98 protein-coding genes (1 of these 98 running past the window's edge) are annotated in these 98,146 nt (G+C 65.3%); 46 read left to right on the plus strand and 52 right to left on the minus strand.

Annotated features, from left to right (window positions below):
• The 3 genes in view from manB to rfbD are tightly spaced (at most 34 nt apart) and all read right to left on the minus strand, a layout consistent with a single transcriptional unit that may run on beyond the window.
• Positions 1 to 63, minus strand: the beginning of a protein-coding gene (gene manB, locus QM590_RS01990; protein ID WP_068045714.1) for a mannose-1-phosphate guanylyltransferase. Its footprint begins 1,032 nt before the window's first position; the window shows 63 of its 1,095 coding nt (coding positions 1–63); the start codon lies at positions 61 to 63; its stop codon lies off the left edge, out of view.
• Positions 53 to 964 (minus strand): glycosyltransferase family 2 protein, encoded by a 912-nt coding sequence (locus QM590_RS01995; protein ID WP_269593505.1) that lies wholly within the window; start codon positions 962 to 964, stop codon positions 53 to 55. Before QM590_RS01995 ends, manB begins: the two co-directional genes overlap by 11 nt.
• A gap of 34 nt (positions 965 to 998) precedes the next feature.
• On the minus strand, positions 999 to 1,853 hold the full coding sequence (rfbD, locus tag QM590_RS02000) for a dTDP-4-dehydrorhamnose reductase (RefSeq protein ID WP_269593503.1): 855 nt from the start codon (positions 1,851 to 1,853) through the stop codon (positions 999 to 1,001).
• Between the two features lie 457 nt (positions 1,854 to 2,310).
• Between rfbD and QM590_RS02005 the strand changes: the two genes are divergently transcribed.
• Together QM590_RS02005 and QM590_RS02010 are read left to right on the plus strand one after the other, a co-directional pair.
• Positions 2,311 to 3,735 carry an LCP family protein gene (locus QM590_RS02005; protein WP_269593714.1) on the plus strand — a complete coding sequence of 475 codons (1,425 nt, stop codon included), beginning with the start codon at positions 2,311 to 2,313 and terminating at the stop codon, positions 3,733 to 3,735.
• A 58-nt stretch (positions 3,736 to 3,793) separates the two neighbouring features.
• On the plus strand, positions 3,794 to 4,534 hold the full coding sequence (locus QM590_RS02010) for a TIGR03089 family protein (protein WP_269593502.1): 741 nt from the start codon (positions 3,794 to 3,796) through the stop codon (positions 4,532 to 4,534).
• On the opposite strand, the gene QM590_RS02015 is transcribed toward QM590_RS02010, so the two are convergent.
• The 3 genes from QM590_RS02015 to QM590_RS02025 are packed head-to-tail and all read right to left on the minus strand — an operon-like array spanning position 4,522 to position 6,621.
• Positions 4,522 to 4,911, minus strand: coding sequence for a hypothetical protein (locus tag QM590_RS02015; protein WP_269593500.1), 390 nt, complete (start codon positions 4,909 to 4,911; stop codon positions 4,522 to 4,524). The genes QM590_RS02010 and QM590_RS02015 overlap by 13 nt on opposite strands.
• The gene (gene purE / locus QM590_RS02020) at positions 4,908 to 5,426 is read right to left on the minus strand and encodes a 5-(carboxyamino)imidazole ribonucleotide mutase (RefSeq protein WP_269593499.1); all 519 of its coding nucleotides are present in this window, start codon (positions 5,424 to 5,426) and stop codon (positions 4,908 to 4,910) included. Before purE ends, QM590_RS02015 begins: the two co-directional genes overlap by 4 nt.
• The gene (locus QM590_RS02025; protein WP_411741274.1) at positions 5,419 to 6,621 is read right to left on the minus strand and encodes a 5-(carboxyamino)imidazole ribonucleotide synthase; all 1,203 of its coding nucleotides are present in this window, start codon (positions 6,619 to 6,621) and stop codon (positions 5,419 to 5,421) included. Before QM590_RS02025 ends, purE begins: the two co-directional genes overlap by 8 nt.
• A 197-nt stretch (positions 6,622 to 6,818) precedes the next feature.
• On the opposite strand from QM590_RS02025, the gene QM590_RS02030 reads away from it, so the two are divergent.
• Positions 6,819 to 7,379 (plus strand): GtrA family protein, encoded by a 561-nt coding sequence (locus QM590_RS02030; protein WP_269593497.1) that lies wholly within the window; start codon positions 6,819 to 6,821, stop codon positions 7,377 to 7,379.
• Positions 7,380 to 7,416: 37 nt separating this feature from the next.
• On the opposite strand, the gene QM590_RS02035 is transcribed toward QM590_RS02030, so the two are convergent.
• The 4 genes from QM590_RS02035 to QM590_RS02050 are packed head-to-tail and all read right to left on the minus strand — an operon-like array spanning position 7,417 to position 10,946.
• Positions 7,417 to 8,736: a sensor histidine kinase gene (locus QM590_RS02035; protein WP_269593496.1), complete on the minus strand. Its 1,320-nt coding sequence runs from the start codon at positions 8,734 to 8,736 to the stop codon at positions 7,417 to 7,419.
• Positions 8,737 to 8,742: 6 nt separating this feature from the next.
• Complete coding sequence (locus QM590_RS02040; RefSeq protein WP_037190266.1) at positions 8,743 to 9,423, minus strand: response regulator transcription factor; 681 nt, start codon at positions 9,421 to 9,423, stop codon at positions 8,743 to 8,745.
• Between the two features lie 39 nt (positions 9,424 to 9,462).
• Positions 9,463 to 10,062 (minus strand): PH domain-containing protein, encoded by a 600-nt coding sequence (locus QM590_RS02045; RefSeq protein ID WP_269593495.1) that lies wholly within the window; start codon positions 10,060 to 10,062, stop codon positions 9,463 to 9,465.
• Positions 10,063 to 10,109: 47 nt separating this feature from the next.
• The gene (locus QM590_RS02050; RefSeq protein WP_094642499.1) at positions 10,110 to 10,946 is read right to left on the minus strand and encodes a biotin--[acetyl-CoA-carboxylase] ligase; all 837 of its coding nucleotides are present in this window, start codon (positions 10,944 to 10,946) and stop codon (positions 10,110 to 10,112) included.
• 96 nt (positions 10,947 to 11,042) lie between these two features.
• Between QM590_RS02050 and QM590_RS02055 the strand changes: the two genes are divergently transcribed.
• The 3 genes from QM590_RS02055 to QM590_RS02065 are packed head-to-tail and all read left to right on the plus strand — an operon-like array spanning position 11,043 to position 13,632.
• Complete coding sequence (locus tag QM590_RS02055) at positions 11,043 to 12,683, plus strand: acyl-CoA carboxylase subunit beta (protein WP_269593494.1); 1,641 nt, start codon at positions 11,043 to 11,045, stop codon at positions 12,681 to 12,683.
• Entirely contained in the window at positions 12,680 to 12,967 is a 288-nt protein-coding gene (locus QM590_RS02060; protein WP_269593493.1) for an acyl-CoA carboxylase subunit epsilon, read from the plus strand. Before QM590_RS02055 ends, QM590_RS02060 begins: the two co-directional genes overlap by 4 nt.
• A 2-nt stretch (positions 12,968 to 12,969) precedes the next feature.
• Positions 12,970 to 13,632 (plus strand): Maf family protein, encoded by a 663-nt coding sequence (locus tag QM590_RS02065; RefSeq protein ID WP_269593492.1) that lies wholly within the window; start codon positions 12,970 to 12,972, stop codon positions 13,630 to 13,632.
• Between the two features lie 48 nt (positions 13,633 to 13,680).
• Here QM590_RS02065 and QM590_RS02070 read toward each other — a convergent pair whose 3' ends face one another.
• Together QM590_RS02070 and QM590_RS02075 are read right to left on the minus strand one after the other, a co-directional pair.
• On the minus strand, positions 13,681 to 14,124 hold the full coding sequence (locus tag QM590_RS02070) for a flavodoxin domain-containing protein (RefSeq protein ID WP_068051234.1): 444 nt from the start codon (positions 14,122 to 14,124) through the stop codon (positions 13,681 to 13,683).
• Between the two features lie 114 nt (positions 14,125 to 14,238).
• A complete protein-coding gene (locus tag QM590_RS02075) occupies positions 14,239 to 15,618 on the minus strand; it encodes a hypothetical protein (protein ID WP_149405432.1) in 1,380 nt (459 codons plus the stop codon).
• A gap of 155 nt (positions 15,619 to 15,773) precedes the next feature.
• Here QM590_RS02075 and QM590_RS02080 point away from each other — a divergent pair, with 155 nt between their 5' ends.
• Positions 15,774 to 17,039 (plus strand): glycosyltransferase, encoded by a 1,266-nt coding sequence (locus QM590_RS02080; RefSeq protein WP_269593491.1) that lies wholly within the window; start codon positions 15,774 to 15,776, stop codon positions 17,037 to 17,039.
• Between the two features lie 5 nt (positions 17,040 to 17,044).
• Here the strand turns inward: QM590_RS02080 and QM590_RS02085 are convergent, their stop codons facing one another.
• Complete coding sequence (locus QM590_RS02085; RefSeq protein WP_269593490.1) at positions 17,045 to 18,349, minus strand: hypothetical protein; 1,305 nt, start codon at positions 18,347 to 18,349, stop codon at positions 17,045 to 17,047.
• A 592-nt stretch (positions 18,350 to 18,941) separates the two neighbouring features.
• Here QM590_RS02085 and QM590_RS02090 point away from each other — a divergent pair.
• From QM590_RS02090 to QM590_RS02130, 9 genes are all read left to right on the plus strand, one after another.
• Entirely contained in the window at positions 18,942 to 20,384 is a 1,443-nt protein-coding gene (locus tag QM590_RS02090; RefSeq protein WP_269593489.1) for a condensation domain-containing protein, read from the plus strand.
• 46 nt (positions 20,385 to 20,430) lie between these two features.
• A complete protein-coding gene (locus QM590_RS02095; protein WP_269593488.1) occupies positions 20,431 to 21,888 on the plus strand; it encodes a condensation domain-containing protein in 1,458 nt (485 codons plus the stop codon).
• Positions 21,866 to 23,239 carry a condensation domain-containing protein gene (locus QM590_RS02100; RefSeq protein WP_269593487.1) on the plus strand — a complete coding sequence of 458 codons (1,374 nt, stop codon included), beginning with the start codon at positions 21,866 to 21,868 and terminating at the stop codon, positions 23,237 to 23,239. The genes QM590_RS02095 and QM590_RS02100 overlap by 23 nt, the downstream gene beginning before the upstream one ends.
• Before the next feature lie 120 nt (positions 23,240 to 23,359).
• Positions 23,360 to 24,256, plus strand: coding sequence for a sulfurtransferase (locus QM590_RS02105; protein WP_094639333.1), 897 nt, complete (start codon positions 23,360 to 23,362; stop codon positions 24,254 to 24,256).
• A complete protein-coding gene (locus QM590_RS02110; protein ID WP_037188062.1) occupies positions 24,253 to 24,666 on the plus strand; it encodes a SufE family protein in 414 nt (137 codons plus the stop codon). The genes QM590_RS02105 and QM590_RS02110 overlap by 4 nt, the downstream gene beginning before the upstream one ends.
• 124 nt (positions 24,667 to 24,790) lie before the next feature.
• A complete protein-coding gene (locus tag QM590_RS02115) occupies positions 24,791 to 26,260 on the plus strand; it encodes a condensation domain-containing protein (protein ID WP_149405426.1) in 1,470 nt (489 codons plus the stop codon).
• 128 nt (positions 26,261 to 26,388) lie between these two features.
• The gene (locus QM590_RS02120; RefSeq protein ID WP_269593486.1) at positions 26,389 to 28,188 is read left to right on the plus strand and encodes an acetyl/propionyl/methylcrotonyl-CoA carboxylase subunit alpha; all 1,800 of its coding nucleotides are present in this window, start codon (positions 26,389 to 26,391) and stop codon (positions 28,186 to 28,188) included.
• A gap of 7 nt (positions 28,189 to 28,195) precedes the next feature.
• Positions 28,196 to 28,615: a DUF1707 SHOCT-like domain-containing protein gene (locus tag QM590_RS02125; protein WP_269593485.1), complete on the plus strand. Its 420-nt coding sequence runs from the start codon at positions 28,196 to 28,198 to the stop codon at positions 28,613 to 28,615.
• Positions 28,612 to 29,298 carry a haloacid dehalogenase type II gene (locus QM590_RS02130; RefSeq protein ID WP_269593484.1) on the plus strand — a complete coding sequence of 229 codons (687 nt, stop codon included), beginning with the start codon at positions 28,612 to 28,614 and terminating at the stop codon, positions 29,296 to 29,298. The genes QM590_RS02125 and QM590_RS02130 overlap by 4 nt, the downstream gene beginning before the upstream one ends.
• Before the next feature lie 6 nt (positions 29,299 to 29,304).
• On the opposite strand, the gene QM590_RS02135 is transcribed toward QM590_RS02130, so the two are convergent.
• The 5 genes from QM590_RS02135 to QM590_RS02155 all read right to left on the minus strand — a co-directional run bounded on the left by QM590_RS02135 (position 29,305) and on the right by QM590_RS02155 (position 32,335).
• Complete coding sequence (locus QM590_RS02135) at positions 29,305 to 29,883, minus strand: P-loop NTPase family protein (RefSeq protein WP_269593483.1); 579 nt, start codon at positions 29,881 to 29,883, stop codon at positions 29,305 to 29,307.
• Entirely contained in the window at positions 29,874 to 30,344 is a 471-nt protein-coding gene (locus QM590_RS02140; protein ID WP_269593482.1) for a DUF2306 domain-containing protein, read from the minus strand. Before QM590_RS02140 ends, QM590_RS02135 begins: the two co-directional genes overlap by 10 nt.
• Before the next feature lie 87 nt (positions 30,345 to 30,431).
• On the minus strand, positions 30,432 to 31,259 hold the full coding sequence (locus tag QM590_RS02145; RefSeq protein ID WP_269593481.1) for an ATP-grasp domain-containing protein: 828 nt from the start codon (positions 31,257 to 31,259) through the stop codon (positions 30,432 to 30,434).
• Positions 31,260 to 31,286: 27 nt separating this feature from the next.
• The gene (locus tag QM590_RS02150; protein ID WP_269593480.1) at positions 31,287 to 31,928 is read right to left on the minus strand and encodes a class I SAM-dependent DNA methyltransferase; all 642 of its coding nucleotides are present in this window, start codon (positions 31,926 to 31,928) and stop codon (positions 31,287 to 31,289) included.
• A gap of 5 nt (positions 31,929 to 31,933) precedes the next feature.
• The gene (locus QM590_RS02155) at positions 31,934 to 32,335 is read right to left on the minus strand and encodes a VOC family protein (protein WP_269593479.1); all 402 of its coding nucleotides are present in this window, start codon (positions 32,333 to 32,335) and stop codon (positions 31,934 to 31,936) included.
• Between the two features lie 168 nt (positions 32,336 to 32,503).
• On the opposite strand from QM590_RS02155, the gene QM590_RS02160 reads away from it, so the two are divergent.
• The gene (locus QM590_RS02160; protein WP_269593478.1) at positions 32,504 to 33,064 is read left to right on the plus strand and encodes an alpha/beta fold hydrolase; all 561 of its coding nucleotides are present in this window, start codon (positions 32,504 to 32,506) and stop codon (positions 33,062 to 33,064) included.
• A 39-nt stretch (positions 33,065 to 33,103) separates the two neighbouring features.
• Here the strand turns inward: QM590_RS02160 and QM590_RS02165 are convergent, their stop codons facing one another.
• The gene (locus QM590_RS02165; protein ID WP_094686491.1) at positions 33,104 to 33,640 is read right to left on the minus strand and encodes a nucleotidyltransferase family protein; all 537 of its coding nucleotides are present in this window, start codon (positions 33,638 to 33,640) and stop codon (positions 33,104 to 33,106) included.
• A gap of 175 nt (positions 33,641 to 33,815) precedes the next feature.
• Between QM590_RS02165 and uraD (QM590_RS02170) the strand changes: the two genes are divergently transcribed.
• The 4 genes from uraD (QM590_RS02170) to pucL are packed head-to-tail and all read left to right on the plus strand — an operon-like array spanning position 33,816 to position 37,479.
• Positions 33,816 to 35,720, plus strand: coding sequence for a 2-oxo-4-hydroxy-4-carboxy-5-ureidoimidazoline decarboxylase (uraD, locus tag QM590_RS02170; protein ID WP_094638992.1), 1,905 nt, complete (start codon positions 33,816 to 33,818; stop codon positions 35,718 to 35,720).
• A gap of 10 nt (positions 35,721 to 35,730) precedes the next feature.
• Complete coding sequence (gene uraD / locus QM590_RS02175; protein WP_269593477.1) at positions 35,731 to 36,234, plus strand: 2-oxo-4-hydroxy-4-carboxy-5-ureidoimidazoline decarboxylase; 504 nt, start codon at positions 35,731 to 35,733, stop codon at positions 36,232 to 36,234.
• Positions 36,231 to 36,557 carry a hydroxyisourate hydrolase gene (gene uraH / locus QM590_RS02180; protein ID WP_269593476.1) on the plus strand — a complete coding sequence of 109 codons (327 nt, stop codon included), beginning with the start codon at positions 36,231 to 36,233 and terminating at the stop codon, positions 36,555 to 36,557. Before uraD (QM590_RS02175) ends, uraH begins: the two co-directional genes overlap by 4 nt.
• 1 nt (position 36,558) lies before the next feature.
• On the plus strand, positions 36,559 to 37,479 hold the full coding sequence (pucL, locus tag QM590_RS02185; protein ID WP_094638994.1) for a factor-independent urate hydroxylase: 921 nt from the start codon (positions 36,559 to 36,561) through the stop codon (positions 37,477 to 37,479).
• A 10-nt stretch (positions 37,480 to 37,489) separates the two neighbouring features.
• Here the strand turns inward: pucL and QM590_RS02190 are convergent, their stop codons facing one another.
• Together QM590_RS02190 and QM590_RS02195 are read right to left on the minus strand one after the other, a co-directional pair.
• Positions 37,490 to 38,122, minus strand: a complete 633-nt coding sequence (locus tag QM590_RS02190; RefSeq protein WP_269593475.1) for a DUF2461 domain-containing protein — start codon at positions 38,120 to 38,122, stop codon at positions 37,490 to 37,492.
• Between the two features lie 9 nt (positions 38,123 to 38,131).
• On the minus strand, positions 38,132 to 39,700 hold the full coding sequence (locus QM590_RS02195; RefSeq protein WP_149405416.1) for a PucR family transcriptional regulator: 1,569 nt from the start codon (positions 39,698 to 39,700) through the stop codon (positions 38,132 to 38,134).
• A 214-nt stretch (positions 39,701 to 39,914) separates the two neighbouring features.
• On the opposite strand from QM590_RS02195, the gene QM590_RS02200 reads away from it, so the two are divergent.
• Both QM590_RS02200 and QM590_RS02205 read left to right on the plus strand, forming a co-directional pair.
• On the plus strand, positions 39,915 to 40,727 hold the full coding sequence (locus QM590_RS02200) for an FAD binding domain-containing protein (RefSeq protein WP_269593474.1): 813 nt from the start codon (positions 39,915 to 39,917) through the stop codon (positions 40,725 to 40,727).
• The gene (locus QM590_RS02205) at positions 40,724 to 43,438 is read left to right on the plus strand and encodes a molybdopterin-dependent oxidoreductase (RefSeq protein WP_269593473.1); all 2,715 of its coding nucleotides are present in this window, start codon (positions 40,724 to 40,726) and stop codon (positions 43,436 to 43,438) included. Before QM590_RS02200 ends, QM590_RS02205 begins: the two co-directional genes overlap by 4 nt.
• Here the strand turns inward: QM590_RS02205 and QM590_RS02210 are convergent.
• The 3 genes from QM590_RS02210 to QM590_RS02220 all read right to left on the minus strand — a co-directional run bounded on the left by QM590_RS02210 (position 43,410) and on the right by QM590_RS02220 (position 45,823).
• Positions 43,410 to 43,847, minus strand: a complete 438-nt coding sequence (locus QM590_RS02210; protein WP_032376860.1) for an Lrp/AsnC family transcriptional regulator — start codon at positions 43,845 to 43,847, stop codon at positions 43,410 to 43,412. The two genes, QM590_RS02205 and QM590_RS02210, sit on opposite strands and share 29 nt — an antisense overlap.
• Positions 43,848 to 43,928: 81 nt before the next feature.
• Positions 43,929 to 44,639 carry a CPBP family intramembrane glutamic endopeptidase gene (locus tag QM590_RS02215; RefSeq protein WP_068051435.1) on the minus strand — a complete coding sequence of 237 codons (711 nt, stop codon included), beginning with the start codon at positions 44,637 to 44,639 and terminating at the stop codon, positions 43,929 to 43,931.
• Positions 44,639 to 45,823 (minus strand): NAD(P)H-binding protein, encoded by a 1,185-nt coding sequence (locus QM590_RS02220; RefSeq protein ID WP_269593472.1) that lies wholly within the window; start codon positions 45,821 to 45,823, stop codon positions 44,639 to 44,641. The genes QM590_RS02215 and QM590_RS02220 overlap by 1 nt, the downstream gene beginning before the upstream one ends.
• Before the next feature lie 54 nt (positions 45,824 to 45,877).
• Here QM590_RS02220 and QM590_RS02225 point away from each other — a divergent pair, with 54 nt between their 5' ends.
• On the plus strand, positions 45,878 to 46,483 hold the full coding sequence (locus tag QM590_RS02225; RefSeq protein WP_068051439.1) for a ribulose 1,5-bisphosphate carboxylase large subunit: 606 nt from the start codon (positions 45,878 to 45,880) through the stop codon (positions 46,481 to 46,483).
• A gap of 10 nt (positions 46,484 to 46,493) precedes the next feature.
• On the opposite strand, the gene QM590_RS02230 is transcribed toward QM590_RS02225, so the two are convergent.
• Positions 46,494 to 47,015 (minus strand): DnaJ family domain-containing protein, encoded by a 522-nt coding sequence (locus QM590_RS02230; protein ID WP_269593471.1) that lies wholly within the window; start codon positions 47,013 to 47,015, stop codon positions 46,494 to 46,496.
• Positions 47,016 to 47,121: 106 nt separating this feature from the next.
• Positions 47,122 to 47,373, minus strand: coding sequence for a modification methylase HgiDII (locus tag QM590_RS02235; RefSeq protein ID WP_068051442.1), 252 nt, complete (start codon positions 47,371 to 47,373; stop codon positions 47,122 to 47,124).
• Positions 47,374 to 47,469: 96 nt separating this feature from the next.
• Between QM590_RS02235 and QM590_RS02240 the strand changes: the two genes are divergently transcribed.
• Both QM590_RS02240 and QM590_RS02245 read left to right on the plus strand, forming a co-directional pair.
• On the plus strand, positions 47,470 to 52,047 hold the full coding sequence (locus QM590_RS02240) for an ATP-dependent helicase (protein ID WP_411741261.1): 4,578 nt from the start codon (positions 47,470 to 47,472) through the stop codon (positions 52,045 to 52,047).
• 38 nt (positions 52,048 to 52,085) lie between these two features.
• On the plus strand, positions 52,086 to 52,868 hold the full coding sequence (locus QM590_RS02245) for a DNA-formamidopyrimidine glycosylase family protein (RefSeq protein WP_269593470.1): 783 nt from the start codon (positions 52,086 to 52,088) through the stop codon (positions 52,866 to 52,868).
• A gap of 148 nt (positions 52,869 to 53,016) precedes the next feature.
• Here the strand turns inward: QM590_RS02245 and QM590_RS02250 are convergent, their stop codons facing one another.
• The 3 genes from QM590_RS02250 to QM590_RS02260 form a co-directional block, all read right to left on the minus strand.
• Positions 53,017 to 54,747, minus strand: coding sequence for a glycerol-3-phosphate dehydrogenase/oxidase (locus QM590_RS02250; RefSeq protein WP_269593469.1), 1,731 nt, complete (start codon positions 54,745 to 54,747; stop codon positions 53,017 to 53,019).
• A 131-nt stretch (positions 54,748 to 54,878) separates the two neighbouring features.
• Entirely contained in the window at positions 54,879 to 56,099 is a 1,221-nt protein-coding gene (locus tag QM590_RS02255) for an aminotransferase-like domain-containing protein (RefSeq protein WP_269593468.1), read from the minus strand.
• A 139-nt stretch (positions 56,100 to 56,238) separates the two neighbouring features.
• Positions 56,239 to 57,642, minus strand: coding sequence for an NAD(P)H-quinone dehydrogenase (locus QM590_RS02260; RefSeq protein WP_068051456.1), 1,404 nt, complete (start codon positions 57,640 to 57,642; stop codon positions 56,239 to 56,241).
• A 181-nt stretch (positions 57,643 to 57,823) separates the two neighbouring features.
• Between QM590_RS02260 and QM590_RS02265 the strand changes: the two genes are divergently transcribed.
• On the plus strand, positions 57,824 to 58,288 hold the full coding sequence (locus tag QM590_RS02265; RefSeq protein ID WP_037188123.1) for a gamma-glutamylcyclotransferase family protein: 465 nt from the start codon (positions 57,824 to 57,826) through the stop codon (positions 58,286 to 58,288).
• Between the two features lie 13 nt (positions 58,289 to 58,301).
• Here QM590_RS02265 and QM590_RS02270 read toward each other — a convergent pair whose 3' ends face one another.
• The 4 genes from QM590_RS02270 to QM590_RS02285 all read right to left on the minus strand — a co-directional run bounded on the left by QM590_RS02270 (position 58,302) and on the right by QM590_RS02285 (position 61,902).
• Positions 58,302 to 58,766 carry a TrmO family methyltransferase domain-containing protein gene (locus QM590_RS02270; protein ID WP_269593466.1) on the minus strand — a complete coding sequence of 155 codons (465 nt, stop codon included), beginning with the start codon at positions 58,764 to 58,766 and terminating at the stop codon, positions 58,302 to 58,304.
• A 14-nt stretch (positions 58,767 to 58,780) separates the two neighbouring features.
• Complete coding sequence (locus QM590_RS02275) at positions 58,781 to 59,944, minus strand: M20 family metallopeptidase (RefSeq protein WP_269593465.1); 1,164 nt, start codon at positions 59,942 to 59,944, stop codon at positions 58,781 to 58,783.
• On the minus strand, positions 59,941 to 61,104 hold the full coding sequence (locus QM590_RS02280; protein ID WP_094686492.1) for a M20 family metallopeptidase: 1,164 nt from the start codon (positions 61,102 to 61,104) through the stop codon (positions 59,941 to 59,943). Before QM590_RS02280 ends, QM590_RS02275 begins: the two co-directional genes overlap by 4 nt.
• Positions 61,105 to 61,197: 93 nt before the next feature.
• Entirely contained in the window at positions 61,198 to 61,902 is a 705-nt protein-coding gene (locus tag QM590_RS02285) for an enoyl-CoA hydratase/isomerase family protein (RefSeq protein WP_269593464.1), read from the minus strand.
• Here QM590_RS02285 and QM590_RS02290 point away from each other — a divergent pair.
• Positions 61,901 to 62,803, plus strand: coding sequence for a purine-nucleoside phosphorylase (locus tag QM590_RS02290; RefSeq protein ID WP_373454880.1), 903 nt, complete (start codon positions 61,901 to 61,903; stop codon positions 62,801 to 62,803). The two genes, QM590_RS02285 and QM590_RS02290, sit on opposite strands and share 2 nt — an antisense overlap.
• Positions 62,800 to 64,401, plus strand: a complete 1,602-nt coding sequence (locus QM590_RS02295; RefSeq protein ID WP_269593463.1) for a phospho-sugar mutase — start codon at positions 62,800 to 62,802, stop codon at positions 64,399 to 64,401. Before QM590_RS02290 ends, QM590_RS02295 begins: the two co-directional genes overlap by 4 nt.
• Positions 64,402 to 64,419: 18 nt before the next feature.
• On the opposite strand, the gene QM590_RS02300 is transcribed toward QM590_RS02295, so the two are convergent.
• Both QM590_RS02300 and upp read right to left on the minus strand, forming a co-directional pair.
• Positions 64,420 to 65,268 (minus strand): DUF2797 domain-containing protein, encoded by an 849-nt coding sequence (locus QM590_RS02300; protein WP_262498292.1) that lies wholly within the window; start codon positions 65,266 to 65,268, stop codon positions 64,420 to 64,422.
• A gap of 80 nt (positions 65,269 to 65,348) precedes the next feature.
• On the minus strand, positions 65,349 to 65,972 hold the full coding sequence (upp, locus tag QM590_RS02305) for a uracil phosphoribosyltransferase (protein ID WP_037188128.1): 624 nt from the start codon (positions 65,970 to 65,972) through the stop codon (positions 65,349 to 65,351).
• A gap of 134 nt (positions 65,973 to 66,106) precedes the next feature.
• Here upp and QM590_RS02310 point away from each other — a divergent pair, with 134 nt between their 5' ends.
• Genes QM590_RS02310 through QM590_RS02330 form a run of 5 tightly spaced genes read left to right on the plus strand, consistent with a single transcriptional unit; the run spans position 66,107 to position 69,551 of the window.
• A complete protein-coding gene (locus tag QM590_RS02310; protein WP_269593462.1) occupies positions 66,107 to 66,463 on the plus strand; it encodes a type VII secretion target in 357 nt (118 codons plus the stop codon).
• Positions 66,464 to 66,469: 6 nt separating this feature from the next.
• Positions 66,470 to 67,606 carry a C40 family peptidase gene (locus QM590_RS02315; protein ID WP_269593461.1) on the plus strand — a complete coding sequence of 379 codons (1,137 nt, stop codon included), beginning with the start codon at positions 66,470 to 66,472 and terminating at the stop codon, positions 67,604 to 67,606.
• A complete protein-coding gene (locus QM590_RS02320; protein WP_269593460.1) occupies positions 67,603 to 67,956 on the plus strand; it encodes a hypothetical protein in 354 nt (117 codons plus the stop codon). The genes QM590_RS02315 and QM590_RS02320 overlap by 4 nt, the downstream gene beginning before the upstream one ends.
• Positions 67,953 to 68,267 carry a YbaB/EbfC family nucleoid-associated protein gene (locus tag QM590_RS02325; RefSeq protein WP_269593459.1) on the plus strand — a complete coding sequence of 105 codons (315 nt, stop codon included), beginning with the start codon at positions 67,953 to 67,955 and terminating at the stop codon, positions 68,265 to 68,267. The genes QM590_RS02320 and QM590_RS02325 overlap by 4 nt, the downstream gene beginning before the upstream one ends.
• Before the next feature lie 15 nt (positions 68,268 to 68,282).
• Complete coding sequence (locus QM590_RS02330; protein ID WP_269593458.1) at positions 68,283 to 69,551, plus strand: SatS C-terminal domain-containing protein; 1,269 nt, start codon at positions 68,283 to 68,285, stop codon at positions 69,549 to 69,551.
• Between the two features lie 21 nt (positions 69,552 to 69,572).
• On the opposite strand, the gene QM590_RS02335 is transcribed toward QM590_RS02330, so the two are convergent.
• Entirely contained in the window at positions 69,573 to 70,697 is a 1,125-nt protein-coding gene (locus QM590_RS02335; RefSeq protein WP_269593457.1) for an adenosine deaminase, read from the minus strand.
• Positions 70,698 to 70,941: 244 nt separating this feature from the next.
• Here QM590_RS02335 and QM590_RS02340 point away from each other — a divergent pair, with 244 nt between their 5' ends.
• Positions 70,942 to 72,447, plus strand: coding sequence for an APC family permease (locus QM590_RS02340; protein ID WP_269593456.1), 1,506 nt, complete (start codon positions 70,942 to 70,944; stop codon positions 72,445 to 72,447).
• 17 nt (positions 72,448 to 72,464) lie between these two features.
• A complete protein-coding gene (locus QM590_RS02345; protein ID WP_094668686.1) occupies positions 72,465 to 73,319 on the plus strand; it encodes a universal stress protein in 855 nt (284 codons plus the stop codon).
• Positions 73,320 to 73,391: 72 nt separating this feature from the next.
• Here the strand turns inward: QM590_RS02345 and QM590_RS02350 are convergent, their stop codons facing one another.
• Entirely contained in the window at positions 73,392 to 74,813 is a 1,422-nt protein-coding gene (locus QM590_RS02350; RefSeq protein ID WP_269593455.1) for an NAD(P)/FAD-dependent oxidoreductase, read from the minus strand.
• Entirely contained in the window at positions 74,810 to 76,315 is a 1,506-nt protein-coding gene (locus tag QM590_RS02355) for a gamma-aminobutyraldehyde dehydrogenase (protein WP_269593454.1), read from the minus strand. Before QM590_RS02355 ends, QM590_RS02350 begins: the two co-directional genes overlap by 4 nt.
• 142 nt (positions 76,316 to 76,457) lie before the next feature.
• Here QM590_RS02355 and QM590_RS02360 point away from each other — a divergent pair, with 142 nt between their 5' ends.
• Positions 76,458 to 76,922, plus strand: coding sequence for an Lrp/AsnC family transcriptional regulator (locus QM590_RS02360; RefSeq protein WP_032376836.1), 465 nt, complete (start codon positions 76,458 to 76,460; stop codon positions 76,920 to 76,922).
• The gene (locus tag QM590_RS02365) at positions 76,919 to 78,286 is read left to right on the plus strand and encodes an aspartate aminotransferase family protein (protein WP_068051664.1); all 1,368 of its coding nucleotides are present in this window, start codon (positions 76,919 to 76,921) and stop codon (positions 78,284 to 78,286) included. Before QM590_RS02360 ends, QM590_RS02365 begins: the two co-directional genes overlap by 4 nt.
• A gap of 25 nt (positions 78,287 to 78,311) precedes the next feature.
• Here QM590_RS02365 and QM590_RS02370 read toward each other — a convergent pair whose 3' ends face one another.
• Both QM590_RS02370 and QM590_RS02375 read right to left on the minus strand, forming a co-directional pair.
• Positions 78,312 to 79,595 carry a thymidine phosphorylase gene (locus tag QM590_RS02370; protein ID WP_269593453.1) on the minus strand — a complete coding sequence of 428 codons (1,284 nt, stop codon included), beginning with the start codon at positions 79,593 to 79,595 and terminating at the stop codon, positions 78,312 to 78,314.
• Positions 79,588 to 80,001, minus strand: coding sequence for a cytidine deaminase (locus QM590_RS02375; RefSeq protein ID WP_037188964.1), 414 nt, complete (start codon positions 79,999 to 80,001; stop codon positions 79,588 to 79,590). The genes QM590_RS02370 and QM590_RS02375 overlap by 8 nt, the downstream gene beginning before the upstream one ends.
• A 265-nt stretch (positions 80,002 to 80,266) precedes the next feature.
• Between QM590_RS02375 and sdhC the strand changes: the two genes are divergently transcribed.
• Genes sdhC through QM590_RS02395 form a run of 4 tightly spaced genes read left to right on the plus strand, consistent with a single transcriptional unit; the run spans position 80,267 to position 83,681 of the window.
• Positions 80,267 to 80,677, plus strand: coding sequence for a succinate dehydrogenase, cytochrome b556 subunit (gene sdhC, locus QM590_RS02380; RefSeq protein ID WP_082898767.1), 411 nt, complete (start codon positions 80,267 to 80,269; stop codon positions 80,675 to 80,677).
• Positions 80,677 to 81,129, plus strand: a complete 453-nt coding sequence (locus QM590_RS02385; protein ID WP_032397462.1) for a succinate dehydrogenase hydrophobic membrane anchor subunit — start codon at positions 80,677 to 80,679, stop codon at positions 81,127 to 81,129. Before sdhC ends, QM590_RS02385 begins: the two co-directional genes overlap by 1 nt.
• A gap of 16 nt (positions 81,130 to 81,145) precedes the next feature.
• Entirely contained in the window at positions 81,146 to 82,897 is a 1,752-nt protein-coding gene (gene sdhA / locus QM590_RS02390) for a succinate dehydrogenase flavoprotein subunit (protein WP_269593452.1), read from the plus strand.
• Between the two features lies 1 nt (position 82,898).
• Positions 82,899 to 83,681, plus strand: coding sequence for a succinate dehydrogenase iron-sulfur subunit (locus QM590_RS02395; protein ID WP_008718029.1), 783 nt, complete (start codon positions 82,899 to 82,901; stop codon positions 83,679 to 83,681).
• A 62-nt stretch (positions 83,682 to 83,743) separates the two neighbouring features.
• On the opposite strand, the gene QM590_RS02400 is transcribed toward QM590_RS02395, so the two are convergent.
• From QM590_RS02400 to QM590_RS02415, 4 genes are all read right to left on the minus strand, one after another.
• Entirely contained in the window at positions 83,744 to 84,949 is a 1,206-nt protein-coding gene (locus QM590_RS02400) for an acyl-CoA dehydrogenase family protein (RefSeq protein WP_269593451.1), read from the minus strand.
• 97 nt (positions 84,950 to 85,046) lie between these two features.
• Positions 85,047 to 85,829 (minus strand): ATP-binding cassette domain-containing protein, encoded by a 783-nt coding sequence (locus QM590_RS02405; protein WP_269593450.1) that lies wholly within the window; start codon positions 85,827 to 85,829, stop codon positions 85,047 to 85,049.
• Between the two features lie 2 nt (positions 85,830 to 85,831).
• Positions 85,832 to 86,890, minus strand: coding sequence for an ABC transporter permease (locus tag QM590_RS02410; RefSeq protein WP_269593449.1), 1,059 nt, complete (start codon positions 86,888 to 86,890; stop codon positions 85,832 to 85,834).
• A gap of 29 nt (positions 86,891 to 86,919) precedes the next feature.
• A complete protein-coding gene (locus tag QM590_RS02415; protein ID WP_269593448.1) occupies positions 86,920 to 87,921 on the minus strand; it encodes a substrate-binding domain-containing protein in 1,002 nt (333 codons plus the stop codon).
• Positions 87,922 to 88,039: 118 nt separating this feature from the next.
• Here QM590_RS02415 and QM590_RS02420 point away from each other — a divergent pair, with 118 nt between their 5' ends.
• The 3 genes from QM590_RS02420 to QM590_RS02430 are packed head-to-tail and all read left to right on the plus strand — an operon-like array spanning position 88,040 to position 90,501.
• The gene (locus tag QM590_RS02420) at positions 88,040 to 88,360 is read left to right on the plus strand and encodes a hypothetical protein (protein ID WP_068051693.1); all 321 of its coding nucleotides are present in this window, start codon (positions 88,040 to 88,042) and stop codon (positions 88,358 to 88,360) included.
• Positions 88,361 to 88,384: 24 nt separating this feature from the next.
• Positions 88,385 to 89,854, plus strand: a complete 1,470-nt coding sequence (locus tag QM590_RS02425; RefSeq protein WP_269593447.1) for a sensor histidine kinase — start codon at positions 88,385 to 88,387, stop codon at positions 89,852 to 89,854.
• Positions 89,839 to 90,501, plus strand: a complete 663-nt coding sequence (locus tag QM590_RS02430; RefSeq protein ID WP_068051697.1) for a response regulator transcription factor — start codon at positions 89,839 to 89,841, stop codon at positions 90,499 to 90,501. Before QM590_RS02425 ends, QM590_RS02430 begins: the two co-directional genes overlap by 16 nt.
• 36 nt (positions 90,502 to 90,537) lie before the next feature.
• Here QM590_RS02430 and QM590_RS02435 read toward each other — a convergent pair whose 3' ends face one another.
• The gene (locus QM590_RS02435; protein ID WP_269593446.1) at positions 90,538 to 90,930 is read right to left on the minus strand and encodes a hypothetical protein; all 393 of its coding nucleotides are present in this window, start codon (positions 90,928 to 90,930) and stop codon (positions 90,538 to 90,540) included.
• A 254-nt stretch (positions 90,931 to 91,184) separates the two neighbouring features.
• Between QM590_RS02435 and QM590_RS02440 the strand changes: the two genes are divergently transcribed.
• On the plus strand, positions 91,185 to 92,495 hold the full coding sequence (locus QM590_RS02440) for a D-alanyl-D-alanine carboxypeptidase family protein (RefSeq protein ID WP_411741260.1): 1,311 nt from the start codon (positions 91,185 to 91,187) through the stop codon (positions 92,493 to 92,495).
• Here QM590_RS02440 and yhjD read toward each other — a convergent pair whose 3' ends face one another.
• From yhjD to QM590_RS02475, 7 genes are all read right to left on the minus strand, one after another.
• A complete protein-coding gene (gene yhjD / locus QM590_RS02445) occupies positions 92,496 to 93,515 on the minus strand; it encodes an inner membrane protein YhjD (protein ID WP_068051712.1) in 1,020 nt (339 codons plus the stop codon).
• A gap of 84 nt (positions 93,516 to 93,599) precedes the next feature.
• A complete protein-coding gene (gene trpS, locus QM590_RS02450; protein WP_094639022.1) occupies positions 93,600 to 94,640 on the minus strand; it encodes a tryptophan--tRNA ligase in 1,041 nt (346 codons plus the stop codon).
• 74 nt (positions 94,641 to 94,714) lie between these two features.
• Positions 94,715 to 95,461 (minus strand): exodeoxyribonuclease III, encoded by a 747-nt coding sequence (locus QM590_RS02455; RefSeq protein WP_068051728.1) that lies wholly within the window; start codon positions 95,459 to 95,461, stop codon positions 94,715 to 94,717.
• Positions 95,462 to 95,593: 132 nt separating this feature from the next.
• Positions 95,594 to 96,496, minus strand: coding sequence for a membrane protein insertase YidC (gene yidC / locus QM590_RS02460; protein ID WP_269593445.1), 903 nt, complete (start codon positions 96,494 to 96,496; stop codon positions 95,594 to 95,596).
• 63 nt (positions 96,497 to 96,559) lie between these two features.
• Complete coding sequence (locus tag QM590_RS02465; protein WP_068051718.1) at positions 96,560 to 96,898, minus strand: DUF6412 domain-containing protein; 339 nt, start codon at positions 96,896 to 96,898, stop codon at positions 96,560 to 96,562.
• 62 nt (positions 96,899 to 96,960) lie between these two features.
• Positions 96,961 to 97,245: a DUF6412 domain-containing protein gene (locus QM590_RS02470; protein ID WP_068051721.1), complete on the minus strand. Its 285-nt coding sequence runs from the start codon at positions 97,243 to 97,245 to the stop codon at positions 96,961 to 96,963.
• A 40-nt stretch (positions 97,246 to 97,285) separates the two neighbouring features.
• A complete protein-coding gene (locus QM590_RS02475) occupies positions 97,286 to 98,083 on the minus strand; it encodes a DUF4153 domain-containing protein (RefSeq protein ID WP_269593444.1) in 798 nt (265 codons plus the stop codon).
• Between the last annotated feature and the right edge of the window lie 63 nt (positions 98,084 to 98,146).

Raw genomic sequence — 98,146 nt, forward strand, 5'->3', positions numbered from 1 at the left:
CTTGCCGCCGACCAGGATGACTGCGTCGGTACGTGCGGCGACCGATGTGGGACTATCCGGCATGTCCAGCCTCTGTTCTCTCGTCCGATTCTCGTCCGTCAACTGCTCGCGCCCGAAGCGCCGAGGCCACAACGATCTTCGAACGAAGACCGAGACCGCCACGCAGTGCCCATCGTAAGGGAGCCTGCCACGTTCGGTCGTGTCGATCGGCCTGGAAGCGGTACGCACTGGTGTGATGTGCGGGCAACATCACTTCCGGATGCCGTCCTGCCGCATGGCCTTTCGAGTGGGTCACCTCGACGTCGGGAACGTAGACGTTGTGCCAGCCCGCTCTGCCCAGCCGGTCGCCGAGATCCACGTCCTCCATGTACATGAAGTAGCGCGAGTCGAATCCGCCGATGGAATCGAACGCCGAACGCCGCAGCAGCAGACAGGATCCCGACAGCCACCCCACCGGACGCTCGCTGACGGTCTCGTTCTCCTGGCGATACCGCCGAGTCCACGGGTTCGTCGGCCAGAGCTTGCCGAGCACCGCGTGTCCCGCACCGGACGTGAGATCGGGTACCGACCGTGCCGACGGGTACCGCGAGCCGTCGGGCTCGCGAATGAGCGGTCCGAGGGCACCCGCCCGCGGCCACCGCGCCGCTGCGTCGAGCAGACCGTCGAGCGATCCGGGATGCCACCGCACGTCCGGATTGGCCACGACGACGAACTCGATGTCGGGGTCGATCTCGGCCACCGCGCGATTGACCGCTGCGCCGTAGCCGATGTTCGCACCGGTTAGCAGCAACTCCGCTTCCTCGAACGCGACCTCCGCTGCCTCGGGCGCGCCGTCGACCGAGCCGTTGTCCGCCATGATCACCCGAAGGGGCCGCGTCGTCGCCTCACGTAGAGACGTCAGGAACTGGTCAAGGTATTCGCCGGGTGAATAGGTCACCGTCACCACGGCCAGCTCGGAACTCACGCGGGCAAGACTAGCCCGATCTCGCGTCGAACCCTCATGTCGACTGCGTCAAGGCTGCTGTCAACGCATCCGACCACGGCCGCGCCGGGGTCAGACCGGCATCGACCCACGCCGTCGGTGAGAGCACCGAGTACGCGGGCCGAGGGGCCGGAACCGCGTATTCGGCGCTCGAGCACGGCTCGACTCGCTCGGGATCGGCACCGATCCCCGCGAACACCGCGCGTGCGAGGTCGAACCAGCTGGCCTGCCCCGCATTGGTGAAGTGCAGCGTTCGTCCGCGCACAGCAGGGTCGGCTTCGATCTCGAGCAGGCCCGACGCCAGATCCAGGGCGAACGTGGGCGAACCGATCTGATCGTTCACCACGGAGATCGTTTCGCGCTCGCCTTCGAGTCGGCGCATCGTGGTCACGAAATTCTTGCCCGTGTTGTCGTAAACCCAGGCGGTCCGCACGACCACGGCCTCGGGCAGCTCCTCGTGCACAGCGAGCTCGCCTGCGAGCTTGGTGCGTCCGTACGCCGACTGCGGTGCGGTCTTCGCATCGACCTCGTACGGTTCGGTTGCTGTGCCGTCGAACACATAATCGGTGGAGACGTGGATCAACCGGGCTCCGACACGCCCGCAGGCGCGCGCGAGATTTCGAGGGCCGTCCGCGTTGACCGCCGACGCCCGGTCCTCGTCGGTCTCGGCGGCGTCGACGGCGGTGTAGGCAGCGCAGTTGATCACCGTTGCCCCCGCGCTCACCGCGGCGTTCACGGCGTCGGGGTCGGTGATGTCCAGGTCGGCGGACGAATATCCGACCACCTCGACTCCGTCACCTCGTTCGGCGGCCAGAGACATCACTCGGCGGCCCAACTGGCCGTGTGCACCGGTCACCACGATCGCATTCACGGTTGCCAAGTGTGGCACGCCGCGTTCGCTTCGGCGAGGCAGCGACCGGTGACAAGTAACCTTCGAACGGCGGGGGGAGAACAACGAAGTAGGCGGGTTTCAGGCCGGCCGGAAACGAGAGAGGGTCGTCACGGTGCCACGAGATCCAGGCACGCCCGGAGGTGAGTGCACTCCCCCGCCGAGGCGGAGCGCTCCCCGGCGATCCGACGATCCCCGAGCGCGCACCTCGGGACGCTCCAGCGAGCGCGAGGGCGCCGCCCACCGATACGTCGACGACGAACACCGCGGAGAACGCCGCACCGGAGAACGCAGACATGGCGCTCCCAGCGAACGCGCGACCAGATCGCGTCGTCCCGATCGGCGAAGCCCTCGCGGTGGCGTCGAGCGACCCGGATCCGACGGCAGGGGCCCTCGCGTCGGCAGCACCCGATGGCCTGCAACCCACGTCGCGGTCGCAGTGTTCTCGATTCTCGTCCTGCTGGTGACCGGTTTCGCGTGGCGCAGTGTCGACAGCCTGCGCTCCAATATCGCCACCGCGGGTGGTCTCGGTCTCGGCGGAGCCGCCGACGGCGCCGTCGACATTCTGATGGTCGGCACGGACAGTCGTACCGATGCCCACGGCAATGCGTTGTCCCCCGCAGAACTCGCATCCCTCAATGCCGGCGAAGAGGTGGCGTCCAACACCGACACGATCGTGTTGATCCGCGTTCCGAACGACGGTTCGTCGGCCACCGCGATTTCCGTTCCGCGGGACTCGTACGTCGAGGTACCCGGTATCGGCATGTCCAAGATCAACGCCGCGTACGGCGCGACCAAGGAGAACAAGCGACTCGAATTGGTCGAGCAAGGAGTGACGGACGCCGACGCCGAATCCCAGGCCACCGAGGCCGGCCGCGAGGCGCTCATCGATTCGGTCGCCAACCTCACCGGGATCACCGTCGATCACTATGCCGAGGTGGGGCTGCTCGGCTTCGTGCTGCTGACCGATGCCGTCGGCGGTGTCGAGGTGTGCCTGAACAACCCTGTGCAAGAACCACTGTCGGGTGCGAACTTCCCCGCGGGCGAGCAGAATCTCTCCGGTTCGCAGGCTCTGAGTTTCGTCCGACAGCGGCACGATCTTCCGCGCGGGGATCTGGACCGCATCGTGCGCCAGCAGGTGTTCATGGCCTCGCTCGTGCGGAGTGTGCTCAGCGCCAAGACGCTGAGCAACCCCGGCAAACTGGGCCAACTCAGCACCGCGGTGCAGCGATCGGTGACTCTCGATTCCGACTGGGACATTCTGCAGTTCGCCACGCGCCTGCAGGATCTCGCCGGCGGCAAGGTCAAGTTCGAGACGATCCCGGCAGTCGACATCAATGCGACCACCGACTACGGCGAATCGATCGTGCAGGTCGATCCCGCTGCGGTGCAGAAGTACGTCGCAGGCCTGCTCGCCGACGGTAACTCGGCGGAGACCAACGCCGAGGATTCGGACGCACCGGCTGTCGATCCGTCGACGGTGACCGTCGACGTCGCGAACGACAGCGGTATCGACGGCCTGGCCAACGGTGTCGCCGGTTCGTTGACGGCGTTGGGGTACGTCGACGGCACCATCGGAAACTACGAGGGCGCGTCGATCTCGGCGAGCCGCATCCAGGCTTCCGATGTGGACAGCGATGCCGCGCGCGCCGTCTCCGCAGCGCTCGGCGGACTGCAGATCACCGCGGACGACACCCTGTCGGCGGATACAGTTCGGGTGGTCCTCGCGAACGACTACGCGGGGCCGGGCTCGGGTCAGGCTGCGACGGCGGAAACCGTTGCTCCCGAGTCGGGTACGGCGGTTCCCGAGGCACCGGCGGCCCCGATCGACGCCGGTTCCGTCGGTCCGATGTGCGTCAACTGATCGGCGTTCGCTCAGAGCGTGTGAATCGGAGTTGTCGAGCGTCATCTAGGGTCGTGGGGTGGCTTCGAATCTGACTCAGACCCTGCTCGACCCGATTCTCGCCGCCGATCCGGCCGGTCCGCGCATCACGTTCTACGACGACGCGACCGGGGAGCGGGTCGAGGTGTCGGCGGTGACCCTCGCGAACTGGGCGGCCAAGACCGCCAATCTGTTGCGCGACGAGTTCGGCTTCGAGGTGGGTGGCAGGGTGAGTGTGCTGTTGCCCGCGCACTGGCAGACCGCTGCGGCACTGCTGGGAATCTGGTGGGCAGGCGGCGAGGTGATCCTCGGGGCCGACGACTCCGCGGACGTCGCGATGGTGTCGGGTGATCGGCTCGACGAGGCTCCCGACACAGACGAAGTGCTGGCCTTCTCGCTCGACGCCTTCGGCAAGGCGGTCCCCGATCTGCCGATCGGGATGACCGATTACGCGACGTCGGTGCGGGTGCACGGCGATCAGTTCAGGGTCGCGGGTTCCGGGAGCGCGGGTTCCGAGAGCGCAGCCGCGGCGCTGGACGGACGTTCGGTGGACGAAGTGCTCGCTGCCGCTCGTGAGCGAGCCGACGCACGGGCCTGGACGGCCTCGGATCGGGTCATGTCCAGCGCGTCCTGGACCACAGCCGACGAGCTGATCGACGGGCTGATCTCGGTACTCGTCGTGGGGGCGTCGCTGGTTCAGGTGGCACATCCGGACGAGGAGAAGTCGCAGCGGCGCGCCGAGACCGAGAAGGTCACCGGCAATCTTGCTCAGCCGGGCTGACGGTAGCCGCCGTCGGCGAGTCCGGCCTCGATCTCGTACTTGTTCGCCGGGCCCCGATGTCGCGCTTCTTCGGCGAGGTAGCGGAACGGGAAGCTGAGCCCGAAGTTCGCCCATTGGTCTGCATGGACCGCCTCGTGTCGCAGTACCCGACGGGCGGTGTTGCCCTTCGTCAGGTAGGCACCGCCGAATGTCGTTCCGCCGCGGCCGAATCCGCCACGCAGACCGGTGCACACGAACAGGGAGAATTCGTCGTCGAAACGCGCCGTGCCGCGCCAGAGTCGGGCATAGAACAGCGCCAGCCGCGTCACGAACATGGACTGCCGACTACCGCGACCGGCGCGCCGGATCTGCTCGCTTCGTGACACGGCTGCGCTCACCCGAGCAGAGTGGTGCGCAGAGCTTTGTCCTTCTCGAGCACCATGGCCTCGAGTGAGGCCTGGAACGCGGACATCCGTTCTTGCAGAGCCGGATCGGAGGCACCGAGAATCCGGACCGCGAGCAACCCTGCATTGCGTGCACCGCCGATGGAGACCGTGGCCACGGGGACTCCGGCGGGCATCTGAACGATCGAGAGCAGCGAGTCCATACCGTCGAGGTACTTCAGCGGCACCGGCACGCCGATGACCGGCAACGGTGTGGCCGACGCGACCATGCCGGGCAGGTGGGCCGCTCCCCCGGCCCCGGCGATGATGACGCGGATCCCGCGGCCTGCGGCCTCGCGGGCGTAGTCGAGCATGCGCTGCGGGGTGCGGTGCGCGGATACGACGCCTACCTCGAAGCGAATTCCGAACTCCGCGAGCGCTTCTGCCGCGGCTTCCATCGTCGGCCAGTCGGAGTCGCTGCCCATGATCAGGCCGACTGCAGGGCCTGAGTCGATCGTGTTGTCAGTCATCGTGCGGGTCCCATCCGTCGGTCCATTCGGCGTGCGACATCCAGTGCGCTGCGCGCTCGGCTCGCTCGCGCACCGAGGCCACGTAGGCGGGGTCGGCGAGCGAACCCGACTGCGCGCCCAGGATGTTCACGTGTCCGATCTTGCGATCCTTGCGCTCGCCCTTGCCGTACAGATGCACCTTCGCATCGGGCATGCGGGCGAACAGGTGATGCAGCCGCTCGTCCATCGTCATCTCGGGGGCCTGCGGCGCGCCCAGAATGTTGGCCATGACCGTCAGCGGAGCGAGTGGATCGGTGTCACCGAGCGGGTAGTCGAGTACCGCACGCAGGTGCTGCTCGAACTGCGAGGTGCGGCACCCGTCCATGGTCCAGTGCCCGGAGTTGTGGGGTCGCATGGCCAGTTCGTTGACCAGGAGCTTGCCGGAGGTGGTCTCGAACAGTTCGACCGCGAGATCTCCGACCACGCCGAGCGCACCTGCGATGTCGAGGGCAAGCCTGCCTGCGAACGTGGCCACGTCCTCGTCGAGGTCGGGAGCCGGTGCCAGCACCACGGCGCACTGGCCGTTGCGCTGCACTGTCTGCACCACGGGCCACGCGGCTCCCTGGCCGAACGGCGATCGTGCCACCATCGCCGACAGCTCACGGCGCATGGCCACCTTCTCCTCCACCATGAGCGGTACACCCAGGTCGAGTTGTGCGGTGACGATCTCCTCGGCTTCCTCGGCGTCTGCGGGCATCCAGACTCCGCGTCCGTCGTAGCCGCCGCGCACTGCCTTGAGTACCACCGGCCAACCGTGCTCGTCGCCGAACGCGATCGCGTCCTGCGCCCACGAGACCTCCGCGTAGGCGGGACCGGGCGCGCCCAGTTCGGCGAGCTTGCGACGCATGCGCAGCTTGTCCTGGGCGAAGATCAACGCGCTCGGCGGAGGTTGTACGTTGACCCCTTCTGCCACGAGAGTCTCCAGGTGCGCGGTGGGCACGTGCTCGTGGTCGAAGGTGAGCGCATTGGAACCGGTCGCGGCAGTGCGCAGCGCATCGAGGTCGTCGTGGTGGCCGAAGACGACGTCGGGGCTGACCTGAGCTGCCGGCTCGTCGGCACCGGCGGCGAGAACGCGAAGGGTCTGTCCGAGTTCGATCGCGGACTGATGAGTCATGCGGGCGAGCTGACCGCCGCCGATCATCGTCACCACGGGCATTCCGGTCGACGACGGGCGCGCAGCAGTGGGGCGCGGTTCGGTACCTGTCACGGCTCACCATGGTGTCATGTCGCACGCATTCGGTCCGAACCGGCAGCCGCAGGCGAGACGGCGGACTCGGCGAGGACCTGTGGAAACCCTGATGATCGGAGCCTCGGTTCGGCGGAACCGGAATGTGTTTCGTAGACTTCACCGTTGTGCCGACGATCGCAAGCGTGCTCCAGCGCTTACCCACGCCCCTTCGGGACCTCGCGATTCGGCACAGTGAGCTGATCAAGTTCGCCATCGTGGGTGGCACGACGATGGTCTTCGACCTCGTCATCTTCTATTCGCTCAGCCTGACGGTGCTCGAGCAGAAGCCGGTGATCGCCAAGATCATCTCGGGTGTCCTCGCCACCCTGCTCAGCTACTTCCTCAACCGCGAGTGGGCCTTCAAGCATCGTGGTGGACGCGAGCGGCACCACGAGGCGCTGCTCTTCTTCGCGATCAGCGGCATCGGCGTGCTCATCGCAGCCGGTCCACTGTGGATCGCGAACAACATCTTCGACATTCGCGACACCAGCGAATCCCTGACGACCGTGGTCATCATCGACTTCGTCCTCAACTACATCATCGGTAACCTGTTGCAGATGGCATTCCGGTTCTGGGCACTACGCCGCTTCGCGTTCCCCGAGGACAACGCGCGCACGATCCTGGAAGTGGACGCCGAACGCAACGAGGATCCGACCGACGCAGCGGACGCACTCGACCAACCCTGAGATGCACCAACGCTGAGTTGCACCACCCCTGAGATGCTCAGCGTGGTTCGCGCCGAGGCACCGCAGGCGACGGTTCCCGCCACGCAGGCAGGAACACCGAGAAGAGTGCCGGGCGGCGTCGCTGCAGTTCCAGACGGCCGCCGTCCGCCTCGATCAACGCCCGGGCCAGTGCGAGCCCGACACCGGTGGAACCGGCTCCCGAGAATCCGCGGTCGAAGATGTGCGGAGCAAGTTCGTTGTTCACCCCTGGCCCCTCGTCCGAGACCTCGACGCAGACCAGTCTCTCGCGGCGTCCCTCCGTGCTCTCGACGGCCGAGACGGCTCGAACCGCCACCGTGCACGCTCCCTCTCCGTGCACCAGGGAATTGTCGATCAGCACCGAGACCGCTTCGCGCAAGCGCGATCCGGTCACCGAGGCCTTCAGATCCGCGTCGCCCTTGATCGCCAGGGGCCGACCCACGTCCTCGAAGTTTCGCTGCCATTCGACGATGGTTCCTGTCAGCTCATCGACGACCGAGACCTCGTGCGCGTCGGCCGCGCCGTCACTACGAGAGGATCGAACGAGCTCGTCTATGGCAAGGGTCAGCCGATCCACCTGGTCCATCGCCTCGTTGGCCTCGTCTACCACCGCCGGGTCCGGGTGTGTGGAAATTTCGTCCAGGCGTAGACGGACAGCGGTCAGGCGACTGCGAAGCTGATGCGAGACATCGGCAACCAACGTGTGCTCACGCTGCAGCCGTCCGGCGATCTCGACGGTGGCCGAGTCCAGAACCTCCGAGACCCGATCGAGTTCGGCGATGCCGTGCCGTCGTGGATCCGGCCTGAAGTCGCCTTCGGCCAGGCGAGCAGCTCGCCGCGCCACATCCTGCAGCGGGTCGGCCAGGCGCTTGGCCGTCACGACGGCCACGACGGTGCCTGCCATCGCAGATGCGAGAACGACGAGCGTCACCGCTCCCAGCGCTTGGCGCTGAAGGGACCGCATGTCGTCGGACGGCACTTCGAGGCGAAGCGAACCCGAGGTACCCATCGACAGCGATTCCACCAGCGGGCGAGGCACGGACGACTGCCCGATGTCCGCGCGCGAGGCGGCATCCTCCGGAGTCGGATAGATGACCACGAGCCGGCCGCCCTGCGGGATCGCCAACCGGAGCGAGCCGATGTCGAGTTGACCCTCGATCAGCCCCGCAGACCCTTCCTGCGAGATGATCTCCGCCGCCATTCGATCCAGGCGTGCCTGCAGGTCGTTGCGGGTGAAATCCTCCACCCACAACCACGCGGTGTACATCAGGGGCAAACCGAGCAGCAACGCCGTCATGACGACGACAGCGAGAATCGAGACCAGAATTCGACGCCGCATCGACCGCTAGTCGCTGTTGATACGGAAGCCGACGCCGCGCACCGTGGCGATGCGACGCTCGGCCACCGGCCCTTCGTCGCCGATCTTGCGACGCAGCCAGGACATGTGCATGTCCAGAGTCTTCGATCCGCGCAACTCTGCATCGCCCCAGACCTCACGCAGGATCACTTCGCGAGAGACGACCTGGCCCGCATGGTCGAGCAGGACCTTGAGCAGCTCGTATTCCTTGTTGGCGAGAGATATTTCGGTGCCACCGACCAGGACGCGTCGGGCAGCGGGTTCGAGACGAATCGCACCGACCTCGATCGGGGAATCCTCCCCGGCACCACGGCGGCGGAGCAACGCACGTACGCGGGCCATCAGCTCGGCGAGCCGGAAGGGCTTACCGACGTAGTCGTCGGCCCCGGCGTCGAGACCGACCACGAAGTCGACCTCGTCGGTGCGTGCGGTGAGCATGAGTACGGCAACCTCGGATCGGTTGGCACGCACCTGCCGACACACTTCGAGGCCGTCCATCCCCGGCAGGCCGAGGTCGAGTATCAACAGGTCGAATTTTCCGTCCAGCGCACGCTGAAGGGTGGCGGGGCCGGTCTGTTCGACGGTCACCGTGTAGCCCTCGCGCCCGAGCGCTCGGGACAGGGGTGCAGCAATGGCTTCGTCGTCTTCGGCAAGCAGCACGTCGGTCACATCGGTCACCCTACGGTTCGAAGGTGAGAACAGCCTGTGTTACCTGCGTCTACCGGCTCGCCAACCGGGCTTGGACTCGCCGGCCGAATCCTCGGGCGTCGGCTCGAACGCCGCTTCCCGGCCGTGCAAGGGTTCGCGACGGTACTCCATCGAGTCGAATACTTGCTGGTAGAGCAGCGAATGGACGCGTTGTACGTGCGGAATGTCGTCGAACTCGAGTGGGTCGTCCGATGCCGAGGCGATGATCAGCGTGCCGGTCCGCAACATCCGGTCGATCAGTCCGTGTCGAAACTGCACATTGCTGATTCGACTCATCGGAATGTCGATGCCGGAGTGGGTGAGCACGCCTTGTCTGATCAACACTCGTCGATCGGTGACGATGAAATGCGTGCACTTCCAGCTGATCAGCGGCACCAGGCACCGCCACACGACGATCGCCGCCCACAGCACCGCGGTAGCGATCATGGCGGCGTTCGCAGCGGTCGATTCGAGGCGTGCACTCGCGGCCCCCAACCCGACGCCTGCCAGGCCCGTGACGAGAACGAACGTGACCGACGGCAGGACGAGCATCTTCCAGTGGGGGTGATGATGAAGCAGGAGCTCTTCCTCGTCGGCCAACGCGTCCTGTGGATAACCCACGTGCACTCCTGACTACTCGCTACGACTTCCGTCGAGTCGATATGGTCTCACGCGAGAGGTCGCAGATGAGTGACATCACCGGCGGCCACGGCCAGCACCGACGGGTGATCGGACCCGGGGTGCTCGACCTCGATCACGATCCGGCCGTGCTCGTCGACGTCGACCGCGGTTCCGACCTTCTCGTCGCCGCCGGGCAGATCGACTCGCACACGCTGCCCGATCGTGCCGCACCTCTCCCTGTACCGGTGGGCGAGGGCGTCGGTGTTCCAGTTCGAGTCCCGCCACGAGTCCACCTCGGCGGCCATCCCCCGCAGAATCGCCCGAACCAACGTGTCGCGGTCGAGAACCGCGGCCCCCTCCAGCGCCAATGACGTCGCCGTGGGTACCGGCAACTCGTCGACGGTCATCGTCACGTTCACCCCGAGCCCGATCACGACAGTGGGCGACGGTCCGTGCGCGGCGACCTCGGCCAGGATGCCCGAGACCTTCTTGCCTCCGATGAGGACGTCGTTGGGCCATTTCAGCCGAGCATCCACTTCACCGACCGTGCGCAACGCGTCGACCAGAGCGATTCCGGTCATGAGCGACACCCACCCGAGCACGGCGGGATCGATTCCCGGGAACTTCAGCAGCATCGACACGAGGATCTGCGACCGAGGCGCGCCGGAGAACGGTCGCGCATGCCTGCCACGTCCGCTGTCCTGGTGTTCGGCGATCAATGCCGTCCGGTCTGCGTAGTTGGCAACCCCCGCGATCAGGTCGGCATTGGTCGAACCGGTCTCCGCCACCACGTCCAGCCGGGACCACGAGGCCTGCGGGCCGTCCACCAGTGCCCGGCGAAGCGCGCGGACGTCCAGTGGTGGCCGATCGAGGTTTGTCCACATGCGCACCAGCATATGGGCTCGCCGTCAGGCCGACGGCCTGTCGGCAACCACCCTCGGTCGGGGCGCAGATCACACTCGCAGTTAAAGTGGTTCCCCATGACCAGCGTCCAGGATTCCACTGCACACGGGTCGGCCGAAGCCCCCGATATCCATACCACTGCGGGTAAATTGGCCGATCTTCGTAAACGTCTCGCGGTTGCGGAGATTCCGTCCGGTGAGGCAGCGGTGGACAAGGTCCACGCCAAAGGCAAGCTCACCGCCCGCGAACGGATCACCGCGTTGCTCGACGAGGGCTCGTTCGTCGAACTCGACGCCCTCGCCCGGCACCGCTCCCAGAACTTCGGGCTCGGGGACAACCGGCCCTTCGGTGACGGTGTCGTCACCGGCTACGGCACCGTCGACGGCCGCGATGTGTGCGTGTTCTCCCAGGACGCAACCGTCTTCGGCGGCTCCCTGGGCGAAATCTACGGCGAGAAGATCGTCAAGGTCATGGACCTGGCCGTCAAAACCGGACGGCCCCTGGTCGGGATCAACGAAGGTGCCGGAGCCCGCATCCAGGAAGGTGTCGTCTCCCTCGGGTTGTACGGCGAGATCTTCCACCGCAACGTCCGCGCCTCCGGGGTCATCCCCCAGATCTCGGTGATCATGGGACCCGCCGCCGGCGGGCACGTCTACTCCCCGGCACTGACCGACTTCGTGGTCATGGTCGACGGCACCTCCCAGATGTTCGTCACCGGACCCGACGTCATCAAAACCGTCACCGGCGAGAACGTCACCATGGAAGAACTCGGTGGCGCGCACACCCACATGGAGAAATCCGGTGTCGCGCACTACGTCGCATCCGGAGAACAGGACGCCCTCGACTACGTCCGCGACCTCCTGTCCTACCTACCGAGCAACAATCGCGCCGACGCCCCCCGCACCGCACCCTCGGACCCGATCGCCGGGTCCATCGAAGACAATCTGACCGCCGAGGACCTCGAACTCGACACCCTGATCCCCGACTCACCGAACACCCCGTACGACATGCACGAGGTCATCACCCGGATCCTCGACGACGACGAATTCCTCGAAGTCCAACAAGGCCGGGCCCGCAACATCATCGTCGGGTTCGGGCGCATCGACGGCCGATCGGTGGGGATCGTGGCCAACCAACCCACCCAGTTCGCCGGAACGTTGGACATCGATGCTTCCGAGAAAGCAGCCCGCTTCGTCCGCACCTGCGACTGCTTCAACGTCCCGATCATCACCCTGGTCGATGTTCCCGGGTTCCTGCCCGGCACCGGGCAGGAATACAACGGCATCATCCGACGCGGCGCGAAACTGCTCTACGCCTACGGCGAAGCGACCGTCGGCAAGATCACCGTCATCACCCGCAAAGCGTACGGCGGCGCCTACGACGTGATGGGTTCCAAGCACATGGGAGCCGACGTCAACCTCGCCTGGCCGACCGCGCAGATCGCCGTCATGGGAGCCTCCGGTGCCGTCGGGTTCGTCTACCGCAAACAGTTGCTCGAAGCCGCCAAGAACGGAGAAGATGTCGACGCCCTGCGCCTGAGGTTGCAGCAGGAATACGAAGACACCCTCGTCAACCCCTACATCGCCGCCGAACGCGGCTACCTCGACGCCGTCATACCCCCCAGCCACACCCGCGGCCAGATCGTCACCGCACTACGACTACTCGAACGCAAACAAGTCACCCTCCCACCCAAGAAACACGGAAACATCCCACTATGAACGAAGCGAATCATGACGCAGCGAGCGACGAAGCGAATCATGACGCAGCGAATCCGAGCGAGGTGGTTTCCCCGTCCCCTGCGGCTGTTCGGGTGGTGAAGGGCAATCCGAGCGACGAGGAAATCGCCGCTCTGGTGACGGTTCTGACGGCTGCCCAGGGCGGATCCGAGTCGACGGGCGATTCTCGTCCTCGTGAGCTGTGGGGTTCACCGGAGTTGCTGCATCGCCGATTCGCACCTCAGTCGGCGTATTCGTATGCCGCGTCGGGCCGCTACCCACGGTGACGATGCGGTCGTCCGTCGATGCGCCGGGGCCTGTTCGTCTGGTCCTGGCGTCGGCGTCGCCTGCGCGTTTGTCCGTGCTGCGCGGTGCCGGGGTGGAGCCGATCGTCCGGGTGTCGGGTGTCGACGAGGATGCGTTGACAGCAGCGCTCGGGCCGTCGGTGTCTCCGGAAACGGTGGTCACGGAACTGGCCCGAGCCAAGGCCGCCGCGGTGGCCGAGACGTTCTCGGATTCGAGCGACGATCTGGTGATCGTCGGCTGCGATTCGATGTTGGCCATCGGCGGGGAGCTGCACGGTAAGCCACATTCGGTCGAGGTGGCGCGCACGAGATGGCAGTCGATGGCGGGCAACAGCGGCGACTTGCTGACCGGCCACGCTGTGCTCCGGGTGACCGACGGAGTGGTCGTGGCGCAGGCTGCAGCGCACAGTTCGACCGTCGTACATTTCTCGACGCCGTCCTCGGTGGACTTAGAGGCCTACCTCGACTCGGGTGAACCGTTGTCGGTGGCCGGGGCGTTCACGTTGGACGGGCTCGGCGGCTGGTTCGTCGACCGCATCGAGGGCGATCCGTCGTCGGTGATCGGCATCGGCCTACCGCTGGTGCGAACACTGCTCATTCGTGTGGGTACGTCCCTGGCCGCACTGTGGGGCAGCGCCCCGGCCTGACCGTCCGGCTCCGCCGACCGCTGGGCCGGACGGAGCCGAGTCCTGCCGTCAGGGCAGAAGATCGATCAATTCGCGAGCCCACTCCTCGGCCATGGTCTTCGGCTTGATGTTCGACGAGCTGTCGTGCCGAGCATGAGTACCGACCTGCTTGCCGCCGAGCTCGGTGAGCTTCTCGGCGATGATCTCGCCGCCGCGGTTGAAGGTGTCCTCGTAGACCCGGTCGCCCAGACCGAACACCGCGAACTGCAGTCCCGCGAGGTCCGGCGCATCCTCGACGAGCGCATCGAAGAAGGGTTCTGCACCGGTGGGGAGCTCTCCGTCTCCGTAGGTGGAGCAGATGACCACGTGGAAGTCGTCGGTGTCGATGTCGGACACCTCGTACTCGAGCATGTCGCGTACCTCGGCGTCATGATCGCTGAGCACGTCCGCAATCTTGTCGGCGACCTCCTCGGCCGTACCGGTCTCGGACCCGAACAACACGACCACTGCCATGGATCGCTCCCCTTTCTCACACCTGCTCGAACACTCGAACAGTCGGAAAGCATAGCCTCACCGGCGATCCGGTCGAAAATCCGTCCTTGCCCGCCATTGTGACTTGTCTCGAGGTCACCAGAACTCGGGCGTCAGGCCCCATCGATCGAACTCCACCTCGACGAGCCCTCTCAGGTGCTCCTTGCTGGGAAAGCTGTCCGGATCGAGCCCGGTGACGCACAGGGTGGCGCGTTCGCCCGATTCGTTCCACCAGGCGCTGACGCCACCGCCCGTGCGGCGCAGTAGGGCCACGTCGGTGTTCTGCGTGATGGACCTCATCGCCACCGCGGTGGCGTCCAGACCACCGATGGTCCGCAGTGCGACGCCTCTGGCACCGAGATTCGAGCACAGACACAGCGGGGCCGAGCCCGACGCGGCGAGTTTGGCCACGATCGCGTCGGGCAGCAACTGCATCAGCGGTTTGAGGAGCTCGAACGTCGTGGTGACCGTGCGATCGGCCTGGGTTCTGAAGGCGTTTTTGCTCGCCGCTCGAATTGCTCCGAGATCGTCGAGGTACGCCCCTCCCGGCTCGACGTGGATCGAGACGCCGGACGTCGCGTTGGCACGCCGATCACCCGTGGTCCTGGTACTGACCGGGAGGGCGACGCGTACCCGGTCCTCGGTCGAGACTCGGCCGCTGCCGGTCAGTATCCCGAGCACCACCGCGACCAGGAGGCTGTTGGAACTGCCGCCTTTGTTCGCCGCGGCGGCAGACCACTCCGCAGACAGACAATCGACGACGACGGTGCTCGGCGTCCACGCGCCCTCGGCAGGGGCGACGATCGCACGCGGACGGTCGGCACCGGTGCCCTCCGGTGTTCCTGCGCTCGCGTCGGCGGACGCCGTGGACCGTGCCCGTACCGCCGCCACCGCGGTGCGGCCGAGCGCTCGTGCCGCACCCGAGAGCGCTGCACCGACACGGCCGAGACCATCGGAGAGATCGGCACGGGAGATCGCCGTCGCGGACAGGGGACCGTCATCGAGGCCGACGCGCAGAAAATCGTCGGGGACGGCATGTCCGGCCAGCGCGGCCGCGGCTGCGGAGGTGAGTGCCCCGCCGTCGCCGACGACGTGAGAGCCGACCAACGACACGACCGTGCCGCCTTCTTCCACCGAGGTGGCCGACAATCGCCACGCCGGTCCCCCGATCGGATCCAACGCCACGGCGGCCTCGTCCTCGATCCACCTGTCGACCGCCGCACGGGCGATCGGTGGCCCGATCACCACCGGATCGGCGGGTCGACGCGCTGCGGTCCAGCTGTCACGGGCTCCGGGCACCCGGGCCCGTCGAACGGATCGATCGATCGGGCCTTCGGCGAGCATTCGCCACATCGATCGCAGCGCGTCCGGAGCGACGGCGCGGTCGAACCGCCAGACGATCTGGTTCACCACCGGTACCCCGAGAACGCATTCCATCCGGAGGAACAGGTCGTCGTCGTACGTCAGTCTTTCCACCCCGCGAGACTATCGCTGCGCGAGCGCGGACGCAGGTGGGCCGCAAATGTGTTTCCCGCCATATGTTTTCCGATCCGAACTGCGGCGGGCGGGACTGATAGGTTGAGGACGTTTTCCACGCCGACGCGACTGCGAGTGACCCTATGAAGTTCGTGATGCCATTCAACGGCAGTCGCGGTGACGTGACGCCCGGTCTTGCGCTCGGCGTCGAACTCGCGGATCGCGGACACGACGTGGTGTTCGGCGCACCACCGAACCTCATGGACTTCGCTCGCGCGAAAACGGCTGAGTCCGAACGAATCGGCGTGGTCTCGTTCGGGCCGGACACCCAGCGACTGCTGGAGTCGGAGTTGATCAGGGTGCGGATCAAGTCGCGTAACCCGCGGACCAAGATGGCGGCACTCGCGGAACTGGCCAATTACGGCTGGGATCAGATGACGGTCGAACTCGAACGGATGGCCCAGGGCTGCCACGCGATCGTCACCGGTTCGCTGGGGCAGGAGATGGCGTTCAACATGGCGGAGCACACAGGCAATGCTTTTGTGGCACTGCACTATTGCCCGCTCCGGCGCAACGACGTCGTGCCCGTGACCCCGGGCATCGCATTACCGGGATACGTCAACCGGTCGATGTGGGCGCTGGCGGAGTCGATGCGCTGGAAATCCATGAAGGCCCGCGAGAACGCGCAGAGGAAGTCCCTGGGTCTGGCACCGACGCGTCATTCGCTGCCTGTTCGGTCCGAACGCTACGGCGGAGTGGAGATTCAGGCGTACGAGTCGGCGCTGTTCCCCGGGCTCGCAGAACAGTGGGGCTCACACCGCCCGTTCGTCGGATTCCTGGGGCTGAGCAGCGCTCGCGTCGACTCCGATCCCGCGTTGGAAGAATGGCTGCAGGCAGGCTCCGCGCCGGTGTACTTCGGCTTCGGCAGCATGCCCGTCCCCGATCCCGCGGCGCTGTTGCGCATGATCGAGAACGTGACCCGAAGGCTGGGCGTTCGCGCTCTCGTCTGTGCCGGCTGGAGCGACCTGATCGGTGCCGATTCTGCTGCTGTCCAATCGAATTCGAACATCATGATCGTCGAGTCGGTCGATCACGCGAGCATCCTGCCGCGATGCGTGGCTGCGGTCCACCACGGTGGCGCAGGCACGACGGCTGCGACGGCGCGGGCCGGCCTGCCGACACTCGTCTGCTGGTTCAGCGCCGATCAGCCGTTCTGGGGAGCCGCGCTGCGCAGGATCGGAGCCGGCACCAGCACGAAATTCTCGACCTTGACCGAATCCGTTCTCCAGCAGGGCATTACCGATATCACCACCGAACGCGCCAGGCAGGCGGCACGCCGACTCGCCGAGTCAGTCGCCCCGACTGCAACTGCAGTGGCCGCAGCTGCCGACATCACCGAGGCGGCAGCGCGGAACCGCTGACGCACTCACCAGAATCGCGCAGTCAACTCCCAGCGACCCAGCGCCTCCGCCAGATGGTCACGCAGTGCCCGGTCATCGACGAATCGATCGGGATCCATGGCGTGGACCGTCACGGTGACGCTCGCGCCCGTCTCGCACAGCCAGGCCGTCAGCCCACCGTCCAACGATCGCGCGAACGCGGCGTCGGCACCCGCAAAGGTCGCCCTGCCCGATACGGCACGAGCTTCGATACCGGCCACTGTGGTGAAGACCTCGGGCAGAGCACCCAGGTTCGACGCCAGGCCTTCCGCACCGTCACGCGGTTGCGGAACACGCGCGACCACGGCGTCGGGCAGCATCTGCACGAGGGCCTGCGAGATGCCTGCGGGTGGTAGACCGGCAGCCTGCCTCGCGGCGAAAGCGGTGAACGCCGCCTTGCTGATTTTCCGAATCGTCGACAGATCGCGGTCGGCCGCGTCGGTGACGGGGACCTCGATCTTGACGATCTTGGTGGCATTGGAGCGAGTGTCGTCGACGGTGCGATCGCTGACCGGCAAAGACCATTGCACCGAGTCTCCGATCGAGGCTCGCCCGGCCTGCCCCGAGGCTGCCGTCAGAACGGCGATGAACAGTGAATTGGACGTGCCACCCCATTGCTGGGCAGCCGCTGTCCAAGTACCTGCGTCCACCTCTGCCACCGCGCGAGGCGATACCCAGTCTGCATCCACGGCACCGGCCGTCGGCTGCGAACGAGTCGGCTGCGAGCGCGGGACAACGACGTCCGGACCGGATCGGGTGGGAATCGGTAGCGCGGACGCAGCGGTGTTCACCAACCAGCCGGCTACGGACCGCACCTGCCCCACGGCGTCTCGCAGGTCCGAGCCGATGGCCGCGATTCCGTCCTCGGTCGGAACCGACCGAGGGTGCACGGACGGGGCGTTCGCAGCCGCGAACGCGGCGATCAGAGCGCCGCCGTCGGCGACCATGTGCGAAGCGACCAACGAGAGCACCGTCCCCCCGTCGGCCAGAGGAGCTGCCGCCAGTCGCCAACCGAGACCGGTCTCGGGATCGATGTCGTCATCGATGCAACCGTCGGCCCAGGCCGACACTTCGGTCGATTCGATGAAGTGTGGGTGAAAATCCAATGAATGGGAGACGTTCGAGGCCACCCATCGAGCGCGGGCAGTAGGCACCGTCGACGAGACCACTCGGCGCGCGAGCAGACCGTCGGACAGGTTGTCGCGTAGTTTTTCCAGGTCCACTCGCTGGACGGTTTCGTCGAACCACCACAAGAACTGGTTGTAGACGGGATATCCGATGCCGTGATGCATTCGCAAGAATAGGTGATCGGCAAATCCAATTCGAGTCACGCGCCGAACCTACTACATCCACGAAGCAGGGGTAGTGGTGTCAATTCGCCACACCAATGCATTCACATTCGGCAATAGGTGCACGAAAAAGGCGTCCCGAATGTGTCCCGGACCATGTTCGATCCATTCGGTGGCGTGGGTCGTGTTTCGGGTCGCACGACAGTTTGCACCACACTTCGATTGTGAACTATCATCACGCTGACCAGCAAAGTCAGTGATTCGTTCAAAAGATACGACAATCGGACGCTCCCTCGACTCCCGATCGGCGACCGGCGAGTCAAGACGCTCGACAGTGAGAAGTATTACTTTCTCGCGCTGCGAAATAATTTCGCTTTCGCCCTATCGTGTTCTCTGAACTCACTTCGGGTCGACGGCAACGACGTTGTTCTTTCAATGCGGAAAGCAGCAATCCAACAGCAATCGGATAAAACGACCGGTCGGCTGCCCGATCATCGCCGACGGGTTTACACGATCGACTCGACCGTAATCGAACGTGCAATACCGAACCAACGCCGCGCACCGCTGACCGAGCCCGGAACGGAAGAGGACTCCCATGGAATACACCGAACTCGCCGACTACCCCCTCCCCGCCGGTCGCCTCACCGAGTGGGTCCCCCGCGTCGACGACGACCGTTGGGAACCGGACCCCCGCGGTCTGTCCTACACGCACCAGGACCATTGCGAGCGCAGCGCTCCGGGCTCGTGGATCGGCACGGTGTTCGAGATTCATCGCCGCTACGACGTCGAGGCAGTGCGCGCAACCATCACCGCGTACATGGGTCGGCACGAGGCATTTCGGACCAAGGTCAGGCGCGACGAGGAATCCGGTTCCTGGCTGCGCTACACCGCACCCACGGATGCAGTGCAGGTGACCGACCGGGCCCACACCGAACCCCGGACCGAGACTCAGGTCTTCAGCCATCTGCACTCCTGGTTCGGCGACACCGTCTCCCCGACGGCGTGGCCGCACTTCGTCCTCGCGACCATCGAGCCGGACGACGCATCACGCGCTCTCTCGAACGGGCCGGGTGAGTCGTTTCTGCTCGCGTTCGCCGCCGACCACTCGGTGATGGACGCATACAGCCAGATCTACGCCATCAACGAGATCGACAGGCTCTGCGCGCACGCCCTCGAAGGCATCGACCCCCAGTTGCCCGAGGTCGGCAGCTATGTGGACTTCAGCCAGTCCGAGAGGGCTCTCGGCGAGACACTGACCGGTGACCACAGCGCCGTGCGCACCTGGCAGGACTTCCTTGCCGTGGAGGACGGACGCTTTCCCGCATTTCCCCTTCCGGTGTCGGTCGACCGGTCGCTCACCGGCCCGGCCGCACAGAGCAGCATCTCGTCCTGGCTGCTGACGTCCGAGCAGTCGGATGCCTTCAACGCTGCATGCCGTAACGCCGGGTACAACATGCAGGCCGGAATACTGGCCGCGCTGGCGCTGACGAACGTCCGCCTGTCCGGTCGCACGACGTTACGCACCGTGATGCCGATGCACACCAGAGACGAACAGAAGTGGGCCGCGGCGGTGGGGTGGTACGTCGGGATTCTGCCCATGGAGATCGAGCTCGGCGACGCTCGCACCTTCGGGGAGGCAGTCGCGGCTGCAGCAACTGCAGGCGCGGCGAACAAGGGGTTGGCACGGATGCCGTACTCCAAGATCGCCCAGATCCTCGAGTCGACGGAAATTCCTCGATTCGTGGTGTCCTACATCGATCTTCGATTCCTCCCGGACGCCGAGCAGTGGCAGGACCGCAAGGGTCGGGCTCTGCGGAGCAACTGCCACGCCGAGGACGAGGTCTACTTCTGGGTCAACCGGACGCTCCAAGGGCTCAACATCTCCGCGCGATTCCCCAGCTCGGATGTCGCGTCGACCAACGTCCACCGCTTCATCACCGAGTTCGTCGCCGTGCTGACGGCAGTGATCGACTCCGACAGTGGTACCGATACGGTGCTCACGTCGGCCTCACGGTCGGTGACCGTCGCCGCAGAGTGAGTCGTCGAATCAGCCCGCGGCCCTTATCGAGGAGGATGAAGCGACCATGATCATCACCGCTATGGGCAGATGGAATCCTGCTCCCGGCCGACTGCTCGAATGGCATCCCACTTCGGCTGCCCGTGCGAGTGCCCAAGCGGCACCTGTCGATTCGACTCCGGTCTCGTTTCTCCAGGAGGACCACTTGAAGGCCGCATGGGCGGCCCGCGAACGCGGCGATGTGCACACCGCGTACACCGGGGTGGCAACCGAGATCGACGGTGACGTGGACACGGATGCGATGAGCCGCGCGCTGGCCGCCTACGTGCTGCGTCACGAGGGCCTTCGATGCTGGTTCGAGGTCGAGGGAAACAACGTCGTTCGGCATCTCGCCCCGCCCGAGGTCGCGGCGTTCGAGGTGACCGACGCCGGAGAAACCACGGACGACGACCGATTCCAACGGTACGTACGAGGGCGTTTCTCGTCCGAGGCGACCGCGGACGCCTGGCCCGGATTCGTCGTCGGTGTCGTGGCCAGGCCCGGCAGCTTCACCCTGTACTACGGCGCAGATCACGCATTCACCGACGGCGGCTCGCAAGCGTTGGTCATCAGCGAGTTGGCCGATCTGTACGCACTCGAGACCGGCGCGGACGTACCTACCCCGGCAGAGGCAGGCAGCCATCTGGCCTACGCCGCCGACGAACGGGCTCGGGCCGCGACGTTCGGAGCCGATTCTCCCGAAATCGCGGCCTGGCGAGACATTTTCACCAGACACGACGGCCGGATGCCTCGGTTCCCGCTCGACCTCGGCCTCGCGCCCGGCGAGAAAGCTCCGGTCCGCATCGTCGAACGCGACCTGTTGAGCAAAGAACTGACCGCTGCATTCGACGCCGCATGCAAGGCCGCCGGGGCCCGGATGAGCAGCGGCATATTCGCCGCCGTCGGGATCACCGACTTCGAGTTGGCCGGTAACACCGACTACTTCGGGATCACCGTGCTCAGCACCCGGCATCACGGTGACTACGGTCAGTCCCAGGGATGGTTCGTCAACTTCGCTCCGGTCGCATTCGAGGTGGCGGGACACGAGAGGTTCTCCGACGTCGCGGCTGGAGCCCACCGAGGCTTCGAGCAGGCCAAGCAGATCGCGGAGGCTCCGGTGCACGCCGTGCTGGGCGCGCTGGCCGCCGACGGAACTCTCGGTAGCGAGTTGGCAGTGAGTCCGAACATGCTCTCGTACATCGACTTTCGCTGGTTCCCCGGCGTCGGACGAGACGCGGACACGCGCGCGAAGCATTTCACCGGCGAGGGTTCGACGTCGAACGCATCGATGTGGATCAACCGAGACGGTGAGCACCTGTACCTGGTGGCCCAGACCCCTGATACCGACGTTGCCGCCGCAGCGGTGAAGCGGTACCACGATCATCTGGCGCATGTACTGGAAACCATTGCACGCGAAGGTGATTACAATCTGACGCTCGAAAATCTGGTTCAGGAGCCGGCCGGTGCGGGTCACCTCGATCACTGAGTACACCCCACGCGCGGGCACCGTCGTCGAGTTCACCGCCGTCGTCACCGGGAAACCGCAGCCGTCGACGGTTCCGCCGTCGTTCAACCAACGGTTTCACCTCGGCGATCTGGACGAGGCCGAGCGTGTCTGGATTGCCGGAGCCTTCGAGGTGCAGGGCAGGCTCGACACCCGCGCACTGGGGTGGGCCTTCGAGCGCCTGATCGACCGACACGACACCCTGCGCAGTTCGTTCGTTCGCGCGGCGGCGGGAATCGAGCGGATGGTTCACGAACCGGGTGCGGTCGAGATGAGGCAAACCACTCGAACCACCTTCTCGTCGGGGTCCATGCTCCGGAGTCACCTCCGAAGTTCACTCGAACTACACTGCGACGCACGACGATACCCGTCCTACACGTGTTTCGGAATCGATCGGCCGGACACCTCGACGGTGTTGTGCGCATTCGATCATTCCAACGTCGACGCCATGTCGATCGCAGTCGTGGTCGACGAGATCAACACCCTGTACGACGCCTACCGCCGCTGCCCGTCGAACCCGGAGGCAGCCCTGCCTCCGGTCGGTGGGTTCGTCGAGTACTGCCGTGTCGAAGCAACCCAGCCACTCGTCGATCCCACGGACGAACGCATGGTGCGGTGGTCGAATTTCCTCACCGAGTGCGGTGGCACCACGCCGCGTTTCCCACTCGACCTCGGCGTCGCCGAGGGTGAAACCGCGCCTCAGGCAACGACTGTCACGCCCTTGCTCGACGCGCAGCACACCCTCGACTACGCGCAGCTCTGCGCCCGTTCCGGAGCCGGGATGTTCGCCGGGGTCGTCGCTGCGATCGGGCAGGCGTGCGCCGGGATCGGCGGACCGAGCCGCATGCCGTTCCTGTTCCCGTTGCACACCCGCCATGAGCAGCAATTCTCGCGTGCACTGGGCTGGTTCACCACGAACGCTCCCATGACCGTGGAGGTAGAACACGACCTCACCGACACGATCACCGCGGCCCACCCAGCGTTTCGTGCAGCACTGCCACTGAGCACCGTTCCGATCCCCCAGGTACTGAACAACCTCGGCGACGCGTTCACCCTGTCGCGTCGAGACGTGTTCATGGTGTCGTACATCGACTACACCAGAATCGGTGGACACGAACGCTTCGACCGAACCGATGCACACCACATCAGCAATGCCACGGTGTCCGACGACGCGCAGTTCTGGGTTTCCCGCACCACGTCGGGCCTGGCATTGCGGTCACGATTTCCCGACACTGCACAGGCACGCTCGGTGATGAATGCGTTCACCGCCGAACTCGTCGCCCTCCTGCGCGCCGGCGCGGCGAAACCCGAGAGCGCTGCCCTGACGCCCTGACAAAGTCGTTCCGCAGGCTCCACTCCTGCCCCGTGACAGAGGTTCCGCATAGGATCGACAGTGCAGACCGTCCACCCCCGGGCGGGCCGCCAGCCGAATATCTTCCGTAGGAGCCGATACGTGCCTGTACCAACCGATTCCAACGCAACGTTCGCCGACTATGCGCATCCGGATCGTCTCGTATCGACCGAATGGCTCTCCGCTCATCTCGGTACCCCCGGCCTTCGGGTCGTCGAATCCGACGAGGACGTGTTGCTCTACGACGTCGGCCACATTCCCGGCGCGGTCAAGATCGATTGGCATCTCGACCTCAACGATCCGGTCACCCGCGACTACATCGACGGCGAGCAGTTCTCGAAACTGATGAGCCGCAAAGGCATTTCCCGGGACGACACCATCGTCGTGTACGGCGACAAGAGCAACTGGTGGGCCGCGTATGCACTGTGGGTCTTCACGCTGTTCGGACATCAGGACGTGCGTCTGCTCGACGGTGGCCGCGACGCCTGGTTGTCGGAGAACCGCGACACCACCCTCGACGTGCCCGAGTTCCCCGCCACCGACTATCCGGTGATCGAACGCGACGATGCACCCATTCGTGCGTTCGCCTCCGATGTTCTCGGCTCGCTCGGAACGGTCCCGTTGATCGACGTTCGCTCCCCCGCCGAGTACACCGGCGAGCGCACCCACATGCCCGACTACCCAGAAGAAGGTGCACTGCGCGGAGGTCACATCCCCACCGCCGTGAGCATCCCCTGGGCCAAGGCAGCCGCACCGGACGGACGCTTCCGGTCACGCACGGAACTGGACGAGATCTACTCCGGCACCTCCGCCACCGACGACGTGATCGCCTACTGCCGGATCGGTGAGCGTTCGAGCCACACCTGGTTCGTGTTGACCCATCTGCTCGGGTACCAGTCGGTGCGCAACTACGACGGCTCGTGGACCGAATGGGGCAACGCCGTTCGCGTCCCGATCGCCAAGGGCGAGGAGCCCGGATCGGCTCCGGCCACTCGATGAGCGCCTTGCCGGAATCCCTGGCCGAGATAGTCGAGGACTTCGCCGCGGTGGAGGGGCAGGACAAGCTGCAGCTGTTGCTGGAGTTCAGTCGCGAACTGCCTCCTCTGCCGGACCACCTTGCTCAGGATGCGATGGAGCCGGTGCCGGAGTGCCAGTCTCCGCTGTTCCTGTCGGTGGATGCAGGCGATCCGGCGCGGGTCCGGCTGTACTTCAGCGCCCCGCCGGAAGCTCCGACCACGCGGGGGTTCGCCTCGATCCTGGCGCAGGGACTCGACGGTCTCGGCGCACAGGAGATCCTCGACGTTCCGGACGATTTCTACTCGGCTCTGGGGCTGAGCGATGCGGTGAGCCCGTTGCGACTGCGCGGTATGTCGGCGATGTTGGCGCGGATCAAGCGTCACCTGCGTTGACCGGCGACGGCGCAGGTGGCGTGCCGTCGTCTTGATCGATACAACGCGTCGTCGTTAGACTCCGCGGCAGGGCCCCTGAGCCCAGTCCCCCCGATGCGTACGACGAAGGTTGGTTGCTGCCGATATGGAGTTCACGGAGTTGGCGGACTACGCGGTTCCCGCGGGCACGCTCACCGAGTGGATACCCAGCGTCGGCCCGCAGGCCCGCACTCCGGAGGCCGCTGGGTGGCATCCCGACGCCAGGCCGACGTCCTACGTCCACGAGGCTCACCTTCGTACGAGCCTGAGCAGTCCTCGCCGCGGTCGTGAATCATGGCTCGGCGCGGCCTTCGAAATCGCAGGCCCGCTGGACAAGCCCGCGTTTCGCCAGGCAGTGCTGAACTGGATCGACCGGCACGAGGCGATGCGTTCGAGCGCGTCGATCGACGAGGTGACGGGCGAGATGACGCGGGTGACCGCAGCGCAGGGTGCCATCGACATCTGGCAGGTCGAGCAGGAACGGTGCGCGCAATCGAGTGAGGTGTTCGAGCACCTGCAGTATCTGTTCGACGAGTTCACCTCGCCGTTGATCTGGCCCGCCTACGCCTTCGTGACGCTCGAACCGGTGGACGAGACGCGTCCGGTCACCGTGTTCTTCGCAGCGGATCATTCGATCATCGACGGTCTGTCCACGGTGCTGGTCGCGCACGAGATAGCTGCTCTGTACGGCGAGGAACTCGGTGGTGCGCCCGCTGCCCTGTTCGAGGCCGGCAGCTACCTCGACTTCGGTTCCTCCGAACGCGAGAGGAATGCAGAGCTGGAGCATTCCCACGACGCGGTGCGGATATGGCGGGATTTTCTCGTCGACGGCGAAGGCGAGCTACCGGCCTTTCCACTCGACATCGGAGATCCGAGCCCGGACGATCTGCCGCAGGGCGGTTTGTCCGCGTGGGTGCTCGACCCCGATCAGGCCGACTCGTTCTCGGTCGCCTGCCGCAAGACCGGACACAGTCTGTTCGCCGGGTTGCTCGCAGTTCTGGCCATCACCGGCTCCGAACTGGGCGGCGGAACTCGTTTCCGCACGGTGACGCCGGTGCACACTCGCGACGAGCCGCAATGGGCGTCGGCGCTGGGTTGGTTCGTCGGATTGTGCCCCATCTCTTTCGACATCGCCGGTGCGGACTCGTTCGGCTCGGTGGTCGCGGCGGCCTCGGCCGAGGTGAAGAAGACCAAACCGATCGCCCGAGTTCCTCTCGATCGCGTGTTCACCACTCTGGGCTACTCCGCCCGCCCGCGTTTCGTCGTCTCGTTCATGGACGTGCGGTTCGCGCCTGCCGCCGAGCACTGGCCGGACTGGAACGCCCGAGCGTTGCGCAGCAAGCAGTACCAGCACGACGTGTACATCTGGATCAACCGCACGCCGCAGGGAATCAACATCGCGGCTCGCTATCCCAACACCGAGCAGGCGACGGCGCGGGTTCACGAATACGTCGGTGCCTTCCGAAAGTTGTTGAGCGATGTGGCGGACACCGGGACCGCCCGATTCCCCCTCACGGGCGACGAGCGATCCGATATCGGACATACCGACACCGGTCAGATCGCTACCAATCAGTAGCTCACTGCGGCTCGCCGCCGATCAGCTGCAGCTCTGCAGACCGATTGCAGCGATGACAGTGCCGATGCTTAGACTCCGACGTGACGTTCGTAACGAAGCACGCGAGAAACACATCCGTAGGAGGCTCAGTGCCCAGCCATGCCAGTGCTCAGATCACCAAGGTTCTTGTCGCCAATCGTGGTGAGATCGCGGTGCGGGTGATCCGGGCTGCGGCCGATGCCGGGTTGGCCAGTGTCGCTGTGTACGCCGAACCCGACGCCGACGCCCCGTTCGTCCGTCTGGCCGACGAAGCGTTCGCGCTCGGCGGTCAGACCTCCGCGGAGTCGTATCTGGTGATCGACAAGATCATCGACGCCGCCGCCAAGTCCGGGGCCGACGCCATCCACCCCGGCTACGGATTCCTCTCCGAGAACGCCGACTTCGCGCAGGCCGTGATCGATGCCGGCCTGATCTGGATCGGCCCGTCCCCGCAGTCCATCCGCGACCTCGGCGACAAGGTCACCGCCCGCCACATCGCCGCCCGCGCCAAAGCCCCCTCGGTCCCCGGCACCTCCGAACCGGTCAAAGACGCCGACGAGATCCTCGCCTTCGCCGACGAACACGGCCTGCCGATCGCGATCAAAGCCGCGTTCGGTGGCGGCGGACGCGGCATGAAAGTGGCCCGCACCCGCGAGGAAATCCCCGAACTGTTCGACTCCGCCACCCGCGAAGCCGTCGCCGCGTTCGGGCGCGGGGAATGCTTCGTCGAGCGGTACCTCGACAAGCCCCGCCACGTCGAAGCGCAGGTCATCGCCGACCAACACGGCAACGTCATCGTCGCCGGCACCCGCGACTGCTCCCTGCAACGCCGCTTCCAGAAACTCGTCGAAGAAGCACCCGCACCGTTCCTCACCGACGCCCAACGCAAAGAAATCCACTCCTCCGCCAAAGCCATCTGCCTCGAAGCCGGCTACTACGGTGCCGGCACCGTCGAATACCTCGTCGGCCAAGACGGCCTCGTGTCGTTCCTGGAAGTCAACACCCGTCTGCAGGTCGAGCATCCCGTCACCGAGGAAACCTCCGGCATCGACCTGGTGCTGCAGCAGTTCAAGATCGCCAACGGTGAAGAACTGTCCATCACCGACGACCCCGAACCACGGGGGCATTCGTTCGAGTTCCGGATCAACGGCGAAGACGCCGGACGCGGCTTCCTACCCGCCCCCGGACCGGTCACCACCTTCCGTGCGCCGTCGGGACCGGGTGTGCGCGTCGATTCCGGTGTCGAATCCGGCTCGGTGATCGGCGGCCAGTTCGACTCGATGCTCGCCAAGCTCATCGTCACCGGCGCGACCCGCGAGGAAGCCCTCGCCCGTTCGCGTCGAGCACTCGCCGAATTCGACGTCCAAGGACTTGCCACGGTGATCCCGTTCCACGCCGCGGTGGTCTCCGATCCGGCGTTCATCGGCGACGGCGACTCCTTCGCCGTCCACACCCGCTGGATCGAAACCGAATGGGACAACCAGGTTCCCCCGTTCACCGCCGGACAACCACTCGACGACGACGAGGTCCTGCCGCGGCAATCCGTCGTCGTCGAGGTCGGTGGCCGCCGCGTCGAGGTCTCCCTGCCCGGGGAACTGTCCCTCGGCGGCGGCGGCAACAATGGCGGCCCGGCGGGTGCGGTACGGCGCAAGCCCAAAGCCCGCACCCGCGGCGGAGCCGGAGCCGGTGCCGCATCCGGAGACGCCGTCACCGCACCCATGCAGGGCACCGTGGTCAAAGTCGCCGTCGACGAAGGCCAAACCGTCGACGCCGGAGACCTCATCGCCGTCCTCGAAGCAATGAAAATGGAAAACCCCGTCAACGCCCACAAAGCAGGCACCATCACCGGCCTGACCGTCACCGCAGGCGACGCCATCACCCAAGGCACCGTCCTCGCAGAGATCAAATGACGTAGCGATGTCCGAGCTTCCGGAGATCCGAATCGGTACGGCTGATCGGGAGAAGGCCCTCGAGGCGCTGAGTCTCCACTTCAGCGAGGGTCGGCTGACTGTGCCCGAATTCGACGAGCGCAGTGCCGTTGTTGCTTCGGCGACGACGCGTGGGGAGATCGACAAGGTCTTCGTCGATCTCCCCACTGCCTCGACGTCGCACACTCCCGCCCAGCTCGGGAAAGCTCCGGCACCGACCGAGGGCGGTGCCGGAATCGATTGGCGCGCAGTGGTGATGCCCCTGGTCATCTTCGGTTCACTGGCGTTGTTCTTCCTCACCGACTTCGATCAGAAGTGGCTGTTCTTCCTTCTCATCCCACTGGCGGGTGCGCTGCTGTCGGCGGGCGGTCACTCGAAGAGTCCGAAGAAAAAGAAGAAAGATCGTTGAAGGCGCTTCTGTTCGATGTGTTCGGCACGGTGGTCGATTGGCGTACCAGCGTGGCCCGCGAGGTCGAGTCGCTGTGCGGTCCCGACATCGACAGTCATGCGTTCGCCGACCGCTGGCGCAGCCTGTATCAACCGGCGATGGAACAGGTTCGGTCGGGCAACCGCCCGTTCACCCGGCTCGATGTACTTCATCTCGAGTCACTTCGAGTCGTGTTGTCGGAGTTCGATGTTCAGCTCGACGACAGTGATGTCGCATCCTTGAATCACGCGTGGCATCGATTGGATCCGTGGCCGGATTCGGTTTCTGGGCTGACCCGGCTACGCACCGAGTTCATCATAGCCCCGCTCTCCAACGGCAACATCTCACTGCTGCTCGATATGGCCAAGAATGCCGGACTGCCGTGGGACGCAATCCTCGGAGCAGAACCGGTCCGTGCGTACAAGCCGATGCCCGACGCCTATCTACGCACCGCCGACATTCTGGGCCTCGAGCCGAGCGAGTGCATGATGGTCGCCGCACACAACAGTGATCTCGCTGCCGCTGCCGACTGCGGCTTCGCAACGGCATTCGTCGCTCGTCCCCTCGAACATGGGCCGAGTCAGACCACCGACCTCGCCGCGGAATCCGACTGGAATCACAGCGTCGACTCGATCGATTCTCTCGCAACGCAATTGGGCTGCTGACCACTGCTATCGGGTCAGAGGAATCAGCTGGTGCGCAATCCACGCGTCCACGTCCCGGTGCGAACGGAAGCGAACAATCGTCAGCTCCGGGCGGCGCACACTCAGTCGCTGCACTCGCTCGGTAGTCGACCGGTAGGTGTTCCATGCCCATCGAACGATGTGGTCGCGGTCGAAGAAGATGCGGTGAAGTGGGGGTTCGATGTTGCCGTTCCACAGCTCGCGCCTACCGAGCCTGCGGCGTAGCGTCCGAACCATCACCTGCCGCATGACTGTTCGGCGCGGTAGGTCCAGCCACAGAAACAAATCGGCTCGATCGGCGAGACGGTCTCGAACGAAGTTGTACTGCCACTCGGTGACCCACGACGGGCGCGCGATGAACTCCTCCACGTCGGACTCGAACGTCGCACGCGGCGTCCAATTCGGGCCGTGGAACAAGCTGTCGATCTCGATGTGTTCGATTCCCAGAATCGATCCGAGACGGGCAGACAGCGTCGTTTTCCCGGAACCGGACGTCCCAGCGACGACGATCCTCGCGGGGCGACAAATTACCGCATCGTTCGGTCCGAAAATCACGGTCAAGACCATAGCGAATCCTGGAAACCGACAGGTCGTCGACTACGTCGAATGATTGCTACGATCCCGACCATCAGGGGCAACTGCAGAAAAACGATGGCGTTGAGAGCGTCGTTCGGAAGAGGCAGATAGTCGAAGAACTGGGCCGTTCCGGTCACGATCAGTACCAGATAGGACAGTTGCATCGACAGCATGTGCCGTCGCACCCAACCCGGTCGAGTGCGCCCGAACACGGGCTGCGACCAGCCGAACAGCACCAGCGCGGCCGTCAGGATCGACACTGCATGAAACACGCTCCAGCCGTCCCGCAGGTCGGTGATGAAGAACGACGACGCGACCATCACCAGCACGGCGACGCCGTACACCCGCCCCCAGCGCCGGTGACGCGGCGTCCCTTTGTGCGCGAGCAGAATCACGGCACCGAGCAGAACCGACAGCAGCGCGGCCGATATGTGCAGCACTGTGATCGGCATCCGCCACCACCTTTCGCGGCCTCGACGCTACCGAATCGCGAGCACCGATGCTGCGTCCAGCGTGCTGTACCCGACTGATATCGCCCTCTACGGTTGGGCACACAGCGCTACGATCGCCTCCGCCATGTGGTTCACGAACTCTCGACGCGCCGACTCGGTCAGCCGGTCGAGTGAGAGGTACGGGTTCAGGTCTTCGAGCTCGACCAACAGCAGCGTTCCGTCGACGGTGCGGCATGCGTCCACCCGAGTGATTCCGTGGTCGATGTCGTTCCAGTCGACGAATCGTTGCGCGAACTCTCGGTCCTGAGCAGTAGTCGAGTACGGCTCCAGGTCCCAACGTCGGTCGGGGTCAGGAGCGTACAAGGGGTATTGAACTGTGCGGCCGATGAAGTAGAACGACACTTCGTACACGAAATCGATTCGCGGCTGAATCAGGCTGCCCGGCTCTACTTCCGATAATTCGGCGCGCCCGGAATGACGCATGCCGATCGAGTCGGCACCCCATTTCGGCTTCACCACATAGGTATTCACCTCGGGTAAACGCGAGACGTCCCGCGGGTCGTCGACGGTAGGTATGACCGGAAAACCATCTACGTAAAGATCGACCAGGTACTGCTTGCCTCTCTGGTCGCCTTTGCCGGTCAGCTGGGTGAAAACCTTCGTGCCGTTCTCGCGCGCATGGCGAGCAAACATGTCGAAAGCATCCTGGTACCCCAGCACAGGCCCGGAGTTCCGGATGACGACCACATCGAAGCCGTCCATCAGCGCAAGCGCGTCGAGCGGGTGACAGAGCGCAATGTCGAACCACTCGCGGAGCTGCGACGACAGAAAGATGTCTTCGTCGCAGTAGCGTCGGCCCTTCGACAGATACGCCAGGTCGGTGACGAAGAGAACGCGTGGACGGGGTGCATGCATCGGGCAACTCCTACCGGTCTCGAAACATCACGATGTTCGTTCGCGGGCCAACAGAAATGCCTGCGATGTCGACTCGTATCCCATCGGAGCTCGATGCACGCGGACGTCCACCTCGAAGTTCGCCTCGACGAGCATGCCTGCGACCATGTCGGGGTCGAGTCGGTATGCGTCGTACGAGACCGAGTGTCCGTACGCCTGCTCGAGTCGCACCCGCTCGTTGCCTGCTTGAAATGCCAACAGCAGCAGACCTTCCGGCATCAGCACCCGATGCAATTCGGCAAAGATCTTCGACAATTGGTGCGGAGGCGTGTGGATGATCGAGTACCAGGCAACGATCCCCGCCAGAGAGCTGTCACCCGCGTCCAACGCCTCCATCGACCCGACATCGAATCGCAGGTGCGGATGTTCGCGCCGAGCGACCTCGATCATATTGGGCGACAGATCCATCCCCGCTACGTCGAGGCCGAGGCGGTGCAGCTGCTCGGTGATACGGCCGGAACCACACCCCACCTCCAGAACGTGCTCACTCGGCACCCGGGCTGCGAACGTCGCCAACAATCCGTGCTCGAGATGTCGGCCGTCGAGTTCGTCGCGAACAAGTTCGGCGTAGCTCTCGGCAACGGTGTCGTAGGCGGCCCTCGTCATCGAAACATGCTGTTGCTCGGCCACAGTGGCTACGGTACCGGCTCACCCGGTGTCGGCAGGTACGAGTGCGTCAGCATCTCGAAGAAGTGCCCGGTCGGGTCGCGGAAATACACTCCGCGGCCCCCGTGGTCGGTGTTGACGGTGCCGGGTTCGGCCATCCGGGGGTCGGCCCAGTGTTCGACGCCCTGGTCGACCAGCCTGGCGTAGGCCGCGTCGAACAGATCGTCGCTCACCCGAAATGCGTAGTGCTGGAACTGAATATCATCGAAGGGGGGCTCGGCGAATTGAACGAGAGTGCCGTCGGTGAGCTGTACGTTGACGAACGGCCCCCATGACGGGGCCTCGGGTAAAGCGAACAGGGTGCAAAAGAATTCGGCCGATGCGGCACTGTTCTTTGCAACGATGATGGTGTGATCGAACGAAATGGACATGCGCTGCCTCCTGGGCAGTACGACGCCTCCATGCCTGACGCAGTCCGTCATCGACACGCGACGCTGAGGACGATGCTCGCACGGACCCCGAATCCGAGTCAACCGGTGAATTCACGGCCGCGATTCGGTCTTCTTCGGTGACAGCATTGCCGAGGAGAGGAACCCACTATGGTCGGTCGACTTCTGTTCGTTCACGGTGCCGGCGGATTTTTCGACGACGCACCGCTGGCCAACGGACTTGCACAGGCTTTGCACCTCGATCTGTGCATGCCCGAACTGTCCGACACTGCCATGGGTTTCGAGGACTGGGCCGCGCCGGTTCGGCAGCACCTGGACCGGCTCGGATCGGATGATGCGGTCATTGCGCATTCCTTCGGCGCATCGATCCTCGTCAGGGTCTTGGCAGAACATCGCCGGGAGCGACCCCTGAGAGCCACTCTGTTGGCGATGCCGGACTGGACTCCGCATGGGTGGGATGTCACGGACTACGCGTTCACCCCCCAGGAGCCCGAGACCGACCTGACGCTCGTCCACTGCCGGGACGACGACGTGGTTCCCATTTCTCACCTGGCGTCGAACTCGACCGCTCTCCCGTCGGCGAGAGCGATCGAGTTGTCGACCGGTGGCCATCAATTCGACGGCATGATCGAGGCCGTTGCCGCCGAGATCCGCGGATTCGAGCGTCCCCGCGGGGACGCTTCTACTGGCCCCGATCCTCGTCGTCGATGACGAGGCCGACTCGGCCGAACATGCAGACTGGGCGTCCGCTCACCGATAGTCGTGGTCGATTCCCGTTGCCCATTGCGAACATTCGACGGCGATCACGTCGTCTCTTCCCCGCAGGAAGTCGCGTGCACCGAAGTCCCCCGAGGCCGATGCCACGGCTGCGTCGACGTGTCGACGCGCCAGGACGACCGGATGTCCGGGACGGCCGTCGAACACGGCCCTGGCCAGACCGGTTTCCCGCGCTGCGGCGAGTACTGCCTGCACCACCTCGGGTCCGACGTCCGGCGTGTCTACCACGTGCACGACCGCGTAGTCCGCGTCCGACGCTGCGGTCAGACCGGCCTCGAACGACGCGCTCATTCCTTGTTCCCACTGGGGTGCATAAACAGCGATCACACCGTCGGGCACGGGCGCATCCGCCGCGCCCAGCACCACGACCACGCGATCACAGCCGCCGTCGCGCAATGCCTGCACCGCAGTCCTGAGCCACAGCCCGTCGTGGGCGAGCACTTTGGGCGATCCGTATCGCGTTCCGGCACCGGCGGCCAATACCACTCCGACGGCAAGGTCCGACACGATCGTTCCTTTCACTCTCGGGTGGAGTCTTGGATGTTCGCACAACGTCCACGTCGAGTACGTCCCGAAGTTTGTGCTCGCTCGACTAGCGAGGATAGGCGTGATGACTGATTCTTAGTGCACTTCTCCTGCAGCGTCGCAGGAATCCTGCCCTGTTGCTTCCGCGAGGTGCCCACCCATGTCCGTCAAGCCCACCACACGCAAACGTGTCCATCCTGTCGACGAAGTGCTCCCCGTTCCGAAACTTGCTGCTTACGGGTTCCAACATGTCGTCGCGTTCTATGCAGGCGCGGTCTTGGTGCCGATCATCATCGGCAGCGCGATCGGACTGACCAACGAACAGTTGATCCACCTGATCAACGCGGATCTGTTCACCTGCGGCATCGCATCGATCATCCAATCGGTCGGATTCTGGAAGATCGGTGTCCGCCTGCCGCTCCTGCAGGGCGTGACGTTCGCCGGTGTCTCTCCGGTGATCGCGATCGCGATGGCGAACGGCGGCGGCACCGAGGGGTTGCTGTACGTCTACGGCGCCGTCATCGTCGCCGGTCTCGTCACGTTCTTCATGGCTCCTTACTTCAGTAGGCTGCTGCGATTCTTCCCACCGGTGGTCACCGGTACCGTCATCACGATCATCGGTGTGGCGTTGCTGCCGGTGGCGGTCAACGATGCTGTGACCAATCCTGCTACCCACGAACAGGATCCGTCCAACGGACGGTGGATGGCATACGCGATCGGCACCCTGCTGATCATCGTGCTGATCCAACGATTCTTCAAGGGTTTCATGGCCACCATCGCTGTGCTTCTGGGCCTGGTGATCGGTAGCGCCGTGGCGTTCGCTCTGGGAGACATGAACTTCGACGGCACCTCCGAGGCGTCGTGGGTCGGTTTCACGCAGCCCTTCCTGTTCGGTGTGCCCAAATTCAGTGTCGTCGCGATCATTTCGATGATCGTGGTCATGCTCATCATCGCCGTCGAAACCACCGGCAGTGTGTATGCGACGGGTGAGATCGTCGGCAAGCGCATCAAGAAGGACGACATCGCAGCGACTCTGCGCGCCGACGGCGTGGCCACCGTCATCGGCGGTACGTTCAACTCGTTCCCGTACACGGCCTTCTCGGAGAACGTCGGCCTGGTCCGCCTGACCGGCGTGCGCAGCCGTTGGGTGGTGGCCACGGCAGGCGGCATCATGATTCTCCTAGGTCTGCTGCCCAAGACAGCAGCAGTCGTGGCATCCATCCCGCCGCCGGTGCTCGGCGGAGCCGCGCTCGCCCTGTTCGCGACCGTCGCCGTGGTCGGCATCCAGACTCTGTCGAAGGTGGACTTCACCGATCACCGCAACCTGATCATCGTCGCCACCAGCCTCGGTCTCGCGATGCTCGTGACCATTCAGCCGACGGTCTCCGAGGGTGTGCCCGATTGGCTGGAAATGTTGTTCGGCAGTGGCATCGTCCTCGGCGCGGTCTCGGCAATCGTGCTCAACGTCTTGTTCTTCCACATCGGCAATCGCGGGCAGGCCGTCGCCGGTGGTCCGGGTAAGGGCATCACCCTCGACACGGTCAACGAGATGTCCGCCGAGGACTTCGCAGCCACGTTCGGCGGCTTGGTGCAGGGCACTCCGTGGGTGGTCGAACGCGCGTACCAGCAGCGGCCTTTCGCCGATGCGCACGGGTTGCGCGAGGCGTTCCAGGAGGCATTGTTGGCCGGCACCACCGAGGAACAGATCGAACTGATCAACAGCTACCCCGATCTCGGTAGCGAGGACGCCACCGGCACCCTCAACGCAGCGGACCACGTCGGCTTGTCCAACCTGGAGGAGGACGAGCACGACAACATCGTCCAACTCGCCGCCGAATACCGCGAACACTTCGGCTTCCCGCTGGTGATCTGTGCACGGGAGACGGAGCGTTACGATCGAGTTCTGGCCAACGGGTGGTCACGCGTCGAGAACGCACCGTCGGCGGAGCGGTCGTTCGCGATGATCGAGATCGCCAAGATCGCGAACTACCGGTTCGACGACCTTGTGGCCGACGCCAACCCGATCGCGGCCGCGCGGTTCGGTCGCATCAACGACTTCAGATAGCGAGCGAGATGTGCTGCACGAATGGATAGGGCTCGACGGGTTCAATCGGCTCAGTGATCGGCAAGCGATGCATGCACTCTACGAGTGCTGCGCATCGTCGATCTGGGCCCGTCGAGTCGCCCAGGGTCGCCCCTTCGACAGTCGAGATCTGCTGTTGGACAGAGCGGATCGAGTACTTGCCGAACTACCCGAGGCCGAGATCGATCATGCACTCGACGGTCATCCACGCATCGGCGGCAAGGCCGACAACCCGTCCTCGAAACGTGAGCAGGCCGCTGTGACGACGGCGGGTACCGAGGTACGCGAGAAGTTGGCGGCGGGAAACCGTGCGTACGAGGACAAGTTCGGCCATGTGTATCTGGTGTGCGCCACGGGCAGGTCCGCGGAGGACCTGCTCGCTATCCTCGAGGAGAGGCTCGACAACGATGCCGAAACCGAAAGACGGGTGCTCCGCGTGGAACTGGCCAAGATCAACCGAATTCGCCTCGGGCGCATGCTGGGACCAGAGCAGTGACGGGGCTGTCGACCCACATCCTCGACGCCACCTCGGGGACACCTGCGGTGGGGATGCGGGTGCGGTTGTTCCATCCCGAGAAGGGCGAGATCTCCACCGCCACCACCGATGGCGACGGCCGAATCGGTGAGGTGGTGCCGGGGCCGATCGATCCGGGTGTGTATCGCCTCTCGTTCGACACCGGCGATTATTTCGAGGCGACATCGACACCGAGCTTCTATCCCGAGGTGTCGATCTCTTTCACAGTCACCGATCCCGACGCCCACTATCACGTCCCATTGCTGTTGTCCCCCTTTGCTTATTCGACCTATCGCGGGAGCTGACATGACCGACCTGACCGGAAAGATCGTCCTCGGATCCAATCAGTACGGCAAGGCGGAGAACCGCGTGGTGCGGATCTATCGCGACTCTCCCCGGCACGAGATCCACGACATCAACGTGTCGAGCGCCCTGCGCGGCGACTTCTCGCCCGCGCATCTGGTGGGAGATCAGTCCAATGTGCTTCCCACCGACACCCAGAAGCAGACCGCGTACGCGTACGCGAAGACCAAGGGGTTGCTGCATCTGGAGAGCTACGGCCTCGATCTCGCTCGGCACTTCGTCGACGATGTGGAACCCGTCGAAGGGGCCCGCATCGAACTCGAGGAGTACGCCTGGGCTCGCGCGGTGATCGACGGCGTCGAGCACGATCACACGTGGACCCGCAAGGGTGAGGAGATCCGCACGTCGGCGGTGACCGTCGAGGGTAAGGGCGACGCGCAGCAGACGTGGGTGATCAGCGGATTCAAGGAGATGGTGATTCTCAAGTCCACGGGCTCGGAATTCCACGGATTCCTCGAAGACGACCTGACGATTCTCGAACCCACCACCGACCGGGTGATGGCGACATCGCTGACCGCGCAGTGGCGATACACCACCACCGACGTCGAGTGGGACGCCGTGTACGCGGGTGTGAAGGCGGCAATGATCGAGCGGTTCGCCAATCTGCAGTCGCTGGCCCTCCAGCAGACTCTGTACGCCATGGGCGAGGCGGTGCTGGAGAAGTATCCGTTCATCGCAGAGATCACGATGTCTGCACCGAACAAGCATCATTTCGTCTACGACCTGGGCAGGTTCGGCATCGAGAACAATCTCGAGGTGTTCAACGCGGACGATCGGCCGTACGGTCTGATTCAGGCAACCGTCGAGCGCGAGGATGCCCCGGACGCCGGAAGTGCCTGGCGGACATACTCTGTCGTCGGATAGAGCGCTGCGCTCACGTGTGCAGCGCCGCAGTCCACTCCACCAACGGGGTCAGGGCTCGCCAGGCATCGCGCACCTTCGTGGCGGCCTTGGGTGTCTCCAGCCACGCGGGCGAGCCGAAATGCTTGCCCGCGGTGAGTGACTTGTGGCGCAACAGGTCGATGCGCGGGTGTTCCAGCTCGTATCCCCGCGGCTTGGTCTTGAGCTTGTCGCCGCCGATCTCGTATCCGGCCTTGGTCAGCGTCGCCAGAATTCGCTCGAGTTCGGCACCGCGGACATCGTCGTCGACGGTGCGGCGGTAGCGGGCGACACCCTCGGTCGAGGAGTTGTAGAAGCCGCCTGCGACGAACAAGCCGGCGGGGTCGATCTGGACGTAGTAGCCCAGACTGTCCCCACGAGCGACGAATCCACCCTGATGGGTCTTGTACGGCGTCTTGTCCTTCGAAAAACGGACATCGCGGTAGGGGCGAAACACCTTGGCGCTTCCGAATTCCGGTTCGAGGGTCGCGAGCAATGCTGTCATCGGCCCCTTGACCGCGCTGTCGTAGACCTCCTTGTGCTCGCTCCACCAGAGCTTGCTGTTGTCGGCTTCGAGGTCCTCGTAGAAGTCCAGGGCAGCGAAGGGTATTCCGGTGAAGCCAGTCATTCCTCGATCCTATGCGGCCCCGGTGGCCGACGAACGAGGGATGGATTGAAGCGCGAGGTAGACATCGAGCCGGTCCGAGGTGGAATTCAGATCCCGGCCCAGCAACTCCTCCACTCGCTTGATTCGGTACCGCACGGTGTTGAGGTGGACGTGCAACGACTCGGCCGTCCGGTTCCACGATCCACCGGTCGCCAGGAACTCGCGGAGGGTGTCGGTCAGGCCGGCATCGGTGCGCCGGTCGTAGTCGAGCAGTGGAGCGAGAACGTGTTCGACGAACGACCGACGCACGTCGTCCGGCAGAGCCGAGAGCATCGACACCGCCGAGGTCAGTTGCGCACCCGCGGTGACGGTCACCGGGCTCGACCCTTGTCTGCTGACTTCGAGTGCGTGCCGGGCCGATCGCAGCGCGCCGTCGATGGTGATGCCGGTCGCCTCGGAGCTGACGCCCACGAGCAGACGGCTGTGCCCGATGCCGGAACCCAAGCGAGTCAATCGAGTTCGCAGTGTCTGTGTGAAATCAGGATCGTCGGTGTTCACGACAGCGACGATGTCGCCGTGCGTGCTGCACCCGACGCATCCTCCACCGAAGGAGGTGAGTGTGTCGCTGAGAACCGTACGCAGCATCTCGCGCAGGTCGATCCGTCCGCTGTGAACGACCCTGACGACGACCAGCGAGCGGTCCGGGTCGACGCCTGCCTGACGCAGCCGCGTCAGGGCTTCGGGTCTGGTGCTGTCGGCCTCGATCAACGCCACTGCCTGGTCGGCGATTTCGCGTCGGACCAGTCGTCCCTCCTCGCGTCGAGCACGATCGAGCGCGGCGATGGCCGCGAGCTGGCCGAACGCATCGGCAATGGCGGGTGGGAACGTCGCCATGTCTCCCGCCACCGCGAGGAACCATCGTGTGGTCCGTTGCGCGAGCGCAGGCCCGACACCGAAGATGCTGTACACACCTCCGTCACTGAGAGTTGTTGTCGTGGGCAGTCTTTCGGAGGACAGCGCAGCGTGCGTCAGAGTATCGACGTCGGCATCGGAGAACGCCGAGACCTCGGCCACCAGCCGGCGTCCGGTCGCCGTGAAGATCAGACACGCCATCCCGGTTTCCCTGGATGTGTGCAGGGCCAACTCGTCGAGCGCTCTGCCGTCTGCGATCGCGGTGAGCAGCTGGCGTTGCCGAACGAGCGAGCTGTTCAGCGAGGCTATGCGATCTCCGGTGACACGGCCGACGAGAAACTCCGTCACCTCGCCGAACGAGACGGTCTCGGGTACCGCGAGCAGGGGTAGTCCGTGCCGCTCGCATGCGTCGATCAGGTCGGGTGGAACGTGGCCGAGCAAGCCTTCACCGGCGGCCAGTGCCGAAGCCCCCGATTCGGCGACGGCCCTGACGAACATCTCACTGTCCGCGGGCGTTCGATGCCATACGAGACCGGTGATGACCAGCTCGCCACCCGCGATGTAGCGCGACGGATCGGGCAGATCGGTCGTGTAGGTCCATCGGAGCGTGCGGCCGAGGGCGTCGGTATCGGAGGTGAGCAATCGAATGCCGAGCTGCGTGGCGTCGAGCAAGTCCTTGACCTGCACTGCTGTTCCTCCCCCCGGCCCTCGCTGAGCGTGCTCGAAACAGCTGAGCTCGTAGGAAAAACAGTATGTGTGGGTTGTTTCGTGCGAGTTTCGGGCGTATCGCCGAACGACCGAAGATCGGTAACAGATACTCACTACAGTTCGAAGGGACACATCGGGTGTTGGATCTGTCGGCGTGGTGGATCTGCCGGCGAGAACGAGGTGAACGAAGGCCATGGATCTCGGCACTGTCGACGACATTCTGCTTCCCGGCTCCCGCGCGGACCTTCCGCCCGGACGCGCGGACACCGCCGTCCTTGCCGGCGGTACCTGGCTGTTCTCCGAGAAGCAGGACCACTTGGCCACCCTCGTTGATGTCACCGCCTTGGGCTGGGAGCCGTTGACCGTCACCGAGACCGGGCTCGAGATCGCTGCCACCTGCACCATCGAGACCTTGGCGCGCTACTCCTCTTCGTGGCCGGCCACCGCATTGTTCCCCCGCTGCGCAGCGGCGTTGTTGGCCTCGTTCAAGATCTGGAAGACCGCCACCGTCGGCGGCAACATCGCGCTGGCCCTGCCTGCCGGAGCGATGATCTCGTTGACCGCCGCTCTCGACGGTGTCGGGCAGGTGTGGTCGGGTGATGGGCCCGATCACGACTACCGCATCGCGATCGCGGACCTGATCACGGGCCCGCACGCCAACGCCCTTCGACCGGGAGACGTGCTGCGCAGCATCGATATTCCGCTGCACGCACTTCAGTCCAGAACGGCGATGCGCAAGCTCGCACTGTCACCGCTCGGGCGATCGGCCGCCGTGGTGATCGGGCGAGTCGACGACGGCGGCGAATTCGTTCTGACCGTCAGCGCATCGACGGTCCGTCCGTTCGTTCTGCGCTTCCCCGGCCTACCGACGGCGGGCGAACTCGACGACGCTCTCGCCGCCACCATCGGTCCCCAGCACTGGTACGACGACCCCCACGGGGCTCCGGACTGGCGTCGACACATCAGTTGCACTGCAGCGCAGCAGATTCGCGAGGAGTTGTCATGATCGTAGACATCAACGGTGTGCCGACCGATGTCACTCCGCGGCCCGGTCAGTGCCTGCGCACCCTGCTCCGCGAACACGACCACTTCGAGGTGAAGAAAGGGTGCGACGCAGGCGACTGCGGCGCATGCTCGGTGCTCGTCGACGGCGAACCGGTGCATTCGTGCATCTTCCCCGCGTTTCGTGCTGCCGACCGGTCCGTCACCACCGTCGCCGGACTCGGTACACCGGACGACCTCCATCCGATGCAGAGCCGATTCGTCGAAGCCGCCGGTTTCCAGTGCGGATTCTGCACTGCGGGAATGGTCGTCACCGCCTCGACGCTGACCGAGGAAGACCTGGACGAGCTTCCCGAACGGCTGAAGGGAAACCTGTGTCGCTGCACCGGGTATCGCGCCGTGTCCGACGCCGTCTGCGGTGTGGTCAACACCGAAAAGTCCGTCGACGGTCCGGCGTGTGGACGGTCGCTCGCGGCACCCGCCAGCACGCGGATCGTCACCGGAACCGAGCCATACACACTCGACCACACCCCTGCCGGGTTGCTGCACGCCAGTGTTCTCGGAAGTCCACACGCGCATGCCCGGATCGTCTCCGTCGATACCACCGCGGCAGAGCAGGTGCCGGGGGTGCACCTGATCCTGACTGCGAAAGACAGTCCGGCGAAGGCATTCTCGACGGCCCGCCACGACCGCCGCGTCGATGATCCGGACGACACCCATGTGCTCGATACCGTTGTGCGCTTCATCGGCCAGCGAGTGGCGATCGTGGTCGCAGAATCGGTTGCAGCAGCCGAGGAGGGGTGCCGCGCTCTTGTCGTCGAGTACGACGTGCTGCCGGCAGTGTTCGATCCGGAGTCCTCGCTCGCACCCGATGCGCCGAAGATCCACGGCGACAAGGACGCGACGGCGCGAATAGCGGATCCGTCTCGCAATCTGGTGGCCGAGCTGCACGGCAGTACCGGGGACGTCGACGCTGCCGTTCGCGACGCGGCGGCGGTGGTCACCGGCCGCTGGACCACGCAGCGGATTCAGCATGTGCACCTGGAAACTCACGGCACCATCGGTTGGTTGGACGAGACCGGAAAACTGAATCTACGCACCAGCACTCAGGTTCCTTTTCTGGTGCGCGACGAGATCTGCGAGATCTTCGGTTTGGCACGCGATCGTGTTCGCGTGTTCACCGCGCGCGTCGGCGGCGGGTTCGGCGGCAAGCAGGAGTTGCTCACCGAGGACGTGGTGGCACTGGCGGTACTGCGTACCGGTCGACCGGTGCAGTTCGAGTTCACGCGCACGGACGAGTTCACCGTGGCACCGTGCCGTCATCCGTTCCGCGTCGATGTCACGGCCGCCGCGAGCGCCGACGGCACGCTGACCGCCCTGTCGATCGACGTTCTCACCGACGCCGGTGCCTACGGGAACCACAGTGCCGGTGTGATGTTCCACGGCTGCGGCGAGTCGGTGGCGATCTACCGGTGCGCCAACAAACGGGTCGACGCAAAGACGGTGTACACCAACAACATCCCGTCCGGAGCCTTCCGCGGCTACGGGTTGGGACAGGTGATGTTCGCGATCGAATCGGCGATGGACGATCTGGCGCGAGAGATCGACGTCGATCCGTTCGAGTTCCGCAGACGCAACGTGATCGTCCCCGGCGACGACATCGTCGCCGCCCACCACGAGGGAGACGACCTGCAGTTCGGCAGCTACGGCCTCGACCAGTGCATCGACCTTGCCGAAGCCGCTCTGCGTCGAGGCAACGGCGAGCACGCACCGGCGGGCTGGAAGGTGGGCGAAGGAATGGCGGTGGCCATGATCGCGACCATTCCCCCGCGCGGCCACCGCGCCGAGACCTCGGTGGCACTGCTACCCGAGGGGCGGTACGAGATACGCGTCGGGACTGCGGAATTCGGCAACGGAACCACCACCGTCCACACTCAGATCGCGGCGAGCGAACTGGGCACGTCCGTCGACCGCATCGGTGTCGATCAATCCGACACCGACTCGGTCAGCTACGACACGGGCGCATTCGGTTCGGCGGGCACCGTGGTGGCAGGCAAGGCCCTGTATGCGGCGGTTCGCGCGATGTCGGCTCGGATCCTGGATCTGGCCGCCACGGCGACCGGACACCGAAATTCGGACTGCACACTCGGACCGGAGGGCGTGCGCTGCGGAGATCGCTTCGTCACCCTCGACGACATTCTGGCGATGGCGGGAGGCACCCTCGTCACCGCAGGCAACAGTGGCGGGCTGCCGCGTTCGCTCGCGTTCAACGTGCACGCGTTCCGGGTGGCGGTGCACGAGGACACCGGCACCGTGAAAATACTGCAGTCGGTGCAGAGCGCGGACGCCGGAACCGTGATGAACCCGCAGCAGTGCCGTGGTCAGGTCGAGGGCGGCGTCGCACAGGCGATCGGTAGCGCGCTGTACGAGGAGATCCGCACCGACGGTGCCGGTCTGGTCACCACCGATTCGATTCGTAGCTACCACGTTCCGCAGTTCGCGGACATTCCTCGCACCGAAGTTCTGTTCGCCGACACCTACGACCGTCTGGGCCCGTTCGGCGCGAAGTCGATGAGCGAGTCTCCGTACAACCCCGTGGCACCGGCTTTGGCCAACGCCATTCGCGACGCCGTCGGTGCCCGGCTGTACGACCTACCCATGTCGTCAGACCGCGTCTGGCGGGCAGTCAGCGGTCGTAGAACGTCTGCAGAATGATCGTGCTGCGCGTCTGCACGTTGGCGGTTGCCCGGATCTCCTGCAGCAAGCGTTCGAGCGCCCTCGGCGATTCGACTCGCACCAGCAGAACGTAGCTTTCCTCACCGGCAACCGAGTGACACGACTCGATGGCCGACAGATGCTTCAACCTGGCGGGGGCATCGTCCGGTTGGGCCGGATCGATCGGAGTGATGGCGACGAATGCCGACAGCGGACGGCCGAGGGCCTCCGGATCGACCTGGGCCGTGTATCCACGGATGACGCGCCGGGACTCCAGCCGTCGAACCCTCGATTGAACGGCGGACACGGACAGGGAAGCCTTTTCCGCCAACGTCGCCAAAGTAGCGCGTCCGTCGGAGACAAGCTCGTCGATGATCAAGCGATCGACGCGATCGAGATTTTCACTCACCTGCGCAATGTAGCCCAGATCCGAGACGAATCAGCGGCCACATCCGTTTCTGCTGGTCGAATCGGTGCTTGTGCCTCTTTTTCACAGGAACAGAGGGGGTAGGGCGAGGACCATGACCGCCGACCAACTGACGTGCGTGAGAATCGGAGCCAGGATTCCGCCGGACGCACGCCTCTGCAGACCCATCACGTAACCGAGCAGGACAGCCGCGAAGCCCAGCATCGGATTGCCGGATGCGAGGGTGGCAATGGCGTAGATGACGGTGGAGATGATCACCGGATGCTTGACCCCGATGGCCGAGTACAGGGCTCCCCGGAAGAAGATCTCCTCGGCGACGCCGTTGAGCAGCGCGATGAAGACGATCAGAACCAGTGACCCCACCCGGGCGTGTGCGAGCACGTTCTCGGTGAAGTCGGCCAGCGGCGGGATCTGCCGAACCACGAGTCCGCCGAGCAAGAAGACTCCGCCCACGGCGAGTCCGATCAGGATGGGGGTGACGATCGGCCGTCTGATCGACCCGCCGACCTGGATACGGCCCAGGTGCAGTGGTCCGGACGCAAATCCACCGATCGTCCAGACTGCGGCCAGCACCAGCGTCAGCGCATAGAACGTCGGGTCACCCGGCTCCGTCTTGAGCGAGAAGTACAGCACCGTCGCGCCGATCACCAAGGTGATCATCACGACGATTCGGCGCTTGCGAAACGCAGCGTCGGACTGTCGGTGATCGCGCTCGACCGGATCGACCAGAGCGGACTTCATCACGTTGAGCGCGGTCGTGGACCACGTTCCCATCACGCCTCCTCGGTATCGGTCAGTCGGCGTACGGCCGACCTCGCGCGTCGATTCACGTCGGCTATCACGTCGAGATTGGTGCGCACCGCTGCCGCGACGGGCTTGGCGTACAGCAGCCGACGCCCGCCGAGGGCTTCGATCAACCCCCAGGTGCGGTCCGAGGACGCCGCGACACCGCGACGCCTGATCCCCAGAGCGTCACCGCCGCTCCAGGCCGCGTCGGTGCTCGCGAGCCGAAGCGGATCCTTCAGGGCACACACACCGGGAGGGTCACCGACCATTCCCCGCACACTACGGGCCATGGCGTCGGCAATCGTGGTGAGACCTCGGGGAGGGTCGGGCACGAGTTCACGAATCCGACTCTCCGACGTCGTCATCGTGTTGTGCAGCGAACCGACGAGATCTTCGGCGAGTCCCGCGGGAACCGGAATGATCTTTCCGATGACCTTGCCTGCGAGCGAGGTCGGCACCAGCGGCACCGGAACGCCGATGCGCTGGAGGCCGGCAGCTTCGACGTACGCGAACACCAGATCTCGATACGGCACCACATCCGGCCCACCGATGTCGTAGGAACCCGCCGGGACTGCATCGGTGTCGGCGCTTGCGAGCAGATAGTGCAGCACGTCGTCCACGGCAATGGGCTGCACGGGCTCGGCGAGCCAACTCGGCAGCGGCAGCACCGGCAAGCGGTCGGCGAGGTAGCGCAACATCTCGTACGACGTCGAACCTGCACCCAGGACGATGGCCGCTCTGAGCCAGACCAGCTCGACGCCGTCCACCGTCAGAGCCTCGCCGACGTCCGCCCGGCTCGCGAGGTGCTCCGACAGCTGGTCGTCATCGGGTACGAAACCACCGAGGTAGACGATTCGGCGTACTCCCGCCCGCGCCGCCGCCGCGGCGAACTGCTCGGCAGACCGCCGGTCCTGCGCGCGGTAATCGGACTCGCCGATGGCATGCACGAGGTAATAGGCCACGTCGATGTCGCCGGACTGCGCGAACGCGGCAGCGCAGGACTGTTCGTCGGTGACATCGAGCGAGACTGCGGTGACGGAGTCGAAGAAGTCGAAGGTCCGCAGGTTGTCCGGCGTTCGGGAGCCGACGACGACCTCGAACTCGTCGGCCAGCAGAGCTGCCACCAACCGCGACCCGATGTACCCGCTGGCACCGGTGACGAGAGCTCTCATGCTTCGAGGCTAACGGCACTCGGGGCGTTGTGTCGGTGTGGCATTGTCGCTCCTATGGCTCTGGTCTTGGCAGGTGTGGTTCTCCCCGATCCCCTCGGTACCGAAACTGTGCTCCGGCGAGGAGTCGCGGTCGCGCGGGCCGGTGCGGGCTGGATGCTCACCACGACCGCTTTCGCGCTTACCCTGCCCGGCCGAATCGAAGCACTGCTGACGCGCATTGAGATGTTGATGACACGTATCGATCACGTGATCGACTCCGCCGACGCCGTGGTCGCCAGCGTGCAGCGGACAACCGGGGCCGCGGACGAGGTGGTCGCGTCGGCGTCGGTCGCCTCACACACCGCGCTGGAGCTGATCGAGTTGTTCGATCCCATCGCCAAGAAGTCCGAGCCCATGGCCCGCAAGTTCGTCGACAACCTGTCCGAGGAGGAAGTCGACGCCGCAATCGCGATGGTCGATCAGCTCCCCGGACTCCTCGATCACATGGAAGCGCTGCTTCCCATTCTCGCCACCCTCGACACGGTGTCCCCCGAGATTCACGAACTCCTCGGAGTCACCAAGGACGTTCGACGTGCGGTCATCGGCATTCCGGGATTCAAGTTCTTCCGCAATCGCGGTGAGGACAAGCTGAACGAGGAGCTGCGAGACGAAGAGAACTAGGCGCTCGGGCTCAACGCCTCCGGGCGATCCTCGTGCGCAGTCGCGTCCACCAGGACGGTGGGTTCGAACCCGCCGGATTCGTTGGTGTCGCGGGCGACTGCGCCGCATGCTCGCGGGCCAGTCGGTCGACCTCGGCGCGGTTGATCCGCCAGCTCTCCATCCAGTTCTCGACGTCCACCGGGCCGAGCGGCACGATCGGCGGCGTCGGGAACCGAATCCAGTCGACGATGCGAGCGTTCAACTCGTCCAACACCTCTCGTGCCGAATCCTCGCGCCGAATGCCGATCAATGTCGACGGCAGCCGCTCGATCTCCTTGCGCAGCTGCAATGCGGTGGGCAGCAAGGCGTCGGCGGGCAGGTTCTCCCGTTTCAGGTAGCCCCGCACCCACCACAGCTCGTCGCCGGGATCGCCGACCGGGATCGGCTTGCCGGTGCCCTCGAGGCCCTCGAACGCACCGTTGTCCTGCGCCTCGCGAATCTGCTTGTCGACCCAGGACTCGAACGTGACTCCTGGTTTCTTGCGTTCGGTCACCCCGTCGACTGTAGATCCGGTGCCGGGCTCCGCGCCACGGCTGCGAACACGACGAAGCCCCGACCCACGTAGGCGGGCCGGGGCCGGTGTCGCGCAGCGGTCCTGGTCAGCCGTACTCGGCGACCAGTCGATCGAATTCCTCGCGGTCGATGACCTGAGGCTCGTTGATGGCGAGAGCCTGCGCGTATTTGCTCGCCAGGTGGTAGTCGCGGCCGAGTGGCCCGTGCTCGGCATCGTCCTCGTCGGACTGGATGCTCGCGCCCGGAGGCACCTCGTTCTGCAGGCCGTTGGTCTTGCTGCCGAGCAGAGCGTCGAGTTTCGCGGAAATCTTCTGCATGATCTCTTGGTCGTCGGTCATGGGGGCGGTGTACCCGAATCGCTCGAATCGACACCGCCGCACGCTCGGGAAACGGCGTGAGGGTTATCTGTCGGTGCCCGGGGGCATGATGATGGGATGGCCAGGCAGAGTACGGGCACCGACGCAGCGGGCGAGCTGTCGGTGATGCAGAAGTTGTCGCGGCCGACCCGGGAATGGTTCACCGGCGCTTTTCCCGCTCCGACGTCCGCACAGTTGGGCGCGTGGTCGTCCATCTCGAGTGGTTCGCACACCCTCGTGGTTGCTCCGACGGGGTCGGGCAAGACGCTCTCGGCCTTCCTGTGGGCCCTGGACGAGCTCGCGCAGCTGGGTGCGGACAGCACCCGCAAGACCAAAGTCCTCTACATCTCGCCGCTCAAGGCCCTTGCCGTCGACGTCGAGCGGAACCTGCGCGCTCCCCTCGTCGGCATCACCCAGACCGCCAAGCGCCTCGGCCTGAACCCACCGGAAATCTCGGTCGGTGTGCGATCCGGCGACACCAGCGCCGCCGACCGCAGGAACATGATCAAGACGCCGCCGGACATCCTGATCACCACCCCGGAATCGCTGTTCCTCATGCTCACCTCGGCCGCGCGAGACATCCTCGCCGAGGTCGACACCGTCATCGTCGACGAGGTACACGCCGTCGCAGGCACCAAACGTGGCGCACACCTCGCGGTGTCTCTCGAACGGCTCGACGCGATGCTGGACAAGCCGGCTCAACGCATCGGCCTGTCCGCGACGGTGCGACCCCACGAGGAAGTCGGCCGCTTCCTGGCCGGTGCCGCTCCCATCGAGATCGTCGCTCCGCCTGCACCGAAGACGTTCGATCTGACGGTCCAGGTGCCGGTCGAGGACATGACCGAACTGGGCGTCACCGACCCGAATGCGGACACCTCGGCCGCTCCCCCGGCGCAGGGATCCATCTGGCCCCACGTCGAGGAGAAGATGGTCGATCTCATCCTCGAGCACAAATCGTGCATCGTCTTCGCCAATTCTCGACGTCTCGCAGAGCGGCTGACTGCGCGGCTCAACGAGGTGTACGCCGAACGGATCGGCGACGGCGTCGAGACCGAGCACAAACCGCCCTCGCAGGTCGGCACTCCCAACGACGTGAACCACGGTGCCGATCCGTTGCTGGCCCGGGCCCACCACGGCAGCGTCAGCAAGGATCAGCGCGCGCTGATCGAAGACGATCTCAAGACCGGCAGGCTGCGCTGCGTCGTCGCCACCAGCAGCCTCGAACTCGGAATCGACATGGGCGCGGTCGATCTGGTCGTCCAGGTCGAAGCGCCGCCATCGGTGGCGAGTGGGTTGCAACGCGTCGGACGCGCGGGTCACCAGGTCGGCGAGATCTCCAAGGGCGTGTTGTTCCCCAAGCACCGGACCGACCTGATCCACTGCGCCGTCACCGTCGAACGCATGACGTCGGGCAAGATCGAGGCGTTGTTCGTTCCCGCCAATCCACTCGACGTGCTGGCGCAGCAGACCGTGGCAGCCTGCGCCCTCGAACCGATCGACGCCGAGGACTGGTTCGATTCCGTCCGTCGCACAGGCAGTTTCGCCACCCTGCCCCGATCTGCCTACGAGTCGACTCTCGACCTGCTCTCGGGCCGCTACCCCTCGGACGAGTTCGCGGAACTGCGGCCGAGGCTCGTGTGGGACCGCGACGCCAACACTCTCACCGGCCGTCCCGGGTCGCAGCGACTGGCCGTCACCTCCGGTGGCACCATCCCGGACCGCGGCCTGTTCACCGTCTACATGGTGGGCGAAAAGCAGTCCAGGGTAGGCGAACTCGACGAGGAGATGGTTTACGAATCGCGAGTGGGTGACGTGTTCGCTCTCGGTGCCACCAGCTGGCGGATCGAGGAGATCACCCACGATCGGGTGCTCGTCAGCCCGGCGTACGGCCAACCCGGCCGGCTCCCCTTCTGGCACGGCGACGGCCTGGGCCGGCCGGCCGAACTGGGCCAGGCCCTGGGCGAGTTCCTGCGTACCACCACCGATCGCAGCAACTTGGCCGACCGGCTGAGCTCCGACGGTCTCGACGCCAACGCGGTCAACAACCTCATCGCATTGCTCGACGAGCAACTCGAGGCCACCGGCCAGCTCCCCACCGACAAGACGATGATCGTCGAGCGGTTCCGCGACGAACTGGGCGACTGGCGGCTCGTGCTGCATTCCACCTACGGTCAGCAGGTGCACGCGCCGTGGGCCCTCGCAGTCGGCGCGAGGCTGATCGAGCGGTACGGCATCGACGCCGCCCCCACCGCATCCGACGACGGCATCATCGTCCGGCTTCCCGACACCGACGACCAGCCACCGGGCGCAGAACTGTTCGTCTTCGAGCGCGACGAGATCGCCGACATCGTCACCGAACAGGTCGGCGGATCGGCTCTGTTCGCATCGAGATTCCGCGAATGTGCCGCTCGCGCACTGCTTCTCCCCCGCCGCAACCCGGGCAAGCGTGCGCCCCTGTGGCAGCAGCGCCAGCGTTCGGCCCAGCTGCTCGACGTGGCACGCAAGTACCCGACGTTCCCGATCCTGCTCGAGACCGTCCGCGAGTGCCTCCAGGACGTCTACGACCTCCCCGCCCTCGAGGACATCCTGGCCAGAATCGGCCGACGCCAGATCAGAATCGTCGACGTCGAGACACCGTCACCGTCGCCGTTCGCCAATTCGCTGCTGTTCAACTACGTCGGCGCATTCATGTACGAGGGCGACAGCCCGTTGGCCGAACGCCGTGCCGCCGCACTGTCACTCGACTCGGCGCTCCTCGCCGAGCTGCTCGGACGCGTCGAACTTCGAGAGCTGCTCGACGACAGCGTCATCACCACCACCGAACTCGAGCTACAGCGCCTCCCCGAGGACCGCCACGCCAAGGACATCGAAGGCGTCGCAGACCTGCTGCGACTGCTCGGTCCGCTGACCGTCGAGGAAGTCGGCCTTCGAACCGACGGCGACGAATACCCGCAGTGGCTCACCGAACTCGCCGACGCCAAGCGGGCGATGGAGGTCTCGTTCGCCGGCAAGAACTGGTGGACGGCGATCGAGGACGCCGCGCGGCTGCGCGACGCACTGGGCGTCCCGCTTCCCATCGGAACTCCGGCCGCCTTCATCGAACCCGTCGACGACCCGCTGGTGGACCTGATCAGCCGGTACGCCCGAACCCACGGACCGTTCACCCTCGACGACGCGGCGGCGCGCTTCGGGGTGGGCACCGCCGTGGTACGCGACGTCCTGCGCAGACTCGCCGTCGACAAGCGCGTCGTCGAGGGCGAATTTCGGCCCGGAGCCACCGGCAGCGAATGGTGCGAGGCCGAGGTCCTCCGGCGTTTGCGGCGGCGGTCGCTCGCTGCGGCCCGGCAGGAAATCGAACCCGTCTCCACCGCCACCCTCGGCCGCTTCCTGCCGGCGTGGCAGCACGTGGACAGCCGGCGCCTAAGCGGAATCGACGGCGTCGCGACCGTCATCGAACAACTTGCGGGCGTTCCTGTTCCGGCATCGGCCTGGGAATCACTCGTGCTCTCGTCGCGGGTGACGGACTACAGCCCGGCGATGCTCGACGAACTGACCTCCACCGGGGAGGTGTTGTGGTCGGGGCACGGCGCGATCTCGTCCAAGGACGGCTGGGTGAGCCTGCACATGGCCGATACTGCTCCGCTGACGCTCGTACCGGCCGCCGAATCGGACTTGTCGGAGTTGCAGATTCGTATTCAGGACGCCGTTGCGGGCGGCGGCGCGTACTTCTTCCGCCAACTCTCCGACACCGTCGGCAGTACCGACGACACCGCTCTGCAGGCTGCACTGTGGGAGCTGGTGTGGGCTGGCCGTCTGAGCAACGACACGTTCGCCCCGCTGCGCGCGCTGTTGAACTCCACGACCACCCGCTCGGCCCCGAGCCATCGAGCACCGCGTCGTACACCGCGGTTGCGCTCGTACCGGCAATTCGAGCGCCCCTCGCTCCCGACCCGCACCGGGCCGCCGACGGCGGGTGGACGATGGTCACGATTGCCCGAGCTCGAACCCGACCTGACCGTCCGCGCCCATGCGACCGCCGATGTACTGCTCGAACGCTACGGCGTGGTGACCCGCGGTTCGGTGATGAACGAGGGCGTGCCCGGCGGATTCGCCACGATGTACAAGGTGCTCACCGGATTCGAGGATTCCGGTCGCTGCCGTCGCGGCTATTTCGTCGATTCCCTCGGCGGAGCGCAGTTCTCCACCTCCGATGTGGTGGACCGGTTGCGCAGCTACGACGAACCGAAGAAGAACGCCACCGCCGTCGTGCTCGCGTCCTGCGATCCGGCCAACCCCTACGGCGGAGCACTGCCCTGGCCGAAAGCAGGCAGCGGCGAGGCCGGTGTCGGAGACAAGCCGGACGAGACGACGAAGCATCGGCCGGGTCGCAAGGCCGGTGCACTGGTGGTCCTCGTCCGAGGCGAATTGACGATGTTCGTCGAACGCGGCGGAAAGTCGGTGCTGACGTTCGGTGAGAACACCGAGGACATCAGCGCTGCAGCAACCGCATTGGCGGCCACCGTTCGCCGCGGCGGAGTCGACAAGCTACTCGTCGAGCGGATCAACGGTCACGACATTCACGGCACGGACTTCTCCAAGACCCTGACCGAGGCCGGTTTCTCGGCGACCCCACGCGGCCTTCGTCTGCGTCGCTGAAGCACCGCAACACTCCCCAGGAACGAGAGAGGACACCGATGCCCGAGGGCGATACCGTCTGGCGCGCTGCCAACACCCTGCGCGCCGCACTCGAGGGCAGGCAGCTCACCACCTGCGACATTCGCGTACCCCGTTACGCCACAGTCGACTTCACCGGAGAGACCGTCGATTCCGTCGCCTCACGCGGTAAGCACCTGCTGATCAGAGTCGGCGGCTACGTCATTCATTCGCATCTGAAGATGGAAGGCACCTGGCACGTCTATGCACCCGGCGCTCGCTGGCGTCGCCCGGCCTTCCAGGCACGCATCATCTTGAACACCGCCGACGCGCAGGCCATCGGGTTCGAGCTCGGAGTGCTCGACATCGTCGAGAACGAGGACGAGGTTGTCGGCTATCTCGGACCGGATCTACTCGGTCCCGACTGGGACCCGAAAACCGCCTTGACCAATCTGGAGTCGGATCCGGCTCGTCCCGTCGGACTCGCTCTGCTCGATCAGCGCAACATCGCAGGGCTCGGCAACGTCTATCGAAACGAGATCTGCTTTCTGCGTGGCATAGACCCGCGTACACCGGTCGGCGACGCCGGTGACCTGAAGAAGACGATCGACCTGTCCTATCGATTGATCATGGCCAACAAGGATCGAAATCAACGCGTCACCACCGGGGATCGGCGACCAGGCCGACACTTCTGGGTGTACGGGCGCGAGAACAAGCCATGCCGACGATGCGGAACCACCATCGAATTCGGCCTCATCGGTGACAACCCACTCGAGGAACGGCAGATCTACCACTGCCCGCACTGCCAGCGGCCACCGACCTGAAAGCTCCCTGTCAGGTACGGCCAAGCCTGTTCACAGCTTCGCCGATCACCATGGATCGTATGTTGACACTTGCGATACTCACCCTGCTGATCATGGCCGTGTCCGGCGCGACCGCGGCTCGTGCACCCCGGACGCTGGTTCGACTGCGCTAGATCGTGCGAACGGGTTCGAGGATTTCCTGCCGGGCCTCGGGAGCGACGACTCGCAGAGCGTCTGCCGATTCGTCGTCGGGCTGGCGCTGCGACTCGATCTCGGCTTCCACCCGGGCACGGTACGTCTCGACCTCACGGTCCACCGTGGCCTCGTCCCAACCCAGGACCGGTGCGATCAACGCCGCAACCTGACCCGCACAGTTCATCCCGCGATGGGAGTACTCGATGGAAATCCTGGTACGACGCGAGAGCACGTCCTCGAGATGCAGTGCACCCTCCGCTGCCGCGGCGTACACCACCTCCACCTGAAGGTAGGCCGGCGCATCGGTGAGTGGTTGCAGCAGTTCGGGTTTGCCGTCCGCCATCGCCAGCACCTCGTCGATCAGCGAGCCGTATCGATCGAGCAGATGCGTCACCCGATGTGGATGCAGCTTGTACATCTCGCCCAGATGCGGTGCCTGATTGACCAGGGCGAAGTAACCGTCGGCACCGACGAGGGGCACCTTCTCGGTGATCGAGGACGCCACCCGCACCGGGATGTCCTCGGCCGCCAGATCGACGGCGTCCTCGGCCATGACTCGGTAGGTCGTGTACTTGCCGCCGGCGATGGCGATGAGTCCCGGGGCCACCCGAGCGACCGCGTGCTCGCGAGAGAGCTTCGAGGTCTCGTCGCTCTCGCCTGCCAGCAGTGGCCGCAGGCCCGCGTACACACCGTCGATGTCCGCGTGGGTGAGCGGCGTGACGAGCACGCCGTTGACCTCGCCCAGGATGTAGTCGATGTCAGCTTTGGTGGCGGCCGGGTGTGCCAGATCGAGATTCCAGTCGGTGTCGGTGGTACCGATGATCCAGTGTGCACCCCACGGAATGATGAACAGCACCGACTTCTCGGTGCGCAGAATGATCGCGGCCTCGCTGACGATTCGATCGCGAGGCACCACGATGTGCACGCCCTTCGAGGCGCGTACGCGGAAGCGTCCGCGCATGTTGGACAGCGACTGGATCTCGTCGGTCCACACGCCGGTGGCATTGATCACCACGTGTGCCCGCACCTCGGTGGTGGCACCGGTCTCCGAATCACGCACGCGCACACCGGATACCCGGTCGGCCTCACGCAGGAAACCGACGACCTGGGTGGAGGTTCGCACCACTGCGCCGTAGTGAGCGGCCGTCCTGGCGACGGTCATGGTGTGCCGGGCGTCGTCGACGACGGTGTCGTAGTACCTGATCCCGCCGATCAACGACTTGCGTTTGATCCCAGGCGACATCCGCAGCGCACCGGATCGAGTCAGGTGCTTCTGCTGCGGTACCGATTTGGCCCCACCCATCCGGTCGTACAGAAAAATAGCCGCGGCGATGTACGGACGCTCCCACAACCGGTGAGTGAGCGGGAAGAGGAACTTCAGCGGCTTGACCAAGTGCGGTGCGAGCGTGGACAGGGAGAGCTCGCGTTCGTGCAGGGCCTCACGGACCAGTCCGAACTCGAGCTGCTCGAGGTATCGAAGCCCGCCGTGGAACATCTTGGACGAGCGAGACGACGTTCCCGACGCGTAATCCCGCGCCTCGACCAGCGCCACCTTCAGTCCGCGCGTCGCCGCGTCGAGGGCCGCACCGGAGCCGACGACGCCACCGCCGATCACCACCACGTCGAACTGCTCGGTTCCGAGCTGGTCCCACGCCTCCACCCGCTGGTCGGGTCCGAGGAACTTCGTATTCGATCGGTTGCTCATCCCGAACGCTCCATCTCCATCGAAAATCCCCGCATTGCTTGCACGTCAGGCTACCGCCCCAGGTCCTCCGGGCGCAGAACCTGCCGTGGTCGAAGCAGTCCGGTCGAAGCAGTGGGGTCGGGGCAATCAGATCAGCGCACTCGAGTCGACGCCGAGTGCGCGGCACCCAATCGTCGCACTGCCTCTGCCAGCACGGCCGGGGTCGATCCGGCGAAGCTCAACCGCAGCGAGTGACGGTACTGCGCATCCGAAGCGAACGCCGTGCCCGGCACGAAGGCAACTCCGTGATCGAGCGCCGCGTCGAGCAACTCACCGGTGTCGGTTCCGTCCCGGAAGGTGGCCCAGGCGAACATGCCACCCTCGGGGCGCGAGACGGTGAGCCGATCACCGAACTCGGCGCCGAGAGCATTCGTCAATGCCGTAGCACGGCAGGCGTACTCGCGCCGCAGAACGACCAAGTGCGCATCGAGCCACGCGGTGTCGGCGAGCATCTCCGCTGCCATCAGCTGCGTCATCGAGGATCCACACAGATCCGCGCCCTGCTTGAGCAGTTCCACCGCCGCACAGATGCTGGGCGGGGCGACGAACCAGCCGACACGGAGCGTCGGAGCGAGGATCTTCGACGCACTGGAGAGTCGAATGACGCGATCGCTGTGGCACGCGATCGGCAGCGGCGGAACGCCGATATCGGATTCCGTTGTGTCGAAACATATCTCACCGTACGGGTCGTCCTCGATGACCCAGAATCCGTAGCGATCCGCGAGAGCCGCGAGGTGGCGTCGACGCTGCTCGCTCATCGTGACTCCCCGCGGATTGTGGAAGTTCGCGACAGTGTGGACCACCGCGGGACGCAGCCCCGCCGCCAGTCTGCGTTCGAGTTCGTCGGTGTCCATTCCGGTATCGGTGATGGGAATGGACTCGATGCGCGCTTCGGCGATCGAGAACACCTGCAGCGCACCGGTGTACGCGGGCTCGTCGACCACGACGACAGCACCGGGGTCGATCAGGGCCTGCGCGAGCAACGTCAGGGCCTGCTGCGAACCGTGCGTCACGATGACGGACTCGACCGGAACGGGCATTCCCCCGCGCGTGAGCGATTCCCTGGCTGCAACGACGCTACGCAGAGTGCGGTGGCCGGATGTCTCGCAGTACTGCACCGCGTCGGCGCGACGAAGCGCAGCCTCTGCTGCTGCGGCGATGCGGTCGATCGGTATCAGATCGGTGGCCGGTAGACCTCCGGCGAGGCTGATCACATCGTCGCGTGCAGTCAGAGCGAGGAGGTCACGGATGGCCGAGCTGGTGAGCGAGTCGGTGCGGGCGGCCAGGCCGGCGGGACGGTTCGTAGTGGACATGAGAGAGGCTCCGGGGCAGCAGGAATGGGGAGACGGCCCGCGGATCCGCTGAGTCGAAGAAGGAGCGGACGGATGTGTCCGCTCCTTCGACTGTCTCACGTGCTACCGAAATATGAAACGCAATTCTCACATGATGAAATCAGTCCAGATCGTCGTGCGCCATCAACTGACGCGCGGCCTCGATGACCGAACCGGACAGCGACGGGTACACCGAGAACGTGTTCGCCAGGTCGTTGACCGAAAGGTTGTTCTGTACCGCCATCGCGATCGGCAGAATCAGCTCCGACGCACTCGGGGCGACCACGACACCACCGATGACGACGCCGGTCGCCGGGCGGCAGAAGATCTTCACGAAACCACGCTTGAGCCCGCTCATCTTCGCTCGCGGATTCGTTGTCAACGGCAGCATCACCACGCGCGCCGGTACGTCACCGGCGTCGATCTTGGACTGCGCGACGCCGACCGACGCGATCTCCGGCCGCGTGAACACCGCCGAGGCCACGGTCTTGAGCTTGATCGGGCTGACGGCCTGTCCCAGTGCGTGATACATCGCAATGCGTCCCTGCATCGCCGCAACCGAGGCCAGCGGCAGCAGACCGGTGCAGTCACCGGCTGCATAGATTCCGGCGACCGCGGTCCGCGAGACGCGATCCACCCGCAGGTATCCACCCTTGTCGAGTTCGATGCCCACCTTCTCGAGTCCGAGACCGGAGGTGTTGGGCACCGAGCCGACGGTCATCAGGGCGTGGCTGCCCTCGACGGTGCGGCCGTCCGACAGCGTGACCAGAACGCCGTCGTCGGTGCGAACGACCGAATCGGCGCGGGCGTGCTTGACGAGGGTGACGCCGCGCTCGTTGAACGCGTCCTCGAGCACCAGCGCGGCGTCTTCGTCCTCGTGCGGAAGGACGCGGTCGCGGCTCGAGACGGCGGTGACCTTGACGCCCATCTCGGTGTAGGCCGAGACGAACTCGGCACCGGTCACACCGGATCCGACGACCACCAGGTGCTCGGGGAGGGACTCGAGATCGTAGAGCTGACGCCAGTTGAGGATGCGTTCGCCGTCGGGCTCGGCTCCCTTGACCACGCGAGGACGGGCACCGGTCGCGATGAGCACGACATCGGCGTCGAGGATGCGCTCCTCGCCGTCGGCGAGCACCGCCTTGATCTGGTGCGAGGCCATCCCGACGTGGGAGTCGATCATCTCGGCGCGTCCGGCCAACAGCTCCACGCCGACGGAGGTGACGCGGTGGGCGATGTCGGAGGACTGCGCCTGCGCGAGGCTCTTCACACGGTCGTGAATCTTCGGCAGCGCCACGGCGGCCTGCGACGGATCGAGGGAGATACCGAGGTCGCTGGCTCGGCGCATCTCGGTGCGAATGCCGGTCGAGGCGATGAACGTCTTCGACGGCACGCAGTCCCAGAGAACGCAGGCACCGCCGATACCGTCGGAATCGACGAGCGTCACCTCTCCGCCGTACTGTGCGGCAACCAACGCTGCTTCGTACCCTGCCGGACCACCACCGATGATCACAATCCGGGTCATTGATCCTCTTCTCGCATGCTCGAAATCTCTCGCTGTGTCGCGTCAACGGTATTCCAGAGGCTGCCCTCGCGCGTCGGTAGGGCTGGCTTGCCTTGCCCCGTAGGAGGGCGGACCTGGGGCGACGCACCGAAACACGACCACGAGGCGTCAGTGTGCACCGATACCGTTTAGGCTGGCCGACGTGCCAATTTATGCCGCCTACGGATCCAACATGCATCCGGAGCAGATGTTGCAGCGATGCCCTCACTCGCCCCTGTCGGGAACTGGGTGGCTGCACGGATGGCGGTTGACCTTCGGCGGTGGCGACATCGGTTGGGAAGGCGCGCTGGCCACGGTCGTGGAGGATCCCGACTCGCAGGTCTTCGTCGTGCTCTACGACGTGTCCGAGGAGGACGAGGAGAGCCTGGATCGCTGGGAGGGCTCGGAACTCGGTATTCACCGGAAGATCCGGCTGCGCATCGAGACCGGCCGGGAGCCGGTGCTCGCCTGGATGTACGTGCTCGACGCCTACGAGGGCGGCCTACCGTCGGCACGCTACCTCGGAGTCATGGCCGAGGCAGCCGAAATCGCCGGTGCCCCAGCCGAATACGTGCGGGACCTACGAACCCGCAACAGCCGCAACGTCGGCCCCGGTACCGCCTCGTAGTTCGAGGGACGGATCAGAAGTAGTTCTTCATCACCGACGCCACCCAAGCCGGCTCGGTCACATCCGTACGCTCGGGAACCATGGACTGCAGGAACGGCTTGACATCGAACACCGGTGAGCCGTCGATCGCGTCGAGACCTCGGACTCGGATGCGCAGTCCGTCCACGTCGACGATCTCGCACCGCGACACTCCGAGATGATTGGGCCGGTCCTTGACCCGTTGAGCGAGGACACCCACCCGAGGAAGCGTCGTGTCACCGCGGGGGTGCCGAGAACCGGTGGTCGTCGCGGCCGGATCGCACAGGTGGAAGCCGTAGACCACTTCGAGGTGGGAGAATTCCGCGAGACCGAGAGTCGAGTCGGCGTCGAGCACACTGTCGTGAAGGTCGAGGACGGATTCGACCGATCCCCAGTTGTCGTCCACCACCTCGGCGCGTTCGGATCTGACGATCCCGATCGGCGACACCTTGAACGCCATCTCGTCTCCTGCCTCTAGTTCGGATCCAGCGCGATTCCGGTCATCACCTTCACGCCCACGGCCAGTGCTCGTTCATCGAGATCGAAGGTGGGTTGGTGGATGTCGAGTTGCGGCCCGGTGCCCGGCCACACACCGAGTCGAGCCATCGCGCCCGGCACTCGTTCGAGGTACCACGAGAAATCCTCGCCGCCGCCGGACTGCGCGGTATCGGCCAATGCGTCGGGTCCGACCCTCTCGATCGCCTTCTCGAACGTGTGCGTGGACGCCGGATCGTTGACCACGGGAGGCACGCCGCGACGATAGTGCAGCTCGAAGCGGACACCGGTCGGTGCGAGCAATCCGGTGACGATCTCGCGGACCAGCGGTTCGAGCAACGCCCAGGTCTCGTGATCGCCGGTGCGGACGGTGCCGGTCAGCATGCCGGTCTGCGGTATGGCGTTGGGGGCCTGGCCCGCGACCACAGCTCCCCACACCATGACCGTGCTGGTCCGCGGGTCGACGCGCCTGCTCAGCATTCCGGGCAGGCCGGTGATGACGGTGCCCAGTGCGTAGATCAGATCGGTGGTCAGGTGCGGCCGAGACGTGTGTCCGCCGGGCGAATCCAGCCGCAGCTCGACGGTGTCGGCCGCAGAGGTTATCGCACCGAGGCGCACGCCGACCTGCCCTACCTCGAGCCGCGGATCACAGTGCAGCGCAAAGATCTTGGTGACGCCGTCGAGCGCTCCCGCGGCCACCGCGTCGAGCGCACCGCCCGGCATGACCTCCTCAGCGGGCTGAAAGATCAGGCGCACCCCGTACTGCAGGTCCGGCAGTGACGCCAGCGCCAATCCGGTCGCGAGCAGCACCGTGGTGTGTGCGTCGTGCCCGCAGGCGTGCGACACCCCCGGCACGGTCGACGAGTACACCGCGCCGGTGTTCTCCTGCAGCGGCAGGGCGTCCATGTCCGCCCGCAACGCCACCCGGGGACCGTCGGGCCCGATGTCGCAGATCAACCCCGTTCCACCGGGGAGCGGCTTGGGCGACAGACCCGCCGCTTCGAGCTGCTCCATCACGAACGCGGTGGTGCCGAATTCGCGTCGAGCAAGTTCCGGATGTGCGTGAATGTGCCGCCGCCACAGCGAGAGATCTGCCGTGTGCGCGTGAATCCACCGATCGATCGCGTCCTCGCGGGTACTCACGACTGCGCCGCCGAGCGAGCGGTCACGCCGTCGAGCAGACGGGCGCGGGTACCGGGATCGGCTGCGGCGCGCGCAGCAGTTCTGGCGAGACCGAGAGCTCCGTCGAGCAACGCTCGATCGGCCGACTCGGTGACACACGCGGCGGCGAACTCCGGCTGATGGGTCACCGCTCCTCCCGCATCGAGGCCGACGACGGGATGAATACCGGGTAGAACATTCGTCACGTTTCCCATGTCTGTGCTGCCCAACGGGCGAAATCCTTCCAAATCCGGAGCCAGGGGCGATCGGCCCAATGCTTCGATCTCCTGCCGAAAAGCCGCAGCCAGCCACGAATCCGGCGTCAGCGCCGCATAGGTCGGCGACACCGTGCGGATCTCGTGAGTGCACCCGGTGGCGATCGCTCCTGCCTCGAAACATGCGTACGTCTTCGCCGTCAGAGCGTGCAGCGATTCGGTGGTGTTCGCGCGCAGGTAGTAGAGCAGCTCGGCATGGCCGGGCACGATGTTCGGTGCCACACCCCCGTCGCTGACGATGCCGTGGAGCTGCTGACCCGGCGACAGATGCTGGCGCAGGAGCCCGAGTGCCACCTGACTGATGGTCACCGCGTCGCCTGCGTTGATTCCCCACTCGGGAGCAGCCGACGCGTGCGCGGCACGGCCGGTGAACTTGACCGCGATGTCCGCCAGCGCCAGCGAGGTCGCACCCACGATGTCGAAGGGACCGGGATGGACCATCAACGCCGCGCCGACGCCGTCGAACACTCCGCGCTCGAGCATCAAGACCTTGCCGCCGCCGGTCTCCTCGGCCGGGGTACCGAGCACTCGCACGGTGATCCCGAGTGCGTCGGCGACCGGAGCGAGCGCAAGCGCAGCACCCACGGCCGAGGCCGCGATGATGTTGTGCCCGCACGCATGACCGATCTCGGGCAGAGCGTCGTACTCCGCACAGATCCCGATCACCAGATCGCCGCTGCCGAACGACGCGGTGAACGCGGTGTCGATGCCTGCGACGGCCGTCTCGATCTCGAAATCGTGGGCCCGGAGCGTGTCGAGGATCTTGGCGACGCTGCGATGCTCGGCGAACGCCAGCTCCGGTTCCGCGTGGATCGAGTGCGAGAGCGCAACCACTTCGTCGGTGGCGTCGGCCAGGGCGCGGTCCATCGCCTCACCCACGTCGGCACTGTTCGATTCGTCGATCACGAGAGACAGTGTGTCACTAGCGCGACCGACTGTCGGAACAGCTGTGCCGAGTGACTACTTCCCGAAGCTGAAGTTGCTGTCGTCGGTCGCAGTGTTCAACGCGGCGAGCAGATCCACGTGCATGCGAGCCTTGATGCCGGCCAGGTTGGCACCCCGGGTGCTCGTCAGTGCGGCGGCCTTCGCGACCGCGTCGGACACCAGCGACTCCTCCACTGCCGTCGCCTCGACGATTCCGGCGGCCACGGCGTCGGCTCCGCCGTAGCGGCGACCGGTCGTCATCGCCTCGACGGCGGTCTGCTTGGGCAGCCGGGAGTTGATCAGAGCAGACATTCCGACGGTGAACGGCATGTTCAGGTTCACCTCGGGAAGGCAGTAGAAGCCGCGATCGACCCGTTGGATGCGGAAGTCGTGGGAGGTGGCGAACATCGCGCCTGCGCCGAATGCGTGGCCCTGAACAGCAGCGACGGTGGCCATCGGAAAAGCGAGCAACCGGGTGTAGAGAGTGTGCACGCGGTCGAGATACCAGGTGATCTCGTCCAGGTTGGCGAACAGCCAGTCGGTGTCGAGGCCGTTGCTGTAGAACTTGCCCGCCGACGTGGTGACCAGCGCCGCCGGACCGGTCGAGGCCTCGACCTCGTCGAGCAACGCGTGGGTGGCGTCGATCCAGTCCGGGTGGAAACGGTTCTCGGGATTGTCCGCTCCGTCCTGGGCTCCGAGGAACAGGATGTGGACGTCACCGTCGCGTTCGAGATAAGGCATGCAGCGGATACTACCCAACAGTAACTTCCGCCGGTCGCACATCCGTTGCGTCGATCTCCTACTGTTGTTCATCGTGGCAACCACCGACGCACATGCGACCGACCCAGTGACCGATCCCGAGGGTGCCGCGCGCACCGCCGCCGACGCACTCGCCGCAGCAACCGGAGTCGACACCCACACCGTGGCCATCGTTCTCGGTTCCGGATGGCAGGCGGCAGCCGACGTCTTCGGCTCCCCCACCGCGACCGTGCGCATGGCCGACCTGCCCGGGTTCGCGCCACCGTCGGCGTCGGGCCACTCCGGCACCATCACCTCGGTGGACGTCGGCGGCACCCACACACTGCTGCTGCAGGGACGCACGCATGCCTACGAGGGGCACGACCTGCGACGCGTCGTGCATCCGGTGCGGACCGCGATCGCGGCAGGTGCCACGACCGTCGTGCTGACCAACGCTGCAGGCGGTATCCGAGACGGCATGAGCGTCGGACAGCCCGTACTGATCTCGGACCACCTCAATCTGACGGCTCGTTCGCCCCTCGTCGGGGCGGAGTTCGTCGATCTGGTCGACGCGTACTCCCCCGAACTTCGGGCCCTTGCGGCCGACATCGATCCGTCGCTCGAGGACGGCGTCTACGCCGGCCTTCCCGGTCCGCACTACGAGACGCCCGCCGAGATCAGAATGCTGCGCACACTCGGTGCGGACCTCGTAGGGATGTCGACCGTGCACGAGACGATCGCCGCGCGAGCGAAAGGCGCACGCGTCCTGGGCATCTCGCTGGTGACCAATCTCGCGGCCGGAATGACCGGTGAGCACCTGAATCACACCGAAGTACTCGCTGCAGGCAAGGAGTCCGCTGCCCGCATGGGATCGCTGTTGCACGAGTTGGTCTCCCGCCTGTGACCGAGAATCTCACCGAGCGAGTACAACGATGGATCGCAGGCGATCCCGACCCCGCTGCTCGCGAAGAACTCGACGGCCTGCCCGAGGCCGAACTCGCCGACAGGTTCAGCGGACCCCTGACGTTCGGTACCGCAGGTCTTCGTGGCCCGGTGCGCGCGGGACCGAACGGGATGAATGTGGCGGTGGTGACGAAAACCTCGGCCGGCATCGCAGCCTGGTTGATCGAGAACGGTCTGGGTGGGTCCACCGTCGTGGTCGGTCGCGACGCCAGGAACGGCTCCGAACAGTTCGCCTTCGCGGCCGCCGAAACCTTCTCCGCCCAGGGCTTTTCGGTGGTGATGCTGCCTCGGCCGCTCCCGACCCCCGTCGTCGCCTTCGCGGTGCGGGCACTCGATGCCGAGCTCGGCGTGCAGATCACCGCCTCGCACAATCCCGCTGCGGACAACGGGTACAAGGTGTATCTCCGCGGCGGCTCGCAACTGATCCCGCCGAGCGACGCCCAGATCGAAGCGCTCATCGAGGCCACTCCCGACGCGATCGAGATTCCGCGCGCGATCGTGCAGCCCGGCGGCTCCGACATCGCGGCTCGATATCTCGATTCCGTTGTCGCACTGCCTCGTTCGAGGGGTCGCGACATCCGCATCGCATTGACTCCCCTACACGGCGTCGGCGGTGAACTTGCGATGGCAGCACTACGTGGTGCGGGGTTCCGCGATATCCGGGTGGTCGAGGAGCAGTTCGAGCCCGATCCTGCGTTTCCGACCGTCACGTTTCCCAACCCCGAGGAGCCAGGAGCGGCAGACGCCGTGCTCGCGCTGGCAGCGGAGATCGACGCCGATATCGCAATTGCCCTCGACCCCGATGCCGATCGTTGTGCGGTCGGGGTGCCGACGGACAGCGGGTGGCGCATGCTGACCGGCGACGAGACCGGGGCCCTGCTCGCGAACCATCTCCTCGCCGATGCGCCCGCCGACTCGTTGGTGGCCAACACGATCGTCTCGTCGCAACTGCTCTCGGCGCTCGCTCCGGCGCGCGGCGCTCGCTATGCCCGCACCCTGACCGGATTCAAATGGCTCGTCCGCGCGGGCGAGGGCCTGGTGTACGCCTACGAGGAGGCCATCGGGCACTGTGTGGATCCGAACGTGGTGCGCGACAAGGACGGTATTTCGGCCGCGGTGGTGCTCGCAGATCTGGCCGCCGGCCTGAAGCAGGATCGTCGCACCCTGCTCGACGTGCTGGACGACCTCGCCGTCGAGTTCGGGGTTCACCTGGGTGCGCAGGTCTCGCGGCGGGTCGCGGACCTCGCCGACATCGGGAACATGATGCACCGGTTGCGCAGCGCACCGCCGACGGAACTGGCCGGCCGGACGGTCACCGTCCTGGACTACGCCCAGCGCGACGACGAATTACGCACCGACGCAGTCGAGATCAGCGGGTCGGGGCTGCGGGTGATCGTGCGGCCCTCCGGCACCGAACCCAAGCTCAAGGCCTACCTCGAAGTGATCGAGCACGTCGACGGCCCCGAGGACCTGCCGAGAGCGCGGGCGGCGGCAGCCGAGATCCTGGCCGAACTGACCGACTTCGCCCAGCACCTCTAGGCGTCGACGACCCGAACGTCAGAACAGCGCCGACTGCACCGCAGGCAGATCGGACGTGAAGGCCCCGAGTTCGATTCGCCGACCCTTCAACGGCGCAAGATCCACGACGTAGGTCTCGTCGTCGACGGTCGCGATCACCGCCTGCCCGACGCATGTCCTGATCTCGAGTCCGTGGGAACCGGTTGCGACATCCGCGGGGTAGGCGACGCGGCTGACCTTCTCGCTCAATGCCTCCCGGCCTGCGGGCGGGACCCATGGTTCGTCGATCGGGGTGCATCCGGCGACGCCGGCCTCGGTCAGCATCTCGCGGACCTGCTGGGCCCGGACGGCGACGGCGGCCTCCAGCCTGTCCACGTCGATCGGCAGACACAGCGACGCGGCTTTCGCCGCGGACCGCACGGCCTGCCGTAGCCCCATCGATTCGGTCACGAGGTCCTCGGCCACCCGGACGGCCTTGCCGTCGTCGGCATGGGCGACGTACTGCGCGCAGATGGCACCCTGCTCGGCGAGCCGACCCCATTTGCGCGTGTCCGCCGCCGTCCCGATCTTGAAGGTGCCGTTGGCGAACGCCGCAAGGTACAGCCAATGCGGTTGCATCACATGTTTTTCCAGATCGCGCGAGACGAATCCGCTGCGATGCACGGTGTGCACGAATCGAAAGCTGTCCTTGTCGGCGCACGTCGCGCACTGTCCCGACGCGACGGCCCGCTCCCGACCGGGGCACGGCACGTACCGCGGCGGGCCGTCGGCCCGAAATGCCATGCGCCCGGTGCAGTACCGATCGGTCGAAGCACCCGGCGCACGGAAACCGAGCCTGCGGCCGACCAGTTCGTGGAACTCGATCTGCTCGGTGTCGACGTCGAGCACCCGCAATCTCGGTCGCGGTGCAGGTGACGCCTCCGAGGGCCAGGAGACGCCGAGAACCAATCGACCTGCGACAGAGGGAGTCAGCGCGGACCGAACTGACGATCGCCCGCGTCACCGAGGCCGGGAACGATGAAGGCGTTGTCGTTGAGGCCGTCGTCGATGCTCGCTGCCACCAGTCGCACCGGTAGTCCCGAGGCTTCGAGCGCGGCAACTCCTTCGGGAGCGGCCACGACGCAGATGGCGGTCACGTCCGCCGCACCGCGGCCGACGAGCAGTTCGATCGTGTGGACCATGGATCCGCCGGTGGCGAGCATCGGGTCCAGCACGTAGACGGGCGTCTGCGACAGGTCGTCGGGAAGGGATTCCATGTACGGGACGGGCTGGTGGGTTTCCTCGTCTCGGGCCATTCCGACGAAACCGACGCGGGACTGCGGGATGAGGCTGCTGGCCTTCTCGACCATGCCGAGGCCTGCGCGCAGAACCGGGACCAGCAACGGCGGTCGCGCCAGCCTGGTGCCCTCGGTGACCGCGACGGGCGTACGTACCTCGAAGGTGTCGATCGCAGCGTCGCGAGTGGCCTCGTAAACCAGCATGTGAGTGAGCTGACGCAGAGCCGACCGGAACGTGGCATTGTCGCTGCGCTCGTCCCGCATCGTGGTGAGCAGGGCTGCGGCCAGTGGGTGATCGACCACGTGTGTTTCCATGCCGACAAGGATAGGACCTGGGCGGCAGGACGCGAACGGCAACTCGGGGGAACCGAATGGCACGTACCCGCGTCGAACCAGTTGGGCGTCGCACTCGGCGACCGTGAATCGATCGCATTCTCAGGGGGGCACTGATGGCCGAGCTCGTCGTCGAAACCGAGGGGGTCCTCGCGTACGGTGCGGTGGCGTCGACCATGGCCGAGCAGATCGCCGCGGCAAGTGCTGCCGCCGCCGCGTGCGGCCCAGCGGTGCTGGCTCCGGTCTTCGGTCTGATCGGACAGGAATTTCTCGGTGCGGTCACCGGCACCCATCTGGCGCACACTGACGCCGTCGTACGCCTGGCGAGCACGGTGGCGAGCATCGGTTCCGCGGCCACCGCATCCGCGGTGTCCTACGCCCTCACCGATGCCGGCACCGGCGCAACCCTTGCGGCCTCGGCCGCTGATACCACCGCGGCCTCGGCCGCCGGTATCGCACAGGACGAGCGGTAAGCGCCGATGATCGATCTGCTGGCCCGTCCCATCGTCGATCTGCTCGGAGCCTTCGGCAACGGGGCGCTCCCCACCGGCGGTCCTGCCGACGTACTGCGTGTGTCCTCGGCAGCGATCGAGGCAGCGCAAGGAATCGGCAGGGTCGCGATCACCGAGCTCGCGGCGAACTGGAACGGTGACGCCGCCGACGCGGCCATTCGGTACGCCGAGAACGCTCATACGAGCGCACTTGCCCTCGCCGACCACGCCGACGACATCGCTGCCGTGGTCGACCAGGCCTGCCGCGACACCAATCGAGGCTTTCTCGAACTGCAGTCGATCGTGCACTCGTTCGTGGGAATCGCACTGTCGGCCGGACCGATCATCGCCACCCCGCCGGGGCAGACCATGCTGATCACGGCGGCCATCGAACACCTCGAACGAGCGCTCGTGGTCGTGGCGCGCGTGCGGGGCGAGTTGGCCGTCCACACCGCGAAAGTCGGCGAACTGGCCGCTCCCCCGACAGTTCCCGGCCCCGTCGGCGGCGGACCGACATCGTCCCCCGGCTCACCCTCGAATCTCATGACCTCGCCCGCGACATCACAGGTGATCGAAGCAGGCGAGAAGCTGGCGAAGACGTTCGCGCAGTCCGTGTCCTCCCCGCCCGCCGGGGGCGAGCCACCGAGCAGCGGTGTCGGTGGCGGCGGTGCACACAACTACCTGGGCAATCCGGGCACCGATCCCTACCGAACCCCCGACAGCACCGGCCGGGGAGTCGAGATCCGGCTACCGGACGGCAGTACCGTCACCGCACCCAACGCCGAAGCCGCAGGTGCCGTCCGTAGCGCACTGACCCAACAGGGCGTGCCCTACGCGTGGGGCGGCACCACGCCGGGCAGCGGACTCGACTGCAGCGGATTGACCCAGTGGGCGTACGCACAGCAGGGCGTCGAGATCCCGCGTCTGGCACAGGAACAGGACATCGGCTCCGCCGTGGCACCGGGTCAGGTGATGCCCGGTGACCTGGCCGTCTGGGACGGACACGTGGCCATGGTGATCGGCAACGGTCAGCTCGTCGAGGCAGGCGACCCGGTGCAGGTGGGGCCGATCAGAACGACCAACAGCGGTATGGGCTTCAAGGGCTTCTACCGTCCGACCGAATGAAGGGCCGGCCAGTGACGGACTCGGACATCACCGTCGTCAGCGCCGTATCGGGAACACGATCGGGATCGGTGACGGTGCGCGCCACCGAACACGGACTGCCGATCGGGATCGCGATCGACGAACGCGAACTGCGCTACGGCGGAGGCGCTTTGGCGTCGACGATTCTCGAGCACTGTGTACGGGCGAGTGCGGCCGCACGAGCTCAGCGCCGCACCCTCCTCGCCGAGGACGGCGTTCCCTCCGATGTTCTGAATCGTCTCGGTCTGCCTACCAGTGCCCGAGTCGCCGCCGAGGCGAACGAGCATCTCGCAGAGGACGCCGCACCCACGAGTTGGTTGAAGCAGGTATGACCCACGCCCACACCACCGAACTCGACGCTCTGGTCGGCAGCGCCCTGCACCGGCTGGATGCACTTCGCGAAACGCACGAGCGACTGGACCGCATCAGAATTCGACTCACCTCGCCGGACTATCTGGTGACCGTCGTCGTCGATGGGTCCGGCGCCGTGGTCGAACTCGAACTCGCCGAGAACCTCGGATCGGTTGCCGCTCATGCACTCGCGTCGACGATCACCGTCGTCGCTGCCGACGCTGCACGTGCGGCGCTCGACCAGCGCGAGGTGATCCTGCAAAGTCTGCAGGGTTCGTTCACAGACTCCTGAGATAGGCTTCGCGCCATGGCTGGAGACATCATCCCGATCGAACTCGGTCTCACCGCCGGTGACTTCTCGACACTGTGGGCACCGGAGTGGCGAGAAGGCGACGACGAGTGGGAGGCATTCCTCGGACACGAGGAAGACCTGTACGGATTCTCGACCGTCGCAGAGCTCGCGGCATTCGTCAGGTCCGACGACGACAACGACCTCGTCGACCATCCGTCGTGGAAGGTGGTCTCCGCACTCGCCGCACACGAACTCGAGCCCGACGATCTGCACCGCTTCGATCTGGTGGCCGTGCCGGAGTTGGTGGCGTCCGATCCCGAAGCCGACGTTCTCGCCGAACTGCAGGCCACCTTCGACATCGTCTCGTCCATCGGCGATGTCTGCGAACTGCGTCCGGTCACAAGCTTTTTCGGATCCAACCCTTTCGTCGGGGCAGTCGGCGGAGGCGTCGAGAACTTCCTCGGTCGCGAGGGCGGTGAACTGTGGGACCGCATCGGTGCAGCGGTCGCCAAGCACTGGGACGACGTGCTCGACGCTGTCGACTCCATCGTCACCTCCCCCGATGTCGACTCCGCTGCCGTTGCCGTCGCCGAAGCCGAGATCACCGCAGCCGCTGAGAACGCCGTCGACGCCGATGACGTCACGGACGACATCGACTCCGATTCGGACGACGACGACGAAGACGACGACTCCGCCGAGGTGGATCGCGATCCGATCGCCGCAGCCGCGGCCGAAGATACGTTCTGGACCACCGTCGGCATCGACCCGATTCGCATCATCACCTCGGACGACACGCTCTACACCCTGCGGTGCTACCTCGGCGACAAGCCGGTGTTCCTCGGTCGCGGCGGTGCCATCAGCGTCTTCGGTTCCGAGCGTTCGTTGGCCCGCTACCTGGCCGACGACCACGATCACGATCTGGCACAGGTCAGCACCTACTCCGATGTTCAGACCGCAGCCATCGACGGCTCCCTCGACATCGAGATCACCGACGACAACGTGTACGTCCTGCCCGGCCTGGCCGACGATCTCGCCGAAGGGCCCACCGCGGTGGACGTCGAACAGTTGGATCTGGCCGTCGAATTGTTCACGGACGCCGCAGATTTCGCCGGTGACGCTTCCGTCGACGAAGCACTCGCCACGTCCACGCCACTGGGCTGGTACGTCTCGTACGCTCTCGAGCCCAGTCCCGACCGGCTCGCGCCGAGCGCACCGTTCGACGTCGAGGCCGAAGCGTGGCGCGCCCTCGAGCGCGAGTTCGAGAGTCGACTGCGCAAGAAGTAGCCGGCCCCCGGGTCTGGTCGATCAGCCGATCAGCACCGCGTACCCCGGCTTGATGACGTCGTCGATCAGCGCCAGCCGCTCGTCGAACGGCAGGAACGCCGACTTCATCGCGTTGATGGTGAATCGCTCGAGGTCACTCCACCCGTAACCGAACGTCTCGACGAGCTTGACCATCTCTCGACTCATCGACGTATCGCTCATCAAGCGGTTGTCGGTGTTGACGGTGACCCGGAATCGCAATCGGGCAAGCAGATCGAACGGGTGGGTCGCCAACGACTCGACGGCACCGGTCTGGACGTTCGAGCTCGGGCACAGTTCCAGGGGCATCCGTGTGTCGCGGACGTAGGCGGCGAGCAGGCCGAGCTCGGGTGTGCCGTCGGCGTCGGTGGTGATGTCGTCGGTGATCCGAACACCGTGACCGAGCCTGTCGGTGCCGCAGAACGCCACTGCTTCCTGGATCGACGGCAGACCGAACGCCTCACCCGCGTGAATGGTGAAGTGCGCGTTGCTCGCTCGCATGTATTCGAAGGCGTCGAGGTGACGACTGGGAGGGAAGCCCGCTTCGGCACCGGCGATGTCGAAGCCCACGACGCCGCGGTCACGGAACCGGACCGTCAGTTCGGCGATCTCCCGCGAACGCGCCGCGTGCCGCATCGCGGTGAGCAAGGTGCCGATCGTGATGTTCTTACCGCGCACCTTGGCCGCAGAGATCCCTGCCTCGAAGCCGGCGAGCGTGTGGGTGACGACCTCGTCGAGAGTCAAGCCGCGCTCGAGGTGCTGTTCCGGCGCGAAGCGCACCTCGGCGTACACGACGCCGTCGTCGGCCAGATCCTCGGCGCATTCCTGCGCCACCCGGAACAGTCCTTCGGGAGTCTGCATCACGGCAACGGTGTGCGCGAACGTCTCGAGGTACCGCACGAGCGAGCCGCTGTCCGCGGCGTCGCGGAACCACTCGCCCAATGCCGCGCCGTCGGTGGCGGGAAGATCGCCGTAGCCGCATTCGTCGGCCAGTTCCAACACGGTCTGCGGGCGGAGTCCGCCGTCGAGGTGATCGTGCAGCAACGCCTTGGGAGCTGTCCTGATCGACGCGAGATCGAGTGGCGCACTGCCACCGATCGAGGACTGAGTGTTCTCCGCGGTGCTCATGTGACGACGGTAGCGTGCGGCTCGCACGCACGCGCGTCTGTCATCACCACTCGGCGAGTCCGCGGATTCCCCCGAACTTCGCCGCTTCTGCGACCTATTTCGTTGCATTGTTACTCCAATGAAAACAATTCCGTCGATACACAGCGGATCTGCGACGGAAATCGTAGTGTTCAGCACACACGCGCGGCCGATTCTGTCGGGTCCCCTCCGACGTCCTCGGTCGTCTCGAACCTCGGAGAGATCTATGTCCACTGTGGAACCGCCGAACACCCTTCCGGGTAAAGGACTCAACACCGGCGCTCTCGGGCTGGTCGGCAACATCGTCATCGGCTTGTCGGCGGTGGCCCCGGCCTACAGCCTCGCCGCGACCCTCGGTTACGTGGTTCTGGCCGTCGGCGACAAAGCGCCCTCGATGTTCCTCATCGCCTTCGTTCCGATGCTGCTCACCGCCTTCGCCTACCGCGAACTCGGGCGTGACACACCGGACTGCGGCACGTCGTTCACCTGGGGTACCAAGGCATTCGGGCCCTGGGTCGGGTGGATGGCCGGGTGGGGGCTGGCCGTCTCGGCGATCATCGTGCTGGCCAACGTCGCCGAGATCGCTGCCATCTATCTGTTCGAGTTCCTGGGACTGTCCGGGTTGGCGGAGTCGACCGCGGCCAAGGTCGCCCTCGGTTCGTTCTTCATCGTCTCGATGACCTATGTCAGCTTTCGCGGCATCCTCATCAGCGAACGCATGCAGAACGTGTTGCTGGTCGTGCAGTTCGGGGTGCTCATCGGAGTGTCGGTGACTGCTCTGGTCAAGGTGGGCACCGGGACCGCAGGACCGCAGGCCATCACGCCCCAGTGGAGCTGGTTGGTACCCACCGGAGTGACGATGTCCGACGCGGCCCAGGCCATCATCCTGTGCATCTTCATCTATTGGGGGTGGGACGCCTGCCTTGCCGTCGGCGAGGAAACGAAGGATTCGGAGAAGACTCCGGGACGCGCCGCGGTGATCACCACGCTCATTCTCGTGGCCACCTACGTGCTCGTCGGATACGCCGTGCAGTCGTTCGCCGGGTTCGGCGACACCGGCATCGGCCTGAACAACCCGGACAACGTCGACGATGTGCTCACCATTCTCGGCGATCCGGTCGCGGGTTCGATCGTCGCGTCGCTCCTACTGCTGACCGTCTCCATCTCGGCGCTGTCCTCCACGCAGACGACCATCCTGCCGACGGCCCGCGGAACATTGTCGATGGCCGTTTACGAGGCGATCCCCAAGCGATTCGCCAGCGTCCACCCCAAGTACATGACGCCCGGCTTCGGCACGCTCGTGATGGGTGCCGCGGCGCTGATGTTCTATCTGGTGCTCACTTTCGTCAGCGCCAACGCGCTGCAGGATTCGGTGGCATCACTCGGGCTCGCGGTCGCGTTCTACTACGGCATCACCGCGTACGCGTGCACCTGGTATTTCCGTCGCACGCTCTTCTCGTCCGTCCGAAACCTGTTCATGCGCGGCATCTTTCCGCTCCTCGGCGGGCTGTCGATGACGTGGGCGTTCGTGCAGAGCGCGGTCGACATGATCAAGCCCGACTACGGTTACACCGTCTACGGTCCGATCGGCGGTGTGTTCGTCCTCGGCGTCGGCATGCTGGTACTCGGAATTCCGCTCATGCTGCTGTGCTTCGTGGGCAACAAGGACTTCTTCCAGGGCAAGACACTCACCGCGTCCACCGAAGTCAAGGTTCCGGACACTTACCAGTAGAGAAGGACACCCCATTCATGAAGATCACCGTCGGCTATCTCGCCACCCCCAGCGGCGACGACGGCGTAGCCCTGGCCACCGCCCTCGCCCGCGCCCTCGACGCGTCCATCGACATCGTGCTGGTCATGGCCGTGGACGAACCGGTCATGGAAGGCAGTGGACCGTATCGAAAAGTTCTCGCGGCCAAGGCCGAGGGCTGGGTGGCCGACGCGGCCGCCCAGGTGCCGTCGGGCATCGAGGTGACAACACACGTGCTCTCGCACGAGTCGTTCGCCCGTGCCCTGATCGACTTCGCGGTGCAGACCGATGCCGACATGATCGTCGTCGGCGGAGCCGGCGACGGCTTGCTGAATCGGCATTCCGTCGGTTCGGTTGCCGGCCAGCTCCTGCACGCCTCCGAAGTTCCGCTGGCACTTGCACCTCGGGGCTACCGGCTCTCGAACGCACCGATCACCGACCTCACCGTCGCCGTCCCCACCCGGGCCTCTGCCCCGAATCCGCTGCCGTTCGCGATCACTCTCGCCAGCGCCGCGCACGTGCCTCTTCGGTTGGTGTCGCTGGTCTCGCTCGAGCCGACCGGGGCCCCGAGTGACGAGACCTCACTGGATACGCGTCGACGACAGGTCGCTGCGGCGCAGGACAATCTCGAGCTCGCCGTACGCACTCTCCCCGATATCGACGGTCTGGAGTCGATCGTCGCCGATGGATCGTCGCTGGACGAGGCCATGGGCAACCTCGATTGGAAGCCGGGCGATGTGCTGTTCCTCGGCTCGAGTCGATTGGCGACTCCCAAGCGGGTATTCCTCGGTTCGAGTGCGGCGAAGATTCTGCGTGCCGCCCCGGTGCCGGTGATCGTCGTTCCGCACGATTAGAGCGGCTTCGCCGCACGTGAGCAGAAGCTCGTAGCAGAGGTCGAGTTTCCGTGCACGTGCGGCGCAGCCGCTCTAACTGTCGAAGCCCAGACCCAGCGCGTCCATGCCCTTGAGCCACAGTCCTCGTTTACCGCCGTTGCGGTCGGCTCGGGCGAATGCCGCGCGGGTGATGTTGATCCCGATCGACTTGAGGGGCTCGGGCGGGAACGGCAACGGCATGCTGCGCACCATCTTCAGGCGTGTTCGTTCGGTGTCCTTGCCGTCGAGAAGGTCGAGGGCGGTGCGGGCACCGAAGTGCGACGCGCCGACGCCCAGGCCGGTGAACCCGGCGACCGAGGCCACCCGTCCGTTCATGCCGAGATCCCAGAAGGCGCTGAACCGCGAGCACGTGTCGATCGATCCGCCCCAGGCGTGGGTGGCGCGGATTCCCTCGAGGCTCGGGAACATCTGCAGCAGGTGTTCGGCGAGCAAAGCGAACTCTTCGGGATGTTGAGTTCGGCGTGGGTCGGTGTCGCCACCGTAGAAGTAGTGCGCATCCCACCCGCCGAACAGGATGCGGTTGTCGGCCGTCAACCGGAAGTAGTGGAATCTGTTGCCGGAGTCGGCCAATCCTTCGCGGCCGGACCAGCCGATGTCGGCGAGCTGCGCCGGCGTCAGTGGTTCGGTCATGATCACGTAGTCCCACACCGGGACGATCCAGTGACGGAGTTTGCGGCGCAACGATTTCGATGCCGAAGTGGCCAGCAGCACCTTGCCGGCCTCGATGGTGCCGTAACCCGTCTTCACTCGAATACCTTTGCCGGACTTGCCGATCGACATCGCCCGAGTGTTCTCGTGAATGCGAACGCCGAGCGACTCGGCCGCGTCGGCCAGGCCCCAGGCGAGTTTGGCGGGGTCGATCATCGCGACATCGGGGTCGAACAGTGCACCGCGCGCCATCGGCGAGATGATCCTGGACCGCAGTGCAGCGGCGTCGAGGTATTCCATCGGCTGCGCCAGTCGCCTCCCCTCGTCGCCGAGCTCCCGCAGGTCGTCCACCTGCCAGTCGAAATTGGCGATGTCGAGCTCGCCGGTGCGTTCGATGTCGGCGTCGATCCCATACTTGTCCGCAGTCGCGCAGATCGCGTCGAGCGTCTCGGTGCCCATCCTCAGCAGTTCCGGTAGTTCGTCGGCGTAGCGATCGAGTCCGTTGCCCAGTCCGTGCGTCAGACTGGCCGCACAGAAGCCGCCGTTGCGTCCGGTTGCACCCTCGGCGATGCGGTCGCCTTCGAGCAGCACGATCGATCGGTTCGGGTTCTCCTCTGCCGCATGCAGAGCCGCCCACAGTCCGGTGAATCCGCCGCCGACGATCACGAGATCCGCTGCAGTCGAACCGGTATGCCGGGCCCGTGGCTCCGGGCGTTCGGGACGATCGAGCCAGTAGGACTCCGGTGCCGCGCCCGCAACCATGGTCACGCCGCGGTCGGTGGGAGTGGTTGCCCACGGTGCGTTCATCGGGCATCTCCCTGCGTTGCAGCGTCGACGGACGCGAAGACCGTTCGGTGCCAGGGCTTTCGGGCCACACCGGTGATGTCGGTCATGACGTGCTTGACGGTGAGGTACTCGTCGAGCGAGTAGCTGGACATGTCCTTGCCGAAACCCGAGGCCCCGAATCCGCCGTGTGGCATCTCGCTGATGATCGGGATGTGGTCGTTGATCCATACACAGCCGGCGGCGATCTCCCGCGTCGCTCGGCCCGCGCGGTACAGGTCGCGGGTCCACGCCGAGGCGGCGAGTCCGAACTCGGTGTCGTTGGCACGTCGGATCGCGTCGTCGTCCCCGTGATGCTTGGACACCGTGAGCACCGGACCGAACACCTCGTCGCGATAGATCTCGTCCTGCTCACCGACATCGGCGATCAGGGTGGGCGGATAGAAAGCGCCTCGCCCCTCGGGCACACGGCCTCCGGTCACCACCCTGGCACCTGCATCGCGGGCCCGATCCACCATCGCAGCCACCCGATCTCGGTGCGCGACGGAGATCAACGATCCCATGTCCGTTGCCGGATCCCTCGGGTCTCCCACGACGACGCGACCCATCAACTCGGCGACTCCGGCGACGAAGTCCTCGTACAGGGATTCGGCGACTATGGCGCGGGTGGCCGCCGTGCAGTCCTGGCCGCCGTTGATCAGCGATCCCGCGACGGCACCGTGGATGGCTGCGTCGAGGTCGGCGTCGTCGAACACCACCAGCGGCGCCTTGCCCCCGAGCTCGAGCTGCACCCGCGTGCCGTGCGCGGCGGCTTGCGCCATGACGCGCCTGCCGACGGGAGTGGAGCCGGTGAACGTCATCAGGTCCAGTCCGGCATGGGAGGACAGCGCGACTCCGGCGTCCACTCCGGTTCCGGTGACGACGTTGAACACCCCGTCGGGTACGCCTGCCTCGGTGGCCAAGCGCGCCAGCCGCAGGGTGGTCAGCGGCGTGAGTTCACTGGGCTTGAGCACGATGGAACACCCGGCCGCCAACGCCGGTATCGCTTTCCACACCGCCATCTGCAGCGGATAGTTCCACGGAGTGATCGACCCGACCACTCCGACGGCGTCCCGGCGGATGGCGGAGGTGTGCTCACCCGAGTACTCCGCAGCAGCCTTGCCGTCCAGGTGCCGCGCCGCCCCGGCGAAGAACTCGATGTTGTCGATGCTGCCCGGAACATCGAATTCGGTTGCCAGCCTTGTCGATTTGCCGGTCTGCGCCACTTCCTCGGACACGAAGTTCTCCGCGTCGGCCGCAACGAGACGCGCCAGTTCCATCAACACGGCGCTGCGGTGCGCGGGGGTGGCGGTGGACCATGCCGGAAAGGCCGATCGAGCATGCGAGAGAGCCGAATCGACGTCCTCGGCGGTGGCCAAACCGACGTCGGCAGCGACAGCTCCGGTCGCGGGATCGTCGACCTCGTACCGATCACCGCCACCGTCGACCGCGCGTCCGTCGATCCAACAACCAGGAATGTTCGCCATGCCTGCAGAGTACCGGCGAACCCACTGATTCTCTCTGTTTCGAGCCTTTCGACAACTGATTCTGTCGTTTGGATCGACAATTGACACGCTTTTCATCGTGGACGGGTTGTGTTCACGGCCACGACAGTGACAAGATCGAGCCATGCCCGAGCAACCGCCCATCGCACTCGACGACGTCTCCAAGGCGATCATCGAGCAACTTCAAGAGGACGGGCGTCGCTCGTACGCCGCCATCGGCAAAGCCGTCGGACTCTCAGAAGCGGCTGTCCGTCAACGAGTTCAGCGCCTGACGGACTCCGGCGTCATGCAGATCGTCGCGGTGACCGATCCGGTGCAGGTCGGATTCAAGCGGCAGGCCATGATCGGCATCAAGTGCACCGGCGACAGTTACGCACTGTCCGAGGAACTGTCGGCGATCGATGCGATCGACTACGTCGTCCTCACCGCAGGGTCGTTCGACGTCGTCGTGGAAGTGGTGTGCGAGGACGACGAACAACTCCTGCAGATCCTGAACAAGCAGATCAGAAGTCTCGACGGCGTCACCAGCACCGAAACCCTGGTCTATCTCAAACTCGTCAAGCAGCAATACAATTGGGGAACACGATGACACGAACGACAGCCGAGCTCGACGCTTCCGCAGCCAAGCACCTGTGGGGCCACTTCACCCGCCACGGCGCAGGGGTCACTCCCCCGATCATCACCCGCGGGGAAGGGTCGACCATCTGGGATTCCAACGGAAAGAGCTACATCGACGGTCTGTCGGGGCTGTTCGTGGTCCAGGTGGGACACGGCCGTGAAGAACTGGCCGAGGCCGCAGCCAAGCAGGCCAAAGAACTGGCGTTCTTCCCACTGTGGTCGTACGTCACCGAACCGGCCATCGAACTTGCCGAGCGTCTCGCCGGTTACGCCCCCGGCGACCTGAACCGGGTCTTCTTCACCACCGGTGGCGGCGAGGCCGTCGAGAGCGCATGGAAGTTGGCCAAGCAGTACTTCAAGAAAGTCGGCAAGCCCGGTAAGCACAAGGTGATCTCGCGAGCGATCGCCTACCACGGCACCCCGCAGGGTGCGCTGGCCATCACCGGAATCCCCGCGCTCAAGGAACCGTTCGAGCCGCTGACGCCGGGCGCGTTCCGAGTGCCGAACACCAACATCTACCGCGCCCCCGCCCCCCTCGACACAGATCCGAAAGCATTCGGAATCTGGGCCGCGGACCGCATCGCCGAGGCCATCGAGTTCGAGGGCCCCGATTCGGTGGCCGCGGTGTTCCTCGAGCCGGTTCAGAATGCCGGGGGCTGCTTTCCTCCCCCGCCCGGATACTTCGAGCGCGTCCGTGAAATCTGCGACCGCTACGACGTGCTCCTGGTCTCGGACGAGGTGATCTGTGCGTTCGGCCGGATCGGATCGATGTTCGCGTGCAACGACTTCGGCTACGTACCGGACATCATCACCTGCGCCAAGGGATTGACCTCGGGCTACTCCCCCATCGGCGCAATGATCGCCTCCGACAAGCTCTTCGAGCCGTTCGACGACGGCACGTCGAGCTTCGCGCACGGATACACCTTCGGCGGCCACCCCGTCTCCGCCGCCGTTGCCATGGCCAATCTCGACATCTTCGAGCGCGAGGGCATCAACGCGCACGTCGCAGACAATGCACCGGCGTTCCGTGCCACGCTCGAGAAACTGCACGACCTACCGATCGTCGGCGACGTGCGCGGCGAGGGATTCTTCTACGGCATCGAGTTGGTCAAGGACAAGGCCACGAAGGAAACGTTCAGCGATGCCGAAGCAGAGCGCATCCTTCGCGGCTTCCTGTCCACCGCACTGTTCGACGCCGGGCTGTACTGCCGCGCCGACGACCGCGGCGACCCGGTGGTACAGCTGGCACCACCGCTGATCTGCGGTCAGAAGGAGTTCGACGAGATGGAGCAGATCCTGCGCAGCGTGCTGACGGAGGCAGGCAACCTGATCTGACCGGGCCCGCTACTGCCCGAGCTCCTCACCGGCCGATGCGGTCGATCACCAGGGGCCTCGGCTGCGAGGCCGTGGCCCCTATCTCCCAACTGGATTCGAGTGCCTGCTGCGCATACTCGAAACGCTCGGGGGTGTCGGTGTACAGCGTCGCCAGTCGATCCCCAGCACGTACCCGATCGCCGGGTTTGGCGTGCAGCCGCACACCGGCCGCGCTCTGAACCGGCTCACCCTGTCGCTCGCGGCCCGCGCCCAGTCGCCAGGCCGCGAGCCCGACGCCCATTGCGTCCAATCCGGTGACGACGCCGTCGGCGGTGGCGGTGAAGTCCTGGCTCTCACGGGCGACGGGTAGTGCGGCATCGGGATCGCCGCCCTGCGCGGCGATCATCGTTCGCCAGCGATCCATGGCAGAACCGTCGGCGAGCTTGTCGGCCGGATCGATGCCCTCGATCCCGGCTGCGGTGAGCATCGTGCGCGCCAATGTGATCGTCAGCTCGACGATGTCGGCCGGGCCACCTCCGGCGAGAACCTCGACCGACTCCTCCACCTCGAGCGCGTTGCCTGCGGTGAGCCCGAGCGGGGTGTCCATCGCCGTCAGCACCGCCAGAGTCCGCACGCCCGCATCGGTTCCGAGCTCGACCATCGCGGTCGCGAGTTCGCGTGCGTCGTCGACGTTCTTCATGAACGCGCCGCCGCCTACCTTGACGTCCAACACGAGGGCGCCTGTGCCCTCGGCGATCTTCTTGCTCATGATCGAGCTGGCGATCAGCGGGATCGATTCGACCGTTCCCGTCACGTCGCGCAGTGCGTAGAGCTTCTTGTCGGCCGGAGCCAGATCGGCACCGGCAGCGCACACGACAGCACCGATCGCCGGATCGGCCAGGATGCGATGCATCTCCTCACCGCTCAGATCCGCTCGCCATCCGGGGATGGACTCGAGCTTGTCGAGCGTTCCGCCGGTATGTCCGAGTCCTCGACCCGACAGCTGCGGCACTGCCGCCCCGCAGGCGGCGACGAGCGGAGCCAGCGGCAGCGTGATCTTGTCTCCGACACCACCGGTCGAGTGCTTGTCGACGGTGGGCAGCGGCAGCGCCGAGAAGTCCATTCGGGTACCCGACGCGATCATCGCGTTCGTCCACGTACCGAGCTCGCGACGCGACAATCCACGCCACAGAACGGCCATCGCGAGAGCCGACATCTGTTCCGGCGCGACGGATCCGCGGGTGAACTCCGCGATCACCCATTCGATCTGTTCGTCGTCGAGAACGCGCCCGTCTCGCTTGGCGCTGATGATGGATACGGCGTCAGGCATGGTTGTTCACGCGTCCTTCGTCGAGGTTGTCGGGGCCGAAAGCATTCGGGAGCAACTCTGCCAGTCGAGCCGGTCCCGAGACGGTGTCGACGAGCAGATCCGGGCCGCCGAACTCGTACAGCAGCTGTCGGCATCGCCCGCACGGCATCAGAATTTCACGCCTGGAATCGCAGCAGGAAAAGGCGACGAGTCTGCCGCCGCCGGTCGAGTGCAGGTTGGACACCAACCCGCACTCCGCACAGAGCCCCAAACCGTATGAGACATTTTCCACATTGCACCCGGTGACTATCCGATTGTCGTCCACCAGAGCCGCCGCACCGACCGGAAAGTTCGAGTATGGGGCGTAGGCACGGCCCATTGCCTCATGAGCATTGTCGCGCAACGTCTTCCAGTCGATTTCGTTCATGGTGAACCATCCAATCACGGTGTCTGAATTGATGCAGAGATCCGGCCCGAAGAGCGCTCATCAATTGGGAAGGCAAACCTAACACCGCATTTCGGCACCGTACGAACCTCGAGTCGAATTAGTTCCGTGTTTCGAATGGGTTTACAGTTTCCAGTAAGCGGCTAGTACAACCAGCACTAGGGCCGAATCGCGACAAATCGAGCCAGGCAAGACCGGCCACCGGGGCTCGATGCGTCCACCAACGACGTTGGAGGCATTGCACTCGATGAGTAGCACGACGGAAGTCGCTCCGGTCAAGGAGCGCAAGCGGTCTCTGTACCGCGGGGACCCGGGCATGTGGTCCTGGGTTCTGCACCGCATCACAGGCGTTCTGGTCTTTTTCTTTCTGTTCGTCCACGTCCTCGACACGGCGATGGTTCGGGTCAACCCCGAGACGTACGACGCCATCATCGAGACCTACAAGACCCCACTCGTCGGCCTGATGGAAATCGGCCTCGTCGCGGCAGTGCTGTACCACGCGTTGAACGGCATCCGCGTGATGCTGATCGACTTCTGGTCCAAGGGACCGCAGTACCAGAAGCCGATGCTGTGGGCGATCGCAGTCATCTGGCTCGTCGTCATGATCCCCGGCGCGGGACGAATCTTCTACAACATGTTCACGGCGGGTGGTCACTGATGTCGACGCAGGGTCCCGAGGCCAAGGTCCTCGGCACGAACTACGACCGTCCGGCCAGCTTGGCCAACCCGCGTTCGCCGCGGCGGCAGAGCAAGGGCAACTTCGAGCTCTACGCATGGCTGTTCATGCGCTTCTCCGGCCTGGCACTCGTCGTGCTCGTCCTGGGCCACATGTTCATCATGCTGATGCTCGACGACGGTGTGCACCGCATCAACTTCGCTTTCGTCGCCGGTCGTTGGGCCAGCCCGTTCTGGCAGTTCTGGGACCTGACGATGCTGTGGCTGGCGCAGCTGCACGGCGGCAACGGCCTGCGCACGATCATCGCGGACTACTCCCGCAAGGATTCGACGCGATTCTGGCTGACCACGCTGCTGGTGCTGTCGATGATCCTCATCATGGGCGTCGGCACGTACGTCATCTTCACGTTCGATCCCAACATCACGGCGAGCTAAGGACACTGACGCTTACATGCAGGAACATCGTTACGACGTACTGATCGTCGGCGCAGGCGGTGCCGGTATGCGTGCTGCGATCGAGGCCGGACCCCGTGCTCGCACAGCCGTACTGACCAAGCTCTACCCCACGCGCTCGCACACCGGTGCAGCTCAGGGTGGCATGTGTGCCGCCCTGGCCAATGTCGAGGAAGACAACTGGGAGTGGCACACGTTCGACACCGTCAAGGGCGGCGACTACCTCGCCGACCAGGACGCGGTGGAGATCATGGCCAAGGAAGCCATCGACGCGGTTCTCGACCTCGAGAAGATGGGCCTTCCCTTCAACCGGACACCCGAGGGCAAGATCGACCAGCGGCGCTTCGGTGGCCACACCCGCGATCACGGCAAAGCTCCCGTGCGTCGTGCGTGCTACGCAGCCGACCGCACCGGCCACATGATCCTGCAGACGCTCTACCAGAACTGCGTCAAGCACGACGTCGAGTTCTACAACGAGTTCTACGCACTGGACTTGTGTCTGACCGAGACCGACGACGGTCCTGTCGCGACCGGAATCATCGCCTACGAGCTGTCCACCGGTGAGCTGCACATCTTCCACGCGAAGTCGATCATCTTCGCCACCGGAGGCTCGGGCCGGATCTACAAGACCACCTCCAATGCCCACACCCTCACCGGTGACGGCATGAGCATCATCTTCCGCAAGGGTCTTCCCTTGGAGGACATGGAGTTCCACCAGTTCCACCCGACAGGTCTCGCAGGCCTTGGCATCCTCATCTCCGAGGCCGTGCGCGGTGAGGGCGGCATCCTGCGCAACGAGTCGGGTGAACGCTTCATGGAGCGCTACGCACCGACCATCAAGGACCTCGCGCCCCGCGACATCGTCGCGCGTTCGATGGTGCTCGAGGTGCTCGAAGGACGCGGTGGCGGCCCGAACAAGGACTACGTCTACATCGACGTCACGCACATTCCCGAGGAAGTTCTGGACGAGAAGCTCCCGGACATCATGGAGTTCTCTCGCACGTACCTCGGTGTCGACCCCGTCAAGGAGCCGGTGCCCGTCTACCCGACGTGCCACTACGTCATGGGCGGCATCCCCACGAAGATCCGCGGCGAGGTTCTGCGCAACAACGAGGACATCGTCCCCGGCCTCTACGCGGCCGGCGAATGTGCCTGCGTCTCCGTGCACGGTGCCAACCGTCTCGGCACCAACTCGCTGCTCGACATCAACGTCTTCGGACGTCGTGCCGGCATCGCGGCGGCCGAGTACGCGAACTCGGTCGACTTCACCCCGCTCCCCGAGGAGCCGGCGAAGATGGTGCAGGACTGGCTGGAGCTGATCCTCTCCGACCACGGACACGAGCGCGCAGCCGACATCCGTACCGAGATGCAGCAGTCGATGGACAACAACGCCTCGGTATTCCGTACCGAGGAGCGTCTCGAGACGGCACTGAAGGATGTCCGCGCCCTCAAGGAGCGGTACAACAAGATCACCGTCGAGGACAAGGGCAAGCGCTACAACAGCGACCTGCTCGAGGCCATCGAACTCGGCTTCCTGCTCGAAATGGCGGAGGTCACGGTCGTCGGTGCACTCAACCGGAAGGAATCGCGCGGCGGACACGCTCGCGAGGACTACCCCGAGCGCAACGACGCCGAGTACATGAAGCACACCATGGCCTACAAAGAGGGCGAAGGTCTGCTCACCGAGATCCGCTTGGATTACAAGCCGGTAATCCAAACCCGCTACGAGCCGATGGAGCGGAAGTACTGATATGAGCGCACCCACCCTGGACAAGAAGTCCAACGAGTCCGATCTGCCACCCGTCCCCGAGGGCGCGGTGATGGTCAACCTCAAGATCGCGCGCTTCAACCCCGAGAGCGGTGACGGTCAGCGCTGGGACACCTTCCAGGTCCCCACACTGGCCACCGACCGTCTGCTCAACCTGCTGCTGTACGTGAAGGGCTACCTGGACGGCACCCTGACGTTCCGTCGCTCGTGCGCACACGGTGTCTGTGGCAGCGATGCGATGCGGATCAACGGTGTCAACCGTCTCGCCTGCAAGGTGCTCATGCGCGACATGCTCCCCAAGGACTCGTCGAAGACGCTGAACATCACCATCGAGCCCATCAAGGGTCTGCCGGTGGAGAAGGACCTCATCGTCGACATGGAACCCTTCTTCGACGCGTTCCGCGCCGTGAAGCCGTTCCTGATGACGACCGGCAACGAGCCGACCCGCGAGCGGATCCAGTCCGCTGCGGACCGTGCCCGCTTCGACGACACCACCAAGTGCATCCTGTGCGCGTGCTGCACCACCTCGTGCCCCGTGTTCTGGAGCGACGGCAGCTACTTCGGTCCGGCCGCCATCGTCAACGCACACCGGTTCATCTTCGACAGCCGTGACGAGGGCGCAACCGAGCGTCTGGACATCCTCAACGACGTCGAGGGTGTGTGGCGTTGCCGCACCACCTTCAACTGCACCGACGCATGCCCTCGCGGCATCCAGGTGACCAAGGCGATCCAGGAAGTCAAGCGAGCGTTGCTCTTCGCACGCTGACCACTCCCACCGCAATCGAAAGGCCCCTTCGCACACGCGAAGGGGCCTTTCGACGTTCTACGTCAGACGAACGCGCCGAAGCCCGTCACTCCGCGGCCGACGATCAGGTTGTTGATCTGCGCGGTTCCCTCGTAGGAGTACAGGGCCTCGGCGTCGGCAAAGAATCTGATGACGTCGTGCTCGATCAGAATTCCGTTGCCGCCCAGGATCTCTCGGGCCCAACCCACCGTCTCGCGCAGCCGCGTCGTACAGAACGTCTTCGCGAGCGCCGCATGCTCGTCGTGGTGGACGCCGTTGTCCTGCAACTGAGCGACACGAATCGCCATCCCGAGCGCGGCGGTGATGTTCGCCGTCATGCGGGCGATCAGGTCGGAGATCAGCTGGAACGAGGCGATCGGAGATCCGAACTGTTCGCGTTCGCGCGCATACGCCACGGCCCGCTCGTACGCGCCCATCATCACGCCCACGGCTTGAAAGGCCACTCCCCCGCGCGTCAGCCGAAGCACCTTCGCGGTGTCGGCGAACGAATTGGCCTCGGCTAGCTTGTTGCCGACCGGGACCCGGCAGTTCTCCAGATGGATGTCGGCGTTCTCCACCGCGCGGAGCGAATACTTGCCCTCGATCTTCTCGGCCCGGAAGCCTTCGAATCCCTGCTCCACGACGAAGCCCTTGACCTCGCCGTCGGCCTCGTCCTTGGCGAAAACGATGGTCAGATCGGCGAAGGTGGCATTGCCGATCCACCGCTTGCTGCCGTTGAGGATCCAGTGATCACCGTCGAGGCGGGCGGTGGTCTCCAGCCCGCCCGCGACATCGGAGCCACCGTGCGGTTCGGACAGGCCGAACGCGCCGATCTTCTCCATTCGACGCATGGCAGGCAACCACCGTTCGCGCTGCTCCTCGGAGCCGAGAATCGAGATGCTGCTCATCGCCAGCGAACTGTGCACGCTGAACATCGTTCCCGTCGACGGATCGACCCGCGCGAACTCCATTTCGAGCCAGCCGGTGAGCAGCTTGCGCGAGGCCTTTCGATCACCGAATCCGTAACCGAGACCGGCGATTTCGAGTTCGGCGATCTTCGGCATCAGGTGCACCGGAGAGGTGGCCTTCTCCCAGAACTCGTTCGCCCTCGGCGCGACCTCGTCCTGCAGGAACCGGCGGGTACGCAGGACCACCTCGATCTCGGAGTCGTCGAGCATGCTCTGATACCCGTAGAAATCGGATTCGAGAAAGTCCGGCGACAGTGGTCCGAGGGGCTCGTGCTCGCTCATGTTCGGCTCCTTCGTCTGGCACCTCCATCGGGCACCGCTATCGGTCTTCTACCCGCCACGCGCGATTCTCACGCATGGTCCCGCGACCGCCGACCGGTCAGCGGCGCAGTTCGTCGGAGAGGGTCTCCAGTTCGTCCCCGCCCGCCATTTCCTTGGTGAGATCGTCGAGGGAGATGTCGTCGTGCGCGCAGTCCAACGTCTGACGTCCCCGATCGAGGAGGACGAAGTGGTCTCCGACCATGTACGCGTGGTGAGGATTGTGGGTGATGAACACGACGCCGAAGCCTTTCTCCCTGGCCGCGGAGATGTATCGGAGAACCATGCCGGATTGCTTGACGCCGAGAGCGGCGGTCGGCTCGTCGAGAATGAGCACCCGCGCACCGAAGAAGATGGCGCGAGCGATCGCCACGCACTGACGTTGGCCGCCGGACAGGGAGCCGATGGGGGCGTCGACGTCGGGCAGATCGATACCCATCTTGCGCAGTTCGTCGATGGTTCTCGCGCGCATGGCATGGGTGTCCAGGGTCTTGAAGATCTTGCCCCTGCGCAGCTCCTGGCCGAGAAAGAAGTTGCGCCACACCGGCATCAGGGAAACGACCGCGAGGTCCTGATAGACCGTCGATATGCCCTGTTCCACGGCCTGCTTCGGCGAGCCGAACGTTGTCGCCTTGCCGTCGACGAGCAGTTCCCCCTCCGACTGGCGATGCAGACCGGACATGATCTTGATCAGAGTGGATTTGCCTGCGCCGTTGTCACCGAGGACGCAGGTGACCTCACCGGCACCGACACGCAGGTCTATCCCGTGCAGCGCGATGATGTTGCCGTAGCTCTTACCGACGCCTTTCAGCTCGATCAGGGGTGTGTTCGCAGAAGACGTCATGGTCACCTTTTCGCCGCGTAGTTGCGGAAGGAGCTGTTCGCGACCACTGCGAACAGCAGCATCGCGCCGAGGAAGAACTTGAACCAGTCCGGGTTCCAGCCTGCGTACACGATGCCCTGATTGGTCATGCCGAAGATGAACGCTCCGATGAACGCACCGACCGCCGTACCGTACCCACCGGTGAGCAGGCATCCGCCGATGACGGCGGCAATGATGTAGAGGAATTCGTTGCCCACGCCTTGGCCGGACTGCACGGTGTCGAAGGCGAACAGCAGGTGCATGCCGACGAACCAGGCGCAGAAGCCGACGAACATGAACAGGCCGATCTTGACCCTGGTGACCGGGACGCCGACGGCACGCGCCGATTCCTGGTTGCCGCCGACGGCGAAGATCCAGTTGCCGACCCGGGTCTTCATCAGCACCCAGGTCGCGCCGAGCGTGAACACGATCCACCACACGACGGTGATGCGGACCGAGACCCCCAGCAGCGAGAACGAGGACGAGAAGAAGCCCTTGGCCGAGTCGAATCCCTCCATGTCCGAGATGGACGGGGTGGCGACCTGGCCGGTGACGAGTTTTGTGACAGCGAGATTGATGCCGGTGAGCATCAGAAACGACGCCAACGTGATCAGGAACGACGGAATCTTGGTCGTCATCACGAGGTATCCGTTGAGGAAACCGACCGCCAGTGCCAGCACCAGCGCCAATGCAGAGCCCGCCCACACGTTCAGGTGCAGGTTGTAGGCCAGCATGGAGGCCATGATCGACGAGAACGTCACCGCGACTCCGGTGGAGAGGTCGAATTCTCCGCCGATCATCAACAGCGAGACCCCGATCGCCATGATGCCGATGGTCGAGGATGCGTACAGCACGGTCGCGAGAGCCTCGGGTGATCGAAACGGTGGTGCCACGATGCAGAAGAAGACGAAGATGGCGACCGCACCGAACAGGGCACCGATCTCCGGGCGAATCAGCAACCGCTGCAACGGTTTCTGCTTCTTGATCCGCTCATCGGTGATCACGGTGTGTTCGGACAGAGCCGGATCGGCCTGTGTGGACATGCTCTTCCTTCCGCGCCGAAGCGACGCACTCAGCGTGTGCCGTTGCGGGCGTACTCGGCGACCGCGTCGATGTTGGTCGAGTCGATGAACGCGGGCCCGGTCAGCACCGGGGTTCCGCCGCCGATCGTGTTGCCGTTGTTGAGGTAGAGCCACAGCGAGTCGACGGCCAGGTAACCCTGCAGGTAGGGCTGCTGATCGATGGCCCACGCCACGTCGCCCGACTCGATCGCGTCGACAAGTGCGGCGTTGGTGTCGAACGTGACGATCGTGGCGTCGCTGCCCGCGTTGTTCTTCGACTGGACCGCAGTCAGCGCGATCGGAGCGGCGAGGGCAATGACGTGGTCGATGGTCGGATCCTGCTGCAGCTTGGCGGTGATGGTCGACTCGACGGACGGCATGTCCTTGCTGTTGACGTTCAGGATCTCGGTGGTGCCTCCGAAGCCCTGCGTCACGCCGGCACAGCGAGCCTCGAGGGCCACCGCCCCCTGCTCCTGGATGATGCACAGAGTCTTGCGGGCACCGTCATCGGTGAGCCGCGCACCCGCGGCCTCGCCGGCGATGGTCTCGTCCTGGCCGAAGTACTGCTGGACTCCCATGTCCTTCCAGGACTCGTAACCGGAATTGAACGCGACGACCGGTATGCCCGCGGCGGTCGCTACCTCGACGGCGGGGGCCATCGCGTCGGGTTTGGCCAACGTGACCGCGATACCGTCGACCTTCGAGTCGTTCGCACTCTGGACGAGGTTGGCCTGGTTGGGCGCTTCGGGATCTGCGGAGTAGCGCAGTTCGATGTTGTCCTTGGCCGCGGCGGCCTCGGCACCCTTTCGAACCAGATCCCAGAAGGTGTCGCCGGGAACCTCGTGCGTGATCATCGCGATCGTCGCCGACGGAGTGTTTGCCACTCCCGCGTTGCTTCCGTCGTCGGACGATCGAGGAGCACCACCGGTGCTCGAACAGGCAGCGACCGTCAGTGCCGCGACCGCACAGATCGCGCCGACCGCGATCGGTCCGCGCCTTTGCCGAACCCTCATTGCATTTCCTCTCGAACAGCCGACAAGTATTCGGAGCAGCACGGGACCTCGGACGACATGAGAGAACTCTCATGTCCGATTCACGTAGCCACAATCCGCCGTCGTCAGACTCGACCGTGTGCGAACCATCATCGTCTCGGCCCTGGGTCTGCTCACGCTCGGCGTGCTCGTCGTGGCATTGCTGACGACTCGATCGACGGGCGAGCAGACCCCGTTGCCCGCACCCATAGTCGCACCCGCCGCACCCGTGCAATCCGCCCCGGGTACTCCGCAACCCGTTCCCGGTGCACCACAGCCGGGCGAGCCCGCGCCCAGCACCGCGCCGACCGCCGCGCCACAGCCGGTGGCACCGGACGGATTCGTGCCCCCGCCGCCGCTGCCGCCTGCCGACTGGGACGATGACTTCGACGACGACTGGGATGACGATGACGACGACTGATCCTGCTGCAAGACCGACCACGTGATGCGGACGCGACTGCTTGCCCTACGCCCGACCAGCGCCAGGAGCCGCATCTTCTCGTGGGTCCTGTTGCTGGTGTTGGCGTCTCTGGCGGCCGTCACCGTCACCACCTGGCTGCTCATGATCCGCGCCACCGACAACCGCATGCGCGAATCGCTGCGCACCGAGATCGCCGAGTTCACCACCCTCACCGACGCAGGCGTCGATCCCGGAACCGGCGCACCGTTCGACGACATCAACGACGTGCTCCGCGTGGTGATCACCTACAACCTCGCCCGCCCCAACGAGAAGTTCCTGGGCTACATGGACGGCGCTTTCGCCGTGCAGAGCAGGCAGCAGGCACCGGTGCGACTGTCCGACGACAACGGCTTCACCGCCGAAGTCGGGACCGTCACCGCGCCCGTCGAGGGTTCGTACTCGAGCGCCGCAGGTGAAGTGGTGTACCTCGCGGTGCCGGTCTCTCTGGCGGGCGACCCGGTGACCGGGGTCGTGGTCGCCGCGTACTTCGCAGATCAGGAACGCGCCTCCGCCGACGAGACCGCGACCTTGATGCTCGTCGTCGGCGGCGTCACCTCGGTGCTGGCGGCAGTGGGGGCGTGGTTGGTCGCGGGCCGCATCATGTCGCCGATCAGACACATCACCGCAACCGCCAGAACGATCACCGAGACCGACCTGTCCGGCCGAATCACCGACGCCAGAACAACGGGTCGAGGCGACGACATCGGAGCCCTGATCGACACACTGAACTCGATGCTCGATCGGATCGAGTCCGGCGCGGCCAGTCAACGCCGATTTCTCGACGACGCGGGCCACGAACTCCGCACTCCCATCACCATCGTCCGCGGCCATCTCGACGTGCTCGACCACGACGACCCCGTCGACGTGCGCGATACCGTCGCGCTCGTCGACGACGAACTCGATCGGATGAACCGGCTCGTCGCGGACCTGTTGCTGCTCACCCGAGCCGACCAGACGAGCTTCGTCAACCCCGTCGTCACCGATGTCGACGCGCTCACCCGAAGCGTGTTCGACAAGGTGACCACCCTCGCCGACCGGGAATGGGTGCTCGAGGCCAGCGCGACCGTCCACGCGCCGCTCGACGCACAACGGCTGACCCAGGCGCTGCTGGCGTTGGCGGACAACGCAACTCACCACACGATGCCCGGCAGTCGTGTCGGCATCGGATCCCAACTGTCCGACGGTGACATCCGGTTCTGGGTCACCGACTCGGGCCCGGGAATCGCGCGCGACGAGCAGGAACGAATCTTCGAGCGCTTCGCCCGCGGTCGCAACGGAACCAGACGCACCGAGGGCGCGGGGCTCGGGTTGTCCATTGTCACCGCCATCGCACAGGCCCACCGCGGACGGGTGAGTGTCGGCAGCGCACCGGGGCACGGTGCCACGTTCACCATCACGATCCCACTTACCGATTCCGTTCCCTCGCAGAAAGATCGACCATGGCCCGCATCCTGATCGCCGAAGACGAACCCCGCATCGCCTCGTTCGTCCAGAAGGGGCTCCGAGCGAGCGGCTTCAGCACGACCACCGTCTCCGACGGTAGATCCGCTTACGAACACGCCCGCAGCGGTGACTTCGATCTGGTGGTACTCGACATCGGTCTGCCGAACATGGACGGCTTCGAGGTACTGCAGCGACTGCGCGGAGAGCAATGCGAGATACCGGTGATCGTGTTGACTGCGCGCGACAGCGTCCACGACGTGGTGTCCGGTCTCGAGACCGGCGCCGACGACTACATGGCCAAACCGTTCCGGTTCGAGGAACTGCTGGCGCGCATCCGAGTTCGCCTGGGCACCAAGAGAACCGTCGACACCACCCAGCTCACCGTCGCCGACCTCACCCTGGACCTGCGTACCCGGCGAGCTGTGGCGGGAGACCGCACTGTCGACCTGTCGGCCCGTGAATTCGCCCTCGCCGAGACCTTCATGCGCCACCCGGGCCAGGTCCTCTCGCGAGAGCAACTCCTGTCACAGGTGTGGGGCTACGACTTCGACCCGGGCTCCAACGTCGTCGACGTCTACGTCCGCTACCTCCGGGCGAAATTCGGTGCCACACGAATCGAGACCGTCCGCGGAATGGGGTACCGACTGTCCGAGACATGAATGGCGTCGGCCGGTGCCGACGCCACTGCTCGAGTCTCAGTCGTCCCGGTCGTTGTCGTCGTCCCGATCGTCGTTGTCGTCGTCCAGGTCGTCGTCGTTGTCGTCGCTGCGATCGTTCAGATCGTCCCGGTCATCGTCGCGATCGTCCCAGTCGTCGTCGTAACGGTCGTCCAGGTCGTCGTTGCGATCGTCCCAGTCGTCCCAGTCGTCGTCGTAACGGTCGTCCGAGATCCGGGTCGTTGCGGGCTGCTGGGGCGCTGCCGGCGGGTTCGAGGCCGAATCTGCCTCCGACAGAGGCTGTTCCACCGAGATCGACGACGGCCGCTGCTGGGCGGGGCCGTCGTCGGCGATCGCGAGTGCGCCGACGCTTCCGAGGGTGACGAGAACGGCTGCTGCACCGACGATCATGAACTTTGCCGGCATTCTCATGACTGCTCCTTCGATTCGAGTTCTGTGGGCCACCGTTTCGGTGATGACTCAACGATCGCTGTCGAAACTGAGAACCGAAGGAAGACAACATGAGCGAGTTCTCATTCTGGTGGCGGGCGCGTGCCGCTGCGCGAGGGGCTGCATTCGGCCGTCGCCGCTGACGATGTCGGGACGAGGATCGGAGCGGTCGTTCGAGCGACGCGCGCCGGTGGGTCGCCACGTCGACCGACCCCGAGCGCCTATGGTGATTCGCGATGAAAAGGATTCGAGTGTGCGTGGCCGCGTCGGCAGTGTCGATGATTCTCGTCGGCTTCGGCTGTGGACCGGCTCTGGCACAACCTGCCGCCGAGCCACCGGTGGTGACGACGACACCGCCGTTCACGACGCCCGACACCGACAGCTGCCCCTTCGCCGCATCACCGCCCCCGGCGATCGACCTGTCCGAGGTACCGGCCCCTGGAAGCACTGCCCCGCAACCACTCCCGATTCCCGCCGAGGCCGTCGGCGGGGATCGGCTCGCCGAGTGTGGAGCGGTACTGCCGGACGGGGCTCCCCCGTTGCCTGCGGACATCTCGGCCACCGGGTTCGTGGTGGCCGACATGGACTCGGGCTCCGTTCTGGTCGCCAAGGATCCGCACGGGCGGCATCGGCCGGCGAGCACGATCAAGGTGCTGCTCGCACTCGTTGCCCTCGACGAGCTGAACCTGAATACCCAGATCACCGCGACCGCAGAGGACGCCGATGCAGAGGGCAGTGCCGTCGGCATCGGCGAAAACGGTGTGTACACCAATCTCCAATTGATGCAGGGACTGGTGATGGCATCGGGAAACGATGCAGCGCATGCGTTGTCCAGGCAGCTGGGCGGTGACTCCGCCACCGTGGACAAGATGAATGCCAAGGCCGCGGAACTGGGGGCGCTCGATACGCGCACCGCCACGCCGTCGGGTCTCGACGGTCCCGGCATGGCAAGTTCTGCCTACGATCTGGCGTTGATCTACCGCGCAGCAATGCGTGATCCCACTTTCGCGCAACTGATTTCGACCGAGACGGTTCAGTTTCCCGGCTACCCGAAGGATCCCACGATCCCGGACGACCAGGACCGGCCCGGGTTCACCCTCTCCAACGACAATCAGTTGCTCTACAACTACCAGGGCGCACTCGGCGGCAAGACCGGGTACACCGACGATGCGCGCCAGACGTTCGTCGCAGGAGCAGAGCGGGGCGGTCGAAGTCTCGTCGTGACGATCATGAAGGGAGACGTGCTGCCGATCCGGCCGTGGGAGCAAGCGGCCCGCCTGTTGGACTACGGGTTCGCTCTCGGTTCGAGCCGCGGCGTCGGCGAGCTCGTGGAGCCGCAATCGACGTCCGCGGTGACGAGCACCCGCGCGCCCGCGGCCACGCCGACACTTGCCCAGCCACCCGCATCGGCGTCGGGCTCGAGCTCCCGCCAGTCCGAGATGCAGGCCCAGGGCGACACCGTCGTTCGCATCGCGATCGGTGTCCTCGGGTCGATCGTGGTGATCGGGCTGTTGTGGGGCGCTCGGCGTCTGTCGCGCAACCGCTGATCAGCGACGCCGGTTGCGCAGTCCCGCGAAACCGAGAGCTGCGAGGGCACCGGCACCCACCAGAGCCAGACCGCCCGTGACGCCCGGCCCCTCACTGACCTCGACCCTCGTGTTGATCACCGCCGGCTCCGGGGCCGGAACGTGGGCTTCGGCCAAGCTTTCTCGAGTCGTCGCGGCGAACGACGTGGAGAACAACACGAGACGCGACGTCGTGAACACGAACACCAGCAGACCGATGATCGGTCCGAAGACCACGCCCGCAGGACCGCTCGTCACCGAAGCCAGGTAAAGGGCACCGAGCTGCTTGAAGATCTCGAATCCGACGGCAGCGAGCAGCGCACCTTTGGCTGCGCTGCGCCACGACACCGGCTCGCGCGGCAGCCTCGAGATCACCCAGGTGAACAACGCCCAGGTACCCGCCAGCGCAAGTAGAACGGAGAACACGCGCAGTGCGACGCCCACTCCCGGAACGGAATCGAGATTGGCCCACTCGAGAATGCTGCGCATCAGGCCACCTCCGGCGAGTGCCGACAACGCCAACGACAGCACCAGTGCGGTCCCCAGCCCGAGCAGCGCGGCGAAATCCTTGGCCTTGGTGGCCAGAAAACCACCCTGCTCGTGCTGGCTCTCCCACATGGCGGTCAGTGCTTCACGCAGGTTGGCGATCCAACCGAGACCCGCATACAACGCACCGAGCAGACCGATGATGCCGACGCTCGTCCGAGACTCGATGGCCGTCTGGATCAGCGAGTTGATCGTCTCGCCGAAGCTGCCCGGCACGTTCTCGGCAATCTGCGACTGTATCTCGGCAAGCCACTCGGGCTGATTCACCAGCACGAACCCGGCGATCGCGAATGCGACCATCAGCAGCGGGAACAGGGCCAGCACACTGAAGTACGTCATGCCGGCCGCGTAGTAGTCGCCCTTCTGACCCTGGTACCGCTGCGCAGCGACAACAGTGTGATCGAGCCACGGCCACCGGTTGCGCCGGTCGTCGAGGATCGCCTTGAAATCTGGCATGGCACTCGCCTTCTCGCTGTTGTCGGCTGCTGTCGGATGGTGTCGCCGCATCGCAGCACAGCGAAACCCGGTGTGTCGAAAATGCTATGCGCCAGGCGGCAAGAAACCCACCCGGTCGTACACCTGAGCAAGCGTTCGACTCGCCACTTCCCTGGCTCGATGCGCACCGGACGCGAGGATGCGGTCGAGTTCGGCCACATCGGCCATGAACCCGTCCATCCGCTCCCGCAGCGGAACGACGAACTCGGTCAGAACGTCGGCGGTGTCGGATTTGAGGTCGCCGTAGCCCTTGCCCGCGTACCCGGCAACGAGATCGTCGATACTCACGCCCGACAGCGCGGACTGAATCACCAATAGATTGCTGACGCCCGCTTTGTTCTCCGGATCGAACACGATGTCGCGTTCGTTGTCCGTCACTGCCGACCGAATCTTCTTGGCCGACACCTTCGGATCGTCGAGAATGTTGACGATGCCCGCCGGATTCGACGAGGACTTGCTCATCTTCGCGGTGGGATCCTGTAGATCGAAGATCTTCGCGGTGCCCTTGATGATGTGCGCATCGGGCACGACGAACGTCTTCTTGAATCGCGTGTTGAAACGCTGCGCCAGATCGCGCGTCAGCTCCAGGTGTTGCCGCTGATCCTCGCCCACGGGCACCAGATTCGGCCGATAGAGAAGAATGTCCGCGGCCTGCAGAATCGGGTAGGTGAACAGCCCGACGCTGGTGTGATCGCGACCCTGCTTGGCGGACTTGTCCTTGAACTGCGTCATCCTCGCTGCTTCGCCGAATCCGGTGATGCAGTTCAGAACCCACGCCAGCTGCGCATGCTCGGGCACCTGACTCTGCACGAACAGCGTCGACTTCTCCGGATCGATCCCTACCGCGAGCAACTGCGCCGCGGCCACCCGGGTGCGGCGGCGAAGCTCCTTGGGATCCTGCGGAACGGTGATCGCATGTAGGTCCGGAATGAAATAGAACGCGTCGAACTCGTCCTGCAACTCCACCCAGTTCCGCACCGCACCCAGGTAGTTACCGAGATGGAACGAATCCGCAGTCGGTTGGATGCCGGAGAGCACCCTCCGACGCGGACCTTGCGGAGTGTCGATGGAGTCGGAAGAAGACATACCGCAATCTTTTCACGACCCCATCGACACCAACTCCCTGCCTAGCCAACACGGGTCACTCCGCAGGCTCCGCTCTAGCGGTAGCGCACTGTCACCGGAGCATGATCGGACCATCGCTGGTCGTACGCCTCGGCCCGCTCGGTGATCGCTTCCTTGGCGCGCTCGGCCAGATCGCTCGTGGCCAACTGATAGTCGATCCGCCACCCGGCGTCGTTGTCGAAGGCCTTGCCGCGGTAGGACCACCAGCTGTACGGACCTTCGACGCCCGGGTGCAGCGCCCGTACGACGTCGGTCCACGGGGCCTTCTCGGCGAGCAACCGCGCCAACCACTCGCGTTCCTCGGGCAGGAAGCCGGAGTTCTTGCGGTTGGTCTTCCATGCCTTGAGATCGGCCTCGGTGTGGGCGATGTTCCAATCGCCGCACACCACCACGTCCCGATCGTCGGACTTCGCGGCCTTGGCCGTCTTGGCCAGATACTTCGCGAACGCCGCCATGAAGCGTTCCTTCTCGTCCTGGCGTTCGGTACCCACCTCGCCCGACGGCAGATACAGGCTCGCCACGGTGACATCGCCGAAGTCGCCTTCGATGTAGCGACCCACATCGGCGAATTCGGCGGCACCGATGCCGGTGCGAATCGCATCGGGAGCCGCCTTCGACAGCAGGGCTACCCCGTTGCGTCCCTTCGCGGACGGCTCGGCCGAGGCCAGGTGCCAGCCCGCATCGAGGGCCGGGGCCAACGCCTTGGTCAGTTCCCCGTCGTTGGCGCGGGTTTCCTGCAGGCAGATGACGTCGGCATCGGTGGCCTCGAGCCATGGCAGCATGCCCTTGCGAACAGCTGCGCGAATTCCGTTGACGTTGACAGTGGAAACAGTGATCGGCACGCCGACGACGGTAGCCGAGCCCACCGACAGTCGGCTGCTCGCCTTCCGTCGGCGGCACCTCCGGCGAGGTTGCTAAGGATGCCTCGGCTCGGCCCCGGGCTTGGGGGCGGTGACCGCCGATGTCACCTCCGGCGAGGTAGTCGGTTCTCGATCGATGCGTCGGTAGACGAGGTGCTGCTGGGCGTAGGTCCAGATGTTGTTGCTCACCCAGTACAGCAACACCGCAACCGGAAGTACCGGCCCACCGACGAGCACGCCTGCCGGGAACACCCAGAGCACGAGCTTGTTCATGATCGCGGTCTGCGGGTTTGCCAGCGCCGCTGCGTCCTGCCGAGCGACGGACGCCCGCGAGTTCAGATGCGTGGCCACCGCAGCGACGATCATCAACGGGACCGCGACGAGCGCGATGCTCAACACCGACGGCACTCCCCCGAACGGGCCGAATGCCTCCAGAACCTCGCGCGAGCTGTTCATAGCAGCAGAGATCGGCGCACCGAACAGCCGCGCGTCGAGAAAGGACTGCACATCGGCGGCGCTGAAGACGTAGTTCGCGGTGTTCGCATTTTCCTGCGCCGTCATACCGAGATGACCGAATCCGGTGCCGGTACGGTTGAACGAGCGCAGCACGTGCAGCAGGCCGATGAACACCGGGCCCTGCGCCAGCAGGGGCAGGCACCCCATCAAGGGGTTGAAACCGTGTTCCTGCTGCAACTTCCGCATTTCGGTTGCCTGTCGAGCACGGTCCCCGGAGTACTTCTTCTGCACGGCCTTGATCTGTGGTTGGAGCCTCTTCATCGCGAGCTGGGAACGAATCTGACTGACGAACGGCTTGATCAACACCGCACGAAGCGTGAAGACCAGAAATATCACGGCCAACGCCCAGGCGAAGCCGTTGTCGGGGCCGAGCACGGACCCGAAGACTCTGTGCCAGAACCACAGCACCGCGGAGACGGGATAGTAGACGACATCGAGCATGGTGGAGCACCTCACTGTGAGAGAAGTCGGTCGGTTGGCGTCTCGACCGGATCTCGCAGTGGCTCAGGAGAACTGGAGCCACCGGTCCGGTCCGTGGACCGAACCGGGTGCTCTGGGCATGGGGCGACCGGGCGCATCGGGTTGCTGTTGCCTGCGGAACGATCCCCGAAGCCGCCGCCCGTCCGCGCCTGCGGCGCACAACGACAGCGGTGCGATCACGGCGAGGTCGCACCGCGCACCGAGGACGACCAGGGACGCCGCGACCAGCGCACCGAACATCGCTATCTGTGCGGCGGGTTGTGCGTCGACGACGGCGAAGACGACTAGCAGGACGGCGAGGACGCCGACCAGCGTCCCGGCGTAGCGTCGAATCGCCAGGTGAAGGGTTCGAGAATCGAGCATCTTGAGTTCCTTGGGACGGCCTCGCGGACAACGGATTGCGAAGGCGTGGGGGAACTGTCGAGCTACAGCGCCCCCACCAGTGCACCGGGTGCTCGTGGCTGTGGGCGGCCCGGAGCATCCGGGCGATGTTGACGCCGGAAAGAGCCTCGCAGATGGCGTTCTTCTGCGGCGGGGCCGACGTTCGGCAGCAGGCGCAGCAGTGCCGGAACATCGACACGGTGCGCGAGCAGCATCAGCGTTGCCAGCGCCGCGACGAGAATCAGGGCCACGTCTGCGGTTGCGGTCGGCATCGTCAGGTACAGCGTCACGAGGAGCAGCGAGGTGACGACCATGCGCTGGTATCTCATCCCGCACCTCCCTGGTGTGCCACCGAACCCGAGTCGTTGCTCAGGGTACAGATACCGAAGGGTCCGTGCACAGGTGCCAGGTATCCCCGACGAACACCGGACCTCGGGCTTGCACGCAGGGACGAACGTAGTCGGGCAGTCGCTCGAGCTCCGCGTCGGCGTCGGACGACAACCCACCGACGTAGGACGTATCGATGCGTCCGGTCTGCTCGAAGCGATCGACGTTGTGCCGTGCGATGTACGCATCCGGATTCAGAGCCGCCAGCGTGAGCACGGTCAGAACCGCACCGACGCCCACGGCTCTCGGTAGCCAGCGCCCCGACATCCGCGCGCCCGAGATCAGAAGCAGTACGAACACCGATCCCAGCCACCACTCGACGGCCGTGACGAACAATCTGAGCGTCGTGTAGCCGTACTGCTGCTCGTACAACGACATTCGATGCAGGGCCGACGCAACGATCACCAACGACAGCAGGCACAGCGCTCCGAGCAACGCCCGCAATGCGATTCGATCTCCTCTGCGGTTTCGCGGAGCCTTGGCGACCGTCACCGCAATGACGAACAGTATCAGTACCGTCACTGCCAGCAATTGCCAGAAGCCCTGCCGGGCGTACTCGGCATTGGTCAGCCCCTCCGTGGTCGCCACATGCCCCTGCCCGCCGAACAGCGTCGGAACCTGGAACCCGACGAACACGACGAACAACGCCACCACCGCCCCGAGCGGAATCATCCACTCCCACAACTGCACCGATCGACGCGGCGACGGAGCGAGGCGATCGAATCGAGGCGGATGCAGCGCGACGTAGCAGACCGCGAGCGCACCTGCTGCAGTGAGCACGAAGACGAGACGGGTTCACGTGGTCGTCGCAACGAGCAGTCGTTTGTTGTACTCCTCGAGTGG

Source organism: Rhodococcus sp. IEGM 1372 (genome assembly GCF_030056835.1).
In the GTDB taxonomy this organism is placed as follows: Bacteria; Actinomycetota; Actinomycetes; order Mycobacteriales; family Mycobacteriaceae; genus Rhodococcoides.

Excerpts from the sequence above, each read along its gene's own strand:
- QM590_RS02205 (WP_269593473.1), top strand. The coding sequence starts at position 40,724 with ATGATCGTAGACATCAACGGTGTGCCGACCGATGTCACTCCGCGGCCC.
- QM590_RS02375 (WP_037188964.1), bottom strand. The coding sequence starts at position 80,001 with ATGAACGAAATCGACTGGAAGACGTTGCGCGACAATGCTCATGAGGCA.
- yidC (WP_269593445.1), bottom strand. The coding sequence starts at position 96,496 with ATGCTCGATGTCGTCTACTATCCCGTCTCCGCGGTGCTGTGGTTCTGG.
- QM590_RS02370 (WP_269593453.1), bottom strand. The coding sequence starts at position 79,595 with ATGCCTGACGCCGTATCCATCATCAGCGCCAAGCGAGACGGGCGCGTT.
- QM590_RS02025 (WP_411741274.1), bottom strand. The coding sequence starts at position 6,621 with ATGCCCGTGGTGACGATGATCGGCGGCGGTCAGCTCGCCCGCATGACT.
- QM590_RS02350 (WP_269593455.1), bottom strand. The coding sequence starts at position 74,813 with ATGAACGCACCGTGGGCAACCACTCCCACCGACCGCGGCGTGACCATG.
- QM590_RS02290 (WP_373454880.1), top strand. The coding sequence starts at position 61,901 with ATGCAGCGGATACTACCCAACAGTAACTTCCGCCGGTCGCACATCCGT.
- QM590_RS02330 (WP_269593458.1), top strand. The coding sequence starts at position 68,283 with ATGGCTGGAGACATCATCCCGATCGAACTCGGTCTCACCGCCGGTGAC.
- QM590_RS02080 (WP_269593491.1), top strand. The coding sequence starts at position 15,774 with ATGCCATTCAACGGCAGTCGCGGTGACGTGACGCCCGGTCTTGCGCTC.
- QM590_RS02270 (WP_269593466.1), bottom strand. The coding sequence starts at position 58,766 with ATGGCGTTCAAGGTGTCGCCGATCGGGATCGTCAGATCCGAACGCGCC.
- sdhA (WP_269593452.1), top strand. The coding sequence starts at position 81,146 with ATGCAGGAACATCGTTACGACGTACTGATCGTCGGCGCAGGCGGTGCC.
- QM590_RS02155 (WP_269593479.1), bottom strand. The coding sequence starts at position 32,335 with ATGTCCATTTCGTTCGATCACACCATCATCGTTGCAAAGAACAGTGCC.
- QM590_RS02240 (WP_411741261.1), top strand. The coding sequence starts at position 47,470 with ATGGCCAGGCAGAGTACGGGCACCGACGCAGCGGGCGAGCTGTCGGTG.
- QM590_RS02115 (WP_149405426.1), top strand. The coding sequence starts at position 24,791 with ATGGAGTTCACGGAGTTGGCGGACTACGCGGTTCCCGCGGGCACGCTC.
- QM590_RS02320 (WP_269593460.1), top strand. The coding sequence starts at position 67,603 with ATGAAGGGCCGGCCAGTGACGGACTCGGACATCACCGTCGTCAGCGCC.
- QM590_RS02200 (WP_269593474.1), top strand. The coding sequence starts at position 39,915 with ATGGATCTCGGCACTGTCGACGACATTCTGCTTCCCGGCTCCCGCGCG.
- QM590_RS02220 (WP_269593472.1), bottom strand. The coding sequence starts at position 45,823 with ATGAGAGCTCTCGTCACCGGTGCCAGCGGGTACATCGGGTCGCGGTTG.
- QM590_RS02135 (WP_269593483.1), bottom strand. The coding sequence starts at position 29,883 with ATGGTCTTGACCGTGATTTTCGGACCGAACGATGCGGTAATTTGTCGC.
- QM590_RS02085 (WP_269593490.1), bottom strand. The coding sequence starts at position 18,349 with ATGCATCACGGCATCGGATATCCCGTCTACAACCAGTTCTTGTGGTGG.
- QM590_RS02065 (WP_269593492.1), top strand. The coding sequence starts at position 12,970 with ATGCGGTCGTCCGTCGATGCGCCGGGGCCTGTTCGTCTGGTCCTGGCG.
- QM590_RS02415 (WP_269593448.1), bottom strand. The coding sequence starts at position 87,921 with ATGAGGGTTCGGCAAAGGCGCGGACCGATCGCGGTCGGCGCGATCTGT.
- QM590_RS02055 (WP_269593494.1), top strand. The coding sequence starts at position 11,043 with ATGACCAGCGTCCAGGATTCCACTGCACACGGGTCGGCCGAAGCCCCC.
- QM590_RS02215 (WP_068051435.1), bottom strand. The coding sequence starts at position 44,639 with ATGGGAACGTGGTCCACGACCGCGCTCAACGTGATGAAGTCCGCTCTG.
- QM590_RS02225 (WP_068051439.1), top strand. The coding sequence starts at position 45,878 with ATGGCTCTGGTCTTGGCAGGTGTGGTTCTCCCCGATCCCCTCGGTACC.
- QM590_RS02060 (WP_269593493.1), top strand. The coding sequence starts at position 12,680 with ATGAACGAAGCGAATCATGACGCAGCGAGCGACGAAGCGAATCATGAC.
- QM590_RS02470 (WP_068051721.1), bottom strand. The coding sequence starts at position 97,245 with ATGAGATACCAGCGCATGGTCGTCACCTCGCTGCTCCTCGTGACGCTG.
- upp (WP_037188128.1), bottom strand. The coding sequence starts at position 65,972 with ATGGAAACACACGTGGTCGATCACCCACTGGCCGCAGCCCTGCTCACC.
- QM590_RS02335 (WP_269593457.1), bottom strand. The coding sequence starts at position 70,697 with ATGAGCACCGCGGAGAACACTCAGTCCTCGATCGGTGGCAGTGCGCCA.
- QM590_RS02435 (WP_269593446.1), bottom strand. The coding sequence starts at position 90,930 with ATGAGAATGCCGGCAAAGTTCATGATCGTCGGTGCAGCAGCCGTTCTC.
- yhjD (WP_068051712.1), bottom strand. The coding sequence starts at position 93,515 with ATGCCAGATTTCAAGGCGATCCTCGACGACCGGCGCAACCGGTGGCCG.
- QM590_RS02410 (WP_269593449.1), bottom strand. The coding sequence starts at position 86,890 with ATGTCCACACAGGCCGATCCGGCTCTGTCCGAACACACCGTGATCACC.
- purE (WP_269593499.1), bottom strand. The coding sequence starts at position 5,426 with ATGACTGACAACACGATCGACTCAGGCCCTGCAGTCGGCCTGATCATG.
- QM590_RS02125 (WP_269593485.1), top strand. The coding sequence starts at position 28,196 with ATGTCCGAGCTTCCGGAGATCCGAATCGGTACGGCTGATCGGGAGAAG.
- QM590_RS02315 (WP_269593461.1), top strand. The coding sequence starts at position 66,470 with ATGATCGATCTGCTGGCCCGTCCCATCGTCGATCTGCTCGGAGCCTTC.
- QM590_RS02430 (WP_068051697.1), top strand. The coding sequence starts at position 89,839 with ATGGCCCGCATCCTGATCGCCGAAGACGAACCCCGCATCGCCTCGTTC.
- QM590_RS02280 (WP_094686492.1), bottom strand. The coding sequence starts at position 61,104 with ATGGACCGCGCCCTGGCCGACGCCACCGACGAAGTGGTTGCGCTCTCG.
- QM590_RS02405 (WP_269593450.1), bottom strand. The coding sequence starts at position 85,829 with ATGACGTCTTCTGCGAACACACCCCTGATCGAGCTGAAAGGCGTCGGT.
- QM590_RS02385 (WP_032397462.1), top strand. The coding sequence starts at position 80,677 with ATGTCGACGCAGGGTCCCGAGGCCAAGGTCCTCGGCACGAACTACGAC.
- QM590_RS02455 (WP_068051728.1), bottom strand. The coding sequence starts at position 95,461 with ATGCTGCCATGGCTCGAGGCCACCGATGCCGACGTCATCTGCCTGCAG.
- QM590_RS02260 (WP_068051456.1), bottom strand. The coding sequence starts at position 57,642 with ATGACCCGGATTGTGATCATCGGTGGTGGTCCGGCAGGGTACGAAGCA.
- QM590_RS02090 (WP_269593489.1), top strand. The coding sequence starts at position 18,942 with ATGGAATACACCGAACTCGCCGACTACCCCCTCCCCGCCGGTCGCCTC.
- QM590_RS02070 (WP_068051234.1), bottom strand. The coding sequence starts at position 14,124 with ATGGCAGTGGTCGTGTTGTTCGGGTCCGAGACCGGTACGGCCGAGGAG.
- QM590_RS02095 (WP_269593488.1), top strand. The coding sequence starts at position 20,431 with ATGATCATCACCGCTATGGGCAGATGGAATCCTGCTCCCGGCCGACTG.
- uraD (WP_094638992.1), top strand. The coding sequence starts at position 33,816 with ATGTCCGTCAAGCCCACCACACGCAAACGTGTCCATCCTGTCGACGAA.
- QM590_RS02245 (WP_269593470.1), top strand. The coding sequence starts at position 52,086 with ATGCCCGAGGGCGATACCGTCTGGCGCGCTGCCAACACCCTGCGCGCC.
- QM590_RS02140 (WP_269593482.1), bottom strand. The coding sequence starts at position 30,344 with ATGCCGATCACAGTGCTGCACATATCGGCCGCGCTGCTGTCGGTTCTG.
- QM590_RS02345 (WP_094668686.1), top strand. The coding sequence starts at position 72,465 with ATGAAGATCACCGTCGGCTATCTCGCCACCCCCAGCGGCGACGACGGC.
- QM590_RS02400 (WP_269593451.1), bottom strand. The coding sequence starts at position 84,949 with ATGAGCGAGCACGAGCCCCTCGGACCACTGTCGCCGGACTTTCTCGAA.
- QM590_RS02160 (WP_269593478.1), top strand. The coding sequence starts at position 32,504 with ATGGTCGGTCGACTTCTGTTCGTTCACGGTGCCGGCGGATTTTTCGAC.
- QM590_RS02310 (WP_269593462.1), top strand. The coding sequence starts at position 66,107 with ATGGCCGAGCTCGTCGTCGAAACCGAGGGGGTCCTCGCGTACGGTGCG.
- QM590_RS02035 (WP_269593496.1), bottom strand. The coding sequence starts at position 8,736 with ATGCGGCGTCGAATTCTGGTCTCGATTCTCGCTGTCGTCGTCATGACG.
- QM590_RS02425 (WP_269593447.1), top strand. The coding sequence starts at position 88,385 with ATGCGGACGCGACTGCTTGCCCTACGCCCGACCAGCGCCAGGAGCCGC.
- QM590_RS02340 (WP_269593456.1), top strand. The coding sequence starts at position 70,942 with ATGTCCACTGTGGAACCGCCGAACACCCTTCCGGGTAAAGGACTCAAC.
- sdhC (WP_082898767.1), top strand. The coding sequence starts at position 80,267 with ATGAGTAGCACGACGGAAGTCGCTCCGGTCAAGGAGCGCAAGCGGTCT.
- QM590_RS02235 (WP_068051442.1), bottom strand. The coding sequence starts at position 47,373 with ATGACCGACGACCAAGAGATCATGCAGAAGATTTCCGCGAAACTCGAC.
- trpS (WP_094639022.1), bottom strand. The coding sequence starts at position 94,640 with ATGTCTTCTTCCGACTCCATCGACACTCCGCAAGGTCCGCGTCGGAGG.
- QM590_RS02360 (WP_032376836.1), top strand. The coding sequence starts at position 76,458 with ATGCCCGAGCAACCGCCCATCGCACTCGACGACGTCTCCAAGGCGATC.
- QM590_RS02250 (WP_269593469.1), bottom strand. The coding sequence starts at position 54,747 with ATGAGCAACCGATCGAATACGAAGTTCCTCGGACCCGACCAGCGGGTG.
- QM590_RS02355 (WP_269593454.1), bottom strand. The coding sequence starts at position 76,315 with ATGGCGAACATTCCTGGTTGTTGGATCGACGGACGCGCGGTCGACGGT.
- QM590_RS02395 (WP_008718029.1), top strand. The coding sequence starts at position 82,899 with ATGAGCGCACCCACCCTGGACAAGAAGTCCAACGAGTCCGATCTGCCA.
- QM590_RS02190 (WP_269593475.1), bottom strand. The coding sequence starts at position 38,122 with ATGACTGGCTTCACCGGAATACCCTTCGCTGCCCTGGACTTCTACGAG.
- pucL (WP_094638994.1), top strand. The coding sequence starts at position 36,559 with ATGACCGACCTGACCGGAAAGATCGTCCTCGGATCCAATCAGTACGGC.
- QM590_RS02050 (WP_094642499.1), bottom strand. The coding sequence starts at position 10,946 with ATGTGGACAAACCTCGATCGGCCACCACTGGACGTCCGCGCGCTTCGC.
- QM590_RS02325 (WP_269593459.1), top strand. The coding sequence starts at position 67,953 with ATGACCCACGCCCACACCACCGAACTCGACGCTCTGGTCGGCAGCGCC.
- QM590_RS02440 (WP_411741260.1), top strand. The coding sequence starts at position 91,185 with ATGAAAAGGATTCGAGTGTGCGTGGCCGCGTCGGCAGTGTCGATGATT.
- QM590_RS02365 (WP_068051664.1), top strand. The coding sequence starts at position 76,919 with ATGACACGAACGACAGCCGAGCTCGACGCTTCCGCAGCCAAGCACCTG.
- QM590_RS02285 (WP_269593464.1), bottom strand. The coding sequence starts at position 61,902 with ATGCCTTATCTCGAACGCGACGGTGACGTCCACATCCTGTTCCTCGGA.
- QM590_RS02465 (WP_068051718.1), bottom strand. The coding sequence starts at position 96,898 with ATGCTCGATTCTCGAACCCTTCACCTGGCGATTCGACGCTACGCCGGG.
- QM590_RS02110 (WP_037188062.1), top strand. The coding sequence starts at position 24,253 with ATGAGCGCCTTGCCGGAATCCCTGGCCGAGATAGTCGAGGACTTCGCC.
- QM590_RS02255 (WP_269593468.1), bottom strand. The coding sequence starts at position 56,099 with ATGTCCACTACGAACCGTCCCGCCGGCCTGGCCGCCCGCACCGACTCG.
- QM590_RS02145 (WP_269593481.1), bottom strand. The coding sequence starts at position 31,259 with ATGCATGCACCCCGTCCACGCGTTCTCTTCGTCACCGACCTGGCGTAT.